Origin of the sequence: Pseudomonas sp. 478, assembly GCF_003254125.1 — a bacterium.
GTDB lineage: Bacteria > Pseudomonadota > Gammaproteobacteria > Pseudomonadales > Pseudomonadaceae > Aquipseudomonas.
Genome location: NZ_QKZG01000017.1, coordinates 55,997 through 151,877 on the forward strand (window position 1 = coordinate 55,997; position 95,881 = coordinate 151,877).

Annotated in this window: 87 protein-coding genes and 1 pseudogene; 37 read left to right on the forward strand and 51 right to left on the reverse strand. The window is 59.9% G+C overall.

Annotated elements, in window-relative coordinates; translation table 11 throughout:
• Positions 1-95: 95 nt before the first annotated feature.
• From preA to hydA, 3 genes are all read right to left on the reverse strand, one after another.
• Complete coding sequence (gene preA / locus DFS28_RS27205) at positions 96-1,370, reverse strand: NAD-dependent dihydropyrimidine dehydrogenase subunit PreA (RefSeq protein WP_111452239.1); 1,275 nt, start codon at positions 1,368-1,370, stop codon at positions 96-98.
• Positions 1,371-2,738 carry an NAD(P)-dependent oxidoreductase gene (locus tag DFS28_RS27210; protein WP_111452240.1) on the reverse strand — a complete coding sequence of 456 codons (1,368 nt, stop codon included), beginning with the start codon at positions 2,736-2,738 and terminating at the stop codon, positions 1,371-1,373.
• Between the two features lie 153 nt (positions 2,739-2,891).
• Positions 2,892-4,331: a dihydropyrimidinase gene (hydA, locus tag DFS28_RS27215; protein ID WP_111452241.1), complete on the reverse strand. Its 1,440-nt coding sequence runs from the start codon at positions 4,329-4,331 to the stop codon at positions 2,892-2,894.
• 552 nt (positions 4,332-4,883) lie between these two features.
• On the opposite strand from hydA, the gene DFS28_RS27220 reads away from it, so the two are divergent.
• Positions 4,884-6,368: an NCS1 family nucleobase:cation symporter-1 gene (locus DFS28_RS27220; RefSeq protein ID WP_111452242.1), complete on the forward strand. Its 1,485-nt coding sequence runs from the start codon at positions 4,884-4,886 to the stop codon at positions 6,366-6,368.
• 141 nt (positions 6,369-6,509) lie between these two features.
• The gene (locus DFS28_RS27230) at positions 6,510-7,793 is read left to right on the forward strand and encodes a Zn-dependent hydrolase (protein ID WP_111452244.1); all 1,284 of its coding nucleotides are present in this window, start codon (positions 6,510-6,512) and stop codon (positions 7,791-7,793) included.
• 79 nt (positions 7,794-7,872) lie between these two features.
• On the opposite strand, the gene DFS28_RS27235 is transcribed toward DFS28_RS27230, so the two are convergent.
• Positions 7,873-8,286 (reverse strand): DUF6691 family protein, encoded by a 414-nt coding sequence (locus tag DFS28_RS27235; RefSeq protein WP_111452245.1) that lies wholly within the window; start codon positions 8,284-8,286, stop codon positions 7,873-7,875.
• Positions 8,287-8,288: 2 nt separating this feature from the next.
• Entirely contained in the window at positions 8,289-8,723 is a 435-nt protein-coding gene (locus tag DFS28_RS27240; protein WP_111452246.1) for a YeeE/YedE family protein, read from the reverse strand.
• Between the two features lie 172 nt (positions 8,724-8,895).
• Between DFS28_RS27240 and DFS28_RS27245 the strand changes: the two genes are divergently transcribed.
• Both DFS28_RS27245 and sigJ read left to right on the forward strand, forming a co-directional pair.
• Positions 8,896-9,330 carry a carboxymuconolactone decarboxylase family protein gene (locus DFS28_RS27245; RefSeq protein WP_111452247.1) on the forward strand — a complete coding sequence of 145 codons (435 nt, stop codon included), beginning with the start codon at positions 8,896-8,898 and terminating at the stop codon, positions 9,328-9,330.
• Between the two features lie 3 nt (positions 9,331-9,333).
• Positions 9,334-10,227: an RNA polymerase sigma factor SigJ gene (sigJ, locus tag DFS28_RS27250; RefSeq protein ID WP_111452248.1), complete on the forward strand. Its 894-nt coding sequence runs from the start codon at positions 9,334-9,336 to the stop codon at positions 10,225-10,227.
• Between the two features lie 77 nt (positions 10,228-10,304).
• Here the strand turns inward: sigJ and DFS28_RS27255 are convergent, their stop codons facing one another.
• Positions 10,305-10,763: a hemerythrin domain-containing protein gene (locus tag DFS28_RS27255; protein WP_111452249.1), complete on the reverse strand. Its 459-nt coding sequence runs from the start codon at positions 10,761-10,763 to the stop codon at positions 10,305-10,307.
• Between the two features lie 302 nt (positions 10,764-11,065).
• Here DFS28_RS27255 and DFS28_RS27260 point away from each other — a divergent pair, with 302 nt between their 5' ends.
• Complete coding sequence (locus tag DFS28_RS27260) at positions 11,066-12,562, forward strand: helix-turn-helix transcriptional regulator (protein WP_111452250.1); 1,497 nt, start codon at positions 11,066-11,068, stop codon at positions 12,560-12,562.
• Positions 12,563-12,690: 128 nt separating this feature from the next.
• A complete protein-coding gene (locus DFS28_RS27265) occupies positions 12,691-12,939 on the forward strand; it encodes a DUF1652 domain-containing protein (RefSeq protein ID WP_111452251.1) in 249 nt (82 codons plus the stop codon).
• 414 nt (positions 12,940-13,353) lie between these two features.
• Here DFS28_RS27265 and DFS28_RS27270 read toward each other — a convergent pair whose 3' ends face one another.
• The 3 genes from DFS28_RS27270 to DFS28_RS27280 form a co-directional block, all read right to left on the reverse strand.
• Positions 13,354-14,469, reverse strand: a complete 1,116-nt coding sequence (locus DFS28_RS27270) for a Gfo/Idh/MocA family protein (RefSeq protein WP_111452252.1) — start codon at positions 14,467-14,469, stop codon at positions 13,354-13,356.
• A gap of 181 nt (positions 14,470-14,650) precedes the next feature.
• On the reverse strand, positions 14,651-15,418 hold the full coding sequence (locus tag DFS28_RS27275) for an SDR family oxidoreductase (protein WP_008149805.1): 768 nt from the start codon (positions 15,416-15,418) through the stop codon (positions 14,651-14,653).
• 34 nt (positions 15,419-15,452) lie between these two features.
• Positions 15,453-16,520, reverse strand: coding sequence for a phosphotransferase family protein (locus DFS28_RS27280; RefSeq protein ID WP_111452253.1), 1,068 nt, complete (start codon positions 16,518-16,520; stop codon positions 15,453-15,455).
• A 189-nt stretch (positions 16,521-16,709) separates the two neighbouring features.
• Here DFS28_RS27280 and DFS28_RS27285 point away from each other — a divergent pair, with 189 nt between their 5' ends.
• Positions 16,710-17,105, forward strand: coding sequence for a DUF4280 domain-containing protein (locus tag DFS28_RS27285; RefSeq protein WP_111452254.1), 396 nt, complete (start codon positions 16,710-16,712; stop codon positions 17,103-17,105).
• A gap of 199 nt (positions 17,106-17,304) precedes the next feature.
• Here DFS28_RS27285 and DFS28_RS27295 read toward each other — a convergent pair whose 3' ends face one another.
• The 13 genes from DFS28_RS27295 to tssB all read right to left on the reverse strand — a co-directional run bounded on the left by DFS28_RS27295 (position 17,305) and on the right by tssB (position 30,721).
• On the reverse strand, positions 17,305-17,847 hold the full coding sequence (locus DFS28_RS27295) for a toxin-antitoxin system YwqK family antitoxin (RefSeq protein WP_111452255.1): 543 nt from the start codon (positions 17,845-17,847) through the stop codon (positions 17,305-17,307).
• A gap of 12 nt (positions 17,848-17,859) precedes the next feature.
• Complete coding sequence (gene tssI / locus DFS28_RS27300) at positions 17,860-19,869, reverse strand: type VI secretion system tip protein VgrG (protein ID WP_111452256.1); 2,010 nt, start codon at positions 19,867-19,869, stop codon at positions 17,860-17,862.
• Between the two features lie 34 nt (positions 19,870-19,903).
• On the reverse strand, positions 19,904-20,485 hold the full coding sequence (locus DFS28_RS27305) for a hypothetical protein (RefSeq protein ID WP_111452257.1): 582 nt from the start codon (positions 20,483-20,485) through the stop codon (positions 19,904-19,906).
• A gap of 91 nt (positions 20,486-20,576) precedes the next feature.
• A complete protein-coding gene (locus tag DFS28_RS27310; protein WP_111452258.1) occupies positions 20,577-21,194 on the reverse strand; it encodes a hypothetical protein in 618 nt (205 codons plus the stop codon).
• 49 nt (positions 21,195-21,243) lie between these two features.
• The gene (locus DFS28_RS27315) at positions 21,244-21,774 is read right to left on the reverse strand and encodes a hypothetical protein (RefSeq protein ID WP_111452259.1); all 531 of its coding nucleotides are present in this window, start codon (positions 21,772-21,774) and stop codon (positions 21,244-21,246) included.
• Between the two features lie 69 nt (positions 21,775-21,843).
• Entirely contained in the window at positions 21,844-22,275 is a 432-nt protein-coding gene (locus DFS28_RS27320) for a hypothetical protein (protein ID WP_132834332.1), read from the reverse strand.
• A 41-nt stretch (positions 22,276-22,316) separates the two neighbouring features.
• Positions 22,317-24,860 (reverse strand): type VI secretion system ATPase TssH, encoded by a 2,544-nt coding sequence (gene tssH, locus DFS28_RS27325; RefSeq protein WP_111452261.1) that lies wholly within the window; start codon positions 24,858-24,860, stop codon positions 22,317-22,319.
• 2 nt (positions 24,861-24,862) lie between these two features.
• Entirely contained in the window at positions 24,863-25,888 is a 1,026-nt protein-coding gene (gene tssG / locus DFS28_RS27330) for a type VI secretion system baseplate subunit TssG (protein WP_111452262.1), read from the reverse strand.
• Positions 25,852-27,645: a type VI secretion system baseplate subunit TssF gene (gene tssF / locus DFS28_RS27335; protein ID WP_111452263.1), complete on the reverse strand. Its 1,794-nt coding sequence runs from the start codon at positions 27,643-27,645 to the stop codon at positions 25,852-25,854. The genes tssG and tssF overlap by 37 nt, the downstream gene beginning before the upstream one ends.
• Positions 27,629-28,072 (reverse strand): type VI secretion system baseplate subunit TssE, encoded by a 444-nt coding sequence (tssE, locus tag DFS28_RS27340; protein WP_111452264.1) that lies wholly within the window; start codon positions 28,070-28,072, stop codon positions 27,629-27,631. The genes tssF and tssE overlap by 17 nt, the downstream gene beginning before the upstream one ends.
• Before the next feature lie 15 nt (positions 28,073-28,087).
• Complete coding sequence (locus tag DFS28_RS27345) at positions 28,088-28,585, reverse strand: Hcp family type VI secretion system effector (protein ID WP_111452265.1); 498 nt, start codon at positions 28,583-28,585, stop codon at positions 28,088-28,090.
• Positions 28,586-28,662: 77 nt separating this feature from the next.
• Positions 28,663-30,144, reverse strand: coding sequence for a type VI secretion system contractile sheath large subunit (gene tssC, locus DFS28_RS27350; protein WP_111452266.1), 1,482 nt, complete (start codon positions 30,142-30,144; stop codon positions 28,663-28,665).
• A gap of 28 nt (positions 30,145-30,172) precedes the next feature.
• Complete coding sequence (gene tssB, locus DFS28_RS27355) at positions 30,173-30,721, reverse strand: type VI secretion system contractile sheath small subunit (protein WP_008149836.1); 549 nt, start codon at positions 30,719-30,721, stop codon at positions 30,173-30,175.
• Between the two features lie 225 nt (positions 30,722-30,946).
• Between tssB and DFS28_RS27360 the strand changes: the two genes are divergently transcribed.
• The 5 genes from DFS28_RS27360 to tssA are packed head-to-tail and all read left to right on the forward strand — an operon-like array spanning position 30,947 to position 38,470.
• Positions 30,947-31,396: a type VI secretion protein gene (locus DFS28_RS27360; protein WP_111452267.1), complete on the forward strand. Its 450-nt coding sequence runs from the start codon at positions 30,947-30,949 to the stop codon at positions 31,394-31,396.
• A 56-nt stretch (positions 31,397-31,452) separates the two neighbouring features.
• Complete coding sequence (gene tssK, locus DFS28_RS27365; RefSeq protein ID WP_111452268.1) at positions 31,453-32,784, forward strand: type VI secretion system baseplate subunit TssK; 1,332 nt, start codon at positions 31,453-31,455, stop codon at positions 32,782-32,784.
• Positions 32,785-32,802: 18 nt separating this feature from the next.
• Positions 32,803-33,570 (forward strand): DotU family type IV/VI secretion system protein, encoded by a 768-nt coding sequence (locus DFS28_RS27370; RefSeq protein ID WP_111452269.1) that lies wholly within the window; start codon positions 32,803-32,805, stop codon positions 33,568-33,570.
• Positions 33,567-37,385, forward strand: a complete 3,819-nt coding sequence (locus DFS28_RS27375) for a type VI secretion protein IcmF/TssM N-terminal domain-containing protein (protein WP_111452270.1) — start codon at positions 33,567-33,569, stop codon at positions 37,383-37,385. Before DFS28_RS27370 ends, DFS28_RS27375 begins: the two co-directional genes overlap by 4 nt.
• Positions 37,382-38,470 (forward strand): type VI secretion system protein TssA, encoded by a 1,089-nt coding sequence (gene tssA / locus DFS28_RS27380; protein WP_111452271.1) that lies wholly within the window; start codon positions 37,382-37,384, stop codon positions 38,468-38,470. The genes DFS28_RS27375 and tssA overlap by 4 nt, the downstream gene beginning before the upstream one ends.
• Here the strand turns inward: tssA and DFS28_RS27385 are convergent, their stop codons facing one another.
• The 4 genes from DFS28_RS27385 to DFS28_RS27400 all read right to left on the reverse strand — a co-directional run bounded on the left by DFS28_RS27385 (position 38,471) and on the right by DFS28_RS27400 (position 41,328).
• The gene (locus tag DFS28_RS27385) at positions 38,471-39,439 is read right to left on the reverse strand and encodes a 2-hydroxyacid dehydrogenase (RefSeq protein WP_111452272.1); all 969 of its coding nucleotides are present in this window, start codon (positions 39,437-39,439) and stop codon (positions 38,471-38,473) included. It lies immediately after the preceding gene.
• A 148-nt stretch (positions 39,440-39,587) separates the two neighbouring features.
• The gene (locus DFS28_RS27390) at positions 39,588-40,106 is read right to left on the reverse strand and encodes a cysteine hydrolase family protein (protein ID WP_111452273.1); all 519 of its coding nucleotides are present in this window, start codon (positions 40,104-40,106) and stop codon (positions 39,588-39,590) included.
• Positions 40,107-40,295: 189 nt separating this feature from the next.
• Positions 40,296-40,913 carry a TetR/AcrR family transcriptional regulator gene (locus DFS28_RS27395; RefSeq protein ID WP_111452274.1) on the reverse strand — a complete coding sequence of 206 codons (618 nt, stop codon included), beginning with the start codon at positions 40,911-40,913 and terminating at the stop codon, positions 40,296-40,298.
• A gap of 31 nt (positions 40,914-40,944) precedes the next feature.
• Positions 40,945-41,328 carry a tautomerase family protein gene (locus tag DFS28_RS27400; RefSeq protein ID WP_111452275.1) on the reverse strand — a complete coding sequence of 128 codons (384 nt, stop codon included), beginning with the start codon at positions 41,326-41,328 and terminating at the stop codon, positions 40,945-40,947.
• 270 nt (positions 41,329-41,598) lie between these two features.
• Here DFS28_RS27400 and DFS28_RS27405 point away from each other — a divergent pair, with 270 nt between their 5' ends.
• On the forward strand, positions 41,599-42,879 hold the full coding sequence (locus tag DFS28_RS27405; RefSeq protein WP_008149861.1) for a serine/threonine transporter: 1,281 nt from the start codon (positions 41,599-41,601) through the stop codon (positions 42,877-42,879).
• 236 nt (positions 42,880-43,115) lie between these two features.
• Entirely contained in the window at positions 43,116-44,777 is a 1,662-nt protein-coding gene (locus DFS28_RS27410; RefSeq protein ID WP_111452276.1) for a SulP family inorganic anion transporter, read from the forward strand.
• Positions 44,778-44,880: 103 nt separating this feature from the next.
• Here DFS28_RS27410 and acnB read toward each other — a convergent pair whose 3' ends face one another.
• A complete protein-coding gene (gene acnB / locus DFS28_RS27415; RefSeq protein WP_111452277.1) occupies positions 44,881-47,490 on the reverse strand; it encodes a bifunctional aconitate hydratase 2/2-methylisocitrate dehydratase in 2,610 nt (869 codons plus the stop codon).
• A gap of 408 nt (positions 47,491-47,898) precedes the next feature.
• Here acnB and DFS28_RS27420 point away from each other — a divergent pair, with 408 nt between their 5' ends.
• Positions 47,899-48,369, forward strand: coding sequence for a DUF1289 domain-containing protein (locus DFS28_RS27420; protein WP_008149863.1), 471 nt, complete (start codon positions 47,899-47,901; stop codon positions 48,367-48,369).
• A gap of 121 nt (positions 48,370-48,490) precedes the next feature.
• On the opposite strand, the gene DFS28_RS27425 is transcribed toward DFS28_RS27420, so the two are convergent.
• Positions 48,491-49,354, reverse strand: coding sequence for a universal stress protein (locus tag DFS28_RS27425; protein WP_111452278.1), 864 nt, complete (start codon positions 49,352-49,354; stop codon positions 48,491-48,493).
• A gap of 160 nt (positions 49,355-49,514) precedes the next feature.
• Between DFS28_RS27425 and DFS28_RS27430 the strand changes: the two genes are divergently transcribed.
• Positions 49,515-50,123, forward strand: coding sequence for a tRNA-(ms[2]io[6]A)-hydroxylase (locus DFS28_RS27430; protein ID WP_046032069.1), 609 nt, complete (start codon positions 49,515-49,517; stop codon positions 50,121-50,123).
• 91 nt (positions 50,124-50,214) lie between these two features.
• On the opposite strand, the pseudogene DFS28_RS27435 reads toward DFS28_RS27430, so the two are convergent.
• The 7 genes and pseudogenes from DFS28_RS27435 to DFS28_RS27465 form a co-directional block, all read right to left on the reverse strand.
• Positions 50,215-50,331: pseudogene (locus tag DFS28_RS27435) on the reverse strand (MipA/OmpV family protein); the annotation flags it as partial.
• A gap of 14 nt (positions 50,332-50,345) precedes the next feature.
• Positions 50,346-50,834: a GFA family protein gene (locus DFS28_RS27440; protein ID WP_111452279.1), complete on the reverse strand. Its 489-nt coding sequence runs from the start codon at positions 50,832-50,834 to the stop codon at positions 50,346-50,348.
• A 247-nt stretch (positions 50,835-51,081) separates the two neighbouring features.
• Positions 51,082-51,699 (reverse strand): DNA-3-methyladenine glycosylase, encoded by a 618-nt coding sequence (locus tag DFS28_RS27445; protein ID WP_111452280.1) that lies wholly within the window; start codon positions 51,697-51,699, stop codon positions 51,082-51,084.
• Positions 51,700-51,703: 4 nt separating this feature from the next.
• Positions 51,704-52,507 (reverse strand): isocitrate lyase/phosphoenolpyruvate mutase family protein, encoded by an 804-nt coding sequence (locus DFS28_RS27450; protein WP_111452281.1) that lies wholly within the window; start codon positions 52,505-52,507, stop codon positions 51,704-51,706.
• Positions 52,508-52,549: 42 nt separating this feature from the next.
• Positions 52,550-53,632 carry a bifunctional transcriptional activator/DNA repair enzyme AdaA gene (locus DFS28_RS27455; protein ID WP_111452282.1) on the reverse strand — a complete coding sequence of 361 codons (1,083 nt, stop codon included), beginning with the start codon at positions 53,630-53,632 and terminating at the stop codon, positions 52,550-52,552.
• 80 nt (positions 53,633-53,712) lie between these two features.
• Positions 53,713-54,753: a DMT family transporter gene (locus DFS28_RS27460; protein WP_111452283.1), complete on the reverse strand. Its 1,041-nt coding sequence runs from the start codon at positions 54,751-54,753 to the stop codon at positions 53,713-53,715.
• Between the two features lie 178 nt (positions 54,754-54,931).
• Positions 54,932-55,552: a LysE family translocator gene (locus tag DFS28_RS27465; protein ID WP_111452284.1), complete on the reverse strand. Its 621-nt coding sequence runs from the start codon at positions 55,550-55,552 to the stop codon at positions 54,932-54,934.
• Between the two features lie 170 nt (positions 55,553-55,722).
• Between DFS28_RS27465 and DFS28_RS27470 the strand changes: the two genes are divergently transcribed.
• Positions 55,723-56,310 (forward strand): LysE family translocator, encoded by a 588-nt coding sequence (locus DFS28_RS27470; RefSeq protein WP_111452285.1) that lies wholly within the window; start codon positions 55,723-55,725, stop codon positions 56,308-56,310.
• Positions 56,311-56,333: 23 nt separating this feature from the next.
• Here DFS28_RS27470 and DFS28_RS27475 read toward each other — a convergent pair whose 3' ends face one another.
• Together DFS28_RS27475 and DFS28_RS27480 are read right to left on the reverse strand one after the other, a co-directional pair.
• Positions 56,334-57,167: an AraC family transcriptional regulator gene (locus tag DFS28_RS27475; protein WP_111452286.1), complete on the reverse strand. Its 834-nt coding sequence runs from the start codon at positions 57,165-57,167 to the stop codon at positions 56,334-56,336.
• Between the two features lie 35 nt (positions 57,168-57,202).
• Positions 57,203-57,706: a VOC family protein gene (locus tag DFS28_RS27480; protein WP_111452287.1), complete on the reverse strand. Its 504-nt coding sequence runs from the start codon at positions 57,704-57,706 to the stop codon at positions 57,203-57,205.
• A gap of 182 nt (positions 57,707-57,888) precedes the next feature.
• On the opposite strand from DFS28_RS27480, the gene DFS28_RS27485 reads away from it, so the two are divergent.
• Entirely contained in the window at positions 57,889-59,247 is a 1,359-nt protein-coding gene (locus DFS28_RS27485; RefSeq protein ID WP_111452288.1) for an FG-GAP repeat protein, read from the forward strand.
• Positions 59,248-59,319: 72 nt separating this feature from the next.
• Here the strand turns inward: DFS28_RS27485 and DFS28_RS27490 are convergent, their stop codons facing one another.
• Positions 59,320-60,240, reverse strand: a complete 921-nt coding sequence (locus DFS28_RS27490) for a LysR family transcriptional regulator (protein WP_111452314.1) — start codon at positions 60,238-60,240, stop codon at positions 59,320-59,322.
• A gap of 114 nt (positions 60,241-60,354) precedes the next feature.
• Here DFS28_RS27490 and DFS28_RS27495 point away from each other — a divergent pair, with 114 nt between their 5' ends.
• From DFS28_RS27495 to DFS28_RS27515, 5 genes are all read left to right on the forward strand, one after another.
• Positions 60,355-61,200, forward strand: coding sequence for an oxidoreductase (locus tag DFS28_RS27495; protein WP_111452289.1), 846 nt, complete (start codon positions 60,355-60,357; stop codon positions 61,198-61,200).
• Between the two features lie 247 nt (positions 61,201-61,447).
• Positions 61,448-61,903 carry a (2Fe-2S)-binding protein gene (locus tag DFS28_RS27500; protein WP_111452290.1) on the forward strand — a complete coding sequence of 152 codons (456 nt, stop codon included), beginning with the start codon at positions 61,448-61,450 and terminating at the stop codon, positions 61,901-61,903.
• A 25-nt stretch (positions 61,904-61,928) separates the two neighbouring features.
• Positions 61,929-64,097: a xanthine dehydrogenase family protein molybdopterin-binding subunit gene (locus DFS28_RS27505; protein WP_111452291.1), complete on the forward strand. Its 2,169-nt coding sequence runs from the start codon at positions 61,929-61,931 to the stop codon at positions 64,095-64,097.
• A 1-nt stretch (position 64,098) separates the two neighbouring features.
• A complete protein-coding gene (locus DFS28_RS27510) occupies positions 64,099-64,677 on the forward strand; it encodes a hypothetical protein (protein ID WP_111452292.1) in 579 nt (192 codons plus the stop codon).
• 74 nt (positions 64,678-64,751) lie between these two features.
• On the forward strand, positions 64,752-65,351 hold the full coding sequence (locus DFS28_RS27515; protein ID WP_111452293.1) for a GGDEF domain-containing protein: 600 nt from the start codon (positions 64,752-64,754) through the stop codon (positions 65,349-65,351).
• Here DFS28_RS27515 and DFS28_RS27520 read toward each other — a convergent pair.
• On the reverse strand, positions 65,298-66,575 hold the full coding sequence (locus DFS28_RS27520) for an amidase (RefSeq protein WP_111452294.1): 1,278 nt from the start codon (positions 66,573-66,575) through the stop codon (positions 65,298-65,300). The two genes, DFS28_RS27515 and DFS28_RS27520, sit on opposite strands and share 54 nt — an antisense overlap.
• On the reverse strand, positions 66,572-66,997 hold the full coding sequence (locus tag DFS28_RS27525; RefSeq protein ID WP_111452295.1) for a VOC family protein: 426 nt from the start codon (positions 66,995-66,997) through the stop codon (positions 66,572-66,574). Before DFS28_RS27525 ends, DFS28_RS27520 begins: the two co-directional genes overlap by 4 nt.
• A gap of 112 nt (positions 66,998-67,109) precedes the next feature.
• Here DFS28_RS27525 and DFS28_RS27530 point away from each other — a divergent pair, with 112 nt between their 5' ends.
• On the forward strand, positions 67,110-67,976 hold the full coding sequence (locus DFS28_RS27530; RefSeq protein WP_111452296.1) for a LysR family transcriptional regulator: 867 nt from the start codon (positions 67,110-67,112) through the stop codon (positions 67,974-67,976).
• A gap of 181 nt (positions 67,977-68,157) precedes the next feature.
• On the opposite strand, the gene fabI is transcribed toward DFS28_RS27530, so the two are convergent.
• The 8 genes from fabI to gloB all read right to left on the reverse strand — a co-directional run bounded on the left by fabI (position 68,158) and on the right by gloB (position 78,998).
• Complete coding sequence (gene fabI / locus DFS28_RS27540) at positions 68,158-68,952, reverse strand: enoyl-ACP reductase FabI (protein WP_111452297.1); 795 nt, start codon at positions 68,950-68,952, stop codon at positions 68,158-68,160.
• A 21-nt stretch (positions 68,953-68,973) separates the two neighbouring features.
• The gene (locus DFS28_RS27545) at positions 68,974-70,584 is read right to left on the reverse strand and encodes an ABC transporter ATP-binding protein (protein WP_111452298.1); all 1,611 of its coding nucleotides are present in this window, start codon (positions 70,582-70,584) and stop codon (positions 68,974-68,976) included.
• 1 nt (position 70,585) lies between these two features.
• On the reverse strand, positions 70,586-71,605 hold the full coding sequence (locus DFS28_RS27550; RefSeq protein WP_008152087.1) for an ABC transporter permease: 1,020 nt from the start codon (positions 71,603-71,605) through the stop codon (positions 70,586-70,588).
• A gap of 1 nt (position 71,606) precedes the next feature.
• Positions 71,607-72,680, reverse strand: a complete 1,074-nt coding sequence (locus DFS28_RS27555; RefSeq protein WP_008152088.1) for a microcin C ABC transporter permease YejB — start codon at positions 72,678-72,680, stop codon at positions 71,607-71,609.
• Positions 72,681-72,684: 4 nt separating this feature from the next.
• Complete coding sequence (locus tag DFS28_RS27560; RefSeq protein WP_111452299.1) at positions 72,685-74,526, reverse strand: extracellular solute-binding protein; 1,842 nt, start codon at positions 74,524-74,526, stop codon at positions 72,685-72,687.
• Positions 74,523-76,355 carry an extracellular solute-binding protein gene (locus DFS28_RS27565; RefSeq protein ID WP_111452300.1) on the reverse strand — a complete coding sequence of 611 codons (1,833 nt, stop codon included), beginning with the start codon at positions 76,353-76,355 and terminating at the stop codon, positions 74,523-74,525. Before DFS28_RS27565 ends, DFS28_RS27560 begins: the two co-directional genes overlap by 4 nt.
• A gap of 321 nt (positions 76,356-76,676) precedes the next feature.
• Complete coding sequence (locus DFS28_RS27570; protein WP_111452301.1) at positions 76,677-78,131, reverse strand: transglycosylase SLT domain-containing protein; 1,455 nt, start codon at positions 78,129-78,131, stop codon at positions 76,677-76,679.
• A 99-nt stretch (positions 78,132-78,230) separates the two neighbouring features.
• Entirely contained in the window at positions 78,231-78,998 is a 768-nt protein-coding gene (gloB, locus tag DFS28_RS27575; protein WP_111452302.1) for a hydroxyacylglutathione hydrolase, read from the reverse strand.
• Between the two features lie 65 nt (positions 78,999-79,063).
• On the opposite strand from gloB, the gene DFS28_RS27580 reads away from it, so the two are divergent.
• From DFS28_RS27580 to DFS28_RS27600, 5 genes are all read left to right on the forward strand, one after another.
• Positions 79,064-79,822 carry a methyltransferase domain-containing protein gene (locus tag DFS28_RS27580; RefSeq protein ID WP_008152097.1) on the forward strand — a complete coding sequence of 253 codons (759 nt, stop codon included), beginning with the start codon at positions 79,064-79,066 and terminating at the stop codon, positions 79,820-79,822.
• A gap of 92 nt (positions 79,823-79,914) precedes the next feature.
• Positions 79,915-80,367, forward strand: a complete 453-nt coding sequence (gene rnhA, locus DFS28_RS27585) for a ribonuclease HI (protein ID WP_111452303.1) — start codon at positions 79,915-79,917, stop codon at positions 80,365-80,367.
• Between the two features lie 289 nt (positions 80,368-80,656).
• On the forward strand, positions 80,657-81,415 hold the full coding sequence (gene dnaQ / locus DFS28_RS27590; protein ID WP_074876294.1) for a DNA polymerase III subunit epsilon: 759 nt from the start codon (positions 80,657-80,659) through the stop codon (positions 81,413-81,415).
• A 137-nt stretch (positions 81,416-81,552) separates the two neighbouring features.
• Entirely contained in the window at positions 81,553-83,808 is a 2,256-nt protein-coding gene (locus DFS28_RS27595; protein ID WP_111452304.1) for an Orn/Lys/Arg decarboxylase N-terminal domain-containing protein, read from the forward strand.
• 14 nt (positions 83,809-83,822) lie between these two features.
• Complete coding sequence (locus tag DFS28_RS27600) at positions 83,823-84,437, forward strand: GNAT family N-acetyltransferase (RefSeq protein WP_111452305.1); 615 nt, start codon at positions 83,823-83,825, stop codon at positions 84,435-84,437.
• Here DFS28_RS27600 and DFS28_RS27605 read toward each other — a convergent pair.
• Entirely contained in the window at positions 84,403-85,296 is an 894-nt protein-coding gene (locus DFS28_RS27605; RefSeq protein ID WP_111452306.1) for a LysR family transcriptional regulator, read from the reverse strand. The two genes, DFS28_RS27600 and DFS28_RS27605, sit on opposite strands and share 35 nt — an antisense overlap.
• Positions 85,297-85,384: 88 nt before the next feature.
• Entirely contained in the window at positions 85,385-85,645 is a 261-nt protein-coding gene (locus DFS28_RS27610; protein WP_008152110.1) for a hypothetical protein, read from the reverse strand.
• A 176-nt stretch (positions 85,646-85,821) separates the two neighbouring features.
• On the opposite strand from DFS28_RS27610, the gene DFS28_RS27615 reads away from it, so the two are divergent.
• The gene (locus DFS28_RS27615) at positions 85,822-86,382 is read left to right on the forward strand and encodes an NADPH-dependent FMN reductase (RefSeq protein WP_111452307.1); all 561 of its coding nucleotides are present in this window, start codon (positions 85,822-85,824) and stop codon (positions 86,380-86,382) included.
• A gap of 259 nt (positions 86,383-86,641) precedes the next feature.
• Complete coding sequence (locus DFS28_RS27620) at positions 86,642-87,925, forward strand: arsenic transporter (protein WP_111452308.1); 1,284 nt, start codon at positions 86,642-86,644, stop codon at positions 87,923-87,925.
• A 105-nt stretch (positions 87,926-88,030) separates the two neighbouring features.
• Here the strand turns inward: DFS28_RS27620 and DFS28_RS27625 are convergent, their stop codons facing one another.
• Positions 88,031-88,981, reverse strand: a complete 951-nt coding sequence (locus DFS28_RS27625) for a DUF1853 family protein (protein ID WP_111452309.1) — start codon at positions 88,979-88,981, stop codon at positions 88,031-88,033.
• A 107-nt stretch (positions 88,982-89,088) separates the two neighbouring features.
• Between DFS28_RS27625 and DFS28_RS27630 the strand changes: the two genes are divergently transcribed.
• The 6 genes from DFS28_RS27630 to pepN are packed head-to-tail and all read left to right on the forward strand — an operon-like array spanning position 89,089 to position 95,605.
• Entirely contained in the window at positions 89,089-89,979 is an 891-nt protein-coding gene (locus DFS28_RS27630) for an NAD(+) kinase (protein WP_007906781.1), read from the forward strand.
• The gene (locus DFS28_RS27635) at positions 89,976-90,950 is read left to right on the forward strand and encodes a metallophosphoesterase (RefSeq protein WP_178082236.1); all 975 of its coding nucleotides are present in this window, start codon (positions 89,976-89,978) and stop codon (positions 90,948-90,950) included. The genes DFS28_RS27630 and DFS28_RS27635 overlap by 4 nt, the downstream gene beginning before the upstream one ends.
• Positions 90,947-91,816 carry a rhomboid family intramembrane serine protease gene (locus tag DFS28_RS27640; RefSeq protein ID WP_111452311.1) on the forward strand — a complete coding sequence of 290 codons (870 nt, stop codon included), beginning with the start codon at positions 90,947-90,949 and terminating at the stop codon, positions 91,814-91,816. Before DFS28_RS27635 ends, DFS28_RS27640 begins: the two co-directional genes overlap by 4 nt.
• A gap of 33 nt (positions 91,817-91,849) precedes the next feature.
• Positions 91,850-92,110, forward strand: a complete 261-nt coding sequence (locus tag DFS28_RS27645; protein WP_008152127.1) for a YeaC family protein — start codon at positions 91,850-91,852, stop codon at positions 92,108-92,110.
• Positions 92,107-92,937, forward strand: a complete 831-nt coding sequence (locus DFS28_RS27650) for a DUF2797 domain-containing protein (RefSeq protein ID WP_102614773.1) — start codon at positions 92,107-92,109, stop codon at positions 92,935-92,937. Before DFS28_RS27645 ends, DFS28_RS27650 begins: the two co-directional genes overlap by 4 nt.
• A gap of 10 nt (positions 92,938-92,947) precedes the next feature.
• Positions 92,948-95,605: an aminopeptidase N gene (gene pepN, locus DFS28_RS27655; RefSeq protein ID WP_111452312.1), complete on the forward strand. Its 2,658-nt coding sequence runs from the start codon at positions 92,948-92,950 to the stop codon at positions 95,603-95,605.
• Positions 95,606-95,881: the final 276 nt, after the last annotated feature.

The following is a 95,881-nucleotide window of genomic DNA, read 5'->3' on the forward strand; positions in this document are numbered from 1 at the left end:
TGCGGAGCAGCTGCCGCCCTCATCGCGAGCAGGCTCGCTCCCACATTTGAAATGCATTCCAATGTGGGAGTGAGCCTGCTCGCGATGGCGTCCGTTCAGACTGTCACGTGATATGGATTCCTCGGATCATGATTCCAATCCAGAAACGGCTTCCCGTTCTCCATCGGCACCATCTCGATACAATCCTGCACCGGGCACGTGATCTGACACAGATTGCACCCCACGCACTCATCATCAATCACTTCATATTTGTGCGTCCCGTCCGCCTGCTTAAGGCTCGCTACCGCCTGGTGCGAAGTGTCTTCGCAAGCAATGTGGCAACGACCGCAACCAATGCAGGCCTCCTGGTCAATTTTGGCAATCACCTGATAGTTAATGTCCAGGTACTTCCAGTCCGTGGTGTTGCCCACCGCCCGCCCGGAAAAATCAGACACGCTGGCATAGCCCTGACTGTCCATCCAGCGTGACAACCCGTCCTTCATCTCCTCGACAATTCGGAAGCCATGCAGCATCGCCGCCGTGCACACCTGCACCGAGCCGCTGCCCAGCGCGATGAATTCCGCCGCGTCGCGCCAGCTGCTGATGCCGCCAATGCCGGAGATCGGCAGGCCTTGGGTCTGTGGGTCGCGGGCGATTTCGGCGACCATGTTCAGTGCAATCGGCTTCACCGCCGAACCGCAATAACCGCCGTGGGTGCTTTGACTGCCCACGGCGGGATTGGCGACCATGCGCTCCAGGTTGACGCTGGTGATCGAGTTGATCGTGTTGATCAACGACACCGCGTCCGCACCACCGCGATGGGCTGCGCGGGCGGCGACGCGAATGTCGGTGATGTTCGGCGTGAGCTTGACGATCACCGGCAGCGAGCAATACGTCTTGCACCAACGGGTGACCTGCTCGACATACTCCGGCACCTGGCCGACCGCCGCACCCATGCCGCGCTCCGGCATACCGTGCGGGCAACCGAAGTTCAGTTCGATGCCATCGGCGCCGGTGGCTTCCACCAGGGGCAGGATGCTTTTCCAGGATTCTTCGACGCAGGGCACCATCAGCGACACAATCAGCGCGCGGTCCGGCCAGTCCTTTTTGACCTGAGTGATTTCCCGCAGGTTGATCTCCAGCGAGCGATCGGTGATCAGCTCGATGTTGTTGAAGCCCACCACTTCGCGGTTGGCACCGAAGTGCGCCGAGTAACGCGACGACACGTTGACCGCCGCCGGGTCTTCACCCAGGGTTTTCCAGACCACGCCACCCCAGCCGGCCTCGAAAGCGCGGACCACGTTGTAGGCTTTGTCGGTCGGTGGCGCGGAGGCCAGCCAGAACGGATTGGGGGCTTTGATGCCGGCGAAGACAATCGAGAGATCGGCCATTTACGCAGCCTCCACGTTGAGCATGAGTTGGGTGTTGATCGCCTCGGCGGCCCGTTTGCCGTGCTGCACGGCCTGCACGGTGAGGTCCTGATCGAGACTGGTGCAGTCGCCGCCGGCGTACACGCCGGGGATGCTGGTGCGCAGGTTTTCGTCCACTTGAATCCGCTCGCCTTGACGCTTGAGTTCCCGGGCCAGTGGGTCGGCGAGGGCGCTGGCGTCGAAGGCCTGGCCGATGGCTTTGAAGATGGCGTCTGCGGCCAGTTCGAAGGTTTCGCCGGTGGTTTGCAGGCGACCTTCGACTAACCCTGTACGGGCGAAGCGCATGCCGCGTACTTGGCCTTGATCATCGAGTAGCACTTCTTCAGGTTGAGCCCACGTCAACAGGCGCACCTGATTGGCCTTGGCGATGTCCTGTTCGTGGCTGGTGGCGCCCATTTCATCGACACCGCGGCGGTACACCAGATTGACGTCGCGTGCTCCGAGGCGAGCCATTTGCACGGCCATGTCGATGGCGGTGTTGCCGGCGCCCAAAACGATACAACGGTCAGCGAGGGGGAGTTGGGTCAGGTCATCGGCCTGACGCAGTTCGCGGATGTAGTCAGTAGCGGCGAGCAGGCCCGGTGCATCTTCATGAGCAAGACCCAGCTGTTTGCTGGCGGCCAGACCCAGTCCAAGGAACACCGCATCGAACTGCTGATGCAGATCGCTGAGGGTCAGGTTCTCTCCAAGTTTCTGCCCGTGGCGGATTTCGATTCCGCCGATTTCCAATAGAAATTCGAGTTCCTTCTGCGCGTAATCGTCCACCAGTTTGTACTTGGCGATCCCGTATTCGTTGAGGCCGCCAGCCTTTTCCCGCGCCTCGAAAATCACCACGTCATGACCGTGCATGGCACTGCGGTGAGCGCAGGACAACCCGGCCGGACCGGCGCCGACCACGGCGATGCGCTTTCCGGTTGAGGCAGCACGGGTGAAGGGGTGTTCGCTGAAGTGTGCGTTGTCGACGGCGTAACGCTGCAACAGGCCGATCAGCACCGGTGCGCATTCATGGTCGTTGTTGCGCACGCAGGCTTGCTGGCAAAGCACTTCCGTCGGGCACACCCGGGCGCAACTGCCGCCGAGTATGTTGGCCGAGAGGATTTTCTGCGCGGCGCCCTGAACGTTTTCCTGATGGATATTGCGGATGAACGACGGAATGTCGATCTCGCTTGGACAGGCATTCACGCACGGCGCGTCGTAGCAATACAGACAGCGCGAGGCTTCCAGATGGGCCTGGCGGTCGTTGAACGGTGGCGCCAGATCGGTGAAATGGCCGGCGAGGGCGGCCGCATTCTCGTGCGGATGCGGGAGGTGGTTCAGGGTCTTGATCACGGTGTTGGCCTCACGGTTATTGAGGTGTCTGCCTCTGGTGGGCAGTGGTTTTGTGTTGTCGCTGCCGGCCTCTTCGCGAGCAGGCTCGCTCCCACAGGGGAACGCGTTTCAAATGTGGGAGCGAGCCTGCTCGCGATAGGCCGAAGGCCGCTTTCAGCGTTTCACTGCAGTCGGCCTGTTCAACTCAGCCCGCTTGCTCAGCAAATCAAACACCGCCGGATACGCCGGCCGCTCGACATACCGCCCGGCACCACGCTCGGCACGCAAATCACCATCGGCCCACACCACCCGGCCCTGGCTGACGGTGTGGCTCGGAACACCGCGCACGGTCTTGCCTTCGAAAATGTTGAAGTCGACCTGCTGATGGTGAGTCTGCGCCGAAATCGTTCGCGTACCTTCCGGATCCCACAGCACCAGGTCCGCGTCCGCACCTACGCGAATCGCGCCTTTACGCGGGTAGAGGTTGAAGATTTTCGCGGTGTTGGTGGAGGTGAGCGCCACGAAGTGCTGCATCGACAAACGCCCGGTGTTCACCCCTTCATCCCAGAGCACCGCCATGCGGTCTTCGATACCGGCCGTGCCGTTGGGGATCTTGCTGAAGTCGTCGCGGCCGGCGGCTTTTTGCTCGGCACAGAAGCAGCAGTGGTCGGTGGCGGTGGTGTGCAGGTTGCCCGATTGCAAACCGTGCCAAAGCGCCTCCTGATGGCCGCGCGGACGGAAGGGCGGGCTCATCACGTAACCGGCGGCGGTCTGCCAGTCCGGGTGTTGGTAGACGCTGTCGTCCAGCAGCAAATGCCCGGCCAGGACTTCGCCGTAGACTTGTTGGCCCTTGCTGCGGGCGTAGGTGATTTCGTCCAGGGCTTCCTTGGTCGAGACGTGCACCAGGTACAGCGGCGTGCCCAGGGTTTCGGCGATGCGGATCGCCCGACTGGCCGCTTCACCTTCAACCTGCGAAGGGCGCGACAACGGATGCGCTTCCGGGCCGGTCATGCCTTGGGCCATCAACTTGCGTTGCAGGTGATAGACCAGCTCACCGTTTTCCGCATGCACGGTCGGCACCGCGCCCAACTCCAGGCAGCGCTCGAAACTCGCTACCAGGGTGTCGTCGGCGGCCATGATCGCATTCTTGTAGGCCATGAAATGCTTGAAGCTGTTGACCCCGTGTTGGCTGACCAGCTCGGCCATTTCCTCGCGCACCTGTTCGCTCCACCAGGTGATCGCGACGTGGAAACCGTAATCCGACGCCGACTTCTCAGCCCAGCCGCGCCACTGATGAAAGGCTTCCATCAAGGATTGCTGCGGATTGGGAATCACAAAGTCGATGATCGACGTCGTGCCACCGGCAAGTCCCGCCGCGGTGCCACTGAAGAAGTCTTCACTGGCCACCGTGCCCATGAAGGGCAGTTGCATGTGCGTGTGCGGATCGATGCCGCCGGGCATCAGGTATTGGCCGCTGCCGTCGAGCACTTCGGCACCCGCCGGAACATCAAGATTTTCGCCGATGGCTTTGATCACGCCGTCGGCGCAATAGACGTCGGCACGATAACTTTCATCATGGGTAATAACGGTGGCGCCACGGATCAACAGAGACATTCCGAGTTCCTCGCAGGCAATGACCGACTTTTGCCGGTTCTAAATGTTTTATATGAAGCCTGCGCAAACAGGTGTATTCCTGTCAGCGCTGTCAGGAATAAACGCTAGTCTGAGTTTGAGGATTGAGCAAGAATATTTTTTATAAGCTTATATCTGTTTTAAGTAACTGATAATTAACAATTAAATCATTAGATCACCAAAATGGTGAGGCCTCTCACCATTTTGACGCACTTGACAGGTTGTAAAAATAGGCGAGATTTCTTATGTGAAATCAGCCGCTTGAGGATGGTCTATGGTTGATGCGCGACGTTGAAAAAAAGTGGTGTGCACCAGATTGAGTCCTGACTGTTCGGACAACTTGCCTGGCATTTGGCCTGAGTGAACAAGCAAGTAACCGATGACTCATCGGCTATTTAAATAAAACTGATAAACATCAGTTGGTTACAAAGTTTTTATGGAACTGCCCGATGCGCAAACGGGGTAACCGGCACGCTAATTGATGCCACCAGCCCCTGATGAGCAAAAAATAATTCAAAGAACAGTGGAGCGGCCATGCAACAGATCAGATCGCAAGTGACCGAGCGCGACGGCTTGTTTGAGCTCGAAGCCGGCAGTGATGTCCTCGACAGCCCCCGTTTCAACCACGACATGGCACCGACCAAGGTGCGCGAACGCACCTGGAACAAATGGCACATCACTGCGCTATGGATTGGCATGGCGGTCTGCGTGCCGACCTACACCCTCGGCGGCGTGCTCACCGCGTATTTCGGCCTGAGCGTCGGCGAAGCGCTGCTGGCGATTCTGTTCGCCAACATCATCGTCCTGATCCCGTTGACCCTGAACGCCTTTCCCGGCACCAAATACGGCATTCCGTTTCCGGTGTTGTTGCGTTCGTCCTTCGGCATCCTCGGTTCGAACATTCCGTGCCTGATCCGGGCGCTGGTGGCGTGTGGCTGGTTCGGCATTCAGACGATGTTCGGCGGGCTGGCCATTCACCTGTTTCTCGGCTCGGTGTTCGACGGTTGGAAATCCCTTGGCGGTACCGGCGAAGTGATCGGGTTCATGATGTTCTGGGCCTTGAACCTGTGGGTGGTGATACGCGGTGCGGACTCGATCAAATGGCTGGAAACCCTCTCGGCGCCGTTGTTGATATTGGTGGGTGTGGGCCTGTTGGTATGGGCGATGCCGAACGTGTCGATGACCGAGTTGCTGGCGATCCCGGCCAAACGTCCGGAAGGCGCGAGCGTGGTCAGTTACTTTGCCGCCGGGCTGACCGCCATGGTCGGGTTTTGGGCCACCTTGTCCCTGAACATTCCGGATTTCAGCCGCTATGCGAAAAGCCAGAAGGATCAGATCGTCGGGCAGATTATCGGCTTGCCCCTGACCATGTTTCTGTTCGCCTCCCTCGGCGTGGTGATGACCGCCGCCTCGGTAAAACTGGTGGGCGTCACCGTCTCCGATCCGGTCACCCTGATCGGTCATATCCAGAGCCCGGTCTGGGTCGCACTGGCCATGGCGCTGATCATCATCGCCACGCTGTCGACCAACACGGCGGCCAACATTGTTTCGCCGACCAACGATTTCCAGAACGTCGCCCCCAAGCTCATCAACCGCACCACAGCGGTGATGCTCACCGGCCTGGTCGGCTTGGCGCTGATGGCCCATGAGCTGTTGAAGAAGCTCGGTTTGATCGTCTCGGATTTAAGCCTGGAGACGGTGTATTCCAACTGGTTGCTGGGCTATTCGAGCCTGTTGGGCCCGATCGCCGGGATCATGGTGGTGGACTATTTCCTGATCAAGAAACAGCAACTGGACTTGGCCGGCCTCTATCGCGATGACGTTTACCCAGCGTGGAACTGGTTCGGGTTTATCGCGTTCGGCGTGCCGGTGGCGCTGACGCTGCTGTCGCTCGGCAGCAATGCATTCAGTTGGTTCTACGACTATGGCTGGTTCACCGGCTCGGTGCTGGGTGGGCTGATTTATTACGGGTTGAGTGTGATGCGGCCGAGTCCGATTGCTGTGAAAACTGCGGTGTGACGGATGGCCCTATCGCGAGCAGGCTCGCTCCCACATTTGGAATGCATTCCCCTGTGGGAGCGAGCCTGCTCGCGATGGCGGCCTCGAATACACCCAGCAAATGCCTGAAGAAACCTATAACAACTGCCTGAGGAGATCATCATGAACGCTGCCGTAGACGTTCTGCAGTCCACCCATCAGCACATCAACCGCGACCGTCTGTGGCAGTCGCTCATGGATCTGGCCAAGCTCGGTGCCACGGTCAAGGGCGGCGTCTGTCGCCTGGCCCTGACCGACCTCGACCGCCAGGCCCGGGACATTTTCGTCAACTGGTGCGAGGAGGCCGGCTGCACCGTCAGCATCGACGCCGTCGGCAACATCTTCGCCCGCCGCCCCGGCCGCAACCCAAACCTGCCACCAGTGATGACCGGCAGCCACATCGACACCCAACCCACCGGCGGCAAGTTTGACGGCTGCTTCGGCGTACTGGCCGGCGTCGAAGTGCTGCGCACCCTCAATGACCTCGGCGTGGAAACCGAAGCGCCGCTGGAAGTCGTGGTCTGGACCAACGAGGAAGGCTCACGCTTCGCTCCGTGCATGATGGGCTCCGGTGTATTTGCAGAAAAATTCACCCTCGAAGAAACCCTGGCCAAGGTCGATGCCGAGGGCGTCACCGTTGGTGAAGCCTTGAATGCCATTGGCTATGCTGGCGAGCGCAAAGTCAGCGGGCATGCGGTCGGCGCCTATTTTGAGGCCCATATCGAACAAGGCCCGATCCTTGAAGACGAACACAAAACCATCGGTGTGGTGATGGGCGCCCTCGGGCAGAAATGGTTCGACCTGAAACTGCGCGGCGTCGAAGCCCACGCCGGCCCGACACCGATGCACCTGCGCAAGGACGCCCTGGTCGGCGCCGCGGTGATCGTCGGTGCAGTCAACCGCGCCGCCCTCGGCCATCAACCCCACGCCTGCGGCACCGTCGGCTGTCTGCAAGCCTATCCCGGCTCGCGCAACGTCATCCCCGGCGAAGTGCGCATGACCCTGGACTTCCGGCATCTGGAACCGGCGCGGCTGGACTCGATGATCGCCGAAGTCCGCGAAGTCATCGAAACCACCTGCGAGGAACATGGCCTGACCTTCGAACTCACACCCACTGCGGACTTCCCGCCGCTGTACTTTGACAAGGGTTGCGTCGAAGCGGTACGCGGTGCCGCTCAAGGGTTGGGCCTGTCGCACATGGACATCGTCAGCGGAGCAGGGCACGACGCAATCTTCCTCGCCGAACTCGGCCCGGCCGGGATGATCTTCGTACCGTGCGAAGGCGGCATCAGCCACAACGAAATCGAAAACGCCGCGCCGGATGACCTGGCGGCCGGGTGTGCGGTGTTGTTGCGGGCGATGCTGGCGGCGTCGGCGGCGATTGCCAGCGGAGAATTGGCGGCCTGAAACGCAAAAAACCGTAGCCTTCGGCAATGAGTGCGCCGCCGAAGGCTACGACTTCTAGAGGCAGACCTGGCGAGGCGATTTAACGACGCGCTTGCAACAGGCTGAATAGCAACATCCCCGCCAGCATGGCAATCGCAAACACCCACGCCTGCCAATGCCCCGTCGGCAACAGCACCAGCGCCGGCCCGGGGCAGATGCCCGCAATGCCCCAACCGACCCCGAACAGCAAACTGCCACCGATCAAGCGTCGATCCAGTTCACGACTGACCGGCAACTGCATAGGCTCCCCCAGCAATGACTTGGATTGTTTCATGGCCCAGTGAAACGGCACCCAGGCCACGGCAATCGCCCCGATCATCACCAACGCCAGGGAGGGATCCCACAGACCGGCGATATCGAGAAACCCCAGTACTTTGGCCGGATTTGCCATGCCGGCCAACAGCAGGCCGATGCCGAACAACAGGCCGGCGAGGAAAGCCGTGAGTTTTTTCATGTTCAAAACCCCAGTAGATGGCGCAGCACAAACACGGTCACAAAGCCTGCGAACATGAAGCTCAACGTTGCGACGATGGAGCGTGGTGACAGCCGCGAGATACCGCACACCCCGTGGCCACTGGTGCAACCAGAGCCATAACGGGTGCCGATGCCGACGCACAGTCCGGCGATGATCAACCCGACGATGCCGGACTTGAATTCAATGGTCGGCCACACCTGAAACAGCGCCCACAATAGGGGCGCCGCCAGTAGTCCGAGGATGAACAAGGCTTTTTCGCCCCGTCCCGAATCACCTGGCGATAGCAGACTGCCGAGCAATCCACTAATCCCGGCGACCCGTCCATTGGCCATGACCATCACGCTGGCCGCCACGCCGATCAACGCTCCGCCTGCCAACGCGGACCAAGGTGTGAAATGCAGCGTATCCAGCATCATGGCAACTCTCCAGGCAGGTAAGGGACAACATTAAATCACTCTTTTACCTGAGCTTAGGGCAGCCGCCGCGAGAAGGCGCTACGACCAAAAGATCAAAGTTTTTATCGGCGCGTCACAAACCATAACGCTGGATCGTCATCTCGTTGAATCCCCCAAACAGTGGAGCAACACGATGTCGTCCAACACCCAACCGGTCAACCTGCTGCAATCGATTCCTCAGGTGTTCGAAAGCCTGACCCAGGTCCATGTCACCCTCGACAGCCACGATCTGGACCCCACCCTCAAACACTTGCTGCACCTGCGTGCCTCGCAGATTAACCAGTGCGGTTTCTGCGTGAAGATGCACACCCGCGAGGCCCGTGACGCCAATGAAACCAACGAGCGGCTGGACCGCCTGATCGTCTGGCGCCACGTCAGTGATTTCAGCGCCGCCGAACGCGCCGCCCTGGCTTGGACCGAAGCCCTGACCGTGCTCGATGAAAAGACCGACTACGCCAGCCTGCGCGGTGACTTGCGCGACCACTTCAATGACGCGCAAATCGGTGCCTTGACGGCCGAGATCGGCATGATCAACCTGTGGAACCGTTTGCAGGTGTCGAGGCACTGATTGATGAACTCCGCTGAAAACGCCGCCGCTGTGTTCGAGCAGCGCCGGCCCTTTTTGCTCGGTCTGGCGTATCGCATCCTCGGCTCCCGCGCCGAAGCCGAGGATGTCGTGCAAGAGCTGTTCATCAAATGGCTGGAGGCCGACCGCGCCGCCATTGCCACGCCAGCCGCCTGGCTGACCACGGCGTGCACCCGGCACTGCATCGATTTGCTGCGCTCAGCTCACAATTCGCGGGTTGATTACATCGGCACCTGGCTGCCGGAACCGATTTACACCACCCATCACGATTCACCCGAACACCGGCATGAACTGGCCTCGTCGCTGTCCACCGCGTTCCTGTTGCTGTTGGAGCGTTTAACCCCCAAGGAGCGTGCGGCGTACCTGCTCTACGAAATTTTCGACATGGATTACGCGCAAGTCGCGGATGCGGTCGGGGTTCAAGAGGCTGCCTGCCGCAAACTGGTGTCCCGAGCCAAGGCCAGCCTCGGCAGCGGGCACACGCGCTTTCAGCCGGAACCGGCGCGTCAGGACCAATTGCTCAACGCCTTCCATAGCGCCATCGCCAGCGGCTCGACCAACGCTCTGATGGCGATGCTGAGCGAAGACGTCGAACTCTGCGCCGACAGCGGCGGCAAGGCCTCGGCGATCCGCGAAACGTTGTCTGGCATGTCCAGCGTGCTGGATTTCATTGGCCAGTCGTTGCACGTCTATTGGCAGACTTGCGAATGGCTGCCCAGCGAAATCAACGGTGCTCAAGGCGTGATCATCAAGGCGGACGGGGTCATCACTGCGTCGATGACCTTTGGTTTTGATGAAGGGGGGCGGGTGAGCCGGATTTTCATCATGCGTAACCCGGAGAAGTTGGCGGGGTTGCAGGATTTGTTGGATGTGCAGTGACGCAGTGCAGCAGTGCAGCAGCGTTGTGCCCCAGAGCGAAGGGACTTGCAATATTGAAGTTATACGGTGAGCTCCAATTAATGCCATTGACGCGTTATTTCCTGCCACTGATCGTCTGACAGCCACTTATCTGCCACCGGAAAGAAAATATTTTCCTCCGAGTCCATATGATCGAAATATTTTTTGATGAAATCCTCGACAGTGTCAGCAATTACTCTCGTTTCCAGAGTTGTGTCCTCCAATGTCTTCAGCTGTCCGGCAATGCGTCCAAATGCTTGGTGATCTCGCTCGATATCCTTGACCCGTTGGTGGATCGGTGCCTCAGTCGCTAGCAAGGCCAGCCGAATAAGTTCTTCATTTTCGTGGTGGTGTCGCTCTGCATCACCATGCAAGGTTTCCAGCATCTTGAACAACAGCTTGCAGTCATCAGCACCATCGGGTTCATGCTTCATCTTTCTCAGCAACTCTTTGATCCGAGTGATTTTTATAGCCACCTCATGATGATAGGCCTGAAGTTCTTTCAACAAGACGTTCATATCAAATCCTCACGACACCAAATCATCACAGAGAAATATTCTTTAACCAGCAATCTCCAAGGATACCCAAGCCTTTAAATTTCCATATTTATCAATAGCTTTCCAATCGCGCCCAGCAGAACTATTTACCCTTTTGAGTATAGGCGAGCACAAAGATCCCACCTCCGGAAATTTGCCGTCCTCGTCACAGGGATCGCGTTCGCAAGATCCCGCAGGTGAGCCATTTGCACTATCCCACCCCCTCGCGGTCGTAATCTTCACAGGGCGGCGCATGAATGCGCCGCCGTACGCGTGGAGATCCAATGAGCCAGGACGTCCTGACCACCGAAACCAATCGCCGTCAGTTGCAGCAGATCATCGCCGGCCTGTCCGATGGGGTGATTTTGCTGGAGCTCGACCAGACCCTTCTCTGGGCCAATGACGCCGCGTTGGCCATGCACGGCGTCGGGCAACTCAGCGAGCTGGGGGCGGATGCCAGGGAGTACGCCAAGCGCTTCGCCTTGCGTTATCGAAATAATCACCCGGTTCAGACCGACAATTATCCGATCAGCCGCGTCGCCCGAGGCGAGTCCTTCAGTGATGTGTTGGTTGAGGTGACGCCTGCCGACGACGAAGAGCGCACCTGGGTTCACAGCGTGCGCAGCATGGTGTTGGCCGACAGCGCTGGCAAGCCGGAGTCGCTGGTGCTGATCATGAACGATGTCACGGAGTGGGCCAGCGCCGAACAGCGTTTCGAAAAAACCTTCAATGCCAACCCGGCCCCGGCGGTGATCTGTCGCCTCAGCGATTTACGCTACATCAAGGTCAACCCGGGCTTCCTGGAGATGACCGGCTATACCCGTGATCAGGTGATCGGCCGTTCGACCTATGAACTGGACGTGCTGGAGGGCGCCGAAAACAGAGACCTGGCCAAGCAGCGGTTGCGCGAAGGGGTGACCATTCCGCAAATGCAGGCGCAGTTGCAGTTAGCCGAAGGTGGCAGCAAACAGGTGATCGTCGCTGGCCAGCCCCTTGAACTGAACGACGAAGCCTGCATGCTGTTTTCCTTCGTCGACATCGAGCCTCGGCATAAAGCCGAAGTCGCCCTGCGCCAGAGCGAGGAACGTTTTGCCAAGGCTTTTCGACTGACCCCTGTGCCGATCCTGGTGTGCAACGCCGTCGATCAGGTGGTGATGGACGTCAATGAAGCCTTCCTCGATACGCTCGCGTATTCCAGTGAGGAAGTGCTTGGTAAATCGGTAACGCAGATCGATTTTATTGATGACACAGGTGCCCGCGCGCGACTGTTTACGGCGCTGGAAAAAAACGGAAGCGTGGATCGTGTCGATGTCCGGGTACGCAAGAAAGGCGCCGGGCTGATCGATTGTGCGGTCTCGGCCGACACCGTGAACATTCAGGACCGGCCCTGCTACCTGCTGGTGTTTATGGACATCACCGAACGTAAACGCACAGAGCTGGAGTTGGTGTCGGCGATCGAAGAGGTCATGAAAGACGCCTCCTGGTTCAGCCGCACGCTCATCGAAAAACTCGCTAACGTGAAAAACGTCAATTCGCCGCTGCTGCCTAGTGTGTCTTTCACCGACCTGACTGCCCGCGAGCGTGACGTGCTTGGCCTGATTTGCGAAGGCCTGGCCGACAAGGAGATCGCTGCACGGCTAAAACTTGCACCGAATACGGTGCGCAACCATGTCTCGACGGTGTATTCCAAGCTCGATGTTCACAGTCGTAGCGAGGCGATTGTCTGGGCTCGCGAGCGCGGTTTGTTCTCCAGCGAGTGGCGGCCCAAGGCTCAGCGTTAGGTGCAAATGCACTACTCGACGGGGTGCAAATTGATGTTCTGGACGGGGGCGGCAGTTCTTAGGCTGTAAGGGTGCGATACAGGTCTTCGGGTATCGCGTCCATTCAAAACAGCGACAGGAACTGCCAGATGATTTATGTGACGCAATTGCGTATGCAACTGGAGCGGAGCTTTTCGCCGTTGGCCTGTGAGTGCAAGGTTACGGGTGAACATTCACTGACGGTGAAGCTCTATCATCCGGTGTCGGGGCAGGTGGATCTGGTGGTCAGTGGGTTGAGCGTGGCCAACCTCAGAACGCCGGAGGCGGTGGCAGCGTTGATCGAAGAGCTGCGTTATGAACTTGAGAGCAACACGTTGCGTTGTCGCGAGACATCTTAGGAACTGTCAGGTTTTGCCGACGGTCGTATAAGGAATACGAGAGTATTTTTTCTGTGACCGGTCCGCGGGTACGCGGTGAGAGTGTTGGGTCGCGGAACATGTCGATCACTTACCGCGGGTCAACTTATGAAAAGTCTTGGGAAATGCACTTTTACAACACTGTCGTTCGCACTCTGCATGGCGATTCTCGGGGGTTGTGCGAGTCCGCCACCGCCACCTCCTGCTGCGCCGCCTCCACCCCCTGTGCGCACCTGCCAGACCACTGAAAACACCGATGTACAAGGCGATGTGAGGGCTGAGGGGCAGGTGACCCGGGAAACGACGCTCACTCGTTGCGTCACTCAATAAGCATCCATCGGCTCACGCTGAACCGCCAGCGGCACTGTGCTGCTGGCGGGTGTCCGCGCGTTTTGCTCAGACTTCCTCGATCCTGACCCAACGCGACTCCCGCGCTGCCAACCGGATCGCCGTCGCCAGGCGTTCGACTTCCCACGCCTGTTCGAAATCCGTTCCACCCTGAGACAAGCCTGCCAGCGCCATTACTAGATCATGGACTTCCAGCGTCTTGAGTTCGTTGTAACCCAACTGATGCCCTGCCGCCGGACTGAACGCCGCATAACCCGGTAGATTCGGCCCTGCCAGCAAGCGTTGGAAACCGTCCTGGCCGGCACGAAACAGACGCAGTTCATTCAGGCGCTCCTGATCGAACACCAACGTCCCTCGGGTGCCGCTGATTTCAAAACTCAAGTGATTCTTGTAGCCGTGCTTGAGCCAACTGCTGCTGAACGTGCCACGGGCGCCGTTGGCAAATCGCAACAAGGCGTGGACCTGATCGTCGACCGCGATACTGCGTTGTTCCGGGCTGCCCGCCGTGGCGGGACGTTGCCGGTGCACGGTCTGGGTGTCGGCGCTCACTGCCTCGACATCGCCCACCAGATAGCGGGCCATGGCCAACAAGTGACTGCCCAGATCGGCCAGTGCGCCACCGGCATGATCGGCATCGCAACGCCACGACCAGGGCGACGCGGGATCGGCCATGAAGTCTTCGCTGAATTCGCCCTGGAAACTGATGATCTGACCCAAGTCGCCGTTTTCAATCAGCTCCCGAGCCAGCCCGATCATCGGGTTGTGCTGATAGTTGTAACCCACCCGCGTCACCACGCCCGCCGCTTTGGCCGCCAGACGCATGGCGTCGGCCTGTTGCAGATTCACCGCCAACGGCTTTTCGCAATACACCGGCTTGCCGGCGGCGAGGGCGGCCATGGCCATGGGGTAATGCAGGTGGTTGGGTGTGGTGATGGCGATCAGATTGACCTTGGGGTCATCGATCAGTTGCTGCCAGTCGCTATGCGCGGTGTCGAAACCCCAGGCGTCGGCGCAGTGGCGGGCACGCTGCGGATCGGCGTCGGCCAGGGCGGCGAGTTTGAGCTTGAGGGGCAGTTCGAAAACCGCACTGACGTTGCGAAACGCCAAGGCATGGGCGCGGCCCATGAAACCTGTGCCGATGAGTCCGATACCGAGTTCACGCATAGCCGGGGTCCTTTTGGGATTTTGTTTTCAGGAGGGGCTATTTATGGAATAAATATTCCTTATTTGCAAATGGTGGAATTAATATTCTTTAGCGCGATCGTTCCCACGCTCTGTGAACGATCATTAGCGCAAAAAAAGAAGGCAGCCCGAAGGCTGCCTTTTGTTCATCCGGTAAATCGGATCAGGACAAGAATCCACCATCCACATTCAACGAAACCCCAGTGGTGTAACTCGACGCATCACTGGCCAGATACAACACTGCTCCCGCCATCTCACTCGGGTCCGCCACACGCTTGAGTGGAATCTGTTGCAATGCGGTGTTCAAAATAGCCTCGTTTTTCACCAGCGCCGAAGCAAATTTGGTGTCGGTCAGGCCCGGCAGCAGGGCGTTGCAGCGGATGCCGAACTGCGCGCATTCCTTGGCGAACACTTTGGTCATGTTGATGACCGCCGCTTTGGTCACCGAGTAGATGCCCTGAAAGATTCCCGGCGAGATGCCGTTGATCGAGGCGACGTTGATGATGCTGCCGCCGCCGTTTTCGCGCATCAGCTTGCCGGCTTCCACCGACATGAAGAAGTAGCCGCGGATATTCACGTCGACGGTTTTCTGGAACGCGCTGAGGTCGGTGTCCAGTACGTTGCAGAACTGCGGGTTGGTCGCTGCGTTGTTGACCAGGATGTCCAGGCGCCCGAACTGTTCGCGGATGCCGGCGAAGACTTGGCTGATCTGTTCCATTTCACCAATGTGGCAAGCCACCGCAGTGGCTTTGCCGCCAGCGGCGATGATCGCATCGGCCACGTGCTGGCAGCCGTCGAGTTTGCGGCTCGAGACGATGACGTGTGCGCCTTGCTGGGCCAGCAGTTTGGCGATGGCTTCACCGATACCACGGCTGGCGCCAGACACGAATGCGATTTTGCCGTCGAGGTCGAACAACTGAGTCTTGGACATGGTTTTTCCTTGTTATTGGGGGCCAGTGGCGTGATCAGAGGCTGGATTTTGAAATGACTTGCAGGCTCATCTGCTCCAGCAGTTTGTTCATGTGAATGAACTGTGCGAAGCGTTTGTCCTGGGTCTGACCATGGAAGAAGCGGTAGTAGATCTGCTGCACGATGCCGGCCAGGCGGAACAGGCCGTAGGTGTAGTAGAAGTCGAAGTTGTCGATCTGGATGCCTGAACGCTCGGCGTAGTAATCGACGAACTCACGGCGGGTCAGCATCCCCGGGGCGTGGCTCGGTTGGCGGCGCATCAATTGCACCGGTGCCGGGTCGTCGGCTTCGATCCAGTAGGCGAGGGTGTTGCCCAGGTCCATCAGCGGGTCGCCGAGGGTGGTCAGTTCCCAGTCGAGCACGCCGATGATGTCCATCGGGTTGTTCGGGTCGAGGATCACGTTGTCGAAGCGGTAGTCGTTGTGGACGATGCTGGAGGTTGGGTGATCGGCCGGCATCTTGTCATTGAGCCAGGTTTTGACCGCTTCCCATTTTGGCGCGTCCGGGGTCAGGGCTTTCTCGTAGCGATCGCTCCAGCCTTTGATCTGCCGCGCGACATAGCCTTCGGGTTTGCCGAGGTCACCCAAGCCATAGGCGTTGTAGTCGACCCGGTGCAGTTCAACGAATTTGTCGATGAAGCTCTTGCACAGCGTTTCGGTTTTCGCCGAATCCAGACCCAGTTCCGGGGGCAGTTCGGAGCGCAGGATGATCCCCTTGACCCGCTCCATCACATAGAACTCGGCGCCGATCACCGATTCATCGGTGCAGTGCACGTAGGCTTTCGGGCAGTACGGAAAGCCGTCCCGGAGCTGATTGAGGATGCGAAATTCGCGGCCCATGTCGTGGGCAGACTTGGCCTTGTGGCCAAACGGCGGGCGACGCAGGACAAACTCCTGTTCGGGGTATTCGAGCAAGTAGGTGAGGTTCGACGCACCGCCCGGGAACTGGCTGATCTGCGGCAAACCACTCAGGCCCGGAATGTGGGCCTTGAGGTACGGATCGATCAGGCTGGCATCGAGCTCTTCGCCGGTGCGGATACGGGTGGACTGGTCAGTAAGCGCCATGCTTATCCCTTCTGCTTATTTTGGAGGCCAGACATCATTGGCTAATCTAATGGTGCGCCGGGGGGAGCCACAAGCGTGGCACGGTCTTATAGGTTAGCGTGTTGCTGGATAATCAACGTTCCTGATGTGCGAAAGCAGCCTCGGCGGACTATGGTTCAGGGGAGGGTACTTCCAGGAAGGAGGTTTGAAATGGGTTGTCCGCAAGTCTGTGCCACCGCAACCCTGCAGTGCAGCTTCGGCGCGGCGCCAGCCGTGCTCAACGTACTGCCGGTGAATCGCATGCTGACCGCAGGCATGCCGGCGGCGAACATCATGGATCACATCCCGCTGGTCAACGTCATGCCGTTCGGCACGTGCATGAGCATGGCCAACCCGATGGTCGCGGCCGCCACCGCCGCAGCGCTTGGCGTATTGACGCCGATGCCCTGCATCCCGGCCACCGCCACCCCCTGGATTCCCGGTGGCGCGCCGACCCTGCTGCTGGGCGGTATGCCGGCCATCGATGCCAACAGCACGCTGATGTGCAACTGGGCCGGGGTGATCAAGATTGTGATGCCGGGGCAGATGCAAATGCTGATTCCCTGACTCACACGATCAAACTTTGGGAGCGGGCTTGCTCGCGAAGGCGGCGTGTCAGGCGACATTGATGTTGAATGTGAGGGCCTCATCGCGAGCAAGCCCGCTCCCACAGGGGATCTGCTGTTAATGCAGTATTTGTGAACAACAGTGATCACTGTGGGAGCGGGCTTGCCCGCGATGGGGGCATCTCAGCCAATACAAGGCGTCAGGCCTCGGCCGGATCACTCCAGCGTCTGAACCACCAGCGAACTCTGGAAATCGGCTTACCCTCGGCGTCCAGCGGTCGCCCATCAGCAGCAAAACCCTGTTCCGGCTCCAGCAGTTGACCGTTGAGATAACGGGCCTCCACGGCCGGTTGACCGTTGGGATGAAAGCGCTGATACCGCCCCTCGCGCACGCCATCGCGGTAGAACTCCGCCTCGGCCAGTTGCCCATGGGGAAAGTAATTGAACGCCTCTCCATGCAGCAGCCCTCGGCGGTAAGTCGCCTTGCGCTGTAGCCAGCCCTGCGGCGCATAGAAACTGGCGATCCCCTGCAGCTTGTCACGAACAAACGGCAGTTGCGCCGAGACCTTGCCGTTGGGGTGATAGAGCAGGGTAGTGCCTTGCAGCTCGCCCTGGCTGTAGTGCAAATCAGCCTGCGCGCGCCCGTCATCCTTGATGTGCAACGCACCGTCGAGCCTGCCATCGAGCAAGCGACCTTTGAGCTGTTTATCGTTCTGCTGCAAGTCCAGCGGCGTGATGGCCATGGATTCTCCTTGTCAGTTGACCTGCACCAGACCACCCTTGATCGTCAGCATGCCGCCGCCATCCACGGTCTGCGAAGCGGCGCCCTTGTTGGTCAGGCTGATCCCTGCATCATTGGTCATTGTCGTGCCAGCCTTGTTTTCCAATGAAGTACCGGCCTGATTGCTCACGGAGGTGCCGGCTTTCTGGCTGATCGAGGTGCTGGCCTCGGCCGCCAGATCGGCGCCGCTTTTGATCGTGAAACTACCGCCGCTTTGCAGGGACAGGGTACCGGTCACCTTGATCGTCAGGTTGCCGTCCACCGTCAGACTGTAGTCGCCGGTGACCTTGTGCGTGTAATTACCACCGGTGCTGTGGGTCTGGTCAGCGCCGACGGTCACTGTGCGACTGTCCTTCACATCCAGATTGTCGCTCCCCGTCTGGATGGTCACGCTGCGCTTGCCTTTCTCCAGGGTCACGGTCTCGTCGCCTTCTTTCACCGTGCGGGTGCGGGCGTTCTGCACCGTCAGGGTTTCGTTGTGGCCGACGGTGGCGGTGGTGTCGTTGAGTACGTTGATCTTGAAATCCTTCTGCGCCTGGAGAAAAACCTCTTCGGCGTCCTTCTTGTCCTCGAAGCGCAACTCGTTGAATCCACCGCCACCCTTGGACGATTGGGTCTTGATCCCGGACTGGGTCTGGTTCGCCGGCAACGCATAGGGCAGGGCGTTGTCACCGTTGTAGACGCAACCGGTCACCAGCGGCCGGTCCGGGTCGCCATCGATAAAGGTCACGATCACTTCCTGGCCGATGCGCGGGACGAACTGCATGCCGAAGCCCTTGCCGCTCCAGGGCAGCACCACCCGGACCCAGCAGGAACTGGCTTCGTCGTTCTTGCCATCGCGGTCCCAAGGGAACTGCAACTTGATGCGGCCGTATTCGTCGGTCCAGATTTCTTCGCCGGACTTGCCGACGACGATAGCGGTTTGCGTATGCATCCGTGGTTTGGGCGTGGTTCGCGCCGGGCGAAACGGCGTGGCTTTGGGTATGGCTTCGAAGCGATTGCGATAATCCTCGTGACTGGCTTCGTGGGTAACTGCTGTCACCACCCAATCGATGTTCAACGTCGCGTCGTCATGCCCAGCAAGGGTGAACCAGTGCCCCGGCACCAGCCAACGGCAGTCGCTTTCACCGACAAAACGCTTCTCCTGACTGCGCAACCCATCGACCCGCTGCTTGGTCAGCGCATCGCCGCGAGCCTTGGCGTTATAGCCACCCGGATGCTCGTACATCGAAAGCGGCCCTGCCACCGCTTCAGCCTGGCCGTAGAGCGACGTGGTCGGCGTGGTGAACTCATAATCCGTCGCCCGATACACCCCGGCGACGGCTTGCATGCACACCTGGCCGGAGCGGATGCCATGCAGCTCGCGCTCGCCCAGTTGCTGACCGAGATAGGTGACCTTCGGCCCGTTGGGAATCTGCGGGAAAGCGTCGTTGCTGTCCCCGAGTACCAGCGTGTGCTTGCCGTCATCGTGGGTGAAAAACCAGAAAATCCCTTCCTCTTCCAGCAACCGCGAAACGAAGGCGAAATCGGTCTCGCCGTACTGCACGCAATACTCGCGCGGGGTGTAGCTGCCGGTCAGGGACAGTTTGAAATCGGTAAAACCATGGGCCTTGAAAATCGTGGTGACGATGTCCGAGGTCGCAAGGTTCTGAAACACACGGTTGTTGCTGGCCAGGGTCAGCCACCAGAGCCATGGTCTTAACACCAGTTGATAACGTTCGGCGGTGGCATCGGCGGGGAGTTGGCGGATTTCCGCGACCAATGCATCGAACGGGCGGAGCAGAGCATCATTGTGCAGGGTGGTGGTGACGTGGGTGGCGACGGCGGTGGTCAGGGCAAGGGAGGCGCCGTCGTTGAGGCCGTTGAGGGTTTGTGTACCCAGCGCGTTGAGGGTTTCTTCGCCGGACAATGACTCAGGGTAAAGCGCCGACAGCGAAGCGGCGGTGAGGGAGAGGCTGGTATTGCTGTCGGTGGTACGGGGCATTGAATGGCCTCAGGGGGGTGGACAAGGGGAAGGCTTACCACTTGAACGTGCCACCTCTTTCATGGATTGAAGCCTGGTTATCACTGACCCACGCATCCATGTCGCGGTCTTGTCCATAGTCGTAGCTGTACATCAATACCGAATTTGCGACATAGGGAGCGAGTTGCGGTCCACAAAGCTGACAGGGGCTCAGTTCGATATAGATACGGGTGACGAAGTTGCTGTAATCACCGTCCGGAAGGGCGACGCTATTGATCGCCTGGACCAATGCACTGATTTCCGCATGCCCGCGCAGGGTCGTTACGACTTTCTTGGTCGTGGTGGTGTAGTTGCCGAGAAGATCCAGCTTCAATGCGCTGTCGCCGAATTTGTACATCAGCACGCCCCGTGCGGCATCGAAATGTTCGACCAGGGCGAAACAGGTCCCATGAGACGCCCCCGACCCAGCCAGAGCGCGGCGGTTTGAAGAGGACTCATGGCAAATACTGGCCAGGTCGGGAATGGTCCCGCCATTCGTGGCCTGGTTGGCCGCCAGCCAGGTGGCGTACAGGGGATTTGCCCCTGTCATTGCCACATTGCCGCCTGAGTAACGACCGACCTTGTGTATTTCTGTCATGCCCATCTCCTGTTGAAAACTCCGGTCACTTCACTCCGTCAATTTGCCTGCCATCTATGTCGTCCCCTTTTTCTCTTCTTCGGTTTCTTTTTTAACCTTTGATGGCAATGAAATAGCCGCTGAGATCGGTCTGCTCGTGAACTCGATTTTGTAAGTCAGCAGCACTGGTTGTGTACAGAGTAGTTTCTTGATTGAACGTGGCGGTATTTTCGTATTCGTCAACAAATTCGGCCCAGTGGAAATTCCCATTTCCCAAGTCCAGGTTGGCTCTGACAATGGTGTCGACACTGATCCATTTCCAGTTTCCATGAGGGTTGGCAAGCCGTATGTAACCGCCCTCGCAGCGGTCCGCCACGCTCCAGTGAGCACTGGCGGCAGCTACATGTTCTGACTGAACTCTTCCATCCAATCCATAAAACGAGTACGCGATCAGAATAGCGTCGTTAGCGTGAGCGTTGAGACCATTTATAAAGGATATACGGTCGTGGAAACTGACAGCCTCGGCGTTGTAGTCGAGTGATAAGATAACTTTCATTATTTCGTAATATCGAAACAATCCTCCCGCGCTGTTTGAAAAGACTTTTGCTTTTTTTTCTATGGCGGTAATGAGGTTATTATCGATGCCATATATCGATTCCAAAGCCATCCAGATGGAGAAGGCACCACAGTTGTAGGCGTTTTGGGTGCGTAGTTGCAATACTGGGCGCATGAGGGAACTCCTTGAAAATTAAATCCGTCTCTTTTTCAGGCGACAAATGTCATTTTTTCTTGATCCATGATTTGCCGCTCTGTTTTTGGAGTGGGGTCCATATTCCCGGATTGGCATTGGGGTTCAGTGTTCTTTTAAGGTCGCCAGGTGGCCCGATGAAACCCAACGCGCCATAAAATGTCTTGCCACCTTCCACTTTTGGTTTGCTCATGTCGGTTAAGGTCAAGCATCCATTTTTTCCTCTGCGCTCGGAAAACTGAACGGCACGTTCTATCAGTTCTGTCCCCGTTCCTGGCAGGGTTGGACTGGCGCAAAGATCTTCCACCTTAACGTCGGTGTCCTGGACCTTTAGTGTCATCAGTCCTGCAACACTTCCGCCTGCTTTGGTCAGCGCAATAAATTTGAATACCCCGTCGCCGTCGGTCAAATATGATTCTGCAATGTTGAGCGCGTCGTTTGCCTGGATGGCTCGCTGGTCAATCACCGTTTTGCTTTTGATTAAAGCATTTACCTGGAGGATGAAAGCTTTCGCGGCCTCGACGTAATGTTCCTGTTTTACTTGGTAAATGTCGTAAGTCATAACCAAGGCTCCATGTCTTTAATTAAAAAGGGGGGTTCGATACAAATAAATCTGTCCCCTTTGCCGCACTTACCAATAGGCGGTAAAGGCCGGAATCGCCGGAAATCCGGCGGGTGCGTCCGCAACATTGCTGCCCGCGACCATCTTCGCTGTTCCGGCAGTGGTGCCTGGGTAGTAGAAGGTATAGGGCACTGTCACTGTGGCTACACCCAGTTTTTTCTTGTGATCCAGGCTGTACGAACCTTCATCGGCCTGAATGTTGATAATGACTTTGCACGTCGCGCTATTGGCGATCAGGAAGTCGTGACAGGTCTGACAGGGAAATGCGTTTTGCGCCAGGTAGATGATGTTGGCGCCGCCTCTTGCATTGAAGGCCAGCATTTCAGCGTGTTCGCAGGGGTTTCTTTTATTCCCTGTTTCATAGGTTTTTTTGTCCTGTTTCCAGGTGGGTGGCGTTTGTTTTACGGCCGTTAACGTATGAAGTACGACTTGAACTGTCATGTCTGCTCTCTCGAAATTCAGCGTTTGAACAGAGGGGGACGTTATTCCAACACCCACTCCGCCAACTTTCCCGTCACCTGGGTCATCAACACATTCTCGACATCCCGTGCACCCGCGGCACTGCACTTGGCCAACACCGCCTGCACAATCCCGGCATCAAACTCGAACTGTTTGCCCGTCGCCGCTTTATACCGGCCACGCAATTTCTCCAGCTTCGCCAACACAATTCCTTCCAGCGTCGCCTCATCCAGCGGTCGATACGCCACCACCGTCATGCGAGCGAGAAACGCCGGTCGAAACGCTTGCAGCAGCACTTTATGCAGCGCTTCGTTAAACGCATCGGTACCCAGTTGCGCCACCGGCGTATCAAGCAACAACTCAGCCCCAACGTTACTGGTGGCGAGCATCACGGTGTTTTTGAAATCCACCACTAACCCGGTTCCGTCTTCCATGACGCCTTTGTCGAAGACGTTGTAGAAGGCTTCGAGTACATCCGGGTGGGCCTTTTCGATTTCGTCGAGCAGCACCACCGAATAGGGTTTGCGCCGCACCGCTTCGGTCAGCACGCCACCGCTGCCATAACCGACGTAGCCGGGTGGGGCGCCTTTGAGTTGGCTGACGGTGTGGGCTTCCTGGTACTCGGAAAGGTTGATGCTGATCAGGTTGCGTTCGCCGCCATATAACGCATCGGCCAAGGCGTAAGCGGTTTCGGTTTTGCCGACGCCCGTGGGACCGACCAGCAGGAACACGCCGACCGGTTTCTGCGGGTCGGTGAGGCCGGCGCGGTAGGCTTGCAAGCGCTGGGCGATGGTGCCCAGCGCGATGCTTTGGCCCATCACCCGTTGGCCCATACGCTGGCCGAGGGTGCGCACGGCGTGAGCTTCGTCGGCGAGCATTTTGCCCACCGGGATACCGGTCCAGCCGGCGATCACGGCGGCGACGGTTTTGGTGTCGACCTGTTCCGGCACCAGTGGGTCATCCTGGCGAATCGCGTCGAGTCCGGCTTCCAGCCGCACCAGTTCGGCGGCCAGGTGATCAATGCGGCTGTCGGTGCCTTCGTCCGGTTTGTCGCTGTCGGCGCGTTCGCTCAAGGCGAGCAACTCGCGGCGGGTTTCCAGCAGTTCGCGCACGGCGACCCGTTCTTCATTCCAGCGCACTTCCAGTTCGCGAATGGCCTGCACATTGGCGACGGATTCGGTTTCCAGCAGGGTGATGCGTTCACGGTGATCGAGCCCGGTGGCTTGTTCGCGACGCAGGCGTTCGACTTCATCCTTGAGGCTGTTCTGGCGATGACGCAGGCTTTCCAACGGCGGCGGCACGTCGTGCTGGCCGAGGGCAACCCGGGCGCACGCGGTGTCAAGCACGCTGATGGCCTTGTCTGGCAACTGGCGTCCGGAAATGTAGCGATGGGACAGTTTCACCGCTTCATGAATCGCGGCGTCCAGCACTTGCACACCGTGATGCTGCTCCAGTTTGGCGGCAACGCCACGGAGCATTTCCACGGCGGTGATTTCATCCGGTTCTTCGACTTGCACCAGCTGAAAACGCCGGGCGAGGGCCGGGTCTTTCTCGAAGTATTTTTTGTACTCCAGCCACGTGGTGGCGGCCAGGGTGCGCAACTCGCCGCGGGCCAGAGCCGGTTTCAGCAGGTTGGCCGCGTCGCTGCCACCTTCTGCGCCACCGGCGCCGATCAGGGTGTGGGCTTCGTCGATAAATAAAATGATCGGTTTTTCCGCGCTGCGCACGGCGTCGATCACGCCTTTGAGTCGCTGTTCGAACTCGCCCTTGACCCCGGCACCGGCCTGCAACAGCCCGAGGTCGAGTACCCGCAGGCTGACTTCCTGCAACGACGGCGGCACGTCTGCGGCGGCGATGCGCAGGGCCAGGCCTTCGACCACGGCGGTTTTACCGACACCCGGAGCACCCACCAGGATCGGGTTGTTCTGCCGACGCCGCAGCAAGATGTCGATGCATTGACGGATCTCGCCATCCCGCCCGACGATAGGGTCGATACGCCCGGCGTGGGCATCGGCAGTCAGGTCCTGAGTGTACTGATCGAGTACTGAATCCTGTTTTGGCGCTGAATGGCCAGCCACGACAGGACGCGGGCCGCCGACGTGCTCGCGAGAGCTTTCGGTCCATTCCAGCAGGTTGCTGCGCAACGCCTCCCGGGGAATCTTCAACAGCGATGAAGCACTGTTGAGCAGCAGGCTGCGGCGTTCATCGCGGTCGATCAAAGCGAGTAGCAACAAGCCCGAGCGAATGCTGTCCAGCCCCAGTACGCTGGCCTGGACCACCGCATCTTCCAGCAGACCGGTGGTGTGCGTCGACAGCGCCGGAGTGCGGGTGCTGCCGGATTTGAACAACTCCAGGGCCTTGTTGATTTCTGCGGTCAGGGCGTCGCGCTCCAGACCGAAGCGTGGCAGCAGATAGGCAAAGTCACCGCCCTCGATGTCCAGCAGTTCCAGCAACAAATGCTCGATTTCGACATAGTGATGACCCCGTTGCAGACAGCGTTGCGCTGCCCGTTCCAGGGCGCGGCGATTGTCCGGGTTGAGGCGTCCGATCAGACTGGCCAGTTCCATGTTCAGGTAATCTCCAGCTGACGAAGACGGGTTTCGATGCGTTGCACGCCGAGGTTGGTCTGACGTTGCAAACCGCCGTTCCAGCTGAGCAGCGGCGGCGCCTCGCGACCGAGTTTCATCGGGCCTGCGCCGCGCACCAGCAACACCAGAGTGCAATCCAGGTCCGGGCCGAAATACAGCGCGCTGAGGCTGGCCAGCGCCGGGTGCGATTCGCCATCCGGTAAAAACCGTGCAGCCTGGGCCGAGGTCAACGGGCCAAGGGTCAGGCGGTAGCCGGCATGCTCATCCCAGACCCGAGTGCCGGCCACGGCTGTGCGGCCCAGTTGCAGGTTGCGCCCGCCCGGGATCATGCGGCTGCGGCTAGCGGGCGGGATCTCGCGCCAGGCGCCTTCGTAGGCGCTGAGTTCCACCGGCAGTTCGAAGTGCTCGCGCACAATGGCAGCGAAACCCGCGAGGGAGCGGCGGCCGTCGGCGAACAGTGCGCTACACGCCAGCACGGCAGAGTCGGGCACGGCTTGGCGTTCTTGCAAGGATTTGGGCAACAACCCGGTCAGCGCCCTCAACTGAGCCTGAACCGCCGAGGCGCCGGGGACGGTGAACCCCACGGCAATCCGGTGTTTGCGCATTACCTTGTACAACAGGCTCAGCAAGCGATGCTGGAACAGGTCGAGGAACTCGGCCGGTGCATGATCCTTGGCTCGAGCCCGTTGTTGCAGCCATTCCTGATAGGCGTAGGGCAGGGGGCCGTCAGGGCCACCGAGGCCGAACACCGGTGTGCAGAGGATCGGAGGCTCGCCGGGTTGCTGGGTCAGGCTTTCGATTTCGCTGGCAGCAAACAACGGCGTCAACGGCCCGCGCAGGCGAATGGCTTCCGCCTGGGGTGAGGTGCCGCTACCGAGGGATTCGGCTTGCGGATGTTCACGCTCCAGCAGCAAGAGCGCCTGCAACAGTTCAAATGCTTGCGGATCGCGTCGTAGTTTTTCACTCAGGTTTAGAGGGAGAGCGGCATGCCGGCTTGGGGTTGCCATGTTTTCACCTCCTTGTCTGACTGGACCAGGACCGTGCGCACGAAGCGATTGGCCGTGGCATACAGTGAAAAGAATTGCGCCAGCACGCCCGAAAATAACACCGCGCTGCTGCCGACAAAATGCTGCGAATCAAGTTGCAAACTCACTTCCAACCCATTGCGCCAACCGCGCCAGGCGTCTTCGCCGACATGGCCGATCACTCGCTCGCAGCCAAGGCTCAGCAAACCCTCGATCTGCCGCAAGGCGCTGGCCTCGTCACGCAGGTTGTGCAGCTGGAGAATTTCCTTGAGCGCATCCAGCGCCTGCGGTCCTTCGACCAGCGACAAATGATTGAGGGTCAGTTGCGACACCAGCCGCCAGCGCGATTCACCCTCCAGTCGCGGCAAACTTTGCGGACTCGGCGGGTTGCGCAGGCGTGCCCAGGCCACCGGCCCCGGTCGCTCAAAACCCAACGGCGTACCTGCCGCAAGGCTCTGGGCCAAGTGTCGATTGGTGCACAGCAACTCGGCGGTGAGGCTGTATTCGACGGCCTCGGCAAGAGGGTCGAGCCGGGTGTCCACCAGACTCACCAATACGTCGGTGCCCAGCCGATTCGGGGTCATGCCGCTGACCCGTCGTGCATGCCAGTAGCACTGTTTATCGCCGCCACCATGCTGGCTGCCGTAATAGGCCGGCACCCGTTGCACGCCTTGGCGGGTGGTGGCGCGCACCGCGCGGATGCTATGGATCTCGACGCTGTTTTCCCGGTGACTGTCGGCCACCAGGCGGTACTCGCTTCGGGTGCCGTCCGGACGCAGGGGCTCGGAGGTGCGCGGGAACAGGTTGATCACCGGCGCGCAACCGAGGGCGATGTCGCTGGCCTGAAGGTGCATGCGACTGGTCGGCGGGCAGTCGAAGACGATGTACAGAAACAGCGTCTGGCTGTCGCTGCTGGCGCCGGCCAGTGGCAGGTCAAAGAAGTTGAATTTGTCCGGGAAGGCAAAGTACTCGGCGAGCAGGCGCATGCCGGGATGCACACCGTCCTCGTCGGGCAGCAGGACTTCGTCGCTGGCAAACCCGACGATCTCAGGCAGCCCTGCCAATACCAAAGGCACGCTTCCCGCCGGCCCGGCCAACACCTTCACGGCGTGGGCGCCGAGCAGGTCATACAGGCAGGCATTAATCACCGGGGACGCGGCCAGATGGATGCGCAGATGCTGGATGCTCAGCTCCGACCATTGGCTTTCACCCAGGCAACGCAGACTCAGGCGCAACGCCGAACGGGCCTGGGGCACACCGGTCAGGGCTTGGGCTTCGTCGCTGCCAAGCAGCAACGCTTCGTTGATTTCCACCGGCCACAATCGAACGGCTGCACTGGTGCGAAAGTGGATGCTTTCGCCCTTGCTGGTGGTGACAAATAACGGTGTGTCCCGTGGCAATGGATAGCCGCCAGCCAGATTGCCTTTGCTCGGGTCCGGTTCGAACTGCACGATCGCGCAGGACGGCAGCGGGCGCATGGCCAAGGGGTAAAGTTGTTCCAGCAAGGCGTCGCTGAATTCGGCGTAGTCGTCATCGAGCCGCCGTTGCAGGCGCGCCGCCAGCAGCGCAAAACCTTCCAGCAGCCGTTCGACATGCGGGTCGGGGCATTCGCCGGGTGACAGTTCCAGGCGCCGGGCGACCTTGGGATAACGCTCGGCGAAAATGCTTCCGGCGTGGCGCAGCCAGGTCAGTTCGCGTTGGTAGTAGTCGAGCAGTTGCGGGTCAATCGAGTCGCTCATGACGCACCTCAAGGCCATCGCTGGCCCTCTCGATGACAAATGCCACGGGCCAGTGCTGCTGGCCACTGCGCAACTCACCGACCAGGCGAATGCACAGTTGCTGCGGATGACCGGGCACCGGATCGACCTGAACCTCGCCCAGGCGCAGGCGCGGTTCGAAATGGTTGATGGCCTCGCGCACTTCCCGCGCCAACTGACGGCGGTCATCGCTGCGCTGCTGTTGCAATGCAGTCCAGTCAGCGATGCCGTAGTCGAGAATGCTCGGTGGGGAGGTCAGCGGGCGTCGGCCGCGCCGGGTGTTGAACAAGCGCAGCAACTCCGTGCGGACCGAGTCGAGCAACCCCGGGCGGTCGAACACCTGCACGGTGTCGACCTCGCTTGAGGCGAGTCGCTCGAACAACGGTGGGAGCATGCCGGTGCCTGCCATGGCCGACGCGTCCGCTTACTTGACGAGCTTGTTGGCAGCCATGTCCCAGGTCGAGGCGGCCGTACCTTCCTTGGTACCGTCGTCTTTCTGGGCAGTGAGTTCCCATTTGATCTTGGTGAAGTTCAGGGAAAGGGTTTCCACCGGTTTACCACCCGTACCGCCGCTGACACTGACGTTCGACAGCACGACATTAGTCAGGGTGTAAATGATGAACGGCATCAGCTTCCCACTGCCTTCGGCGGCGTTGCGGCCGATGGTGATCTTGGCTTCAGGGATCGGTTTGCCGGCGCAGCAATACTCGTTGAGGGATGGGGTGGAGCTGTCGACGAATTTGGTCAGGGTGAACTCGCCGATGTGTGGCTTGCCGGAGGTCCGTTCCGAGTTGCTGACGTCGTTGGTTACCTGCATGGCCACGTTGTGGCTGTAGGACATGACTTCGATTTTGTCCGCGTAGCCCTCGAGCAGACTGTCGCCTTTGATGTCGCCGCCGAGGTCGAGAATGATTGCATCCATCGCATGAAACTCCTGAAGGTTATCGCGCTAGATAAACGGAGAACTCCCGCCGGGTTAGCCGGCGGGAGAGAGGCAGGTCAGGCGGCTACAGGTGGCGGCAGGGTGGCGACCAGGCGGATCGACGCAGTCAGCTCTTCGAGCTGGAAGTGCGGCCGCAGGAACACCGTGGCCCTGTAGGCGCCGGGTTTTCCGGCAACCTCGGTCACATCTACCCGGGCTTCACGCAACGGGTACTGCGCCTTGATCTCTTGCGGCGCGTTGTCGTTGATCAGCACGTAGTCGGCGATCCAGTTGTTGAGGTAGGTCTGCACGTTGTCGCGGGTCATGAAGCTGCCGACCTTGTCGCGCATGATCACCTTCAAGTAGTGCGCGAAACGCGAGGCGGCGAGCACGTACGGCAACATCGCCGAAATCCGTGCGTTGGCGTTGGCCTCGTTGGTGTTGTAAAGCTTGGACTTGTTGGTGGTCTGGCCACCGAAGAACACCGCCACGTCGCTGTTTTTCTTGTGGCACAGGGCGATGAAACCGAGGTCGTTGAGCTCTTTTTCCCGGCGGTCGGTGATCGCCACTTCGGTCGGGCATTTGAGTGACAAGTCACCTGAACTGGTGCGGAAGGTATGGGCCGGCAGGCCTTCGACCGCGCCACCGCCTTCGGCACCGCGAATTGCCGCGCACCAGCCGTACTTGGCGAAGGCCTCGGTGATGCGTTGCGACAAGGCCCAGGCGGCGTTACCCCACAGGTACTTGCCGTGGTCGCTGCCGTTGACGTCTTCGACGTAATTGATGCCTTCCACCGGCGAGGTTTCCGGGCCGTAAGGCAGGCGCAGCAGGAAATGCGGCAGCACCAGCGAGACGTAGCGCGAATCTTCGCTTTCGCGGAAGGAGCGCCATTTGATCAGCTCCTGACTCTCGAAGACTTTCGACAGATCGCGTGGCACGGCCAGTTCGGTGAAGCTGTTCATGTCGAACAACCTCGGGCTGGCGGCAGCAATGAACGGCGCATGGGCGGCAGCGGCGACGTTCGACAGTTTTTCCAGCAGGCCGATGTCCTGCGGGTGCCGGCCAAAGGTGTAATCACCCACCAGCAAGCTGAACGGGTGGCCACCGAAGGTGCCATATTCTTCTTCGTAGATTTTTTTGAACAGCGCGCTCTGGTCGAACTCGACGGCTTTTTCCAGATCGTTTTGCAGCTCTTTCTGAGTCACGTTGAGCAGGCGCAGCTTCAGCCGGGAACTGGTTTCGGTGTTCTGCACCAGCAGGTGCAGGCCACGCCAGGAGGCCTCGAGTTTTTGCAGGTCTGGATGGTGCAACACCTCGTTGAGCTGGGCGCTGATCAGCTCGTCGATCTGGCTGATACGGTCGTTGATCATCGCCACGGTGTCCTTGTCGATGGCCATGCCTTCGTCGAGAACCTGGGTGGCGAATTCCGCGAGCATGTCGCGGGCGTAATCCTGTTGGCTGTCGTCATGGGCCATGCGGCCTTCGGCGATGATGCGGTCTAGCAGGGACAGACTTTGCGTGGTGCTTTCACTGGTTTTGGCGGCGGCTGAAGCGGGCATGGCGACATCTCCCTAAGTGAATGAGTGATCAGGCTTGCGGTTCTGCCGGGGCTTCGGTGTCGCCTGCGGGAGCAGCGGCAGCGGTTTCCGGACGCGCAGACTTGATCTCTTGCAGGCCCTCGGTATTGGCGATGACATCGCGCAACAGCTTGTCCAGGTCATCGTTGCCATCGAGCTTGGTCAGCAGGTCACGCAGACGCTGGCGGGCTTCGAACAGGCGCCGCAGCGGGGTCACTTGCTCGACCACCTTGACCGGGTCGAAGTCGTCGATGTGTTTGAAGTTGAGCTCGATGTTGAGCTTGCTGTCGTCGCCGCTGAGGGTGTTGGTGACCTGCAAGGTGGCGCGGGGCGCGATCGAGGCGAGCACTTCGTTGAAGTTGTCGCGGTCGATTTCGGTGAAGCGCCGTTCATTCAGTTTCGCGAGTGGCTCGAGGGGCTTGCCGGAAAGGTCGGCGAGAATGCCAACGACCAATGGCAGTTCCTTTTTTTCGATGGCGTTGCCGATTTCGACGTCGTAAGTGATTTGCACCCTGGGCGGGCGGACCCTGTCGAGCTTGTGCTGAGTACTTTCTGCCATGTTGGCTGACTCCGATGCATGAGCGGGCGCAATGCATCGGGAGGCCCGCTCATCGCTTTCCCTTGCTGGACCGTAGGTTAGAAAGGGTGGCAGATGGACCTGTCGTTCCTTTGACAAACCTTCCTCGTTCGCTGTGTGGGCCGAACTATCCAAGAAGCTAGAACAGGTCTATAAAAAAGCAAGCGAAAAGATTTTTGGACTGTCTCGAGAAAAGGAAAACTCATTTTGCCTGCACGTTTTTTTGCTTTGGTCTTGTTCCTGACCCTCACCAGCTGTTCGTTATTCGGACCTCGTGTGGAGCTCGACAACCTGACCCTCGACGTTGCTCCGAAGGCCAACGACGACACCCCGATTGCCGTGGATTTTATTGCAGTGAACGACAAGGATTTGCTCAAACAATTGTCGGGCATCACCGCGCGGCAGTGGTTCACCGAGCGTGAGCAGTATCAACGCGACTACCGGCAGCTGATGACGGTCTGGGGGCTTGAGCTGGTCCCCGGTCAATTCATCGATAAACAACCCTTCCCGCTGGGGGGCAAGCGGGCGGCTGGACTTTTAGTCTTCGCCAGCTATAACACTCCCGGAGCACACCGGTTGCGGCTGGATGACCAGAGCAATGTCTGGCTCAAGTTCGACAGTCGCGAGATGACGTTGGTTGGCGACAGCCCGAACTGAATGCATCGCAAAAACGCCCATGTGCGCGGCGACACTTCGACGTCGAAAGGAATCGTATGAGCCTGTTACCTGACGCAGTTTGCTGGCACGAGGGCATGCAGTTATTGCCCCAGCATTTTCAGTTACAAGGGCTACGGGCGGAGGCGCTGGTGGCGCATTTTGCCCAGGCGTGTAATCCATGGTTCTGGGGCGTGAGTCGGGTCGAAATCGACCCCGGCGCACTCAGTGCCGGGCTGGTGCGGTTGCTCCATCTGCAAGGGACAATGCCCGACGGTTTGCCGGTCAATCTGCAAGCCGGTGTGGGACCGACACTGGAGCTCGACGTCAGCGAAACCATCAACGCCACCGACGACGCCACGGTGACGGTTTTTCTGGCGGTCAGTCCGTTGTGGCGTGCCGGGCAGTTGCTGCCGCTCAAGGGCCGACTGCAATCAGTGGTCGGCGATGCGTTGCCGGATTTAACCAGCGGCGAGTCCCCCGAATCGATCACCGTGTGGCGTCCGAATCCGCGGTTGTGCACGCAGTTGAACAAGGCCGACTCCATCTGCCTGCCGCTGCTGAAAATCCGCAAGGAGGGTGGCGGTTTTATCCCGTTGCCTTACACACCACCCACCCCCAGCCTGTTGCCGGAGTCCGTCATCGGCCGTCGGGTGGCCGGTTTGTGTGCCCGGGCGCGGGAGAAATGCATGTTCCTCGCCGGGCGTTTGCGTCAGGCGCAGCAGGCCGGCAATCAGGACGACGCGATGGAAATTCGTCGCCAGTTGACCGCACTCTGGGCCCGGCTGCCGGAAGTCGAAGGCGCGTTGGGCAGCCGTCAAGCCAACCCGCAAACCCTGTATGGCCTGTTGCTCGGACTGGCTGGCGCCTGGTCTGCATTGGACCCGTTGGCCGGAGTGCCGCCGTTTGCACCGCTGGATTTTCTGGAGCTGCAACGCGGCTATGAAGCGGTCCTCGACTGGCTGGAGAAAACCCTCGAATTGATTCGCGCCGGCTATCGCAGCCTGCCGTTTTCGCGCAGTGAACAGAGCTTCTCGATTCAACTGCCCGACGATCAGCCAAGCCAGCGCCTGGTTATCGGTTTGCGCATGCCCAACGGTGTGGGCGAGCAAGCCGCCAGCGAATGGCTGAGCGGTGCGATCATCGCGTCGCAGCCGCACATCCCGTTGCTCAGTCGCCAGCGCATGAGCGGCTTGTCCCATCAAGCCATGAGCCGTAACGAGCAAGTGGCCTACAGCGTCGGCGACGATACGCGGTTGTTTGTGGTGACGGCTGAAGGCCAATGGTTCGACGGGCAGTTGCCGTTGCTGATTGTCGCGCCGGCCTCAAAACCGGCGAGCAGCCCATGGCAAGTGGTGTTGTTTGTGACCCAGGCGAGCGAAAGTGCTTGATCAAGGAAGGGGCGTCATATGTCTGAGGGAAATGCCGGGACGGGTACACGGGGCCTCCACGAAGCACCGCTGAGCAGTGCCTTTCGCGAGGCCTGGCTGCAATGGTCCGAGGAATGGAACCAGTTACCCAAGGACAATGACGACGAGGCGCTGGTGGCGGCCGTGGTCGAACTGTCTACGCAAATTTCCCAGCGGCTGTGGCGAACGGCATTCGCTCGGGTCGGCGACGCCGCGACCGAACAGGTCAAGGCGCTGGTCTATGCCTTTGTCGCGCTGATCGATGAAACCTTGTTGTTTACCCCGTGGCCGGGCCAGTCCGCCTGGCAGGAAAAACCCCTGGAGTCGAGGATGTACGCCAGCCGTCAGGCCGGTGAGAGGCTGCCGTTGGCCATCAAGACGTTGCTGGACGAGCAGATTCCCACCACCCGCGACCTCGCCAATGTCTATTTGCAGTGCCTGGTATTAGGGTTTGAGGGGCGGCTGCGGGGCGAGCAGAGTCAGGCTCAACATGAAAAATTACGCCTGGCGCTGTTCACCTTTGCCTGGCAGCACGAAGCGGATTATGTCGATGTCAGCGCCAGGCTCGCGCAACCTTCGGCCGTGCCGCCGGTGCAGTTGCCTGTGCGTCAATCGTTGCCCGATGGCTTTCGCCTGGGCCTGGGGATACTCGCCATGATCCTGTTGCTGACCGGACTCGGCCAGTTGTTCTGGCGGGATATTCGCCAGGAGCTCGAACCGGTTTTGCAGATGACCGATTCGGTTGCCACCTCGGAGCAAGACTCATGAGCACCCTGGAGATTATCGGCCTGGCCATCGCCGTGCTATTGGTGCTGAGCATTATCGGGGTGGCGGTCTGGTGGTTGCGCACCCAGAGCGGAGCGGCGATCCGCAGTTTTTATGCCTCGGTGCGGCACATGGAGCAGGAGCAGGGCGCTCAGGACCGCTACCAGATTCCATGGTTGCTGATGCTCGGCAACGAAACCCAAGGCACACAGTTATGCAGTCAGTGGCACCTGCAACCGACGGACAAACCGGCCTGGTTCGGGCGCTGGTGGTCGGACTCCGAAGGCGCGGTATTGGTGGTGCCACAGGCGCTGTTTCTGCCGGATGAAGGCATGAACCTGCAACGGGGCGGCTGGTGGCGCTTGTTGGGGTTGATCTTGCGCTTGCGTAGCAGACGGCCACTGGACGGGGTGATCTGGACCGTGCCGGTCAGTCGCCTGGGCAATACCGAACAGGCCGCGACCCTGGGCCTGGCGGCTCGCCGACGGTTCATCGATCTATTGCAACGGTTCGGCCTGAGCCTGCCGGTGTACGTGGTCATTACCGGAATGGAAGAGCTGCCGGGTTTTCAAGAGTTGATCACGGCACTGCCGGTCGAAACCCGCGAGCAGGTGTTGGGCTGGTCCTCACCCCATGGCCCCGATGCGACCTGGCAAGCGCAATGGAGTGATCAGGCGCTGGACCAGGTTAACCGCGCCTTATCGGAGTCAATCATCGAAATCGGTGCCTTGTCCGGCCATTTGAGTGGCGAGCTATTTGGTTTGCCGGAACGTCTTGAAGCCTTGAGGCGCAACCTGCAAACCCTGCTGGAACCGGTTTTTCAGGGCAATGCCCAAGGTGAGGCGCCGCGTTTTCGAGGGGTTTATTTCACCGCCAACCAGCCGGCGCAGGACACTCTCAACGGATTTTCGGCCTACGACACCGGGTTGCAGCAAAGCACGTTTGCCCGGCAGTTGTGGCAACGGCGTGTGGTCGCCGAACGGGGGGTGGCCCAGGTTGTGCCCCGACTGTTGCGCCTGCGTCAGCGTTGGCAGCGATTGACCGGTGTGGTGGCGGTGGCGGTCGGTGTGGTCTGGGCCGTGAGCATGCTGTGGGTCTGGCAGGACTCGGTCAAGGAGGCTCATGAACTGTCGCGCCTGCTGCAAGGCGCGCAGAAGAATTACGTGGCGGTTACGGATGAGTCCCATCGACTGGAGTCGACCCGGCGCAACGTCCAGGGTTTCTGGCGAGTTCTGGAGAAGGCCCCGCAGTGGAGTTTTACTCGCGTGGTGTTTCCCACCTCCTGGTTCTCATCTCTGGACATGCAACTGGAGAATCAACTGCGCTTGACCGCCCAGAGCCATTTGTTGCAGCCGTTGCACAGCCTGCTGAGCGCGGAACTGGTGCAACTCAAGGCCATCCGCAATACGGAGCGACGTGGCAACGTCGAAAGCGAAGACCCGGCCCAATGGCAGAACTATGCCAAGGCCAAAGATCTGGTGGCGCGCGCGGTACGTCTTGAGCAACAGAATCAATGGTTCAATCAGGCGCTGAACAACCCGAAGGCGCCGCTTGAAGACCTGGCATTGTTGAGCAACAACGCGTTGTCCCTGAACCTCAATGTCGGCACGTTGCGCCATGCCGGTTTTTACAACCGGGTGTTGCTCGATACCGATAGCGGCGACTTCAAACCGCTGGACCTGGCCATGGAGCGCGCGACGATAGAGGAAAACTTTTCCGGGCTCATGGAACGCTGGCTGGACCAGTACTTTCTCGCGGACAACTTCGTGCGCCAGGCCGGTTATCTCAAGTTGCACCTGGAGCGGCTCGAGGTCGGCAGTGGCAACTCCCTGACTGAGCTTGAGGACCTGCGGGCGCTGATCGACGACCTGCAAGCGCTGATCGGCCTGACCAACTCGGCATGGAGCCGCGGCAAAGGCCAGGATCTGGTACCTGGCTATCGCGAGATGATGGACAAGGTGCGCCAGAGCATCTTGCTCGGTCCGCAGGTCGAACAGCAACTGGATCAGCAAGCGTCGAAGTTGCAGCAGAGTTTTCGCGATCAGTGGATCGCTCAGGCAGGGGCCAGAGGCAACTTGCTGGTGCAACAAGGTAGCGGGCAACTGACGTTACAAGAGCATGTCAGCCAGTTGAACAACGCGGTGCAGGCCCTGTTCAAACGCGATTTCGTGGCCATTGCCTTGCGTGCGGATCAGTCGGATGCCAGCGACATGCAGGGCCAGAATGTCGATGGCGATGACCTCAACGGCGCGCTGAACTATTTCGCCAGTTACAAGCGTTACGCCGCCGAAGAACTGCCGCGTATCCCGCCGGATTATCGCGGTGCATTGTTGCAAGCCGCCGAAGGCGCTGCGGCCAAGGCCATGTGGTTGAGCCTCAAGGAGCACAATGACCAGTCTCCTGCCTACGGGGTGTTCAATGTACAGGCGCCTCAGGCGGTGGCGTTGCAGAAAGCCTTTGTCGAGTTACGCCGCAGCGACCTGGCGACGCGTTTGCAAAGCGCCTTGAACCGACGCGCACTGAACCAGGTGGTCGACGGCCTGGGTGAAATCGTCGCCCAGCCGCTCTTCAGCGAGCGCACTGAAATCAGCCAGTGGGACGGCTCTAAAAACCTCGGTCTGCAACTGTATGGCGCCAGCGACGTGCAGGATTTGAAGCTGAGTCTCAAGCAGCAATTCAATACCATGCTGGGCATCACCGAACGGCGCACCTCGGCGCTGGAGTGGTTGAAAACCCAGCAGCAGAATCTCTCGGCGCTGGATTACGAGCGGGTGACACAATTCAGCGCACTTAACGATGAACTGCTCAAGTACAAGGACCAGAATCCCGCCAGTTCGCCGGCCCAGATCGAGCAGTTGGTGAGCCGCGACTTCATCGAAATGGATGCCACGTCCTGCGGCCAGGTCCTGCAAACCGTCAGCCTGTCCGGCGGGCGCGGGACGTTGGCCATGCGCGCCCTGGAACTGCAGCAAAGCGCCATGCAACGTTGTCAGTTTCTGCAGCAGCGGCAGGCATCGGTGGCGTGGAACGACCTGGCCAATTATTTCAATCAATACCTGGCCGAGCGCTTTCCGTTTGCCAAGGGCATTCAGGCTTCCGACGCGGACCCTGCGCGGGTTCAGCATTTTCTCGAACTGATCGACAAGCGTTTGCCCGTGGCCCAGGCCGGATTGCAGCTTAGTCAGACGCCCGAGCGCCTGGCCGCTGAGGATTTTCTCAACCGTTTGAAGCAGGCCAGTACCTGGCTGAGCCCGCTATTTGTGCGGGACAAGAGCGGCATCCTCGGCGTTGAAATGGACGTGCGCTGGCGCACCGATCGAGAGGAGGAGCGCGGTGCCGATCAAGTGATTGCCTGGGGGCTGGATGCCGGCAATCAACAGATCAGCTACCCCGGCGAAGCCCAGCCGAACCTGCGCTGGATGGTCGGCCAACCCGTCCGGTTGACCTTGCGTTGGGCCAGAAACGGTTACCAGCGCCCGGCCAACGATCCGTTGCAGCCAAGCCTGGTCGTGCGCGATCTTGAAGCCGGTTGGGAGTACGGCGGGCCGTGGTCATTGCTGCGATTGATCCGTTCGCACCAGTCGGTGCAGCGCCAGCCGAATATGGATTACACCGATTTTCCGCTGACGTTGCGCTTGCCGGTAACGGCGCAGACCGCCACTGCTGAGCAGACCCTGATGTTTGTTCGCCTGTCGCTGATGACCCAGGGCTCGAAGCTGCCGCTATCCATTCAGCCGCTGCCCACCCGAGCGCCGCGTTCGCCGTTCATGGTGACAGGGGTGACCGCGAATCTGGTGAACAATGAGGAGGGACTGTGAGCCTGCCTTCAAAACCGTTACCGGAACTGATTGTCCGGTTGCTTGAGCCGATCAGCGAGGACGCACCTTGCGGTCAGGATTTGCGCTATGAACGTGAATTCGACCAGGCGCGTGAACTGCGCCGCGAGGACGACACGAGCCTGCCGACGGGCGTCTGGCAGTCGTCGATCAAACGGGCGCAATGGCCGGAACTGGAAAAACTGACCACGACCTTGCTGCTGGAACGCAGCAAGGACCTGATGCTCTGCGCCTGGCTCGGTGAGGCCTGGTTGCATCAGGACGGGCTGGAAGGGTTACCGGGCAGTCTCGCGTTGGTTGCAGGGTTATGCGAACGCTATCCCGAGCATCTTCATCCTCAGGCTGAGGACGGTGATCAGTCATGGCGGGTAATACCGCTTGAATGGCTGTCCCGGCGCTACAGTGAAGTGTTACTGACCCGAGTGCCGTTGCTCGATCCGCGTAACAGCGAATTCGATGGCTTGTGTCTGGATGCCTGGCGGCGTTTGCAGGTGCAACAGGTGCTGGTCAATGACAGCAAGGCGGCGAAAGCCTCGGCGGAAACTGCGCGCAGTGAACAGAAGAAACTTACCGAACAGATTCGTGCAACGCCCCTGTCATTCTGGTTGCACAGCCAGGGCTGTCTGCTGATGAGCCTGCAACATCTGCAACGGCTGGAAGGCTGGAGCGATGCCTATCTCGGCACTCAGGCCCCGGGCTTCAAAGCCTTGCAGGACGTGATCGAGGCGCTATTGACGCTGGTCCAGGAGTTCATTGCCATGCACCCACGACAGTCAACCGAGGTACCTGTCGGGGCGCCATCCGTGGCGGCGTCCGGACCTGTCGATTTGCCGCAAGCGACATCGGTGCCTCAGGTGTTTCGCGAGCCGGCGAGTCGCGACGAGGCGTATCGACAATTGCTATTGATTGCCGAGTACCTGGCGCGCACCGAACCCCACAGCCCTGTCCCGTACTTGATCAAGCGCGGGGTGGAGTGGGGCAACAAGCCTCTAAGCGAACTGTTGGGCGAACTGATCTCGGCCGATGCCGAATCCCGGCGCCTGTGGACGCTGTTGGGCGTCCTTTGATCAGCGAATTGGCATGGCCATGATCGGTGTGGGCAAGGCAATGGGCGTCAATACCTGCTGACCGGAAAAGAACGCCACCAGGTTTTTCCCGACCAGTTCAACAGTCCCTTGCGTTGCCTCCGGGGACAGCCCCGCGACATGGGGCGTCAGGATCACGTTGGTCAACGCCTTGAGTGCGTCCGGCACATGAGGTTCGGCATCGAACACATCCAGTGCGGCGCCGGCAATGCGTCGCTGCTCAAGCGAGCTGATCAGGTCGGCGGTGACGATCACGCTGGCTCGGGCGATGTTGACGATGAAGCCCTGGGGGCCCAAGGCGTCGAGTACCTGTCGGTTGATCAAGTGTTTGGTGCCCAGCCCGCCGGGGGTGGCGACGACCAAAAAGTCTGATTCCCGTGCCAGTTCGGTGGGCGTCGAGCGGAAGCTGTACGGCACATCGCTGCGATGCTGGCGGTTGTGGTAACTGATCGTCATGTCGAAGCCGTGAGCGGCGCGTTTGGCGATGGCCATGCCGACCGCACCGAGCCCCAGGACACCCAGGTGTTTGCCAGCGAGGGAAGGGCGCATGATTTTCGGCCACTCACCCCGGCGCACGGCGGCATCGCAACGGGGAATGTCACGCACCAGCGACAGCAGCATCGCCATGGCATGGTCGGCGACTGAAGAGGCATTGACGCCGGCGCCATTGGTGACCGTAATGCCCCGGTTGGCGGCAGCTTGCAGATCGACGTGTTCGTAGCCCGCGCCGATCACGCAAATGATCTTGAGATTGGGCAGGGCGGTGATTTCGTCGGCATACAGGCCCAATGGGCCGCGGGTCAGCACCGCATCGATCCGGGCGCCATGCCGTGTGATGGCGTCGGCGCGCTCGGCGGGTGTCGGAGCCAGAATCAGGTGAAACCCCTGATGTTCGAGAATCGGCAGGTACTCATTGATGGTTTCAACCAGTACCAGAACGGTTGCAGGCATGCTGGGCTCCTGTGGACATCGGAAAGTCGGGGCTCGAAAGTGGCTTGAAAACGTTGCTTCAAATGGCTGATTCCGCGACGGTTTGGCATCTACCAACGATAGCAGGCTTATGGCCTTCGACCTCAGTGTAGGAGCGTTTCCGCAGCGCTTACATATCCACGGTGTTCAACACCTTTGCGAAGGCACCGTTCAGCGTTGCGTTATGGTGCTCGATGATCGACCGGGCCGGCAGCGCCGGTGTGTCCATGCAGGTATGCGCGTCGGCCACGAGTATGGGTTTGAACCCCAGTTCGGCCGCCGCCCGGCAGGTGCTGTCGATGCAATATTGGGTTTTCATGCCGGCGATGAACACCTCATTGATCCCGCTAGCCCGCAGTTGCTCCGCTAGCGCGGTGTCGTAAAAGGCATTGGGTCGGGTTTTGTCGAACAGGATATCGGCGCCGGCATCCAGATCCAGTGCGGGCAATAGCTGCCAGAAGGGGCTACCGACTTCGATGGGCGAACCTTGGGGGCCGGTATGGCGCACCGCGAAGATCGGCACGCTGCGTTCCCTGGCCTGACGAATGAGTTGCTGGATGTTCGCCAGTACCCGTTCACCGTCGTAGGGTTTTTCCGGGCCGTGGAACAGACCGACCTGCATATCGATGATCAACAGTGCTGATGACATGGGTGTTTCTCCTTGGGTGTCGTACGAAAATTGCCGAACGGACGGGAGAAACGACAAGGCCCCGGTCCATTGCTGGCGGGGCCTTGGGTTCACTGCGCTGTGTTTATCTCAGCCAGCCACCGCACGACCCGCCGGAAGCGGTCGTGGTGGTGCGGGTGAGGTTCAGCGCAGGAATATTCATGAGGCCGATCATGCAGTCGGCATCGCGGGTGTGTCAACGGCCGTGTCCGAGGTGAGAAATGTCCGGGCGGCGTCGAGAATTTCATCGGACAAGGCGTCACCCCGGGTGGCGCGGGCCAGGGTCAGGGCGCCGACCATCAGCGAATAGTCCACCAACGCTTTTTGCCGATTGGTCTCGGGCTGATCCGTGCCCATCAGCGGTGCCAGCATCTGCAACAATGCCTCCAGGCCTTGGGTGTAGGCCTGGTGCAAACCGCTTTCAGCGGTTTCATGGCACATGTCGCCGGCAAACGCGGTCACCGGGCAGCTTTCGCCCGGATTATCGCGATTGGCCGCGGACAGGTAGGGCGCGATGATGCTCTCGCGTGCCGAGAGACTGTCGTCGTTGTCTTCTATTTTCTGCTTCCAGCGCTCCATCGATTGAGTGAACGCCCGGCTGCACGCCTCTTTTGCCAGCGCTTCCCTGGATTCGAAGTGACCATAGAACCCGCCATGGGTGAGGCCGGCCGCGGCCATCACATCGACGACACTGATCCCGTGCAGGCCGCGTTCGCGAAACAGACGGGTGGCGGCCTCGACGATGATCTCGCGGTTGAGTTCGGCTTGTTTGCGGGAGACTCGGGGCATTGGCGGCTCACAGGTATATAAAAGGTAGAAATCAGCTGGCGTACTGGGCTATGCCATTGCCAAACGACCAGTTCTCTTTCTTGACCTCCACCAAATTGATGAATACATCTTCCAGGCGCACCGCCAGTTCCGCGTTAAGGCTCTCGGCAATGGTTTTGTAGAGGAGTTTCTTTTGCTCGATGGTGCGGCCTTCACTCAAGGTGATCTGAATCACCACCAGATTGTCGGTGCGATTGATGCCCAGGTAGCCGGGATCAAAAATGAAATGTTGTTCGTCGTGCTCGGCAAGAATCTGGAAGTTATCGTTCTGCGGCACGCCAATGGCGCTGTGCATGGCGGCGTAGATCAATTGCCCGACACGTTTGGCGTAAGTCGGGTCTTGATGCTTCTTGATGTCGACGCGAACGAGTGGCATGAGAGGGCTCCGCAAGTAAGGGCTGACGGTCAGCAGTGAGCATCGAAATTACATGACGGCAAACCTTTATTAAATAGATTTTTTAAAACATCTATTTAATGAAGGGTGCTAATGGATCTGATCCACACAACCACTCCTCAGCTAAGTCTTTGCTTCTGCTCATTAATCCCGGACAATCGCGCCCCTGTTTCGGCCAGGGCGCTGCCTGTCGGATTTTTCCGACTCGTCCTGACCGGGTAGCAACTGACCGGAATGCGGAGATCCCACCGGATGAATGATCAGGCCAATAGCGTCGACGAACGCTATGTATCGGCGACACCAGCGACGCTTGAGAGCTGGAATCGCCATGACACCACCTGGATGCTGGGCCTGTTTGGCACGGCCATCGGGGCTGGCACGCTGTTTTTGCCGATCAACGCGGGTCTGGGCGGCTTCTGGCCGTTGCTGGTCCTGGCGGTGTTGGCGTTCCCCATGACGTTTTACGCACACCGTGGCCTGACCCGTTTTGTGTTGTCCGGACGCGAAGGCGCGGACATCACTGAAGTCGTGGAAGAGCACTTCGGGATCAAGGCTGGCGCGCTGATCACCTTGCTGTACTTCTTCGCGATCTTCCCGATCCTGCTGATCTATAGCGTGGCCCTGACCAACACCGTGGGCAGTTTCCTCGAGCATCAACTGCACATCATGCCGCCACCGCGCGCCGTGCTGTCGCTCGTGCTGATCCTCGGCCTGTTGGCGGTGGTACGCTGCGGCGAGCAGGCGATCGTCAAGGCCATGAGCCTGATGGTTTATCCGTTCATTGTTGCGCTGCTGTTCCTCGCGGTGTTCCTGATTCCCCACTGGAACGGCGGCATCCTCGCCACCGCATCGACGCTGCCAGAACCGTCGGCACTGCTGCACACGCTATGGCTGGCGATTCCGGTGATGGTGTTCTCGTTCAACCATTCGCCGATCATCTCGGCGTTTGCGGTGGACCAGAAGCGTCGTTATGGCGATCACGCCGAAGAGCGTAGCTCGCAGATTCTGTCCCGCGCCCACGCCTTGATGGTGGTGATGGTGCTGTTCTTCGTGTTCAGTTGCGTGCTGACCCTGTCGCCGGCGCAATTGGCTGAGGCCAAGGCGCAGAACCTGTCGATCCTGTCGTACCTGGCCAACCACTTCAGCAACCCGACCATCGCCTTCGCGGCGCCGTTGATTGCCTTCGTGGCCATTTCCAAGTCGTTCCTGGGCCACTACATCGGCGCCAGCGAAGGTCTTAAAGGTCTGATCGTGAAGAGTGGCAAGCGCCCGGCACCGAAGACCCTGGATCGCATGACTGCTGCCTTCATGCTGGTGGTCTGCTGGATCGTTGCCACGCTGAACCCGAGCATTCTGGGGATGATCGAAACCCTCGGTGGCCCGATCATCGCCGCGATCCTGTTCCTGATGCCGATGTACGCGATCCGCAAGGTTCCGGCCATGGCGCGTTATCGCGGTCAGGCTTCCAACGTCTTCGTGACGGCGGTGGGCCTGGTGGCAATTTCGGCGTTGATCTATTCGCTGACTGCTTGAATCACAGGCCAGCCAACCACTGGCTGACACGCCGCTCCCACAGGGGGTTAGTGCAAACCTTGCAGGCATGAAAAACGCCGCTCATCTCACGATGGACGGCGTTTTTTTTTGCGTTGGAGAACGCACGCCCCTGATCCAGCGCACACGTCCCATGGGATTAGCGGCTAAGCTTGCGGCTGCATCAGCGCGTCGTAGACCGTTTGCCGCAGGATTGCCCCTTTCTCTGGAGACGCTTTATGGCAGGTGCCCACGGCGCATCGGCGCAACCCCGTGCCGACAGGCCAAACCGCTGGCTGGACGTTTTGGCCGGGTTGTCGATTGCCGGGTTGTTGTTGCCCGAGGCGGTCGCCTATTCAAGCATTGCCGCGTTGCCGCCACAGGCGGGTGTCATTGCGTTATTTGCCGGTCTGCTGTGCTACGGGCTGTTCGGTACCAGTCGCTTTGCCATCGTTTCTGCTACGTCGTCTTCGGCGGCGGTACTCGCCGCCGCCACAGCCACGTTGGCCAATGGTGACTCGGGCCTGCGCATGGCCCTGGCGATCGGTCTGGTGCTGGTGACGGGGGGATTTTTCCTGCTGGCCGGGTTGTTCAAACTCGGCAGCGTGACGTCGTTTATTGCCAAACCGGTTCTGCGAGGCTTTGCCTTCGGCCTGGCAGTGACGATCATCCTCAAGCAAGTAGCGAGCATCGTCGATCTGCACGTTAGCAATGGCAACCTGATCCGTTTCGTGCCGCAACTGCTTGAGCAATTACCGCAATGGAACCGGGTCGGCGCCCTCGTGGCGGCGGTGTCCTTGCTGGTGCTGTGGCTGTGCGCGCGGGTCAGGCGTTTGCCGGGAGGTTTGCTGGTGGTGGCGCTCGGCATCGCGGCCGGCCAATGGCTGAACTTGCCAGCCTATGGGGTGAAACTGATCGGCGTGATTGATCTGAGCCTGGAAGTGCCTCGTCTTCCCGTGCTGCCGTTTACCGACTGGCTGCGCCTGGGCGAATTGGCGTTCGCCATGTTGATGATTCTGTATGCCGAGTCTTACGGATCGATCACCTCGTTTGCGCTAAAGCACGGCGACCGTGTGTCCTCGAACCGCGATCTGCTGGCACTCGGCGCGGCCAATCTGCTGTCGGGCCTGTTTCATGGCATGCCGGCGGGCGCCGGTTACTCGGCGACCGCGGCCAATGAGGCGGCGGGTGCTGGATCGCGTCTGGCGGGTGCAGTCGCGGCGGGGGTGGTGTTGCTCATTGTCTTGACAGTGTTGCCCTGGATCGCCCTGACCCCAGAGCCGGTGCTGGCGGCCATCGTCATTTATGCGTTGGCGCGCGGCTTGAGCCTGCAGCCCTTGGGCCGTTATTTCATTTGGCGCCGTGACCGTCTGCTGGTGATCTGTGCCGTGGCGGCGGTGCTGGTGCTGGGAGTACTGGACGGTCTGTTGGTGGCGGTGGTGATCAGTGTGGTGCTGATGTTGAAACAAATGTCATCGGCGGATATTCAGGTGCTGGGGCGGATAGGCAGCGGTCATGATTTTGTCGATCTGCAGCGCCACCCTCAGGCCCGCGAGATCCCCGGTGTGCTGATCGTCAGACCGAGCGAAGCGTTATTTTTCGCGAACGTGGAGCGCATTCTCGGCGGTGCATTGCATCTGGCCCGCCACGCGTTAACGCCGGTTCATACGATTATTCTCAGTCTGGAAGAGACGCCCGACCTGGATGGCACCAGCATTGAGGCGCTGGAGGCGTTCTTTTTGCAGGTGCGGGCTGAGGACAAACTGCTGATTTTGGCGCGGCTCAAGCATCAGGCTCAGGCCGTACTGTCGAAGTTGCCGGCGCAGGAGCGAGCACAGGTGATCTTCAGTGATTTGAGCGTCGACGTTGCAGTGCAACAAGCACTCAAGTCATCCGCATAACCTCTGGGAGCGGCGGTGCGACGATTCGACATTGCTCTTCATGCAGGCATAAAAAAACGCCGCTCATCTCACGATGGGCGGCGTTTTTTATTGCGTTGCAGCGTTAGGCTTGAACGACCGGGATGTTGGCGTTCGCAGCAGCTTCACGGAACTCGGCGATCTGGTCGAAGGACAGGTAGCGGTAAACATCGGCCGCCATGCTGTCGATCTTGCCAGCGTATTCCATGTACTCCTCGACGGTCGGCAGGCGACCCAGGATGGAAGCAACAGACGCCAGCTCGGCCGAAGCCAGGTAGACGTTCGCGCCGTCACCCAGACGGTTCGGGAAGTTACGGGTCGACGTCGACACCACAGTCGAGTTCGGCTCTACACGTGCCTGGTTACCCATGCACAGCGAGCAGCCCGGCATTTCCATGCGCGCGCCGGCCTTGCCGTAGATGCCGTAGTAACCTTCTTCGGTCAGCTGGTGAGCGTCCATTTTGGTCGGCGGCGACAGCCACAGACGGGTTGGCAGCTGACCTTTGACCTGATCCAGCAACTTGCCGGCAGCGCGGAAGTGACCGATGTTGGTCATGCACGAACCGATGAACACTTCGTCGATCTTCTCGCCAGCAACGCTGGACAGCAGACGGGCGTCGTCCGGATCGTTCGGCGCGCAGAGTACAGGCTCTTTGATGTCGGCCAGGTCGATTTCGATGATTTCAGCGTATTCGGCGTCAGCATCGGCAACCATCAACTCAGGGTTGGCGATCCAGGCTTCCATCGCTTGAGCACGACGTTCCAGGGTACGCGCATCGCCGTAGCCTTCGCCGATCATCCAGCGCAGCAGGGTGACGTTGGAGCTCAGGTACTCGGTGATGGACTCTTTCGACAGCTTGATGGTGCAACCGGCAGCCGAACGTTCGGCCGAGGCGTCGGACAGCTCGAACGCTTGCTCGATGCTCAGGTTGTCCAGGCCTTCGATTTCCAGAATGCGGCCGGAGAAGGCGTTCTTCTTGCCTTTCTTCTCGACGGTCAGCAGGCCAGCCTGAATCGCGAAGTAAGGAATGGCGTGAACCAGGTCACGCAGGGTGACGCCCGGTTGCATTTTGCCTTTGAAGCGCACCAGGATCGATTCCGGCATGTCCAGCGGCATAACGCCAGTGGCTGCGGCAAACGCTACCAGACCGGAACCGGCCGGGAACGAAATGCCCATCGGGAAACGGGTGTGGGAGTCACCACCGGTACCGACGGTGTCCGGCAGCAGCATACGGTTCAGCCAGCTGTGGATGATGCCGTCGCCCGGACGCAGGGAAACGCCGCCGCGGGTCATGATGAAGTCTGGCAGGGTGTGGTGGGTGGTCACGTCGATCGGCTTAGGGTAAGCCGCGGTGTGGCAGAAGGACTGCATCACCAGATCGGTCGAGAAGCCCAGGCACGCCAGGTCTTTCAGTTCATCACGGGTCATCGGACCGGTGGTGTCCTGAGAACCCACGGTGGTCATTTTCGGTTCGCAGTAGGTGCCAGGACGAACGCCTTTGCCTTCTGGCAGACCGCACGCCTTGCCGACCATTTTCTGCGCCAGGGTGAAGCCTTTGCCGGTATCGACAGGTGCTTCAGGCAGCTTGAACAGGTCGGTAGGGCCCAGGCCCAATTCGGCACGGGCCTTGTCGGTCAGGCCGCGACCGATGATCAGCGGGATACGGCCGCCGGCACGAACTTCGTCCAACAGCACCGGGGTCTTCATTTCGAAGGTGGTCAGGACTTCGTCAGTGCCGTGCTTGCAGACTTTGCCAGCATGCGGGTACAGGTCGATCACGTCGCCCATGTGCATGTTGGTGACGTCGAATTCGATTGGCAGTGCGCCAGCATCTTCCATGGTGTTGTAGAAGATCGGTGCGATTTTGCTGCCGAAGCAGAAACCACCGGCACGCTTGTTCGGTACGAAAGGAACGTCGTCGCCGAAGAACCACAGCACCGAGTTGGTGGCGGATTTACGCGAAGAACCGGTACCGACCACGTCACCGACGTAGGCGATCGGGAAGCCGGCGTTGCGCATTTCTTCGATCTGCTTCATCGGACCGGTGACGCCCTGGGCGTCAGGCACGATGCCTTCACGGGCCATTTTCAGCATGGCGAGGGCGTGCAGCGGGATGTCCGGGCGGGACCAGGCGTCTGGAGCAGGGGACAGGTCGTCGGTGTTGGTTTCGCCGGTGACCTTGAACACGCGCAGGCTGATCTTGTCGGCCAGGACAGGGCGGTTTTTGAACCACTCGCCGTCAGCCCAGGATTGCAGCACGCCTTTAGCGTGAACGTTGCCGTTCTTGGCTTTTTCAGCGACGTCGTGGAAAGCATCGAACATCAGCAGGGTGTGCTTGAGTTCTTCGGCAGCGACTGGCGCCAGTTCGGCGTCGTCCAGCAGATTAACCAGCGTCACGATGTTGTAGCCGCCCTGCATGGTGCCGAGCAGTTCAACAGCGCGTTTCTTGTCGATCAGAGGGGATTTTGCTTCGCCTTTGGCGAGGGCAGACAGGAAACCGGCCTTTACATAGGCTGCTTCGTCCACACCTGGCGGAATGCGATTGGTGATCAGGTCAACGAGGAAAGCTTCTTCGCCAGCCGGGGGATTCTTCAGCAGCTCGACCAGGCCTGCAGTTTGTTCGGCGTTTAGCGGCTGGGGAACGATACCCAGTGCTGCACGCTCTTCGATATGTTTGCGGTAGGCTTCAAGCACAGTTATTACCCTCATCAGTGGTCCCAAATGGGTGTCCGGGACGCTCATCCCGAAATTGCCGTACTCATGCGCTGCGTGGCGTTGTGGGCCACTTAGCCAGAATTACCGACAATTCCTTACAGAAGCTGCTTTCAAAGTTTTACGCCTGCAGAACGGGGAGCTGATGAGGGTTGGCGTTGGGCTTTTCCCCGCTGGAAAAACCCTTCGCCAACACCGCTCTGAAGGAACGACTGTGCTCGTGACGCTTTGAAAACAGCTTCTAACGGACATTGGCGCCTTAAAAGGCTGGCTGATTCTACGGCAAAAAAAATTTAAAGGTAAGTTAGGCCTTTAACTTTGAGGGGTGATCAATGTTAGACAAAGGGCTAACATGCCGACCTGTTCTGCTTTCCCGTGCTCTCCCAACCTATGCCCAATCAGACCATCAAGACCCCCTGCGTCGGCCTCTGCTCCACTGTTTACGGTGATTTGGTGTGTCGTGGCTGCAAGCGTTTCCACCATGAAGTGATCAACTGGAATGGTTACAACGAGGAGGAAAAACGCGCGGTGTGGCTGCGTCTTGAGCTGCTGCTGTCCCAGGTGATGGCCAGCAAGCTTGAAGTTTTCGATCCCCAGCGCCTGCGCCTGCAGCTGGAGCAGCGCAAGATCCGCTTTGTGCCGCATCAGTCGGAATATTGCTGGGCGTACCAGTTGATCGCCCGGGGCGCGCGGGTCATCAATAACCTGGAAGCCTACGGGATGGTGCTGATGCCGGAGTTTCGCGACTGGAACCTTCCGGAACTGCGGGATGCCATTGATCGGGAGTTCTTTTTGCTCTCCGAGGCGCATTACCAGCGCTACATTGCCCCCGGTTTCCTCAAAGACGCCTTCGGCGGCTGAAAAGCTTCGCGGGCAAGCCACGCTCCCACAGGGGTTGTGTCGTGCACAATGGTTGTGATCGACACAAACCTTGTGGGAGCGTGGCTTGCCCGCGAAGGCGTCCTTATTGGCGCTGCCTATATCAATGCTGGGTCACGATCTCCTCCAGATGATCCATGATCGTATCCGGCTTCAGCACCAGCACGTCGCTCTCCACCGCATCCAGCACCACCTCCGCCGTATTCCCGATCAACGCCCCTGACAACCCGGACCGAGCCACAGTACCGATTACCGTCACCGCCGCTTGCAGCTTGTGGGCCATGAACGGAATCAACACATCCGCCGGACCTTCCTCGATATGCAGGTGCTCGTCATCAATGTCGAACTCGGCCTGAAACGATTTGCACTGCTCGCGATAGCGCGCCTCGATGGTTTCGCTGAGTTGCAACGTCGGGTCGGCCGCCGACAGCATCGGCGACGGATGGGCGCTGACCACGTGCAAATGGGCCTTGGCCAGGCTGGCGATGTCGTAACCGTGATCGACGATGCAAGCGTGCAAGGTGCGGTGTTCGCCATCGGTATTGCCGACATCGATTGCCGCCAGAATGACCCCGCCAGTCCACGGTTTCGAGGTTTTGACCAGCAGCACCGGCGTCGGGCAGTAACGCAGCAGTTTCCAGTCCGCCGGGGTCAGCAGGGCTTTTTTCAGTGGACTGTCGGGGTAATGCTGCTTGATCACCAGTCCACAGCCTTCAGCTTGCTGCACATCGACAATGGTTTCGTGCAGGCTTTCGTTCCAGGCCTGCTCGGTGGTGACGCTGTAGCCGTCCTCGATCAGCGCGGCCTTGAGCACGCCCAACATGCCGCTGTGGTCATGCTTGCGGTCGCAGACCAGCAGGTGTAGATGAGCCTGGGTCACGCCGGCAATCAGCTTGGCCCGTTTGAGCGCCAGGCTTTCCGAGTGTTCGGGTTCGAGGACCACCAGAATGCTGCGAATGGCTTGCATGATCGGGATCTCCATGAAGTAAAAAATACTGCGTTGGACAACTATAGTTGCTGGCTGGCCATTCGGGACTTGATGTATATCAACGGTCGCGACTGGTGGTCTGCCGGCAGGCCGGTATAATCGGCGCCCTTCGATTTTGAACCTCTTATCCGTGAGCCCCATGATCCTTCCCGAAATTCACGAGTTCCTCGGCTGCCGCACCCCCGATGGCTGGGTTCAGGCCGCGCTGGCTGATCAGGAAACCCTGCTGATCGATCACAAAAACTGTGAATTCAAGGCCGCCAGTACCGCGTTGAGCCTGATCGCCAAGTACCACTCACACGTCGATCTGATCAACCTGATGTCGCGTCTGGCCCGGGAAGAGCTGGTGCACCACGAACAGGTCATGCGCCTGATGAAAAAGCGCAAGATCGAGCTGCGTCAGCTGTCCGCCGGGCGCTACGCTTCGGGCCTGCGCAAAGTGGTGCGCAGCCACGAGCCGGTCAAACTGGTGGACACCCTGGTGGTCGGCGCCTTCATCGAAGCCCGTAGCTGCGAGCGTTTTGAAGCGCTGGTGCCGCATCTGGACGAAGAACTGGGCAAGTTCTATTTCGGCCTGCTGAAGAGTGAGGCCCGACATTTTCAGGGTTACCTGAAACTGGCCTACCAGTACGGTGACGCCAAGGACATCGCCCAGGTGATCGACAAGGTCCGCGCTGCCGAGCAAGAGCTGATCGAGTCACCGGACGTGGAGTTTCGTTTCCACAGCGGTGTGCCAGCGGCCGCCTGACGCTTTCGAGTCGTACTCAAATTATGCGACCGGCACAAACCCCTGTGGGAGTGGGCTTGCCCGCGAAGAGGCCATCAGCAATACCGCAACGTCAAAAGGTGTACACCACCTGCCCAGCCAGTGAAGCCTGCATCCGCCGCACAACAATCGGACTGTCCGCCGCATCGTTGGCCAGATACTGCACGGCCAGCACCGTCGAAATGTCAAAGACTGTGAACCGGCTTAGCGGCTCAAACCCAGGCGCTCATGCCACTCGGCGATGGATTCTTCGGGATAGACGTCGAACTGCTGATCCGCAGGATGCGCTTCGACTTCCACCCACGGTGCCTTGGAACCGAGCATCAAGTGCGTGTGCTCCGGTGGCACCGGCAGCGGGGTGTCGATGGCAGAGGCAAACGGGTGAATCAGCTCCGGCCATTCGGGGCTGAACAGCCACAAGCCTGAACCGCACAGCGAACAGAAATTCCGCTCGGCGGTGCTGCTGTGGGCGCGTTTATCACCTTCGTCCTTGAGTCGTGCGTGATAAATCGCGATGTGCTTGCGACCGCGTACCTTAAGGCTGTCGGCATCGCCACCCAGGTTGATCGCGTAGCCGCCACCACCCTGAGTCTTGCGACAGATCGAGCAGTAACAACGCTGATACGGGTAGGGGTGGGCGCTGGTCAAACTGAACGACACCGCGCCGCAATGGCAGGAACCTTCGAGCTGCATGGGAACCTCCGACAGGTCTGGAACTTACCCAAGACAGCCTAGACCTTCAGCGCCCCTCCACCGGTACGAGAATCGCGTCGTCGGGTCAACCTGCGTCGGGTTTGGGGGAAGTCATTGCCCATAAGTGAGTGTGATGGCGTCGGATATGCGGTGGCTGTGCAGGCCCCATCGCGAGCAGGCTCGCTCCCACAGGGGAATGCATTTCAAATGTGGGAGCGGGCTTGCTCGCGAAGAACGATAACGCGGTCTACTTGCCGGTCATCCGCCACAAATACCAGGCAGCCACCGTCCGATAAGGACTCCACGCCAACCCGATCTCAATCATCTGCTTGCGTGTCGGCTGCACCTCGAGCCCCTTCATCCGCCGATACCCCTCACGCACTCCAAAATCATCGGCGGGCAAAATATCCGGCCGTTCCAGGCTGTAGATCAGCAACATCTCAACCGTCCAGCGCCCAACCCCACGCAAGGTAATCAACCGCTCGATCAGCGCCTCATCCTCCATGGCCAGTGCCGTGGCGTAATCCGGTACCACACCGTCCAGCGCCGCTTGGGCAATGCCCTGAATGGTCGCGATCTTGCTGGCGGAAAACCCGCAACTGCGTAGTTGATCGAACCCGGTCGCGACAACGTGTTCAGGCCTCGGGAACGTACCCGTCCCAAACAACGCGATCAATCGACCGACAATCGCATCCCCGGCCTTCGCATGCAGTTGCTGGTAGGCAATCGCCCGCACCAGCGACTCATAAGGATCGCGAGCCGCATGGGGCTGATGCAGGCAAGGGCCGACGGCGGCGATGTGGCGACGCCAGTCCTCATCGATGGACGATAAGAACTCGGTAGCGGGCAGATAGGCGTCGGGCATGGGCTCAAGTTTTCCCGGACGGCGCCAACAGGGCGTTCACCTCGCCATAGGTGAGGGCCTTCAGGTCACGGCTGTCGAGTGTCCCTGTTTCCAGAAAGCTCTTGGCCAGTGCGCCCATGGCGCCATACAGAAACTCAGCGATGCGCGAACCTGCACTCAAACGGCGTACGCCGAGGGCTTTCAGCTCTTCAGGCGATGGCAAGCCGGGGAGCCCGAGGACGTTCAACGGCAACGGAGTGCCTTGGCACAGCGCAGCGATCTCGTACTCAGCCGTGACGCCAGCCGCGAACAAACCATCGGCACCGGCCGCCTGATACAACGCGGCGCGCTTGAGCGTCTCGGCCACGCGATCTTCGGCGGGCACCAGACTCTTGAGGTACACATCGGTGCGGGCATTGATGAACAGCTTCACGCCGCGACGTTCGGCCACCTGACGAGCGACTTCGATCTTGCGCACCAACAGCTCGGGCGGGGAAGCACCGTCCTCGATGTTGATCCCCACCGCGCCGGCCGCGATGACGGCATCAATCACTTGGGCCACCCGCGTCAAGTCATCGGAATAGCCGGCCTCGATGTCCACGGTCAACGGCACCGAGATCACCCGGGCGATGGACTCGACCGTCGATACCAGGCGCTCAAGGGGCAGGGCGTTGCCGTCCGGATAACCGTGAGCCCAGGCGACTGCCGCGCTGCTGGTGGCGACGGCTTTACAGCCCAACTGTTCCACGATGCGCGCCCCGGCGGCATCGGCGACATTGGTGAGGATCAGCAAGCCGTCGTGGTGCAGTTGGTGAAATGGCGTGTCCATCGAATGTCCTTCCTTATGACTTTTTGAGAAACCTGCAAATGATCAGAATGCGAGTGGTTGCGTGATCTGCACCGCCGCTTTTTCCAGCCTGAGCAAGAACGCCTTGCGCGGTTGTCCTCCACCATAGCCGGTCAACGAGCCGTCGGTGCCGATCACCCGGTGACAGGGCACGACAATCGAGAGACGGTTATGTCCGTTGGCCAGGCCCACGGCGCGACTGGCGCCGGGTTTGCCCAATAGCGCCGCAATGGCGCCGTAAGTGCTGGTCTGGCCGTACGGGATCTTCGCCAGTTCGGCCCAGACTTGTCGGGCGAAATCGCTGCCAGGCAAGTGTAGTGGAACCTTGAAGTCAGTGAGTTTGCCGGCGAAATACTGCGTCAGTTCGGCTTCAATCTGCTGCAAATGCGCGTTATGTCCTGGCGCGACGGCATAGCCGTATCGATTCTGCAATGCTTCCACTTCCTTGGTCAGCGCTGGCCGATCAAGAAACTCCAGCAGCACCAGCCCGCGTCGTTCGGCCATGGCGATCATCGGCCCCAGCGGTGTGGTCAGGCGAGTGAACAGCAGCGGCTCGCTGTTGGCGGCGCGGCCGGGCGTGATGTTGAAGGACTTTTGAAACGCATCGCGAAACCCGCTCAGGGACTCGTAGCCCGAATCGAACGCCGCGTTGTCGATGGAATCGCCCTGTTTGATCCCGCCCAACGCCATGCCGAGGCGTCGGGTACGTAGCCAGGCGTGGAAGGTCATGCCGAAATGCTGCTTGAACCAGCGGCGCAGTTTCAGCGGTTCGATGCCTTCGGCCAGCAGCTGCGCATCGGTCCAGCGCTGCTCGGGGTCGGCATCCACCGATTTGAGCAGCCGCTGAACCCAGTCCGGCGCGATGGCCGCCGCGTCCAGCGGTTTGCAGCGCAGACAGGCGCGATAGCCCGCGGACATGCACTCATCGGCATGGGCGAAGAACTCGACGTTCTCCGGTTTCGGCTTGCGCGCCGTGCAACTGGGGCGACAGAAGATGCCGGTGGTTTTGACCGCGGTAAAGAACACCCCCTCGTAGGCGGTGTCTCGTTCGAGCATGGCGCGAACCATCTCGGCGTGAGGCGGAAGCAAAGCGTTTTGTAGGTTCATGGGCCGAGCATAAGCCGCGTCGCCCAGCGCCTCCACCGGAAAATCGACAGAGAATTCCAGCCATTCGTCATAAGGGCTGCCTAATGCTTATGTCGGTGATGGATGTCCGGAAAATGTGGATGGCTGTGGCGCAGCGGCGTGTGTTGATGTTCGTGACTGTGGGGTTCGGTCCCGTCCCACTGGAGCGAGTGTTCATGTTGATGATGCTCGTCATGCACGTGGCGATGAGCATGCTTGAGCGCCTCATGTTGATGCTCATGGGCATGACTTTCCTTGAGGTGAATCCATACCCCAAGGCCCATCAACAGCGAAGCGGCCCAAAATGTCAGCGTGACGGGTTCGTTCAGCAGCAGGATGGCGATTGCCGCGCCGAGGAAAGGTGCCGTGGAAAAGTAGGCGCCGGTACGAGCAGTGCCCAGGCCCCGGAGTGCCAGAACGAACAACACCAGGCTGATGCCATACCCCAGGAAACCCACGATCAACGTAGGCCCCAGCACCGTCATGTGCGGCAGTGTTGCGCCGAGCAGCAGCGCCAGAGAACAGTTCACCGCCCCGGCGACCAACCCCTTGATGCCGGCAATAAACAGCGCATCCGAAGCCGATACCTTGCGCGTCAGGTTGTTATCGATCGCCCAGCACACGCAGGCCAGCGCTACCGCCAGCGGTCCGATCCAGCCCTGTGATTGCGCCGGGTTCTGGGGCCAGGCCAGCAGCAAGCCGCCGGCGACGATTGCCAGCATTCCGGCGACGATGCGCCGGTCAGCGTTCTCCTTGAATACCACCCAGGCCAGCACGGCGGTCAATACCGATTCGAGGTTGAGCATCAGCGAGGCCGTGGCGCCGGAGGTCAGGGTCAAACCGAACATCAGCGCCACCGGCCCGAGCACACCGCCAAAAGCGATGGCACCGATCAGCCATGGCCACTCCGACGATTTCAGCCCGCTGGGCTGCCAGCCTCGGTCACGCAACAGTCTAACGAGCGTCAGGCCCAAGCCGCTGCCCAGGTACAACAAGCCGGCCAAAAGGATTGGCGAAAGGTTCAGGCCCAGCAACTTGGCCAATGGCGTACTCGCGCCAAAAAGAGCGGCAGCGCCAAGGGCGTAGACGATGTTCAGGTTCATTGAGGGCCTGTGGTGAGTTGGGGAGTGGGCGAGTACTGCACAAATTTCGTGGCCAACAACATTCTACTGTGGGAGCGAGCCTGCTCGCGATAGCGGCTTTACATTCAATAATGATGTTGACTGACTGACTGACAGACCGCTATCGCGAGCAGGCTCGCACACAGTTTATAGATAGAGTTCAGGCCCGACGCGCCATCAGCAACACCGAAGCCGCCGCTGACAACAGTCCCGCGCAGCAACGATTGAACATCCGCTTGCCCCGGGGTTCGGCGAACCAGCGGCGCATGTGCAGGCCCATGTAGGCGTAGGCACCGATGGCGATCCATTCCAGCGCCAGGAACAACGCGCCCAACACGGCGAATTGCGGCGATACGGCTTGGGTCGAGTCGACGAACTGCGGCAGGAACGCGGTGAAGATCAGGATCGCTTTCGGATTACCGGCCGCCACCAGGAACTCCTGCCGCGCCAACGCCAACATCCCCACCGGCGCGCCCGCCACCACGTTTTCCGTCCCGGGATCGGCGCGCCACAATTGCCAGGCGAGGTAGAGCAGGTACGCCGCCCCCAGAATCTTGATCCCGTAGAACAACAATTCCGACGTTTGCAGCACCACCGCCAGCCCCGCCGACGCGAGGGCGATCATGCCGGCGAACGCGAACAGCCGACCGATCCCGGCGACACAGGCGATTCGATAGCCGTAGCGAGTCGAGTTGCTGACCGACAACAGGTTGTTCGGCCCAGGCGCCATGTTCAGGGCGAAGCAGGCGGGAAGAAACAGGGTGAGGGTCGCGAGGTCCATGGCGGGGCTCCAAAAGCGGGAACGGTATTTTTATCACAGGCCCGGGGTGGCTTGACCCATACAGTGGTGGACGGCGGTCGCGGTACAGCTGAGGGGTGTTTTGTTCAATACAGCCCTCAGGTCGCTCTTTACCTTGAGGCCTCGTTCAACTGAATTGAAGAAGGTCTGTGATGAGTCTGATTATCTCGATGGCGGCGTTTGCACTGGTGGCCTCGATAACGCCAGGGCCGGTGAACATCGTGGCGTTGAGTTCCGGCGCGCAGTTTGGTTTCCGCGCCAGTCAACGGCATGTGGCCGGGGCGACGCTGGGTTTCGTCGTGTTGTTGGTGTTGATGGGATTAGGGCTGCATGAGGTGTTGCAGCGCTGGCCAGAGCTGACGCTGGGGGTGCAATGGGCGGGGGTGGCGTTCCTGTTGTACATGGCCTTCAAGTTAGCCGCCGACAAGGGAGATCTGCAGGCGAAGGAGTCAGGCCGTGCGCCGTCTATGTTGTACGGCGCGGTCATGCAATGGCTCAACCCGAAAGCCTGGCTGGCCTGCGTGGCCGGGATGGGCGCTTTTGTGGCGGATGGCGAGGCGCGGCTGGTCTGGCAGTTTGCGGCGGTGTATCTGGTGATTTGCTACCTGTCCGTTGGCTGCTGGGCCTATGCCGGGACGTTTTTACGCGGCTATCTGAGTAACCCGGCGGGCATGCGTCTGTTCAATCGGAGTATGGCGTTGTTGCTGGCGGTGAGTGCGGTGTACCTGTTGATACCTTAAGCACAGGGATCGCGTCGTTGGAGTCAGCCGCGATACTGCCCCGGTGTCGCCGCCAGATGTTGTTTGAACGCACGCTGAAAATGCGCCTGATCAGCAAACCCGGCTTCGAGCGCGACATCGGCGATCAACTTGCCGCTGCGCAGTTGATCGCGGGCGAACTGGATACGCCGGTTGACCAGAAAGGCGTGGGGCGTCATTCCATAATGCTGCTTGAACGCACGGATCAGGTAGGACGGCGATAGTTGAGCCGCCTCGCAAATGTCTTCGAGCTTGAGCAGTTGCGTGCAGTTGTCGCGGATGTACTCGGCGGCCCGTTCCAGTTTGAAATTGGGTTCGCGCAGTGGTTGGTCACCAGGGTTGAGGCGCTGTTGCACATCGGTGAAAAACTCCACCGCCGCGCTTTGCTTGCGCAACACGTCTTGCTGCGCATCGACCAACACGTCGTACACACTTTTCAGACCGGCATACAGATCACTGTCGCGAGTGTGGGTGATGGAAAACCGTCGAAACGCCTGGTCCCGGCCAAAGCCGAGCTGATGCTGCAAGTCGGTCAGCCACGGCGTCTCGACGTACAGCATCAGGTACGACCACGGTTGGTCATCGATGGGATTGCAGGCGTGGACATCACCGGGATTCATCAGCACCACGGTGCCGGCACTGACCTGGAATTGCGATTGCTCGTGGAGGTAGGTACTGCGCCCGGCCGTGATCGCACCAATGGAAAAGTGCTCGTGAGAATGCCGGGTGTAACAGACCTCGCGGCCGTCGGCGATGGAACGGGCTTCGATGAAGGGCAGGGCGTCGTCGCGCCAGAAGCGCGGGGCTTTGTCAGCGTCTTTGGCAACGGCGGGCTTCATGGTCAGCGTCCTCGGCAGGTCAGCGTCGAAGTGTATTAGCTCTCGCCGTCAAAGGCTCGTTGCAGCGCTGCGATATCGAGTTTTTTCATCTGCAACATCGCTGCCATGGCGCGTTGGGATTTTGCCGTGTCAGGGTCTTTCATCATGTCCATCAGGGCCACCGGTACGATCTGCCACGACACGCCGAATTTGTCCTTGAGCCAGCCGCATTGCTGGGCCTCAACGGGACCACCCGCGGACAGGCGCCCCCAGAAGTGGTCGACTTCTTCCTGGGTATGGCAATTGACCTGAAATGAAACCGCTTCATTGAACTTGAATATCGGACCGCCGTTGAGGCCGGTAAAACTCTGTCCGTCCAGCTCGAAACTGACCGTCATCACCGAACCTTCGGGCCTGCCGTGAATCTCCTGACCGGCCTTGCCGTAGTGGGTGGTGGCGCTGATTTTCGAATGATCGAAGATCGCACAGTAGAACTTCGCGGCCTCCTCGGCTTGATCGTCGAACCACAGGCAGGGCGTGAGTTTTTGAACGCGGTGCATGGTTTAGCTCCTCTACGGATTACTCAGGCTGGACTTTCAGCGTAGTCAGCCTCGGGTCGTCTGGCCGTACCGTAGATCGACAAGTTGAAAGAGTTTCCCTGGGCAATGGAATCAAACATGTCGGCATGACCCGATAGCCGCTAGACTTGCCGACCTGGTTTGCCGCAAGGACGCTCTGCCTCATGGTTACCTCTCGATTACTGGCTGTTTCCTGTCTGCTGGCTGCCGCTGCTGTAAACGCTGGGCCGTTGACGTATCACCTCACAGACCCCGCGAAGAAATACGTCATCGATGTGCAGTTTGCACAGCCGCCGACCCAGACTTTCGACGGCGCTCCTGCGCTGATTACGTTGCGCAAAAGGGCCGGTGGGCAGGTGGTGCAGCGCATCGAGTCAGCCGAAGCGTTCGCCCTGTTCAAGCCAGGCCGAAAAGCTTCGGAGTTCGACCGGAACCTGGCGTATGCCGATCAAAATCTGCTGTTGTTCGGCGATTTCAATTTCGATGGGCAACAAGATCTGGCCGTACGCAACGGCAATAATGCAGGCTATGGCGGCCCTTCCTACGACATCTATCTGTTCGATCCCCAGAGTCCGACGCTCGTGTTGAGCTCGTCCTTCTCCGCTCTGACCCGTGACGAAAATCTGGGCATGTTCGGCATCGATCCGGTCACCAAAAGCCTGCATACCCAGTCCAAAAGCGGCTGCTGCTGGCGCCAGAGCGCGACCTGGCAGATACAGGACAACCGTCCTGTGAAGGTGGCCGAGAAAACCGAGGTGGTGCAAAAGCCCTCGCAAGCCAGCCCGTTCATGCCCTATGGCTATGTGGACGTCACCAATCGTGAACTGAAGTCCGGCCAATGGACGGAGCGTCGTCGACTCGAGGGGCCCGTCGGTGAAGCGCCGGTCATGTTGCGCGGCACCCTCGATGACAAGATCCCCGTTGAGCTGTGGTGGCAACGTCAGGGTGATGTCTACGTTGGGGAAGTTCGCTACGGCAAGACCGGCAGCGGCCAACCGATCCGGCTGGTGGGCAATACCTATGAAGAGGGCGGAATCGTACTGCGTGAACTGGACGACGACGGTCAGATGATCGGCAACTGGTTCGTCGAAGGCACGCCGAACGAGCAGGGCAGCCAGACCGGCACGTGGATCAACGGTTCCCGCCAATTGAGCATCAATGTCAGGCCGACCGCGTTCAAGGTGGCCGCGCAAAAACTTGAGCGGGTAGCAGACAGTCAGCGAGAAGGGCGCTACCTCGTGAGCAATGTCCAGGATCGGCGTGTCGGCGAGCTGACCCTCAAAGTAGTGCCGGCGATCGATAACGGCCCCGAGATGGCAGACATCAACCTGAGCATTTTTCAGCTCAAGGATCCGCCCGTTGAAGTCCATCATCAGTACCCATTGCTCGCCGGCAACCTCGTCATAGCGCTGGACCCCGAGGGCGACCCGCTGTTTCGCCTGCAATTGCTCAACGGCGCCGCAGAAGTGACGGGTTTTGGTGAGTATCAGAAGTACAGCGCGGCTTACGTGAAACAACCTTGATGGTGTCGTCTTCCGGCGCAACATCGGCTGGACAAAGGTCTGGTCGGCGTCGTGAGGCCTGAAGGTGACGGTTCAGCTGCGGCCCAGGCCACCTTTTTCAGCGATCCAACGGGTGGCCAAATCAATAAAGGCCCGCAGTTTTGGCTGTGTCTGGGTGCGACTGGGGAAGTACAGGTATAACGCCGAACTGAGTGGCACGAAGGGTTGCAGCACCCGCTCCAGGCGTCCATCCGCCAACTCTTCGGCAATTTCCAGATCACAGGCGTAGGCCAGGCCCGAACCGCTGCGAGCGGCCGCCACCAACAGTCTGCGGTCATTGACGATCACGCCGCCCTCGACGCCCACGGTGAAGTCCCGACCCTCGCGGCGAAACTCCCAGCGATGTGCGCTGCCGGAGGTCGAGAAACGAAAGCCGATGCATTCGTGTCGGGTCAGGTCTTCCGGGACGGCCGGTTTGCCAGTCTTGGCGAAGTACGCCGGGGAGCCCACCACCGACCATTGCAGGTCAGGTGTCAGGCGCACTGCGATCATGTCTTTTTCAATCGACTCTCCCAGACGAATCCCGGCATCGAAGCCGCCAGCCATCAGGTCGACCGTGGCGTCGTCCAGGGAAATATCGAGGGTGACTTGCGGGTACGCCTCGCGGAACAGCGGAATCAGCGGCTCCATCAACAAGGCCCCGGACAATCGCGGGGCTGTGAGTCGCAGCGTGCCCATGGGCTGATCGCGGAAACCGCTGAGCACCGCCAGCGCTTCATCGATTTCACTGGCCGCCGGACGCAAGCGGGCAAACAGACTGGCGCCGGCTTCGGTCAGCGCCACTCGGCGTGTGGTGCGCTGAAACAGCAGCACGCCGGTGCGTCGTTCCAAGAGCTTGATCGCATGGCTGACGGCGGTGGGCGTAACGGCTAGCCGAGTCGCGGCCAGGGTGAAGCTTTTGTGCTCGGCGACCGCGAGAAACTCGGTCAAACCGTCGAAAGGGTCGTGATTCATATCGGCGCCATTATGAAAGAGCGTTTCATAGTGCTTGTAACACGAGGGCATTTTTCCAACCAATGTTCCTGCGTACCTTGTGCTTACCCCAACTGACTACAAGGATTCGCGATCATGACCACTTCCCTACACTTCAAAAGTGTCTGGCTCATCACCGGTGCTTCTCGCGGTATCGGCGCCAAGATCGCTGCCGCCGCGCTGGCCAATGGCGACGCGGTGGTCGCCACCGCCCGTGACGCCAACAGCATCACCCAGCGTTTTGGCGAGCGGCCAGACTTGCTGGCCGCCACCCTTGATGTGACCAACGAAGCCCAGGGTATTGCGGTCGCCAACGCGGCCATCGAGCACTTCGGGCGCATTGACGTGCTGGTCAACAACGCCGGTTTCGGCGTGCTCGGCGCGGTGGAAGAAGCCAGCGCCGATGAAGTGCGCCGCGTGTACGAAACCAACGTCTTCGGCTTGCTGAATGTCACGCGCGCCGTCCTGCCGCACATGCGCGCCGCTCGCCGTGGACATGTGATCAATCTCTCATCGGTGGGCGGCTACAGGTCGGGGCCGGGCTTTGGCGTCTATTGCTCGACCAAATTTGCCGTCGAAGGCTTGAGCGAGGCGCTGCACGCCGAGCTGGCACCGTTGGGCATCAACGTGACCATTGTCGAGCCCGGCTACTTCCGGACTGAGTTCCTCGAAGGCAATTCGCTGGTCGAATCCCCGGCTTCGATCGCTGACTACGACAGCACGGCGGGTGAGGTGCGCAAAATTGCCAAGGCCGTGACCCTGAATCAGCCTGGCGATCCGGACAAGCTCGCCCAGGCCATGATCACCCTGGTGCAAGCGCAAAAAGCCCCGGTGCGCTTACCGCTGGGCAGCGACTGTGTTGCAGCGATCGAAGCCAAGAACACCTTCGTCGCTGAGGAGTTGCAGACGTGGCGGGAGCTGTCGGTGTCCACCGACTTCTAAGCCCTCAACCGAGTTACTTCAGTCTTCTTTGTGTGACCGGTGGTCGATGAACCGGTCTCGCCCGGCAATTTGCGCTTAGCTGTAGGGATAACCCTGCCCTTGTAGGAGCCGAGCTTGCTCGCGATGGCGTCAGGTCTGACACACCGCGTTATCGTTCATCGCGAGCAAGCTCGGCTCCTACAAAGGGCGTAACGGCGGAGGCCGGAGAGAGCCCTTTCAGAACACCGTGAATCTGAGGAAATTCGCAATGCTGACCCTCAACATCAATGGCAAGGACCAGGTGCTGGATGTCCCCGCAGACATGCCGCTCCTGTGGGTCCTGCGCGATGTCGCGCACCTGACCGGCACCAAATTCGGTTGCGGCATGGCCCAGTGCGGCGCCTGTACCGTGCACGTCGACGGCGCGCCGCTACGCTCCTGTATCACCCCCGCCACAGCCGTGGCCAATGGGCAAAAAATCCTCACCATCGAAGGCCTGTCCAACGACGGTTCGCACCCGGTGCAACAAGCCTGGGCCGAACTCGATGTGGTGCAGTGCGGCTATTGCCAGTCCGGGCAGATCATGTCGGCCGCCGCGTTGCTGGCGAAAATTCCCAAGCCCACCGACAGCGACATCGATCAGGCGCTCTCCGGCAACATCTGCCGCTGCGGCACCTACCCGCGGATCCGCGCAGCGGTCAAACGCGCCGCCGAGATCGGTTGATGCCACGTTGACAGGAGTCCGAACAATGAACAGCCTCAATCCTCTGTCACGCCGCGGTTTCCTCAAGGGCAGCGCGGTGCTGGGCGGTGGTCTGGTGGTGGCGTTTGTCATCCCCGGTGGCCATCGCTTTGCCATGGGCGCCGAGAATCAAGGCAATGTTTTCGCGCCCAATGCGTTTTTACGGATCGGCAATGACGACAGCGTCACCATGCTGCTCGGCCATTCGGAAATGGGCCAGGGCATCTGGACCGGCCTGACCATGCTGATCGCCGAAGAACTGGACGCCGACTGGTCGAAGATCCGCGTCGAACATGCACCGGCTTCGGCTGCCGAGTATGGTCTGGCGGGGTTTGGCGGGATGCAAATCACCGGTGGATCGACCTCGACCTGGATGGAGTTCGACCGCTACCGTCAGGCCGGGGCAGCGGCGCGTTTGATGTTGATCGACGCGGCGGCCAAACGCTTCAACGTCGCGCCCTCCGGGATTCGCACCGAATCGGGTGTGGTGATTGCCGGTGACCAACGCGCTACTTACGGTGAACTGGCCGATGACGCCGGCAAGCTGCCGGTGCCGGATCCGGCGTCGATCAAGCTCAAGGAGTCCAAGGACTGGAAAATCATCGGCAAACCGACCAAGCGCCTGGACACCCCGGAGAAAATCACCGGCCGTGCCAAGTTCGGCATGGACGTGCAGTTCGACGGCCTGATGACCGCCATGGTCGCGCGTTCGCCGGTGTTCGGTGGCAGCGTCAAATCCTTCGAAGGCGCCGAAGCGCTGGCGATTCCGGGCGTGCACAAAGTGGTGCAGGTGCCCACCGGGGTGGCGGTGATTGCCGATCATTACTGGGCGGCGAAGCTGGGGCGCGATGCGTTGAAGGTCGATTGGGACCTGGGGCCGAACACCGGGCTCGACAGCCAGGCGCTGCTGGAAAGCTTCCGCAAGCTCGCCGCCACCCCTGGCGCTTCGGCCAGTCAGGCCGGTGATGTCGCGGCGGGTCTGGGTAAAGCGGCGAAGACCATTGATGTCGAATACAGCGTGCCGTACCTGGCCCACGCGCCGATGGAACCGCTCAACTGCACAGTGAAAATCACCCAGGACAAATGCGAAATCTGGACCGGCACCCAGTTCCAGACGCTGGATCAAATGGTCGCCGGGAAAATCACCGGGCTCAAACCCGAGCAGGTGGAGATTCATACCGAGTTTCTCGGCGGCGGTTTCGGTCGCCGGGCCAATCCGACCTCGGACTTTGTCGCAGAAGCCGTGGAAGTCGCCAAGGCCGCGGGTGCACCGGTAAAAACCGTCTGGTCCCGGGAGGACGACATTCGCGGTGGCTACTACCGCTCGGCGTTCCTCCATCAGGCCCGCATCGGCCTCGATGCCGGCGGCCTGCCGATCGCCTGGAAGCATGTGATGGTCGGGCAGTCGATCATGGCGGGCACGTCATTCGAGGCGACCATGGTCAAGAATGGCATCGACAAGACCTCTGTCGAAGGGGTCGCCGACAGTCCGTACCTTGAGGGTTTGGCGAATCACCAGGTTGATCTGCATTCGCCGCAAACCGGCATCCGCGTGCTCTGGCTGCGTTCGGTGGGGCACACCCACACCGCGTTCGTGATGGAGTCGCTGATCGACGAACTGGCAGAGGCGGCCGGCAAGGATCCGGTCGAATACCGACGAACCTTGCTCAAGGACCATCCACGGCATCTTGGCGTGATGAACCTGGCCGTCGAGAAAGCCAACTGGAAGGCGCCACTGCCGGACGGCCATGCGTTGGGTGTCGCGGTGCATGAGTCTTTCGGCAGCTATGTCGCCCAAGTGGCCGAGGTGTCCCAGGACAACCTGGCGATTCGCGTGCATCGGGTGGTGTGTGCGGTGGATTGCGGCATTGCGGTCAATCCGATGAGCATCGCGGCGCAAATGGAATCGGCCATCACCTTCGGCCTCGGATTTACCTTGCACAGCAAACTGACCTTCAAGAACGGGCAGGTGGTGCAATCCAATTACCATGACTATCAAGTGCTGCGGCTCAACGAGATGCCGGTGGTAGAGGTGCATATCGTCCCCAGCAGCGACAAACCCGGCGGCATCGGTGAGGCCGGTGTGCCGCCCACGGCGCCGGCAGTGGCCAACGCGGTGTTCGCCCTGACCGGCCAACGCTTGCGGGAACTGCCGCTGCAACTGTCGGGGGTGTGAGATGAGACGACATCTGATGCTTGGCGCGGTGGTGTTGATTGGCCTGGTCGGCTACGCCGAGGACCTGTTCGCAGACGATAAGGAAGCGATCAAGGCGTTCGATACCGTGCAAAAGGTCTTTCAGAGCCCACGCTGCCAGAACTGCCATATCCCCGGCGATTCGCCGTTGCAGTTCGACGCCGGGATCCCTCACGCCATGAACGTCGTGCGGGGCATGGACGGCAAGGGCGCGGCGGGTTTGCCCTGCGCTACCTGTCACGCTGAGCGTAATCCGCCGGCCAGTTACGGCGCTCACGCACCACCAGGGGCGCCGCACTGGAGCTTGCCGCCCGCCGCGCACAAAATGGCCTGGATCGGTCTGCCGGCCGATAAATTGTGCGCAATGATCAAGGACCGTTCCAGCAACGGTGACCGCGATTTCGCCGCGCTGATCAAGCATGTCAGCGACGACAAATTGGTGCTCTGGGGCTGGAATCCGGGTCAGGGAAGGGCGCCGGTGCCAGTGCCGCACGACATTTTCGTCACCCAGTTCAAGCTTTGGGCTGATGCGGGAGGGCCATGTCCGGTCGCGGGTAGCTGACCGGCGGTCCGTTAACAGGGAGTCAAAGCGGGTATGGAAGACTCTAAGAAATATACCCGCCAATGGAGTGAGAAATGCTGATCCCAGGCAAACCGGTAAAACCAGGCGCGTGCGCCGACTCGTTGCGCACGCCTCTGCAGGAGCGCGAGCTGCTGCGTGACTTGGCCCGCAAGGCCGAGGAGGAGCTGATGGGCGTGCAGATGGCGAGCATGGACGAGTTGACCCTGCTCTCCAACCGACACGGTTTTACAGCGCTGGCCCAACAAGGACTGGATGCCTGCCAACAGCTGAAAAAGCCAGCGACGCTGCTGCTGTTCAATATTGATGACTTCAAACACATCAACTATCTCTATGGTCGTGCCGAGGGCGATAACGCTCTGAAAATCTTTGCTGATGTGCTGCGCATCGCCTTTCGCGAGAGCGATGTGATCGGCCGGTGGGGCAGCGACAAATTCGTCGCGTTGCTGACTGGCTCAAGCGTTGTGGAAATACCCGCGATCAGGGCGCGACTCGAAGAAATACTCGAAGAGCGCAATGCCACGGTGCATCGCGGTTATGACATCCACTACAGCGTCGATCAGATCGAGTTTCATCCTGCGCTTCACGAGACGGCCGAGGGCTTACTGGCCGCGGTCAGTGAGCAAATCGGCAGCGACCCGTTCGGCCACCCGTAGCAACGAACCGTCATTTCGGAACCGACCGATCATCTGTAAACCGATCGGCATCGATCCTTCTGCGCGAACCAGCGGGATATTCACCTGCGGCCAGCCAAACGCGCCCCAGAACTTAATGAAATCCGAGGGCCCGGTGCTTTCCAGGCCCATGGGCGCGACCATCCCGCAGCAGGGACCGAGCATCGCGTCGTAGGGCTGGCAGCGTTCATTCAGGCGCGGTGCAAGCGCCGCCAACCGGGCCTTGGCAGCGGACTCCTGTTCCCAGGTGGTCGCCGCCGCCCGGTCGAACATTGCCAGGGTCGAAGGGCTTAACAATGCGCGGTGTCCCTGAAACTCCTTCGCCAGAGAGCGGGCGCCTTCGCAGTCGTTGATTAACAGGTGATCGTCGAATACCCCGGCAAATTCATCCGGCAGTTGCACGTCGTCGACCTGATGGCCGGCGCTGCGCAAGTGGTCCACGGCCTGTTCCAGGGCGTTGGCCACCTCGGGGTCGACCTGATCCCAGCGCGCTGTGCGATAGAAGCCCAATTGCAGAGGGCGTGGTTCAACCTCAGGCACTGCAAAACCTGGAATCAACACCCGCGCCACCAAGTGCAGATCCCGCACCGAGCGACCGTACCAGCCTACGGTGTCGAAGCTCGGCGCCAGCGGCTTTACGCCTTCCAGCGAGACCAGCCCAAACGACGGTTTGAACGCGAACAGACCGCAATAGGACGCCGGTTTAAGCAGTGAACCGGCCGTCTGGGTGCCCAGCGCCACCGCAAAGAAATCCGCTGCCATCCCGGCCGCCGAACCGGCGCTGGAGCTGCCCGGCGTGCGGTCCGGGTCATGCGGGTTGCGGGTCGGGCCAGTGTGCATGTACGCAAATTCAGTGGTGTGGGTCTTGCCCATGATCAGCGCGCCAGCCTGGCGCAGCAGGGTCACCACATGGGCATCCCGGGCCGGTTGATGACCGGCATAGATGGGCGAGTTGAATTGGGTCGGATGGTCGGCACTGTCGAAGACATCCTTCACCCCCACCGGGACCCCGGCCAGCAAGCCACGACTGTTGTGCAACGCAGCATCGGTGCGTACTTTTCGGGCATCGAACGAGACGAAGGCCTGGATGTCCGGCTCCAGCGCCTGAATGCGCTCAAGGACCGTTTCGGCGATGGCGGCGGCGGTCGTCTCACCCTTGATCACGGACTGACTGAGGGCCGTGGCATCCGGGACTGGGCGGATCATTTGGCGAACAACTGAGTGATGTCCTTGAACGCCTTGAACTCCAGCGCATTGCCGCAAGGGTCGAAGAGAAACATCGTGGCTTGCTCACCCACCAATCCCTGAAAGCGAATGCCCGGTTCGATGACGAATCGGGTATCGAGGGCTTTCAGGCGTTCGGCCAGAGCTTCCCATTCGTCCATCCCCAAGACCACACCAAAATGCGGCACGGGCACGTTGTGGCCGTCGACGGCATTGGTGTGAGCGGCTTCTTGAAAGGCGTTTTTCGGTGCCAGGTGAATGACCAGCTGATGGCCGAAAAAATTGAAATCGACCCAATGATCGCTTGAGCGACCTTCTTCCAGGCCGAACACTTCACCATAGAAATTGCGTGCGGCAGTCAGGTCGTAGACCGGGATGGCCAAGTGGAAAGGGGAGAGTTGCATCGGATGTGCCTCGGCTGTCTGGATTCAGCCTGAGTTTAGCGCTGTGCTTTTTGATTGAAAGACGATAGTTTTTGCGTCGAGCTCAAATTATTTCGATCAATCGAGAACGTCTATGTTGCGCGAATTGAAAACCTTCATTGCCGTCACGCGCTATGGCACGTTCGCGGCGGCCGGGATGCACGTCGGGCTGACGCAGTCGGCGGTCAGCGCGCAGATGCGCAATCTGGAGCAAGCCCTGGGTATTCGCTTGTTCGACCGCACCGGACGTCAGGCGATTCTCAATGCGGCGGGCCAGCGCGCGTTGCCGATGGCGCGGGAGATCCTTGAGACCTTCAGCCGCATGGCGGTCAGCGATGATGTCAGTGAGTATCGCGGCGAGTTGAAAATAGGCGCGGTGGCCACGGCCCAGACCGGACTGCTGCCCCAGGCGTTGCTGCGGCTGAGGCAACAGGCACCGTTGTTGGAACCGAAATTGGTGCCCGGCGTGTCGCTGAACCTGTTGAGCCAGGTGGACACCGGTGAGGTGGATCTGGCGATCCTGATCAAACCGCCTTTCGAGTTGCCCAAGGAACTGTCAGCGCAGGTCATCCGCAAGGAACCGTTTGTATTGATCGTGCCGACGGACCTTGAAGGCGATGAGCCGTTGCAGATCCTCGCGAGCCATCCGCATGTGCGTTACGACCGCAATTCGTTCGGTGGAAGACTGGTGACTCGTTTTTTGCGTGAGCAGCAGATTGATGTGCAGGTGGCTTTGGAGCTGGATGAGCTGGAAGCCATCGTGAAGATGGTTGAATGCGGGTTGGGAGTGTCGCTGCTACCCGAGGCGGGGCTCTGGCTTGAGCATGGGGCGAAGGTCAGGATCATCCCGTTGGGCGAGCTGACGTTCTTCCGCGAGATCGTCCTGTTGCAGCGCTACAGCCAGCGCACACAGCCGATCCAGCAGCTGTTTGCCCGGTGCCTCACCCAAATCGAAAGCTAAACCACAACCCCCTGTGGGAGCGGGCTTGCTCGCGAATACGGTTGTTCATTCAACATTGATGTCGTCTGACACGACGCCTTCGCGAGCAAGCCCGCTCCCACAGGGGGTCTGCGTCAGGTCTCAAATCGCAGGCAAAAAAACCCGCCTGAAGAGGCGGGTTTTTTATTTGGCTGACCGAAGATTACTCTTCGAGGCTGCCCATGGCCGTGGTGTTGAAACCACCGTCCACGTACATGATTTCGCCGCTGATGCCGGACGCCAGGTCCGAGCACAGGAAGGCGCCGGCGTTGCCGACTTCGTCGATGGTGACGTTACGACGCAGCGGAGTTTGCGCTTCGTTGGCAGCCAGCATCTTGCGGAAGTTCTTGATGCCGGAAGCGGCCAGGGTGCGGATCGGGCCAGCCGATACGCAGTTGACGCGGGTGCCGTCCGGGCCCAGGGAGCCGGCCAGGTAACGAACGCCAGCTTCCAGGGAAGCCTTGGCCATGCCCATCACGTTGTAGTTCGGCATGGTGCGCTCGGCGCCCAGGTACGACAGGGTCAGCAGGCTGCCGTTGCGGCCTTTCATCATTTCGCGACCGGCTTTGGCCAAGGCCACGAAGCTGTAGGCGCTGATGTCGTGAGCGATGCGGAAACCTTCACGGGTGGTGGCTTCGGTGAAGTCGCCATCCAGTTGGTCGCCCGGGGCAAAGCCGACGGAGTGTACGATGCAGTCCAGGCCGTCCCACTTCTTGCCCAGCTCAACGAAGACCTTGGCGATTTCTTCATCGCTGGCCACGTCGCACGGGAAGCACAGCTCAGGGTTGGAACCCCAGCTTTGTGCGAACTCTTCGACACGACCCTTGAGTTTGTCGTTCTGATAAGTGAAGGCAAGCTCAGCGCCCTCGCGATGCATGGCGGCAGCGATGCCGGATGCGATGGACAGCTTGCTGGCGACACCGACGATCAGTACGCGCTTACCGGCGAGAAAACCCATGTGTTGCTCCTCTCTTTCAGGTTATTGCGCAGTGGCTGGGGCCAGGAAAGCGGCTTCCAGCAACTGCTGTGTATACGGATGTTTGGGCGACGCAAAAATACTTTGCGCGTCTCCCTGTTCGACCACTTGGCCTTGCTTGACCACCATCAGCTGGTGGCTCAGCGCTTTGACGACAGCCAGGTCATGGCTGATAAACAGATACGTCAGGTTGTACTTGGTTTGCAGCGAACGCAAAAGCTCCACCACTTGGCGTTGCACTGTCCGGTCGAGGGCCGATGTCGGCTCGTCCAGCAGAATCAACGCCGGTTTTAGCACTAATGCCCGGGCAATGGCGATTCTCTGCCGTTGCCCGCCGGAAAATTCGTGGGGGTAGCGGTGCCGGGTTTCCGGATCCAGACCTACCTCCTTGAGTGCCGCAATAATCGCCAGTTCCTGTTCCGCCTCGGTGCCCATCTTGTGGATCCGCAGGCCTTCGCCGACGATCTGGCTCACGCACATCCGTGGGCTCAGGCTGCCGAACGGGTCCTGAAACACCACCTGCATCTCCCGCCGCAGCGGTCGAACCTGTTGCTGCGTCAGGCAGTCTAGCTGCTTGCCTTCAAAACGGATGGCGCCTTTGCTGCCGATCAGCCGCAAAATCGCCAAACCCAGTGTCGACTTGCCCGAACCGCTTTCTCCCACAATCCCCAGAGTCTGGCCCTGAGGCAGGCTGAAATTGATTCCGTCCACCGCTTTGATGTGGTCGACAGTCTTTTTCAGAAAGCCTTTCTTGATCGGGAACCAGACTTTCAGGTCCTCGACTTGCAGCAAGGGCGGGCCAATCACATTGGTCGCTGGCTTGCCGCTGGGCTCCGCTGCCAGCAGTTCCCGAGTGTACGGATGCTGCGGTGCGCGGAACAACTCTTCGCACGATGCCTGTTCGACGATGCAACCGCGCTGCATGACACATACGCGATGCGCAATTCTTCGCACAAGGTTCAAATCGTGACTGATCAGTAATAGCGCCATGCCCAACCGGGCCTGTAATTCCTTGAGCAATTCGAGGATTTTAAGCTGAACGGTGACGTCCAGCGCGGTGGTTGGCTCGTCGGCGATCAGCAATTCCGGCTCGTTGGCCAGGGCCATGGCAATCATCACCCGCTGCCGCTGGCCGCCAGACAATTCATGGGGCAGCGCCTTGAGGCGCTTCTCGGGCTCCGGGATGCCGACCATTTCCAGCAGCTCCAGCGTGCGCTGGGTCGCGACTTTGCCGATCAGGCCTTTGTGAATGCCCAGCACTTCGTTGATCTGCTTCTCGATCGAGTGCAGCGGATTGAGCGAGGTCATCGGCTCCTGGAAGATCATCGCAATCCGGTTGCCGCGGATGTGGCGGATGGTTTTCTCTTTCAGGCTCAGCAGGTTCTGCCCGGCGTACTCAATGGTCCCGGACGGATGCCGGGCGAGCGGGTAGGGCAGCAGCCGCAGGATCGAGTGGGCGGTCACCGATTTGCCGGAGCCGCTTTCCCCCACCAGCGCCAGGGTTTCACCGCGCTTGATATCGAAGCTCACGCCTTCGACCACCCGTTGAACGCGCTCGCCGACGACAAATTCGACGGCCAGGTCGCGCACTTCGATCAGATTGTCCTGATTCATTTCACTTCCTCGGGTCGAAGGCATCGCGAGCAGACTCGCCGATGAACACCAGCAAACTCAACATCAACGCCAGCACGGCAAACGCGCTCATACCGAGCCACGGCGCTTGCAGGTTGGATTTGCCCTGGGCCACCAGCTCACCAAGGGATGGTGCGCCAGGCGGCAGACCGAAGCCCAGAAAGTCGAGAGCGGTCAGGGTGCCGATGGCGCCGGTCAGAATGAACGGCATGAAAGTCATGGTCGAGACCATGGCGTTGGGCAAAATGTGGCGGAACATGATCGCACCATTCTGCATGCCCAACGCCCGCGCGGCGCGCACGTATTCCAGATTACGTCCTCGCAAGAATTCGGCGCGGACCACGTCCACCAGACTCATCCACGAGAACAGCAGCATGATCCCCAGCAGCCACCAGAAATTCGGCTGGACGAAACTGGCGAGAATGATCAACAGGTACAGCACCGGCAGCCCGGACCAGATCTCCAGAAAACGCTGCCCGGCCAAATCCACCCAGCCGCCATAGAAACCCTGCAAGGCCCCGGCAATTACGCCGATGATCGAGCTGAGAATGGTCAGGGTCAGGGCGAACAGCACCGAAATCCGGAAGCCGTAAATCACCCGCGCCAACACGTCGCGGCCCTGATCATCGGTGCCCAGCAGGTTGTCGACAGAGGGTGGCGCCGGGGCCGGGACTTTCAGGTCGTAGTTGATGCTTTGATAGCTGTAGGGAATCGGCGCCCACAGGACCCAGGCGTCTTTTGCCTTGAGCAATTCGCGGATGTACGGGCTCTTGTAGTTGGCTTCCAGCGGGAATTCGCCGCCGAAGGTGGTTTCCGGGTAACGCTTGAGCGCCGGGAAGTACCAGCCATTGTCGTAGTGCACCACCAGCGGTTTGTCGTTGGCGATCAGTTCGGCACCGAGGCTCAACCCGAACAGCAGCAGAAACAGCCACAGCGACCACCAGCCACGCTTGTTGGCCTTGAACAGTTCGAAACGTCGACGATTGAGAGGGGACAGGTTCATCTCAATGCTCCCGGCTTTCGAAGTCGATGCGCGGATCGACAAAGGTGTAAGTGAGGTCACCGATCAATTTCACCACCAGACCCAGCAGGGTGAAGATAAACAGCGTGCCGAAGACCACCGGGTAATCGCGGTTGATCGCCGCCTCGAAACTCATCAGCCCCATGCCGTCGAGGGAGAAGATCACTTCCACCAGCAACGAACCGGTGAAGAAAATCCCGATAAACGCCGACGGGAACCCGGCGATCACCAGCAGCATGGCGTTGCGGAATACATGGCCGTAGAGCACACGGTGGTTGGTCAGGCCCTTGGCCTTGGCGGTGACCACGTACTGCTTGTTGATTTCGTCGAGGAAGCTGTTTTTGGTCAGCAGGGTCATGGTCGCGAAGTTGCCGATCACCAGCGCCGTCACCGGCAATGCCAGGTGCCAGAAGTAATCGAGCACCTTGCCGCCCATGCTCAACTCATCGAAGTTGTTGGAGGTCAGCCCCCTGAGCGGGAACCAGTCGAAATAACTGCCGCCGGCGAACACCACGATCAGCAAGATGGCGAAAAGGAACGCCGGGATTGCGTAACCGACGATGATCGCCGAACTGGTCCAGACGTCGAAGTGGCTGCCGTGTCGCGTGGCCTTGGCGATCCCCAGCGGGATCGACACCAGGTACATGATCAGCGTGCTCCAGAGCCCGAGGGAGATCGACACCGGCATCTTTTCCTTGATCAGGTCGATGACCTTGGCGTCGCGGAAGAAGCTGTCGCCGAAATCCAGCGTCGCGTAGTTCTTGATCATGATCCACAAGCGTTCCGGCGCCGATTTGTCGAAGCCGTACATGTGCTCGATTTCCTTGACCAGCGCAGGGTCCAGGCCCTGGGCGCCGCGATAGGCGGAGCCCGCCACCGAGACTTCGGCACCACCGCCAGCGATGCGGCTGGTGGCGCCTTCGAAGCCTTCGAGCTTGGCGATCATCTGCTCTACCGGCCCGCCGGGAGCGGCCTGGATGATCACAAAGTTGATCAGCAAAATGCCGAGCAAGGTCGGGATGATGAGCAGCAGTCGCCGAAAAATATACGCCAGCATCTGATTACTCCGTGCCCGCAGGGTCGGCTTGCAGTTTGGTTTCGACTTCTACCGCAGGTTTGGCATCGGGCTTGACCCACCAGGTATTGATGCCGATGTCGTACTTGGGGGAGATTTTCGGGTGGCCGATGTGGTTCCAGTACGCCACGCGCCAGGTCTTGATGTGCCAGTTGGGGATCACGTAATAGCCCCATTGCAGCACGCGGTCCAGTGCGCGGGCGTGGGCCACCAGGCTTTTGCGCGAATCGGCGTTGATCAGTTGCTCGACCAATTGGTCCACCACCGGGTCTTTGAGGCCCATGGAATTGCGGCTGCCGGGTTTGTCGGCGGCGGCGGACATCCAGAACTCGCGTTGCTCGTTGCCCGGTGAATTGGACTGAGGGAAGCTGCCGACGATCATATCGAAGTCCCGGGAACGCACGCGGTTGATGTACTGCGAGACGTCGACCCGGCGGATCACCAGGTCGATGCCCAAGTCGCTCAGGTTGCGCTTGAACGGCAGCAGCACCCGCTCGAATTCGGTCTGGGCCAACAGGAACTCGATGGTCACCGGTTTGCCATTGGCGTCGACCATCTTGTCATCGACAATTCGCCAGCCCGCCTCTTGCAGCAGTTGATAGGCTTTGCGCTGCTGGGTGCGGATCATCCCGCTGGCGTCGGTCACCGGATTCTGGAACGCCTCGCTGAACACCTGCTCGGGAATCTTGCCGCGGAACGGGTCGAGGATCGCCAGTTGATCGGCGTCCGGCAGGCCGCTGGCAGCCATTTCCGAATTCTCGAAATAACTGCGGGTGCGCGCGTAGGCGCCGTTGAACAGTTGCTTGTTGGTCCATTCGAAATCCAGCAACAGGGTCAGGGCCTGGCGCACGCGCACGTCCTGGAACACCGGGCGGCGCAGGTTGAAGACAAAGCCTTGCATGCCGGTGGGGTTGCCGTTGGGGATCTGTTCCTTGATCAACCGGCCCTCGGTGACGGCCGGGATGTTGTAGGCATTGGCCCAGTTCTTTGCGGCCATCTCGAGCCAGTAATCGAACTGCCCGGCCTTGAGTGCTTCCAGGGCCACGGTGTTGTCGCGGTAGTAGTCGGTGGTCATCACGTCGAAGTTGTAGAACCCGCGGTTGACCGGCAGGTCCTTGCCCCAGTAATCCTTGACCCGCTCATAGCGCACCGAACGCCCGGCCTTGACTTCGCTGACCTTGTACGGGCCGCTGCCCAATGGCATTTCCAGGTTGCCCTTGGTGAAATCGCGCGTCGCCCACCAATGCTTGGGCAGTACCGGCAACTGGCCGAGGATCAGCGGCAGCTCACGGTTGTTGTTGTGTTTGAACTTGAACAGCACCGTCAGCGGGTCTTCAGCGACCACTTCCTCGACATCGCTGTAGTAACCGCGGTACAGCGGCGCGCCGTCCTTGATCAGGGTCTGGAAACTGAACACCACGTCTTCGGCGCGCATCGGATGTCCGTCGTGGAAGCGCGCTTCGGGGCGCAGGTAGAAACGCACCCAGCTGTTGTCCGGGGCTTTTTCGATCTTGCCGGCCACCAGGCCGTACTCGGTGAACGGTTCATCCAGGCCCTGTTTGGCCAGGGTGTCGTAGATCATGCTGATGTCGTCGGCGGCGACACCCTTGTTGATGAAGGGATTGAGGCTGTCAAAGCCGCCGAAACCGGCCTGGCGGAAGATCCCGCCCTTGGGTGCGTCGGGGTTTACGTAATCGAAATGTTTGAAATCGGCCGGGTATTTTGGCGGCTCGTTGTACAGGGTCAGGGCATGTTGCGGGGCGGCACAGGCCAGCCCGGCGAACAACAGACCGCTGGCCTGCAAGAGCAGGGTGCGTACGGGTTTCATCGATCTTTCTCCGAAGATTTCAGCCACCATGCGCTCAGGCCCAATGTGTAGGGCGGCGTGGTGACGAAGGCGAACCGGTTGCGGTAGGCCAGGCGGTGATAATTGAGGTACCAGTTGGGAATGATGTAGTGCTGCCACAGCAACACCCGGTCCAGGGCCTTGCCGGCGGCGACCTGTTCATCGCGGGTCTGGGCGGCGAGCAATTGTTCGAGTAAATGGTCGACCACCGGATTGGCAATACCGGCGTAGTTTTTGCTGCCCTTGACCCCGACCTGGCTGGAATGGAAGTACTGCCATTGTTCCAGGCCCGGACTGAGCGTCTGGTTGAGGGTCATCAGGATCATGTCGAAATCGAACTGATCGAGGCGTTGCTTGTACTGGGCGCGATCGACCGTGCGCAGCCGAGCGTCGATGCCGATGCTGGCGAGGTTCTCGACGTAAGGCTGAAGGATGCGCTCCAGGTTCGGGTTGACCAGCAGAATCTCCAAACGCAACGGTTGCCCGGCAGCGTTCTGTACGTGTTGGCCATTGAGCTTCCAGCCGGCCTCCGCAAGCAGGCCCAGGGCCTTGCGCATGGTTTCCCGGGGGATGCCGCGCCCTTGGGTCTGCGGCAGGCTGAACGGCTCGGTGAAGAGCTTGGCGGGCAACTGCTCGCGATACGGCGTCAGCATCAGCCATTCATGGCCGACCGGAAGGCCGGTCGCGGAGAACTCGCTGTTGGGGTAGTAGCTCATGGCGCGCTGGTAAGCGCCGCTGAACAGGGTGCGGTTGGTCCACTCGAAGTCGAACATCAGGCCCAGCGCTTCACGGACTTTGGTCTCGGAGAAGGCCGGGCGCCGGGTGTTCATGAACAGACCCTGGCTCTGGGTAGGGATCTGATGCGGGATTTGCGCCTTGATGACGTCGCCGCGCTGCACCGCCGGGAAGCTGTAGCCGTTTTCCCAGTTCTTTGCCTGGTGCTCGATATAGATGTCGAATTCGCCGGCCTTGAAGGCTTCGAACGCGACGTCGCTGTCGCGGTAGAACTCGACTTCCATGCGGTCGAAGTTGTATTTGCCGCGATTGACCGGCAGGTCCTTGCCCCAGTAATCCTTGACCCGTTCGAAAATGATCCGCCGCCCCGGCTCTACCGAGGTGATGCGATACGGCCCGCTGCCCAGCGGCGGTTCGAAGGTGGTGGCCTTGAAGTCGCGACCTTTCCAGTAATGCTGGGGCAGCACCGGCAATTCGCCCAGCCGCAAGATCAGCAACGGATTGCCGGCGCGCTTGAAGACGAAACGGATGCGCTGCGGATTGAGGATGTCGACCCGCGACACTTCCTGAAGGTTGGTGCGGTATTGCGGATGGCCTTCCTTGAGCAGCAAACGGTAGGAAAACGCCACGTCATAGGCGGTAATCGGCGTGCCATCGTGGAAACGCGCTTCGGGGCGCAGATTGAACACCACCCAGCTGCGGTCTTCGCTGTATTCCACGGATTGGGCGATAAGGCCATAGCTTGAGGTGGGTTCATCGCCGGACGGCGCGTACTGGCCGGTGCCGACCATCAGCGGTTCATTGAGCTCGTTGATGCCGTATTGCAGGAAATTCGGCGTGGAAACCGGGCTTGAACCCTTGAACGTGTAGGGGTTGAGCGTATCGAAGGTGCCAAACGCCATCACCCGCAACGTACCGCCCTTGGGCGCTTGCGGGTTGACCCAGTCGAAGTGGGTAAATCTGGCCGGGTACTTGAGCGTGCCGAACTGCGCATAACCATGGCTTTCGCTGATCGTCGCGCTTGCGGGGGAGCTCAAGGCCAGGCTGATCAGGAGCAGGAGGAGGGGACACTTCAAGTCAGGGATCCGATCCAGGCGGCTTGGGCTTTGTGGCCCGTACAGTAACAGCTTGTATCGACAGGAAAAAGACGGGACTTAATGCGGGGTTAATTGCGCAAGCAGACCCCCTTTAGCAGCAGGCGAAGTGTGGTGAGGGGATTTATCCCCGTTCGGCTGCGCAGCAGTCGTCAATCCTGTAAGTGCGTGTTGCGAATGAACTGGTGGGGCCGCTTCGCAGCCCGACGGGGATAAATCCCCTCACCACACTTCGCCTGCTGCTACAAGGTTCTTCGCAAACTCTGCAGGGCGAAAAAAAGCCCCTGAAGTCAGGGGCTCATTTTAGCGAGGGGAAGCCACCGTCAGCATCTGACCAGGCTTCAGCGCCTGGCCAACACGTGGGTTCCAGCGCTTGAGGTGCTGCATTTCAACGTTGAAACGCTTGGCCACCATGTACAGCGAATCGCCTTGCTGGACCTTGTACTGGGTCTGCGGCTTCTGTTGGTCAGCTTTACTGTTTGCTTTGCTGTTCGCCGCCACGACGGTGTTGACCCGGCCGCTGCTGCGTTTGGTGGTGTCCTGCATGACCAGTGTCTGGCCGGCCTTGAGGTTCTTGCCGGTCATCTTGTTCCAGCGCTGCAGGTCCTTGACGTCGACCTTGTTGGCCTTGGCGATGGCGGCCAGGTTGTCGCCGCGTTTGACGCGGTAGGCACGTTTGAGGCCGGCGATTTCGGAGTCGTCCGAGCCTTCGAATACCGGCTTGAGCGACTTCTTGCTGATCAACTCTTCAGGACGCATGGTCGACAGGCTGGCAGTCAGCAATTGCGCCTTGGACGTTGGCACCAGCAAATGCTGTGGGCCATCGATGGTGGTGCGCTGCTTGAAGGCCGGGTTGAGCTGGAACAGTTCGTCTTCGTCGATGTTAGCCACCGCGGCGACCTTGGACAGGTCCATGCGCTGGTTGATTTCGACGACCTGGAAGTACGGTTCGTTGGCGATCGGGTTCAGGTTCACGCCGTAGGCTTCAGGTGCCAGCACCACTTGCGACAAGGCCAGCAGCTTCGGCACGTAGGCCTGGGTTTCGGCCGGCAGCGGCAGGTTCCAGTAATCAGTCGGCAAGCCGAGCTTTTCGTTGCGCTCGATGGCCCGGCTGACCGTGCCTTCGCCGGCGTTGTACGCCGCCAGGGCCAGCAGCCAGTCGCCGTTGAACATGTCGTGCAGGCGGGTCAGGTAATCCATGGCCGCGGTGGTCGAGGCGGTGATATCGCGACGGCCATCATAAAATCGGGTTTGACGCAGGTTGAAGTAACGCCCGGTGGAAGGGATGAATTGCCACAAGCCAACGGCGTCGGACCGGGAATAGGCCATCGGGTTGTAGGCGCTTTCAATCACTGGCAGCAGCGCCAGTTCCAGCGGCATGTTGCGTTCTTCAAGGCGTTCGACGATGTAGTGAATGTAGAGGCTGCCGCGTTCGCCGGCGTTTTCGAGGAAGGACGGGTTGCTGGCGAACCACAGGCGCTGTTGCTCGATGCGCGGGTTGACGCCCAGGTTGTCCTGCAACTGGAAGCCCTGGCGCATGCGCTCCCAGACATCTTGTGGAATTTGTGGAGTCGGTTTTTCGCTGAGCCAGATAGGTTTCTGCTTGGCCCGGGCGGCGATGTTCGGAGTGTGTGCCGCGTCGGTCTGCGGCACATGGCTTGAGCAGCCCGCCAGAGTGGCGGACACAGCCACCGCAATGGCTTGAGCCAAGCGGGTCAATGCGTCTGAATTGATGGCTTTACGAATAGATGACGACATTGGCTGGAAGTAAGTTCCGGGCAAAAATGTCGGGCGATTCTAGAAAGCGCACCCCCTGCGGTCAACCATTCAGAATTTTTGTACCAACGTGATGGCTACTTAGAACTTATCTTTCCAAGCACGAAGAGCAGCAAAAACCGCACTCGGAGCCCGGTTTTGGGTTCCATTCCGTTCGTCCACTTTTTCTTTAACGGATGTTTCGTCGACACGCAAAAACGGGTTGGTTAGCTTTTCAAGCGCCAGAGTAGAGGGCAGCGTCATGATTCCGGCTTCGCGTTGCGCGGTGACTTTTTCCAGACGTGCGGCGGTGTCCGGATTGCCCGGTTCGACCGCTACGGCAAACTTCAGGTTGCTCAGCGTGTATTCGTGAGTGCAGTAGACCAGCGTATCTTCAGGCAGCGCGGCCAGGCGGCTCAGTGAGGCATGCATCTGCTGCGGCGTGCCTTCGAACAAGCGCCCGCAACCGGCGGCGAACAGGGTGTCGCCACAAAACAAATGGCCCTGGTGATAAAAGGCAATGTGTCCGAGGGTATGGCCCGGTACATTGATGACATCGAAGTCCCAGCCCAGCACGCTGATGCGGTCATTGTCCTTGAGTGCCACGTCCCGCGCCGGGATGCTTTCACTGGCCGGGCCATAGACTGTCGCGTCTGTCGCTTTTTTAAGCTGCTCGACGCCGCCGACGTGGTCATGATGATGGTGAGTGATCAAAATATCACTCAACACCCAACCCGGATGCGCGGCGAGCCAGGCCTGTACTGGCGCGGCATCGCCCGGATCGACCACTGCGCAGCGCTGGGTGCGGTGGTCTTGTAATAACCAGATGTAGTTGTCGGTGAAGGCGGGCAGGGCACTGATCTGTATCATCGTCGGATTCGCCAAGCGGAAAACAATGGCGCATCTTAGAACTTCCTGGCGCGTTGGAGAATGCAATGACCGATAAAGCGTTCGCTCAGGCTGATCCTGAATGGCTGACATTGATCAGCGCGGCCCGTGAATGGCTGTCCGGCCCTATCGGGCAATTTTTGCTGGACGAAGAACGTCGCATGCTCGAAGACGAGTTGGGGCGGTTCTTCGGTGGCTACCTGGTGCATTACGGTCCGTCGGCCCAGACGCCGCCGTCGGCGCCGCAAGTGCAGCGCAATGTGCGACTCGGCGCGCCGTTGCCGGGTGTCGAGATCGTCTGCGAAGAGCAGGCTTGGCCTTTGAGCGAGCATGCCGCCGATGTGGTGGTGTTGCAGCATGGGCTGGATTTCTGCCTGTCGCCCCATGGTCTGCTGCGCGAAGCGGCGAGCAGCGTGCGGCCTGGCGGGCATCTGCTGATCGTCGGGATCAACCCCTGGAGCACCTGGGGCTTGCGTCACGTTTTTGCTCACGACGCCTTGCGCAAGGCTCGCTGCATCTCCCCCTCGCGAGTCGGTGACTGGCTGAACCTGCTGGGCTTCGCGCTGGAGAAACGCCGCTTCGGGTGCTATCGTCCGCCGCTTGCGTCACCCGCCTGGCAGGCTCGTCTGGCCGGTTGGGAGCGCAAGGCCGGTGACTGGCAACTCTCGGGTGGCGGCTTCTATTTATTGGTTGCGCGCAAGATCGTGGTGGGCCTGCGTCCCGTCCGTCAGGAGCGGCGCGAACCGATGGGCAAGCTGATTCCATTGCCGATGGCCAAGGTCAATCGTCGCCGCATCGATCCGTAAGACACTTTTTATTTTCCCGGCCGGGTTTGCCCCGGCCTCGGGCATCGTCGATCACTGATCGGCGAGCCACCGCATTTTCTGGATAGATTGGCATGAGCGATAGCGTAGAACTCTTCACCGACGGCGCCTGTAAAGGCAACCCTGGCCCTGGCGGCTGGGGCGCTTTGCTGGTGTGCAAGGGCGTTGAAAAAGAACTGTGGGGCGGCGAAGCCAACACCACCAACAACCGCATGGAGCTGATGGGCGCGATCCGTGGCCTTGAAGAACTCAAGCGCTCCTGCGACGTGCTGCTGGTCACCGACTCGCAATATGTGATGAAAGGCATCAACGAGTGGATGGACAACTGGAAGAAGCGCGGCTGGAAAACCGCTGCGAAAGAACCGGTGAAAAACGCTGATCTGTGGAAGTTGCTGGATGAGCAGGTCAATCGCCACAACGTCACCTGGAAATGGGTGCGCGGGCACATTGGCCATCACGGCAACGAACGCGCCGACCAACTGGCCAATCGTGGCGTGGATGAAGTGCGCGGTTGCAAGCAGGCTTGATTCCGGCTCTACCGATGCACCGCGTCATCGCTCTTCGCGAACAAGCCCGCTCCCACATTTCATCGAGTTCTTCCATGAGAATACGGTTGAATGTGGGAGCGGGCTTGCTCGCGAAGGCCGCGACTCGGTGCTCCGGCCAGGGGCCATCGCGGGCAACCCCGGCCCTCAAGAAATCACAACATCAAAATCGCGGCGGCCTGTGCTGGTCTGAATACCGGTCGTTGACGCTCTCGCGAGCGTGTTAACATCGCCGCTTTTGCACGAATGACCCGTTGAGAGCTGAGCACTGATGGCCACCAGATCCGTTGTACTCGATACCGAAACCACCGGCATGCCGGTGACCGACGGCCACCGGATTATCGAAATCGGTTGTGTCGAGTTGATCGGTCGGCGCCTGACGGGCCGGCATTTCCACGTTTACCTGCAACCGGACCGCGAGAGTGATGAAGGCGCCATTGGCGTCCACGGCATCACCAACGAATTTTTGGTCGGCAAGCCGCGCTTCACCGAAGTGGCTGATGAGTTCTTTGAATTCATCAAGGGTGCGCAGCTGATCATCCATAACGCGGCGTTCGACGTTGGCTTCATCAACAACGAATTCGCCCTGATGGGCCAGCACGATCGTGCGGACATCACGCAGCACTGCTCGATCCTCGACACCCTGATGATGGCCCGGGAACGTCACCCGGGGCAGCGCAACAGCCTCGACGCCTTGTGCAAACGCTATGGCGTCGACAACTCCGGTCGTGAACTGCACGGCGCCTTGCTCGACTCCGAGATCCTCGCCGACGTTTACCTGACCATGACGGGCGGCCAGACCAGCCTGTCCCTGGCCGGTAATGCTTCCGATGGCAATGGTTCCGGGGAAGGTGCGGACAACTCCGCCACCGAGATCCGCCGCCTGCCGGTCGATCGTCAACCGACGCGTATCATCCGTGCCAGCGAGGATGACCTGGCCCAGCACATGGCACGCCTGGAAGTCATCGCCAAATCCGCCGGCGCTCCATCGCTCTGGCAGCAACTGGCTGAAGCCAAGGCTCAGGCGTAGCTGCGATTTTTGATCTTGATCAAGCGTAACGCGCCTGATGACCCATTTCAGTGCATCACACTCGCCACATGCGCTCGAACCCTCTACCCTGAGGTGATTGGCGGACCACGGTCTGCCGCCTCAGGACACTGAGCCCCATGTATAAAGATTTGAAATTCCCGGTCCTGATCGTCCATCGCGACATCAAGGCCGACACCGTGGCCGGTGATCGCGTGCGTGGCATTGCCCGGGAGCTGGAGCAGGAAGGCTTCAGCATTGTCTCGGCGGTGAATTACACCGAAGGGCGACTGGTCGCTTCGACCCATCACGGTCTTTCCTGCATGTTGATTGCGGCTGAAGACGCCAGCACTCACTCTCATCTATTGCACAACATGGCCGAGCTGATCGGCCTGGCGCGGGTGCGTGCGCCCGACCTGCCGATCTTCGCGCTGGGTGAGCAGGTGACCCTGGAGAACGCTCCGGCCGATGCCATGGCCGAACTCAATCAGCTGCGCGGGATTCTTTATCTGTTCGAAGACACTGTGCCTTTTCTGGCCAGGCAGGTCGCTCGAGCGGCACGCAAATATCTGGATGGTCTGCTCCCGCCGTTTTTCAAAGCGCTGGTGCAGCACACGGCCGACTCCAACTATTCCTGGCACACCCCCGGCCATGGCGGCGGCGTGGCGTACCACAAGAGCCCGGTGGGTCAGGCGTTTCACCAGTTCTTCGGCGAAAATACCCTGCGCTCCGATTTGTCGGTGTCGGTGCCGGAACTCGGTTCTTTGCTCGACCACACCGGTCCGCTGGCAGAAGCCGAGGCCCGTGCGGCCCGCAATTTCGGCGCCGATCACACTTTCTTTGTGATCAATGGCACCTCGACCGCCAACAAAATCGTCTGGCATTCGATGGTCGCTCGCGATGACTTGGTGTTGGTGGATCGCAACTGCCACAAGTCGATATTGCACTCGATCATCATGACCGGCGCCATTCCGCTGTACCTGTGCCCGGAGCGCAATGAGCTGGGGATCATCGGCCCGATTCCATTGAGCGAATTCAGTCGCGAATCGATTCAGACCAAGATCGACGCCAGCCCGCTGACCAAGGGCCGGGCGCCCAAGGTCAAGTTGGCGGTGGTGACCAATTCGACGTACGACGGCCTCTGCTACAACGCTGAGCTGATCAAGCAGCAACTGGGCGACAGTGTCGAGGTCTTGCACTTCGATGAGGCCTGGTACGCCTACGCGGCGTTTCACGAGTTCTTCGCCGGACGTTACGGCATGGGCACTTCCCGCAGTGAAGGCGGCCCTCTGGTGTTCAGCACCCATTCCACCCACAAACTGCTGGCGGCGTTCAGCCAGGCATCGATGATTCACGTCCAGGACGGCGGCGCGCGGCAACTGGATCGGGATCGCTTCAATGAAGCGTTCATGATGCACATCTCAACCTCGCCGCAGTACAGCATCATCGCTTCGCTGGATGTGGCGTCGGCCATGATGGAAGGCCCGGCCGGGCGATCGCTGTTGCAGGAAATGTTCGACGAAGCGCTGAGTTTCCGCCGGGCACTGGCCAATTTGCGTCAGCACATCGCCGCTGACGATTGGTGGTTTTCCATCTGGCAGCCGCCGTCGGTGGAAGGCATCGACCGCGTGATCACCGACGACTGGCTGCTACAACCCGACGCCGACTGGCATGGCTTTGGCGGCGTGACCGACGACTACGTGCTGCTTGATCCGATCAAGGTCACGTTGGTGATGCCGGGCCTGACGGCAGGCGGCGCCCTTAGCCAGCGCGGGATTCCGGCGGCGGTGGTCAGCAAGTTCCTTTGGGAACGTGGGTTGGTCGTTGAAAAGACCGGGCTGTATTCATTCCTGGTGCTGTTCTCCATGGGCATCACCAAGGGCAAATGGAGCACGCTGCTGACCGAGTTACTGGAGTTCAAGCGCAGCTACGATGCCAATGTCAGCCTCGCGACGTGCCTGCCGTGCGTGGCACAAGAAAATGTCACGCGCTATCAGGGCATGGGGTTGCGCGATTTGTGCGATCAACTGCACGCCTGCTATCGCAGCAATGCCACGGCCAAACACCTGAAACGCATGTACACAGTGCTGCCGGAAATCGCCATGAAGCCGTCTGACGCCTATGATCAATTAGTGCGTGGCGAGGTGGAAGCGGTATCGATCGATGCACTGGATGGGCGGATCGCCGCGGTGATGCTGGTGCCGTACCCGCCGGGGATTCCGTTGATCATGCCCGGCGAGCGTTTTACCGAGTCGACACGCTCGATCATCGATTACCTGGCGTTTGCCCGCACGTTCGATAGCAGCTTCCCGGGGTTTGTCGCTGATGTACACGGATTGCAACACGAAGACGAGGGCAATGGACGGCTGTATACCGTTGATTGCATCAAGGAATGAGGACCTTTCCCAGTATGCAACCGATCATGAATCCGAAATACCCAGGGCTGTCGGTGCGCGTTGCCGACGATGGTTTTGCAGCCTACATCTGGGGCAGTGATTTCAGTTTTGAAGTCGCAGACTACGGCGCCGCCGAAATCGGTAAACCGGTGGAGCAGTGGCCGGTGACGCCGATCACGCCCTATCGCAAGTGCTACGGCATTGATCCCGAGGAATTCAGCAGCTTCCGTGATGCCGCTGACAGCGCTATTTTCATGGCTTATCTCGATGATGAACCCGTGGGTCACCTGGTGGTCAGCACCAACTGGAACGGCTTTGCCCATATTGACGAGTTGGCGGTGCATGCGCCGGCGCGCCGTCATGGTGTGGCCAAGGCGTTGCTGGATGTGGCGCAGTTCTGGAGTCGCAAAAAGAAACTGCCGGGCATCATGCTCGAAACCCAGAACAACAACCTGGGGGCCTGCCGGCTTTATGAGCGCCGCGGTTACGTTTTGGGCGGAATCGATCACCTGCGCTATCGCGGGATCGATCCGAACACCGCCGAAGTGGCGCTGTTCTGGTATCGATTGTTCGATAATCCGCTGGAAACCCCGCTTAGTTCGCCAACATCGCCACGGCTTGTTCCGTGATGATGCCCAGCAATGCCTGAACCGCTGGCGATGGCTCGCCGTTCTTGAGGGTCAAGGCATACAGGCTGATCGGCACGGCCGGCGCCAGCGGGCAGGCATCCAGCCCGGCCGATTTCGCCCCGAGGGCGGTGAAAGGGTCGACGATGGCCAGACCTTCACCGGCCTCGACCATGCTGCGCATCATCTGGTGAGTCTGTACCCGGGTTTGAATGACCGGGGCAGGGCGCAGGGCATGCAGCTTGTTTTCCAGTGCCGGGCTCAGCGGATCATGACCTTCCAGGCCGACCATCGATTGGCCGGCCAGGTCCTGCAGCGAGATGTACTTTTGTTTGGGTTGCAACCAGCCGTGGGGGGCCAGCAGCTGAAGTTTGCCTTGGGCGATCACCTGGCAATGAATGTCGGCGTGATCGGGGTCATGCAGGCTCAGGCCCAGATCGCTTTCACGCAGCAGCAGGTTTCTGACGATCTCGCGGGTAGGTTGACTCAGAAGGGTGCAAGGCGCGTCAGGAAGGCGTCGGCGCAGGGCAGCAATGCTCTGTGGCAATAGCTGCTGTGCCAGGGGCGGCGTGCAGACGATCCGCAAGGGCGGAGCCTGATATTGCCTGAGGCTGTTGGCCAGCCGCTGAACCGGCTCGAGCGCTTCATAGACGTGGGCGATCTGGACCTGCAACTCCCGCGCCTCGCGCGTGGCCTGCAAGCGTCCACGCACGCTGGAAAACAGCATGAAACCCAACTGATCCTCGGCGTCGCGCAGAATCCCTTCGACTTCAGCCACAGGCAACTGCAGCCATTCGGCGGCGGTGCCCAGGTGACCGGTCTGCAGGAGCGCCTGGATCACTTCGATATGACGTAAACGCATGCGTGAAGTCCATGTTCAGCAGGTGAGGGAGTCAGTGGCTGAATCCTAACTCAAGTGCGCGCATATGACTTCTGCTCATAACACGGGGTTATGAAGCGATGGTGGTTTCCGGCCGGCTGCCGACATAGGTGTCGGGCTCGCGCACGATGGTCACGTCCGATTGCACCAGCAGAAATTGGTTGTCATCGAGCTTTTTGACGCGATCGCCAATGGCCAATTTGTAGGTGGTGACAGGCACCGAGCCAGTGAGACCGTCTGCCGACGGGGTGGATTCCTGGAACTCATGCACGGAATAAACGCGGCCTTCCGCGTCTCTTGCATGGAACTGACCGACGAGTACTGCTGCCATCTGCTTAGAACCTCTGGGGATAAATCACTCAATTTGCGGCTCTGTAGACCGTGGTTGGGCGAGGTAAGTTTTCCTACAGGAAAAAAATAATCAGGGGCGGCGTTTTTCAGTCGCCCACGGGTTGAATCGTCATCTATAACTACATGCTCTTTCCATCGCACAGTCGAGAATCTTCCATGAGCAACGTCTATACGATCGCTGTACTGGTCGGCAGCTTGAGAAAGGGATCGATCAATCGCAAGGTGGCGCTGGCCCTGGCCAAGCTGGCGCCTGCCAATCTCAAACTGGTTATCGTCGAAATCGGCGATCTGCCGCTCTACAACGAGGACATCGATGGTGCTTCACCGCCGGCAGCCTACAGCACTTTCCGGCAACAAGTGAGCTCATCCGACGCGGTGCTGTTCGTGACCCCCGAATACAACCGTTCGGTGCCTGCGCCGATGAAGAACGCGATCGATGTGGGTTCGCGTCCCTATGGCAAGAGTGTCTGGAGTGGAAAGCCTGGAGCAGTGATCAGTGCTTCGCCGGGCGCTATCGGTGGTTTTGGCGCCAACCATCACCTGCGCCAGTCCATGGTGTTTCTGGATGTGCCGTGCATGCAGCAACCGGAAGCCTATCTGAGCGGTGCCGGTTCAGCGTTCGACGAGGCGGGTAATTTGTCCGAGTCACTCAAACCGTTTTTGCAAAAATTCATCAATGCTTATGGTCTTTGGGTCGAACAACATAAGAAGGAATGACAAATCCTGCGTAGGAGCAAAGCTTGCTCGCGATGGCGGTGTTTCAGTCGGCATTGATCTGACTGACACACCGCCATCGCGAGCAAGCTTTGCTCCTACAAGGGTTCGGCTACAAATCATTGCACACCGATCTGCCGTAGCAGCTGCTATGTATGGACTCGCCCCTGGTGCGTTTAGGCGCAGGGGAGCAAATTTGGGCTTTACTCCGTTCGTGTGTTGCGGCTGAATCGCGGTTTGTTTTCCGACAAGGCTGCACTGCATGCTGATCGCATCGTTGATTTTCCTGCTGACCATCACCTTGGTGATCTGGCAGCCAAAAGGCCTTGGCGTTGGCTGGAGTGCGGTATTCGGCGCGGTCCTTGCGCTGATTTTCGGGGTCGTACACCTCAGCGACATCCCGCTGGTGTGGCAGATTATCTGGAACGCCACCGGAACCTTTGTCGCGCTGATAGTCATCAGTCTGCTGTTGGACGAGGCGGGGTTCTTTGCCTGGGCGGCGTTGCATGTGGCCCGTTGGGGGCGGGGCAGCGGACGCAAGCTGTTTGCTTATATGGTGCTGCTTGGTGCGTTGGTGTCGGCGTTGTTCGCCAATGACGGGGCCGCGCTGATTCTCACACCCATCGTGATTTCCATGCTGCTGGCGTTGCGCTTTTCCCCGGCGGCGACACTGGCGTTCGTCATGGGCGCCGGTTTCATCGCGGACACAGCGAGTTTGCCGTTGGTGGTGTCGAACCTGGTGAACATCGTTTCCGCTGACTTCTTCCACATCAGTTTCAACCGTTACGCGGCTGTGATGATCCCGGTCAACCTGGTGAGTGTCGCGGCGACCCTGGCGATGCTGATGTGGTTTTTCCGTCGTGACATTCCCAAGGACTACGACCCCGAGCAACTGGCGCATCCGGCTTCAGCGATCCACGACCACGCCACGTTTTACGCCGGTTGGGCCGTGTTGGTGATTCTGCTGCTCGGCTGCTTCGCGCTGGAACCGCTGGGGATTCCGATCAGTGCCATTTCTGCGGTGTGCGCGGTGTTGCTGCTGGCCATTGCCGCCCGTGGTCACAAGATTTCCACGCGCAAAGTCATCAAAGAAGCGCCGTGGCATATCGTGATTTTCTCGCTGGGCATGTACCTGGTGGTGTATGGCCTGCGCAACGCGGGGCTCACGGGATATCTGGCCGGATGGCTGGATGGTTTTGCCGGCTACGGCGTGTGGGGCGCGGCGATGGGCACGGGCGTGCTGACGGCACTGCTGTCGTCGATGATGAACAATCTGCCGACGGTGCTGATCGGTTTGCTGTCGATCGATGCCAGCCAGGCGACCGGGGTGGTGAAGGAAGCGATGATCTACGCCAACGTCATCGGCAGCGACCTGGGGCCCAAGATTACGCCGATTGGCAGCCTGGCGACCCTGCTGTGGTTGCATGTGCTGGAGCGCAAGAGTATCCGGATCGGCTGGGGGTATTACTTCAAGGTCGGGATTGTGCTGACGGCGCCTGTTTTGCTGGTGACGTTAGCGGCTTTGGCATTGCGGTTATCGGTTTAGACCGCGTCGGCCTCTTCGCGAGCAAGCCCGCTCCCACAGGGGACTGCATTTCAACCTGTGGGAGCGGGCTTGCTCGCGAAGAGGCCAGGGCAGTCACCACACATCTCAGCCATTACCGGGCACATTCGGCCAAAGATCCGCCACCAGGAACAGCCGCTCGGCTTCTTCCCAATCACCCTGGGCGTTTTCTGTGAGACGCACCAGCAACTGCGCCGGGGCGAGTGGCTCCAGGTCGCTGAGCCAGGCATTCAGCTGTTCAGTGCTCCAGGTCTGCTCCACCGGATAGTGAGCCGGCGCCAGCCAGGCATGGCGGGGCAGGGGTTGCCAGCGACCGAATGGACGTTGCACGACAAAGTCTGCCCAGTCCTTCTGGTGCAGCCAGCTACCGCGTAAATGTTGGGGATGTGCACCATTCGGTGGCTCGGCCAGTCCCGGCCACGGATACAGCAAATAGCCACCCAGCCACAAATGTGCACTGAACTGCTGGATATCCAGCGCCGCCAATACTTCGCGGCTCTCCGGGCGCGCCGAAATCGGTAATTGATGCTGCGTCAGGTGGGCCAGTTTGCGGTCCAGCCGATCGTGGCAACCGGGGCCGAGCCACTGCGCCGTGTCGTGTCCGTCGCCATTTTGCGGGCCAAGGTAAAGTTTGATCGCCAGTTCCAGATGATGCACGCCGTCACGATCGCGCAGCAGCATGTCCAGCTCGCCCAGCGTGTGGCCTTCGCGGCGGATCGGCATGTTGGCGGCAATCAGGTCGATGCCCGGTGCGTGCCGCACGGCGTATTGCCAGAGGCGTTCGTAGTACAAGCCCAATCGCCGGGTTCGAGCCTGCGCCAGCCAGTGCAGCAAGTCATAACTGTCACGATCCAATTGCCGCAACCACAATTCGAGCCGTTCTGGTGCCTGCACCCAGTCACTGCCGGTCAGCGGATGACGCTGCGGCCACGTCGTGACGCCGAGCATCGGCGGCGCGAGGATGACCCACGCCAGGTCGCGCACTTCGGGGTGGCGCAACTGGTGGGGCAACTGCAGCAAATCTGGAAATAGGATCATCTTGCGAGCATAGCCTCAATCGTGAGTACACCGTTGTGGCTGAAAGGATTTTGTCTATCCTGCGCTTTCGCCCATAATCGTGTTTTTCGCCGTCGCGCAGGAACCTCATGGAGCAATTTCGTAATATCGGCATCATCGGTCGCCTGGGCAGTTCGCAGGTGCTGGATACCGTCCGCCGACTGAAACGGTTTCTGCTCGATCGTCACCTGCACGTGATCCTCGAAGACACCATCGCTGAAGTATTGCCGGGTCATGGCTTGCAAACCTCGTCGCGCAAGATGCTCGGCGAAGTATGTGACATGGTGATTGTGGTCGGTGGTGACGGTAGCCTGTTGGGCGCCGCTCGTGCGCTGGCCCGGCACAATATCCCGGTGCTCGGCATCAACCGGGGCAGCCTGGGTTTCCTGACCGATATTCGCCCCGATGAGCTGGAAGTCAAAGTCGCCGAAGTGCTCGACGGCCACTATCTGGTCGAGAACCGCTTCCTGCTGCAAGCCGAAGTCCGTCGTCACGCCGAGGCCATCGGTCAGGGCGACGCGCTGAATGACGTGGTGCTGCACCCCGGCAAATCGACGCGGATGATCGAGTTCGAGTTGTACATCGACGGCCAGTTCGTCTGCAGCCAGAAGGCCGACGGCCTGATCGTCGCCACGCCGACCGGTTCGACCGCTTACGCGCTGTCGGCGGGCGGGCCGATCATGCATCCCAAGCTCGACGCTATTGTGATTGTGCCAATGTACCCCCATACCTTGTCGGGCAGGCCGATTGTGGTCGATGGCAACAGTGAGCTGAAAATCGTCGTGTCCAAAGATATGCAGATTTACCCGCAAGTCTCCTGTGACGGGCAGAACCATTTCACCTGCGCGCCAGGTGACACCATCACCATCAGCAAGAAGGCCCAGAAGCTGCGGCTGATTCACCCACTAGACCACAACTATTATGAAGTCTGCCGGACCAAACTCGGCTGGGGCAGCAAGTTGGGTGGTGGAGGCGACTGATGCTCGATCCCGCGCGAAGCTACGACCTGATCGGTGACGTGCACGGTTGCGCTCTGACCCTTGAGCACTTGCTTGACCTGCTCGGTTACCGAAAACACGCTGGCGTCTGGCGGCATCCGTCGCGCATGGCGGTGTTCGTCGGCGACATCATCGACCGCGGCCCGCGGATTCGCGAAGCGCTGCACATCGTTCACGACATGGTCGAAGCGGGTCAGGCGCTGTGCATCATGGGCAACCATGAATTCAACGCCCTCGGCTGGAGCACGCCGGCGCCTCCGGGCAGCGGCAAGCAGTTCGTGCGCGAACACACCCCGCGCCATGCGCGTTTGCTGAACGAAACCCTGACCCAATTCGAAGACCATCCGGCGGACTGGCATGACTTCCTGCAATGGTTCTATGAGATGCCATTGTTCGTCGATGCCGGGCGTTTCCGCGTGGTGCATGCCTGCTGGGATGCGGGCCTGATCGAACCCTTGCGCGCGCTATTCCCCAACGGTTGCGTCGATGAGCATTTCCTCCAGGCCTCGGCCGTACCGGGCAGTTTCGCCTGCACTGTGTTCGATCGCCTGCTGCGCGGCACTGACATGCGCTTGCCTCATGGTCTGACAATGACCAGTGGCGATGGCCTGACGCGTTCGTTCTTTCGCACCAAGTTTTGGGAAGACGACCCGCAAACCTACGGAGACATTGTGTTCCAGCCCGACGCCTTGCCCGAACCCGTGGCCCGGACGCCGCTGTCGTCCACTGAAAAAAACACCTTGCTGCGCTATGGCATCGATGAGCCATTGTTGTTCGTGGGCCATTACTGGCGCAGCGGCAAACCGGCGCCGATCCGGCCGAACCTGGCCTGTCTGGACTACAGCGCGGTGCTTTACGGCAAATTGGTTGCCTATCGTCTGGACCAGGAAACCCGCCTCGACCCGCATAAATTTGTTTGGGTCGATGTCGAGCGGCCGGAGGTGCTGCGATGAGTGCCGTTGCTGTTTTACGGCTGCCGCTGGCGGTGGACTTGAGCGGGTTCGTCAAACTGTTGCAGCGCATGCAGGTGCCGCATCGGGTCAGCGAAGAGGCGGGCGAGCAAGTGCTGTGGGTGCCGGCCAGCATCAGCGAAGATGTGCGTGTGTTGTACGAACGCTTCCCGGCCGGTGATCCCGATCAACAGCTGGACATTCCGGTGGCGCAAACCATAAAGCGCCCAGGTTTCGTGGAGCAATTGCGCCACGCCAAGGCGACAGCGTTCGTGTTGCTGCTGAGCCTGTTTGTCGGCGCGGTGACGCTGCTGGGCGAAAACCTCGACACGATGCGCTGGCTGACCTTCCTCGATTTTCGCGTTGTCGGCGAGTACATCCACTTCGTGCCATTGGCTGACAGCCTGGCGGCGGGGCAATGGTGGCGTCTGGTGACACCGATGCTGATCCACTTCGGCATCCTGCACCTGGCCATGAACGGCATGTGGTATTGGGAACTGGGGCGACGCATCGAGTCGCGCCAGGGCAGCATCAACCTGATCGGCCTGACTTTGCTGTTCGGCCTGGTCTCGAACTACGCCCAGTTTGTTTTCAGTGGTCCGACGCTGTTTGGCGGGTTGTCCGGCGTGCTGTACGGCCTGCTCGGGCATTGCTGGATCTTTCAGCTGTTGTCGCCCAACCCGGCTTATCGCCTGCCGCGCGGCGTGTTGGTGATGATGCTGGTGTGGCTGCTCCTATGCCTGTCCGGGCTGGTCTCAATGATCGGCTTCGGTGAAATTGCCAACGCGGCCCACGTCGGCGGGTTGCTCGTCGGATGCTTGACCGGCTTGTTGGGTGGTTTGTACAACCGCCGTAAACTGGCCGTCTAACCAGTTATATCAATAAAGAGCGCGGAGCCCTTGATGTCCTCTTTTAACGAAATGATCAACAACATCACCCCTGATATCTACCAGAGCCTGAAACTGGCGGTGGAAATCGGTAAATGGTCGGACGGTGGCAAACTCACCGCCGAACAACGCGAACTGTCGCTGCAAGCGATGATCGCCTGGGAAATCCAGAACCTGCCCGAAGACCAGCGCACCGGTTACATGGGCGTGCAGGAGTGCGGCTCCAAGTCGATCGAAGTGCCGAATATCCTGTTCAAATCGGATGCCGTCCATTGATCGAGATTGGTCGCGGTGCAATCAGCAAAATGTCGGCGCGCCTTGACGGGCCGAACGTGCAGTACGCGTTTCGTCTGGATGACGTCGAGGTCCCGGTCAATCCATTGATCGGCACCACGGTGCGCCTGGAATACCTGGGGGCGATTCATTGCACCCATTGTGGACGCAAGACCAAAACCAGTTTCAGTCAGGGTTACTGCTACCCGTGCATGACCAAACTGGCCCAGTGCGACATCTGCATCATGAGCCCGGAGCGTTGCCACTATGACGCTGGCACCTGCCGTGAGCCGGAGTGGGGCGAGAAGTTCTGCATGACGGATCACATTGTCTATCTGTCCAACTCTTCGGGGGTGAAGGTCGGGATTACCCGCGCCACCCAGCTGCCGACCCGCTGGATCGATCAGGGCGCCCGTCAGGCCTTGCCAATCATGCGTGTCTCGACCCGTCAGCAGTCGGGCTTCGTCGAAGACCTGTTCCGCAGTCAGGTGGCAGACAAGACCAACTGGCGTGCGTTACTCAAGGGCGATGCGGTGTCGGTCGACCTGGCGCAGGTTCGTGATCAGCTGTTCGACAGTTGCGCCGAAGGGCTGCAAAGTTTGCAGGAACGATTTGGCCTACAGGCGATCCAGACTATTGCCGATGTAGAAACGCTCGAAATCCGCTATCCGGTCGAGCAATATCCAGCCAAGATCGTCAGCTTCAACCTGGACAAGAATCCGATCGCCGAAGGCACGCTGTTGGGAATAAAGGGCCAGTACCTGATTTTCGACACCGGCGTAATCAATATTCGTAAATACACGGCCTACCAGCTCGCCGTGCATCAGTAAGGACTCCAGCATGCGCACCGAACAACCGAAGATGATCTACCTGAAGGACTATCAGGCGCCCGAGTACCTGATCGACGAGACGCACCTGACCTTCGAGTTGTACGAGGACCACAGCCTGGTCCATGCGCAACTGGTGATGCGCCGCAATCCCGAGCGTGGCCCGGGCCTGCCGCCGCTGGTGCTGGATGGCCAACAGCTTGAATTGCTGTCGGTCAACCTGGCCGACATCGAGTTGACCGCCGCCGACTATCAGTTGACGGAAAACCACCTGACCCTGCACCCGACCAGCACCACCTTCACGGTCGACACCAGCGTCAGAATCCACCCCGAAACCAACACCGCGCTGGAAGGCCTGTACAAATCCGGCACGATGTTCTGCACCCAGTGCGAGGCCGAAGGCTTCCGCAAAATCACCTATTACCTCGACCGTCCGGACGTGATGAGCACGTTCACCACCACGGTGGTTGCCGAGCAGCACAGCTATCCGGTATTGCTGTCCAACGGCAACCCGATTGCCTCAGGTCCCGGCGAAGACGGCCGGCACTGGGCGACCTGGGAAGATCCGTTCAAGAAACCTGCCTACCTGTTCGCGCTGGTGGCCGGTGATTTGTGGTGCGTCGAAGACACCTTCACCACCATGACCGATCGCTCCGTAGCGCTGCGCATTTATGTCGAGCCGGAAAACATCGACAAGTGCCAGCACGCCATGAACAGCCTGAAGAAGTCCATGCGCTGGGACGAAGAGGTCTACGGTCGCGAGTACGACCTGGACATCTTCATGATCGTCGCGGTCAACGACTTCAACATGGGTGCCATGGAGAACAAGGGCCTCAACATCTTCAACTCGAGCGCCGTGCTGGCCCGTGCTGAAACCGCGACCGACGCCGCGCACCAGCGGGTCGAAGCGATCGTTGCCCACGAGTACTTCCACAACTGGTCGGGCAACCGCGTGACCTGCCGCGACTGGTTCCAGTTGTCGCTGAAGGAAGGCTTCACCGTGTTCCGCGATTCGGGCTTCTCCGCCGACATGAACTCGGCCACGGTCAAGCGCATCCAGGACGTGGCGTACCTGCGCACCCACCAGTTCGCCGAAGACGCCGGTCCCATGGCTCACGCCGTACGCCCGGACAGCTTCATCGAGATTTCCAACTTCTACACCCTGACCGTGTACGAAAAGGGTTCGGAAGTGGTCGGCATGATCCATACCTTGCTCGGCGCCGAAGGCTTCCGCAAAGGCAGCGACCTGTACTTCGAGCGCCATGACGGCCAGGCCGTGACTTGCGACGACTTCATTAAAGCCATGGAAGACGCCAACGGTGTCGACCTGACCCAGTTCAAGCGCTGGTACAGCCAGGCCGGCACACCGCGTTTGGCGGTCAGCGAGTCCTACGACGCGGCGGCGAAAACCTACAGCCTGACGTTCCGCCAGAGCTGCCCGGCAACCCCGGACAAGGTTGAGAAGTTGCCGTTCGTGATCCCGGTCGAATTGGGCCTGCTGGACTCAAAAGGCGCGGCCATTGCGTTGCGTCTTACAGGTGAGGCCAGCGCTCAGGGCACTTCACGGGTCATTTCGGTGACCGAAGCCGAGCAGACATTCACCTTCATCGACATCGCGCAACAGCCATTGCCTTCGTTGCTGCGTGGCTTCTCGGCGCCGGTGAAACTGAGCTTCCCGTACAACCGCGATCAGCTGATGTTCCTGATGCAACACGACAGCGACGGTTTCAACCGTTGGGATGCGGGTCAGCAATTGTCGGTTCAGGTGCTGCAAGAGCTGATTGCCCAGCAGCAAAAGGGCGAGAAACTGGTGCTGGATCAGCGCCTGGTTTCTGCCTTGCGTACCGTGTTGTCGGACGAGACGCTGGATCAGGCGATGGTCGCGGAAATGCTCTCGCTGCCGGGCGAGGCATATCTGACCGAGATCAGCGAAGTGGCTGACGTTGACGCCATTCACATCGCTCGCGAGTTTGCTCGCAAGCAATTGGCAGAAAGTTTGTTCGAGGCGCTGTGGCTGCGTTACCAGGCCAATCGCGATCTGTCGAAGAAAACCCCGTATGTAGCCGAGGCCGAGCATTTCGCTCGTCGCGCGTTGCAGAACATTGCGCTTTCGTACCTGATGCTTAGCGGTAAACCGGAGGTGTTGGCGGCGACGCTTGAGCAGTTCGAGGCCAGCGACAACATGACCGAGCGCCTGACGGCGTTGGCGGTGCTGGTCAATTCGTCGTTCGAAGACGAGAAAGCCAAGGCCCTGGCCAGTTTTGCCGAGCATTTCAAGGACAACCCGTTGGTCATGGATCAGTGGTTCAGCGTCCAGGCGGGCAGCGTGTTGCCTGGTGGTCTGGAGCGGGTCAAGGCGTTGATGCAGCATCCGGCGTTCAATATCAAGAACCCGAACAAGGTGCGGGCGCTGGTCGGCGCGTTTGCCGGGCAGAACCTGATTAATTTCCATGCGGCGGATGGTTCGGGTTATCGGTTCCTCGCGGATCTGGTGATCGAGTTGAACGGGTTTAATCCGCAGATCGCTTCTCGGCAGTTGGCGCCGCTGACTCGCTGGCGCAAGTATGACGATGCGCGTCAGGCGTTGATGAAAGGTGAGCTGGAGCGGATTCGCGCTTCGGGTCAGTTGTCGAGCGATGTGTTCGAGGTGGTCAGCAAAAGTCTGGCCTGACTTTGGCCTCTCCCTTGGGGTTCACTCGGACCCTGTGGGAGCGGGCTTGCTCGCGAAGCTGTTGTTCTTGCCGTTGCCGTTGCCGTTGGCTTTTGACGTTGATCTTGATCTTGATCTTTCGCCCCTTCGGCAGGCCGAGCGGAGGTGTTCATCAGGGGGTTAGGCGCGTAGCGCCGTGCGGCGAAGCCGCACACATCGAGAGGAGGTCGTCGCGAAGCAGACCGTAGGCGATGCCCCCCTGATGGACACCGTAGCGAGGGAACACTGAGCTTTAGC

Excerpts from the sequence above, each read along its gene's own strand:
- preA (WP_111452239.1), bottom strand. The coding sequence starts at position 1,370 with ATGGCCGATCTCTCGATTGTCTTCGCCGGCATCAAAGCCCCCAATCCG.
- hydA (WP_111452241.1), bottom strand. The coding sequence starts at position 4,331 with ATGTCTCTGTTGATCCGTGGCGCCACCGTTATTACCCATGATGAAAGT.
- DFS28_RS27220 (WP_111452242.1), top strand. The coding sequence starts at position 4,884 with ATGCAACAGATCAGATCGCAAGTGACCGAGCGCGACGGCTTGTTTGAG.
- DFS28_RS27230 (WP_111452244.1), top strand. The coding sequence starts at position 6,510 with ATGAACGCTGCCGTAGACGTTCTGCAGTCCACCCATCAGCACATCAAC.
- DFS28_RS27235 (WP_111452245.1), bottom strand. The coding sequence starts at position 8,286 with ATGAAAAAACTCACGGCTTTCCTCGCCGGCCTGTTGTTCGGCATCGGC.
- DFS28_RS27240 (WP_111452246.1), bottom strand. The coding sequence starts at position 8,723 with ATGATGCTGGATACGCTGCATTTCACACCTTGGTCCGCGTTGGCAGGC.
- DFS28_RS27245 (WP_111452247.1), top strand. The coding sequence starts at position 8,896 with ATGTCGTCCAACACCCAACCGGTCAACCTGCTGCAATCGATTCCTCAG.
- sigJ (WP_111452248.1), top strand. The coding sequence starts at position 9,334 with ATGAACTCCGCTGAAAACGCCGCCGCTGTGTTCGAGCAGCGCCGGCCC.
- DFS28_RS27255 (WP_111452249.1), bottom strand. The coding sequence starts at position 10,763 with ATGAACGTCTTGTTGAAAGAACTTCAGGCCTATCATCATGAGGTGGCT.
- DFS28_RS27260 (WP_111452250.1), top strand. The coding sequence starts at position 11,066 with ATGAGCCAGGACGTCCTGACCACCGAAACCAATCGCCGTCAGTTGCAG.
- DFS28_RS27265 (WP_111452251.1), top strand. The coding sequence starts at position 12,691 with ATGATTTATGTGACGCAATTGCGTATGCAACTGGAGCGGAGCTTTTCG.
- DFS28_RS27270 (WP_111452252.1), bottom strand. The coding sequence starts at position 14,469 with ATGCGTGAACTCGGTATCGGACTCATCGGCACAGGTTTCATGGGCCGC.
- DFS28_RS27275 (WP_008149805.1), bottom strand. The coding sequence starts at position 15,418 with ATGTCCAAGACTCAGTTGTTCGACCTCGACGGCAAAATCGCATTCGTG.
- DFS28_RS27280 (WP_111452253.1), bottom strand. The coding sequence starts at position 16,520 with ATGGCGCTTACTGACCAGTCCACCCGTATCCGCACCGGCGAAGAGCTC.
- DFS28_RS27285 (WP_111452254.1), top strand. The coding sequence starts at position 16,710 with ATGGGTTGTCCGCAAGTCTGTGCCACCGCAACCCTGCAGTGCAGCTTC.
- DFS28_RS27295 (WP_111452255.1), bottom strand. The coding sequence starts at position 17,847 with ATGGCCATCACGCCGCTGGACTTGCAGCAGAACGATAAACAGCTCAAA.
- tssI (WP_111452256.1), bottom strand. The coding sequence starts at position 19,869 with ATGCCCCGTACCACCGACAGCAATACCAGCCTCTCCCTCACCGCCGCT.
- DFS28_RS27305 (WP_111452257.1), bottom strand. The coding sequence starts at position 20,485 with ATGACAGAAATACACAAGGTCGGTCGTTACTCAGGCGGCAATGTGGCA.
- DFS28_RS27310 (WP_111452258.1), bottom strand. The coding sequence starts at position 21,194 with ATGCGCCCAGTATTGCAACTACGCACCCAAAACGCCTACAACTGTGGT.
- DFS28_RS27315 (WP_111452259.1), bottom strand. The coding sequence starts at position 21,774 with ATGACTTACGACATTTACCAAGTAAAACAGGAACATTACGTCGAGGCC.
- DFS28_RS27320 (WP_132834332.1), bottom strand. The coding sequence starts at position 22,275 with ATGACAGTTCAAGTCGTACTTCATACGTTAACGGCCGTAAAACAAACG.
- tssH (WP_111452261.1), bottom strand. The coding sequence starts at position 24,860 with ATGGAACTGGCCAGTCTGATCGGACGCCTCAACCCGGACAATCGCCGC.
- tssG (WP_111452262.1), bottom strand. The coding sequence starts at position 25,888 with ATGGCAACCCCAAGCCGGCATGCCGCTCTCCCTCTAAACCTGAGTGAA.
- tssF (WP_111452263.1), bottom strand. The coding sequence starts at position 27,645 with ATGAGCGACTCGATTGACCCGCAACTGCTCGACTACTACCAACGCGAA.
- tssE (WP_111452264.1), bottom strand. The coding sequence starts at position 28,072 with ATGGCAGGCACCGGCATGCTCCCACCGTTGTTCGAGCGACTCGCCTCA.
- DFS28_RS27345 (WP_111452265.1), bottom strand. The coding sequence starts at position 28,585 with ATGGATGCAATCATTCTCGACCTCGGCGGCGACATCAAAGGCGACAGT.
- tssC (WP_111452266.1), bottom strand. The coding sequence starts at position 30,144 with ATGCCCGCTTCAGCCGCCGCCAAAACCAGTGAAAGCACCACGCAAAGT.
- tssB (WP_008149836.1), bottom strand. The coding sequence starts at position 30,721 with ATGGCAGAAAGTACTCAGCACAAGCTCGACAGGGTCCGCCCGCCCAGG.
- tssK (WP_111452268.1), top strand. The coding sequence starts at position 31,453 with ATGAGCCTGTTACCTGACGCAGTTTGCTGGCACGAGGGCATGCAGTTA.
- DFS28_RS27370 (WP_111452269.1), top strand. The coding sequence starts at position 32,803 with ATGTCTGAGGGAAATGCCGGGACGGGTACACGGGGCCTCCACGAAGCA.
- DFS28_RS27375 (WP_111452270.1), top strand. The coding sequence starts at position 33,567 with ATGAGCACCCTGGAGATTATCGGCCTGGCCATCGCCGTGCTATTGGTG.
- DFS28_RS27385 (WP_111452272.1), bottom strand. The coding sequence starts at position 39,439 with ATGCCTGCAACCGTTCTGGTACTGGTTGAAACCATCAATGAGTACCTG.
- DFS28_RS27390 (WP_111452273.1), bottom strand. The coding sequence starts at position 40,106 with ATGTCATCAGCACTGTTGATCATCGATATGCAGGTCGGTCTGTTCCAC.
- DFS28_RS27395 (WP_111452274.1), bottom strand. The coding sequence starts at position 40,913 with ATGCCCCGAGTCTCCCGCAAACAAGCCGAACTCAACCGCGAGATCATC.
- DFS28_RS27400 (WP_111452275.1), bottom strand. The coding sequence starts at position 41,328 with ATGCCACTCGTTCGCGTCGACATCAAGAAGCATCAAGACCCGACTTAC.
- DFS28_RS27405 (WP_008149861.1), top strand. The coding sequence starts at position 41,599 with ATGAATGATCAGGCCAATAGCGTCGACGAACGCTATGTATCGGCGACA.
- DFS28_RS27410 (WP_111452276.1), top strand. The coding sequence starts at position 43,116 with ATGGCAGGTGCCCACGGCGCATCGGCGCAACCCCGTGCCGACAGGCCA.
- DFS28_RS27420 (WP_008149863.1), top strand. The coding sequence starts at position 47,899 with ATGCCCAATCAGACCATCAAGACCCCCTGCGTCGGCCTCTGCTCCACT.
- DFS28_RS27425 (WP_111452278.1), bottom strand. The coding sequence starts at position 49,354 with ATGCAAGCCATTCGCAGCATTCTGGTGGTCCTCGAACCCGAACACTCG.
- DFS28_RS27430 (WP_046032069.1), top strand. The coding sequence starts at position 49,515 with ATGATCCTTCCCGAAATTCACGAGTTCCTCGGCTGCCGCACCCCCGAT.
- DFS28_RS27440 (WP_111452279.1), bottom strand. The coding sequence starts at position 50,834 with ATGCAGCTCGAAGGTTCCTGCCATTGCGGCGCGGTGTCGTTCAGTTTG.
- DFS28_RS27445 (WP_111452280.1), bottom strand. The coding sequence starts at position 51,699 with ATGCCCGACGCCTATCTGCCCGCTACCGAGTTCTTATCGTCCATCGAT.
- DFS28_RS27450 (WP_111452281.1), bottom strand. The coding sequence starts at position 52,507 with ATGGACACGCCATTTCACCAACTGCACCACGACGGCTTGCTGATCCTC.
- DFS28_RS27455 (WP_111452282.1), bottom strand. The coding sequence starts at position 53,632 with ATGAACCTACAAAACGCTTTGCTTCCGCCTCACGCCGAGATGGTTCGC.
- DFS28_RS27460 (WP_111452283.1), bottom strand. The coding sequence starts at position 54,753 with ATGAACCTGAACATCGTCTACGCCCTTGGCGCTGCCGCTCTTTTTGGC.
- DFS28_RS27465 (WP_111452284.1), bottom strand. The coding sequence starts at position 55,552 with ATGGACCTCGCGACCCTCACCCTGTTTCTTCCCGCCTGCTTCGCCCTG.
- DFS28_RS27470 (WP_111452285.1), top strand. The coding sequence starts at position 55,723 with ATGAGTCTGATTATCTCGATGGCGGCGTTTGCACTGGTGGCCTCGATA.
- DFS28_RS27475 (WP_111452286.1), bottom strand. The coding sequence starts at position 57,167 with ATGAAGCCCGCCGTTGCCAAAGACGCTGACAAAGCCCCGCGCTTCTGG.
- DFS28_RS27480 (WP_111452287.1), bottom strand. The coding sequence starts at position 57,706 with ATGCACCGCGTTCAAAAACTCACGCCCTGCCTGTGGTTCGACGATCAA.
- DFS28_RS27485 (WP_111452288.1), top strand. The coding sequence starts at position 57,889 with ATGGTTACCTCTCGATTACTGGCTGTTTCCTGTCTGCTGGCTGCCGCT.
- DFS28_RS27490 (WP_111452314.1), bottom strand. The coding sequence starts at position 60,240 with ATGAATCACGACCCTTTCGACGGTTTGACCGAGTTTCTCGCGGTCGCC.
- DFS28_RS27495 (WP_111452289.1), top strand. The coding sequence starts at position 60,355 with ATGACCACTTCCCTACACTTCAAAAGTGTCTGGCTCATCACCGGTGCT.
- DFS28_RS27500 (WP_111452290.1), top strand. The coding sequence starts at position 61,448 with ATGCTGACCCTCAACATCAATGGCAAGGACCAGGTGCTGGATGTCCCC.
- DFS28_RS27505 (WP_111452291.1), top strand. The coding sequence starts at position 61,929 with ATGAACAGCCTCAATCCTCTGTCACGCCGCGGTTTCCTCAAGGGCAGC.
- DFS28_RS27510 (WP_111452292.1), top strand. The coding sequence starts at position 64,099 with ATGAGACGACATCTGATGCTTGGCGCGGTGGTGTTGATTGGCCTGGTC.
- DFS28_RS27515 (WP_111452293.1), top strand. The coding sequence starts at position 64,752 with ATGCTGATCCCAGGCAAACCGGTAAAACCAGGCGCGTGCGCCGACTCG.
- DFS28_RS27520 (WP_111452294.1), bottom strand. The coding sequence starts at position 66,575 with ATGATCCGCCCAGTCCCGGATGCCACGGCCCTCAGTCAGTCCGTGATC.
- DFS28_RS27525 (WP_111452295.1), bottom strand. The coding sequence starts at position 66,997 with ATGCAACTCTCCCCTTTCCACTTGGCCATCCCGGTCTACGACCTGACT.
- DFS28_RS27530 (WP_111452296.1), top strand. The coding sequence starts at position 67,110 with ATGTTGCGCGAATTGAAAACCTTCATTGCCGTCACGCGCTATGGCACG.
- fabI (WP_111452297.1), bottom strand. The coding sequence starts at position 68,952 with ATGGGTTTTCTCGCCGGTAAGCGCGTACTGATCGTCGGTGTCGCCAGC.
- DFS28_RS27545 (WP_111452298.1), bottom strand. The coding sequence starts at position 70,584 with ATGAATCAGGACAATCTGATCGAAGTGCGCGACCTGGCCGTCGAATTT.
- DFS28_RS27550 (WP_008152087.1), bottom strand. The coding sequence starts at position 71,605 with ATGAACCTGTCCCCTCTCAATCGTCGACGTTTCGAACTGTTCAAGGCC.
- DFS28_RS27555 (WP_008152088.1), bottom strand. The coding sequence starts at position 72,680 with ATGCTGGCGTATATTTTTCGGCGACTGCTGCTCATCATCCCGACCTTG.
- DFS28_RS27560 (WP_111452299.1), bottom strand. The coding sequence starts at position 74,526 with ATGAAACCCGTACGCACCCTGCTCTTGCAGGCCAGCGGTCTGTTGTTC.
- DFS28_RS27570 (WP_111452301.1), bottom strand. The coding sequence starts at position 78,131 with ATGTCGTCATCTATTCGTAAAGCCATCAATTCAGACGCATTGACCCGC.
- gloB (WP_111452302.1), bottom strand. The coding sequence starts at position 78,998 with ATGATACAGATCAGTGCCCTGCCCGCCTTCACCGACAACTACATCTGG.
- DFS28_RS27580 (WP_008152097.1), top strand. The coding sequence starts at position 79,064 with ATGACCGATAAAGCGTTCGCTCAGGCTGATCCTGAATGGCTGACATTG.
- rnhA (WP_111452303.1), top strand. The coding sequence starts at position 79,915 with ATGAGCGATAGCGTAGAACTCTTCACCGACGGCGCCTGTAAAGGCAAC.
- dnaQ (WP_074876294.1), top strand. The coding sequence starts at position 80,657 with ATGGCCACCAGATCCGTTGTACTCGATACCGAAACCACCGGCATGCCG.
- DFS28_RS27595 (WP_111452304.1), top strand. The coding sequence starts at position 81,553 with ATGTATAAAGATTTGAAATTCCCGGTCCTGATCGTCCATCGCGACATC.
- DFS28_RS27600 (WP_111452305.1), top strand. The coding sequence starts at position 83,823 with ATGCAACCGATCATGAATCCGAAATACCCAGGGCTGTCGGTGCGCGTT.
- DFS28_RS27605 (WP_111452306.1), bottom strand. The coding sequence starts at position 85,296 with ATGCGTTTACGTCATATCGAAGTGATCCAGGCGCTCCTGCAGACCGGT.
- DFS28_RS27610 (WP_008152110.1), bottom strand. The coding sequence starts at position 85,645 with ATGGCAGCAGTACTCGTCGGTCAGTTCCATGCAAGAGACGCGGAAGGC.
- DFS28_RS27615 (WP_111452307.1), top strand. The coding sequence starts at position 85,822 with ATGAGCAACGTCTATACGATCGCTGTACTGGTCGGCAGCTTGAGAAAG.
- DFS28_RS27620 (WP_111452308.1), top strand. The coding sequence starts at position 86,642 with ATGCTGATCGCATCGTTGATTTTCCTGCTGACCATCACCTTGGTGATC.
- DFS28_RS27625 (WP_111452309.1), bottom strand. The coding sequence starts at position 88,981 with ATGATCCTATTTCCAGATTTGCTGCAGTTGCCCCACCAGTTGCGCCAC.
- DFS28_RS27630 (WP_007906781.1), top strand. The coding sequence starts at position 89,089 with ATGGAGCAATTTCGTAATATCGGCATCATCGGTCGCCTGGGCAGTTCG.
- DFS28_RS27640 (WP_111452311.1), top strand. The coding sequence starts at position 90,947 with ATGAGTGCCGTTGCTGTTTTACGGCTGCCGCTGGCGGTGGACTTGAGC.
- DFS28_RS27645 (WP_008152127.1), top strand. The coding sequence starts at position 91,850 with ATGTCCTCTTTTAACGAAATGATCAACAACATCACCCCTGATATCTAC.
- pepN (WP_111452312.1), top strand. The coding sequence starts at position 92,948 with ATGCGCACCGAACAACCGAAGATGATCTACCTGAAGGACTATCAGGCG.